Origin of the sequence: Streptomyces sp. NPDC021012, from assembly GCF_044333355.1 — a bacterium.
Taxonomy (GTDB): domain Bacteria; phylum Actinomycetota; class Actinomycetes; order Streptomycetales; family Streptomycetaceae; genus Streptomyces.
In genome coordinates, this window is the sequence record NZ_JBIRQU010000018.1 from 1 (window position 1) to 110,478 (window position 110,478).

General features: G+C 71.9%; 108 protein-coding genes and 1 rRNA gene (1 of these 109 only partly in view). 68 read left to right on the forward strand and 41 right to left on the reverse strand.

Features of this window, described 5'->3' with window-relative positions:
* The 9 genes from rrf to ACH4TP_RS35915 all read left to right on the forward strand — a co-directional run.
* Window positions 1-87 (forward strand): 5S ribosomal RNA (rrf, locus tag ACH4TP_RS35875); the annotation flags it as partial.
* 67 nt (window positions 88-154) lie between these two features.
* Window positions 155-802, forward strand: a complete 648-nt coding sequence (locus tag ACH4TP_RS35880) for an HAD family hydrolase (protein WP_398440244.1) — start codon at window positions 155-157, stop codon at window positions 800-802.
* Window positions 803-845: 43 nt separating this feature from the next.
* On the forward strand, window positions 846-2,051 hold the full coding sequence (locus ACH4TP_RS35885) for an MFS transporter (RefSeq protein ID WP_389227283.1): 1,206 nt from the start codon (window positions 846-848) through the stop codon (window positions 2,049-2,051).
* On the forward strand, window positions 2,020-3,195 hold the full coding sequence (locus tag ACH4TP_RS35890) for an acetoin utilization protein AcuC (protein ID WP_398188440.1): 1,176 nt from the start codon (window positions 2,020-2,022) through the stop codon (window positions 3,193-3,195). The genes ACH4TP_RS35885 and ACH4TP_RS35890 overlap by 32 nt, the downstream gene beginning before the upstream one ends.
* A gap of 94 nt (window positions 3,196-3,289) precedes the next feature.
* Window positions 3,290-4,105 carry a phosphatase gene (locus ACH4TP_RS35895; RefSeq protein WP_398440245.1) on the forward strand — a complete coding sequence of 272 codons (816 nt, stop codon included), beginning with the start codon at window positions 3,290-3,292 and terminating at the stop codon, window positions 4,103-4,105.
* Between the two features lie 130 nt (window positions 4,106-4,235).
* The gene (locus tag ACH4TP_RS35900) at window positions 4,236-4,445 is read left to right on the forward strand and encodes a helix-turn-helix domain-containing protein (protein ID WP_030223786.1); all 210 of its coding nucleotides are present in this window, start codon (window positions 4,236-4,238) and stop codon (window positions 4,443-4,445) included.
* A 164-nt stretch (window positions 4,446-4,609) separates the two neighbouring features.
* The gene (locus ACH4TP_RS35905) at window positions 4,610-4,708 is read left to right on the forward strand and encodes a 30S ribosomal protein bS22 (protein ID WP_003948845.1); all 99 of its coding nucleotides are present in this window, start codon (window positions 4,610-4,612) and stop codon (window positions 4,706-4,708) included.
* A 153-nt stretch (window positions 4,709-4,861) separates the two neighbouring features.
* A complete protein-coding gene (locus ACH4TP_RS35910) occupies window positions 4,862-5,920 on the forward strand; it encodes an NAD-dependent epimerase/dehydratase family protein (protein WP_398188434.1) in 1,059 nt (352 codons plus the stop codon).
* A gap of 15 nt (window positions 5,921-5,935) precedes the next feature.
* Window positions 5,936-6,940 carry a lysophospholipid acyltransferase family protein gene (locus ACH4TP_RS35915; protein WP_389227294.1) on the forward strand — a complete coding sequence of 335 codons (1,005 nt, stop codon included), beginning with the start codon at window positions 5,936-5,938 and terminating at the stop codon, window positions 6,938-6,940.
* 72 nt (window positions 6,941-7,012) lie between these two features.
* Here ACH4TP_RS35915 and ACH4TP_RS35920 read toward each other — a convergent pair whose 3' ends face one another.
* The 3 genes from ACH4TP_RS35920 to ACH4TP_RS35930 all read right to left on the reverse strand — a co-directional run bounded on the left by ACH4TP_RS35920 (window position 7,013) and on the right by ACH4TP_RS35930 (window position 10,718).
* Window positions 7,013-8,260: a DUF5667 domain-containing protein gene (locus tag ACH4TP_RS35920; protein ID WP_398188431.1), complete on the reverse strand. Its 1,248-nt coding sequence runs from the start codon at window positions 8,258-8,260 to the stop codon at window positions 7,013-7,015.
* Between the two features lie 295 nt (window positions 8,261-8,555).
* Entirely contained in the window at window positions 8,556-9,347 is a 792-nt protein-coding gene (locus ACH4TP_RS35925) for an ECF subfamily RNA polymerase sigma factor, BldN family (RefSeq protein WP_388855226.1), read from the reverse strand.
* A 423-nt stretch (window positions 9,348-9,770) separates the two neighbouring features.
* Window positions 9,771-10,718 (reverse strand): HAD family hydrolase, encoded by a 948-nt coding sequence (locus ACH4TP_RS35930; RefSeq protein WP_389227300.1) that lies wholly within the window; start codon window positions 10,716-10,718, stop codon window positions 9,771-9,773.
* Window positions 10,719-10,812: 94 nt separating this feature from the next.
* On the opposite strand from ACH4TP_RS35930, the gene ACH4TP_RS35935 reads away from it, so the two are divergent.
* The 6 genes from ACH4TP_RS35935 (at window position 10,813) to hemB (ending at window position 17,863) form a co-directional block, all read left to right on the forward strand.
* Window positions 10,813-11,109, forward strand: a complete 297-nt coding sequence (locus ACH4TP_RS35935) for a glutaredoxin family protein (protein ID WP_398188427.1) — start codon at window positions 10,813-10,815, stop codon at window positions 11,107-11,109.
* Between the two features lie 272 nt (window positions 11,110-11,381).
* Window positions 11,382-12,182, forward strand: a complete 801-nt coding sequence (locus tag ACH4TP_RS35940) for a redox-sensing transcriptional repressor Rex (RefSeq protein WP_389227306.1) — start codon at window positions 11,382-11,384, stop codon at window positions 12,180-12,182.
* Window positions 12,179-13,534: a glutamyl-tRNA reductase gene (locus tag ACH4TP_RS35945; RefSeq protein ID WP_389227309.1), complete on the forward strand. Its 1,356-nt coding sequence runs from the start codon at window positions 12,179-12,181 to the stop codon at window positions 13,532-13,534. Before ACH4TP_RS35940 ends, ACH4TP_RS35945 begins: the two co-directional genes overlap by 4 nt.
* A complete protein-coding gene (hemC, locus tag ACH4TP_RS35950) occupies window positions 13,531-14,517 on the forward strand; it encodes a hydroxymethylbilane synthase (RefSeq protein WP_398440246.1) in 987 nt (328 codons plus the stop codon). Before ACH4TP_RS35945 ends, hemC begins: the two co-directional genes overlap by 4 nt.
* On the forward strand, window positions 14,514-16,184 hold the full coding sequence (locus tag ACH4TP_RS35955; protein WP_389227315.1) for a uroporphyrinogen-III synthase: 1,671 nt from the start codon (window positions 14,514-14,516) through the stop codon (window positions 16,182-16,184). Before hemC ends, ACH4TP_RS35955 begins: the two co-directional genes overlap by 4 nt.
* Before the next feature lie 683 nt (window positions 16,185-16,867).
* Window positions 16,868-17,863, forward strand: a complete 996-nt coding sequence (hemB, locus tag ACH4TP_RS35960) for a porphobilinogen synthase (protein WP_398440247.1) — start codon at window positions 16,868-16,870, stop codon at window positions 17,861-17,863.
* A gap of 3 nt (window positions 17,864-17,866) precedes the next feature.
* Here hemB and ACH4TP_RS35965 read toward each other — a convergent pair whose 3' ends face one another.
* Complete coding sequence (locus ACH4TP_RS35965) at window positions 17,867-18,679, reverse strand: DUF4253 domain-containing protein (protein ID WP_398440248.1); 813 nt, start codon at window positions 18,677-18,679, stop codon at window positions 17,867-17,869.
* 104 nt (window positions 18,680-18,783) lie between these two features.
* Here ACH4TP_RS35965 and ACH4TP_RS35970 point away from each other — a divergent pair, with 104 nt between their 5' ends.
* Entirely contained in the window at window positions 18,784-19,053 is a 270-nt protein-coding gene (locus ACH4TP_RS35970; protein WP_116165466.1) for a DUF1876 domain-containing protein, read from the forward strand.
* 74 nt (window positions 19,054-19,127) lie between these two features.
* Here ACH4TP_RS35970 and argS read toward each other — a convergent pair whose 3' ends face one another.
* Entirely contained in the window at window positions 19,128-20,897 is a 1,770-nt protein-coding gene (gene argS, locus ACH4TP_RS35975) for an arginine--tRNA ligase (protein WP_398188419.1), read from the reverse strand.
* A gap of 186 nt (window positions 20,898-21,083) precedes the next feature.
* On the opposite strand from argS, the gene lysS reads away from it, so the two are divergent.
* Window positions 21,084-22,805, forward strand: a complete 1,722-nt coding sequence (gene lysS / locus ACH4TP_RS35980; RefSeq protein WP_389227326.1) for a lysine--tRNA ligase — start codon at window positions 21,084-21,086, stop codon at window positions 22,803-22,805.
* 83 nt (window positions 22,806-22,888) lie between these two features.
* On the opposite strand, the gene ACH4TP_RS35985 is transcribed toward lysS, so the two are convergent.
* The 3 genes from ACH4TP_RS35985 to ACH4TP_RS35995 all read right to left on the reverse strand — a co-directional run bounded on the left by ACH4TP_RS35985 (window position 22,889) and on the right by ACH4TP_RS35995 (window position 26,008).
* Window positions 22,889-24,151 carry a DUF2637 domain-containing protein gene (locus tag ACH4TP_RS35985; protein WP_398440249.1) on the reverse strand — a complete coding sequence of 421 codons (1,263 nt, stop codon included), beginning with the start codon at window positions 24,149-24,151 and terminating at the stop codon, window positions 22,889-22,891.
* 129 nt (window positions 24,152-24,280) lie between these two features.
* On the reverse strand, window positions 24,281-25,024 hold the full coding sequence (locus ACH4TP_RS35990; protein ID WP_389227335.1) for a DUF3558 domain-containing protein: 744 nt from the start codon (window positions 25,022-25,024) through the stop codon (window positions 24,281-24,283).
* 81 nt (window positions 25,025-25,105) lie between these two features.
* On the reverse strand, window positions 25,106-26,008 hold the full coding sequence (locus ACH4TP_RS35995; protein ID WP_398440250.1) for a DUF3558 domain-containing protein: 903 nt from the start codon (window positions 26,006-26,008) through the stop codon (window positions 25,106-25,108).
* Between the two features lie 174 nt (window positions 26,009-26,182).
* On the opposite strand from ACH4TP_RS35995, the gene ACH4TP_RS36000 reads away from it, so the two are divergent.
* The gene (locus tag ACH4TP_RS36000; RefSeq protein ID WP_398440251.1) at window positions 26,183-27,376 is read left to right on the forward strand and encodes an RtcB family protein; all 1,194 of its coding nucleotides are present in this window, start codon (window positions 26,183-26,185) and stop codon (window positions 27,374-27,376) included.
* A gap of 65 nt (window positions 27,377-27,441) precedes the next feature.
* On the opposite strand, the gene ACH4TP_RS36005 is transcribed toward ACH4TP_RS36000, so the two are convergent.
* Complete coding sequence (locus ACH4TP_RS36005) at window positions 27,442-28,206, reverse strand: SDR family NAD(P)-dependent oxidoreductase (protein ID WP_352025845.1); 765 nt, start codon at window positions 28,204-28,206, stop codon at window positions 27,442-27,444.
* A 64-nt stretch (window positions 28,207-28,270) separates the two neighbouring features.
* Window positions 28,271-28,606 carry a YnfA family protein gene (locus ACH4TP_RS36010; RefSeq protein WP_116160384.1) on the reverse strand — a complete coding sequence of 112 codons (336 nt, stop codon included), beginning with the start codon at window positions 28,604-28,606 and terminating at the stop codon, window positions 28,271-28,273.
* Window positions 28,607-28,778: 172 nt separating this feature from the next.
* Here ACH4TP_RS36010 and ACH4TP_RS36015 point away from each other — a divergent pair, with 172 nt between their 5' ends.
* The gene (locus ACH4TP_RS36015) at window positions 28,779-29,165 is read left to right on the forward strand and encodes a hypothetical protein (RefSeq protein WP_389227345.1); all 387 of its coding nucleotides are present in this window, start codon (window positions 28,779-28,781) and stop codon (window positions 29,163-29,165) included.
* Between the two features lie 35 nt (window positions 29,166-29,200).
* Here the strand turns inward: ACH4TP_RS36015 and ACH4TP_RS36020 are convergent, their stop codons facing one another.
* Complete coding sequence (locus ACH4TP_RS36020) at window positions 29,201-30,661, reverse strand: FAD-dependent oxidoreductase (protein WP_398440252.1); 1,461 nt, start codon at window positions 30,659-30,661, stop codon at window positions 29,201-29,203.
* Window positions 30,662-30,775: 114 nt separating this feature from the next.
* Here ACH4TP_RS36020 and ACH4TP_RS36025 point away from each other — a divergent pair, with 114 nt between their 5' ends.
* Together ACH4TP_RS36025 and ACH4TP_RS36030 are read left to right on the forward strand one after the other, a co-directional pair.
* A complete protein-coding gene (locus ACH4TP_RS36025) occupies window positions 30,776-31,336 on the forward strand; it encodes a TetR family transcriptional regulator (protein WP_398188399.1) in 561 nt (186 codons plus the stop codon).
* 56 nt (window positions 31,337-31,392) lie between these two features.
* Entirely contained in the window at window positions 31,393-31,878 is a 486-nt protein-coding gene (locus ACH4TP_RS36030) for a MarR family winged helix-turn-helix transcriptional regulator (protein WP_389227353.1), read from the forward strand.
* A gap of 30 nt (window positions 31,879-31,908) precedes the next feature.
* Here ACH4TP_RS36030 and ACH4TP_RS36035 read toward each other — a convergent pair whose 3' ends face one another.
* On the reverse strand, window positions 31,909-32,649 hold the full coding sequence (locus ACH4TP_RS36035) for a Mut7-C RNAse domain-containing protein (RefSeq protein ID WP_398188393.1): 741 nt from the start codon (window positions 32,647-32,649) through the stop codon (window positions 31,909-31,911).
* A gap of 253 nt (window positions 32,650-32,902) precedes the next feature.
* Between ACH4TP_RS36035 and ACH4TP_RS36040 the strand changes: the two genes are divergently transcribed.
* The gene (locus ACH4TP_RS36040; RefSeq protein WP_398188390.1) at window positions 32,903-33,337 is read left to right on the forward strand and encodes a GNAT family N-acetyltransferase; all 435 of its coding nucleotides are present in this window, start codon (window positions 32,903-32,905) and stop codon (window positions 33,335-33,337) included.
* On the opposite strand, the gene ACH4TP_RS36045 is transcribed toward ACH4TP_RS36040, so the two are convergent.
* Genes ACH4TP_RS36045 through ACH4TP_RS36055 form a run of 3 tightly spaced genes read right to left on the reverse strand, consistent with a single transcriptional unit; the run spans window position 33,334 to window position 35,032 of the window.
* Window positions 33,334-33,852, reverse strand: a complete 519-nt coding sequence (locus tag ACH4TP_RS36045; RefSeq protein WP_389227360.1) for a GNAT family N-acetyltransferase — start codon at window positions 33,850-33,852, stop codon at window positions 33,334-33,336. The two genes, ACH4TP_RS36040 and ACH4TP_RS36045, sit on opposite strands and share 4 nt — an antisense overlap.
* A gap of 14 nt (window positions 33,853-33,866) precedes the next feature.
* Window positions 33,867-34,757: a DUF6597 domain-containing transcriptional factor gene (locus ACH4TP_RS36050; protein WP_398440253.1), complete on the reverse strand. Its 891-nt coding sequence runs from the start codon at window positions 34,755-34,757 to the stop codon at window positions 33,867-33,869.
* Window positions 34,758-34,783: 26 nt separating this feature from the next.
* Window positions 34,784-35,032, reverse strand: a complete 249-nt coding sequence (locus tag ACH4TP_RS36055) for a hypothetical protein (protein ID WP_398188383.1) — start codon at window positions 35,030-35,032, stop codon at window positions 34,784-34,786.
* 254 nt (window positions 35,033-35,286) lie between these two features.
* Between ACH4TP_RS36055 and ACH4TP_RS36060 the strand changes: the two genes are divergently transcribed.
* Complete coding sequence (locus ACH4TP_RS36060) at window positions 35,287-36,135, forward strand: ABC transporter substrate-binding protein (protein WP_398440254.1); 849 nt, start codon at window positions 35,287-35,289, stop codon at window positions 36,133-36,135.
* Between the two features lie 15 nt (window positions 36,136-36,150).
* On the opposite strand, the gene ACH4TP_RS36065 is transcribed toward ACH4TP_RS36060, so the two are convergent.
* Window positions 36,151-36,561, reverse strand: a complete 411-nt coding sequence (locus tag ACH4TP_RS36065) for a MerR family transcriptional regulator (RefSeq protein ID WP_389228023.1) — start codon at window positions 36,559-36,561, stop codon at window positions 36,151-36,153.
* Between the two features lie 115 nt (window positions 36,562-36,676).
* Between ACH4TP_RS36065 and ACH4TP_RS36070 the strand changes: the two genes are divergently transcribed.
* Window positions 36,677-38,662, forward strand: coding sequence for an APC family permease (locus tag ACH4TP_RS36070; protein WP_398440255.1), 1,986 nt, complete (start codon window positions 36,677-36,679; stop codon window positions 38,660-38,662).
* A 22-nt stretch (window positions 38,663-38,684) separates the two neighbouring features.
* Here the strand turns inward: ACH4TP_RS36070 and ACH4TP_RS36075 are convergent, their stop codons facing one another.
* The gene (locus ACH4TP_RS36075) at window positions 38,685-39,287 is read right to left on the reverse strand and encodes a hypothetical protein (protein ID WP_398440256.1); all 603 of its coding nucleotides are present in this window, start codon (window positions 39,285-39,287) and stop codon (window positions 38,685-38,687) included.
* Window positions 39,288-39,518: 231 nt separating this feature from the next.
* On the opposite strand from ACH4TP_RS36075, the gene hemL reads away from it, so the two are divergent.
* The 8 genes from hemL (at window position 39,519) to ACH4TP_RS36115 (ending at window position 48,069) form a co-directional block, all read left to right on the forward strand.
* A complete protein-coding gene (gene hemL, locus ACH4TP_RS36080) occupies window positions 39,519-40,874 on the forward strand; it encodes a glutamate-1-semialdehyde 2,1-aminomutase (RefSeq protein WP_389228026.1) in 1,356 nt (451 codons plus the stop codon).
* Complete coding sequence (locus ACH4TP_RS36085) at window positions 40,871-41,545, forward strand: histidine phosphatase family protein (RefSeq protein ID WP_389227376.1); 675 nt, start codon at window positions 40,871-40,873, stop codon at window positions 41,543-41,545. Before hemL ends, ACH4TP_RS36085 begins: the two co-directional genes overlap by 4 nt.
* Before the next feature lie 465 nt (window positions 41,546-42,010).
* Window positions 42,011-43,300, forward strand: coding sequence for a hypothetical protein (locus ACH4TP_RS36090; protein ID WP_389227379.1), 1,290 nt, complete (start codon window positions 42,011-42,013; stop codon window positions 43,298-43,300).
* A 77-nt stretch (window positions 43,301-43,377) separates the two neighbouring features.
* Window positions 43,378-43,995 (forward strand): TlpA family protein disulfide reductase, encoded by a 618-nt coding sequence (locus ACH4TP_RS36095; RefSeq protein WP_398188371.1) that lies wholly within the window; start codon window positions 43,378-43,380, stop codon window positions 43,993-43,995.
* A 4-nt stretch (window positions 43,996-43,999) separates the two neighbouring features.
* Window positions 44,000-44,737: a cytochrome c biogenesis CcdA family protein gene (locus tag ACH4TP_RS36100; RefSeq protein WP_389227385.1), complete on the forward strand. Its 738-nt coding sequence runs from the start codon at window positions 44,000-44,002 to the stop codon at window positions 44,735-44,737.
* A 5-nt stretch (window positions 44,738-44,742) separates the two neighbouring features.
* Window positions 44,743-46,416, forward strand: coding sequence for a cytochrome c biogenesis protein ResB (locus ACH4TP_RS36105; protein WP_398188368.1), 1,674 nt, complete (start codon window positions 44,743-44,745; stop codon window positions 46,414-46,416).
* The gene (gene ccsB / locus ACH4TP_RS36110; protein WP_389228029.1) at window positions 46,416-47,501 is read left to right on the forward strand and encodes a c-type cytochrome biogenesis protein CcsB; all 1,086 of its coding nucleotides are present in this window, start codon (window positions 46,416-46,418) and stop codon (window positions 47,499-47,501) included. The genes ACH4TP_RS36105 and ccsB overlap by 1 nt, the downstream gene beginning before the upstream one ends.
* Window positions 47,502-47,538: 37 nt before the next feature.
* Complete coding sequence (locus ACH4TP_RS36115) at window positions 47,539-48,069, forward strand: SRPBCC domain-containing protein (protein WP_398188365.1); 531 nt, start codon at window positions 47,539-47,541, stop codon at window positions 48,067-48,069.
* Between the two features lie 84 nt (window positions 48,070-48,153).
* On the opposite strand, the gene ACH4TP_RS36120 is transcribed toward ACH4TP_RS36115, so the two are convergent.
* Complete coding sequence (locus ACH4TP_RS36120) at window positions 48,154-49,689, reverse strand: ABC transporter substrate-binding protein (protein ID WP_398440257.1); 1,536 nt, start codon at window positions 49,687-49,689, stop codon at window positions 48,154-48,156.
* 4 nt (window positions 49,690-49,693) lie between these two features.
* Window positions 49,694-51,754 (reverse strand): hypothetical protein, encoded by a 2,061-nt coding sequence (locus ACH4TP_RS36125; protein WP_398188359.1) that lies wholly within the window; start codon window positions 51,752-51,754, stop codon window positions 49,694-49,696.
* Window positions 51,755-52,043: 289 nt separating this feature from the next.
* Between ACH4TP_RS36125 and ACH4TP_RS36130 the strand changes: the two genes are divergently transcribed.
* From ACH4TP_RS36130 to ACH4TP_RS36140, 3 genes are all read left to right on the forward strand, one after another.
* Window positions 52,044-52,925 (forward strand): hypothetical protein, encoded by an 882-nt coding sequence (locus ACH4TP_RS36130; protein ID WP_398440258.1) that lies wholly within the window; start codon window positions 52,044-52,046, stop codon window positions 52,923-52,925.
* Window positions 52,926-52,972: 47 nt separating this feature from the next.
* A complete protein-coding gene (locus ACH4TP_RS36135) occupies window positions 52,973-54,259 on the forward strand; it encodes a hypothetical protein (RefSeq protein WP_389227403.1) in 1,287 nt (428 codons plus the stop codon).
* A gap of 105 nt (window positions 54,260-54,364) precedes the next feature.
* Entirely contained in the window at window positions 54,365-55,444 is a 1,080-nt protein-coding gene (locus tag ACH4TP_RS36140; protein WP_398188351.1) for a transglycosylase family protein, read from the forward strand.
* Window positions 55,445-55,501: 57 nt separating this feature from the next.
* Here the strand turns inward: ACH4TP_RS36140 and ACH4TP_RS36145 are convergent, their stop codons facing one another.
* Window positions 55,502-56,488: a LuxR C-terminal-related transcriptional regulator gene (locus tag ACH4TP_RS36145; protein WP_398440259.1), complete on the reverse strand. Its 987-nt coding sequence runs from the start codon at window positions 56,486-56,488 to the stop codon at window positions 55,502-55,504.
* A 162-nt stretch (window positions 56,489-56,650) separates the two neighbouring features.
* On the opposite strand from ACH4TP_RS36145, the gene ACH4TP_RS36150 reads away from it, so the two are divergent.
* Together ACH4TP_RS36150 and ACH4TP_RS36155 are read left to right on the forward strand one after the other, a co-directional pair.
* Window positions 56,651-56,998: a hypothetical protein gene (locus ACH4TP_RS36150; protein ID WP_398188345.1), complete on the forward strand. Its 348-nt coding sequence runs from the start codon at window positions 56,651-56,653 to the stop codon at window positions 56,996-56,998.
* A gap of 117 nt (window positions 56,999-57,115) precedes the next feature.
* Window positions 57,116-57,292 (forward strand): hypothetical protein, encoded by a 177-nt coding sequence (locus ACH4TP_RS36155; RefSeq protein WP_398440260.1) that lies wholly within the window; start codon window positions 57,116-57,118, stop codon window positions 57,290-57,292.
* 12 nt (window positions 57,293-57,304) lie between these two features.
* Here ACH4TP_RS36155 and ACH4TP_RS36160 read toward each other — a convergent pair whose 3' ends face one another.
* Both ACH4TP_RS36160 and ACH4TP_RS36165 read right to left on the reverse strand, forming a co-directional pair.
* On the reverse strand, window positions 57,305-58,213 hold the full coding sequence (locus ACH4TP_RS36160) for an isopenicillin N synthase family dioxygenase (protein WP_398440261.1): 909 nt from the start codon (window positions 58,211-58,213) through the stop codon (window positions 57,305-57,307).
* The gene (locus ACH4TP_RS36165) at window positions 58,206-58,658 is read right to left on the reverse strand and encodes a nucleoside deaminase (protein ID WP_398440262.1); all 453 of its coding nucleotides are present in this window, start codon (window positions 58,656-58,658) and stop codon (window positions 58,206-58,208) included. The genes ACH4TP_RS36160 and ACH4TP_RS36165 overlap by 8 nt, the downstream gene beginning before the upstream one ends.
* A gap of 144 nt (window positions 58,659-58,802) precedes the next feature.
* Here ACH4TP_RS36165 and ACH4TP_RS36170 point away from each other — a divergent pair, with 144 nt between their 5' ends.
* Entirely contained in the window at window positions 58,803-59,726 is a 924-nt protein-coding gene (locus ACH4TP_RS36170; protein ID WP_398440263.1) for a DMT family transporter, read from the forward strand.
* On the opposite strand, the gene ACH4TP_RS36175 is transcribed toward ACH4TP_RS36170, so the two are convergent.
* Window positions 59,629-60,513, reverse strand: a complete 885-nt coding sequence (locus ACH4TP_RS36175) for a LysR family transcriptional regulator (RefSeq protein WP_389227428.1) — start codon at window positions 60,511-60,513, stop codon at window positions 59,629-59,631. The genes ACH4TP_RS36170 and ACH4TP_RS36175 overlap by 98 nt on opposite strands.
* Window positions 60,513-60,902: a PLD nuclease N-terminal domain-containing protein gene (locus tag ACH4TP_RS36180; protein ID WP_389227430.1), complete on the reverse strand. Its 390-nt coding sequence runs from the start codon at window positions 60,900-60,902 to the stop codon at window positions 60,513-60,515. The genes ACH4TP_RS36175 and ACH4TP_RS36180 overlap by 1 nt, the downstream gene beginning before the upstream one ends.
* An 89-nt stretch (window positions 60,903-60,991) precedes the next feature.
* Between ACH4TP_RS36180 and ACH4TP_RS36185 the strand changes: the two genes are divergently transcribed.
* The 3 genes from ACH4TP_RS36185 to ACH4TP_RS36195 are packed head-to-tail and all read left to right on the forward strand — an operon-like array spanning window position 60,992 to window position 64,053.
* A complete protein-coding gene (locus ACH4TP_RS36185) occupies window positions 60,992-62,449 on the forward strand; it encodes a menaquinone biosynthesis decarboxylase (RefSeq protein ID WP_398440265.1) in 1,458 nt (485 codons plus the stop codon).
* The gene (gene mqnP, locus ACH4TP_RS36190) at window positions 62,446-63,348 is read left to right on the forward strand and encodes a menaquinone biosynthesis prenyltransferase MqnP (RefSeq protein ID WP_389227436.1); all 903 of its coding nucleotides are present in this window, start codon (window positions 62,446-62,448) and stop codon (window positions 63,346-63,348) included. Before ACH4TP_RS36185 ends, mqnP begins: the two co-directional genes overlap by 4 nt.
* Window positions 63,349-63,378: 30 nt before the next feature.
* Window positions 63,379-64,053 carry a UbiX family flavin prenyltransferase gene (locus tag ACH4TP_RS36195; RefSeq protein WP_389227439.1) on the forward strand — a complete coding sequence of 225 codons (675 nt, stop codon included), beginning with the start codon at window positions 63,379-63,381 and terminating at the stop codon, window positions 64,051-64,053.
* Here the strand turns inward: ACH4TP_RS36195 and ACH4TP_RS36200 are convergent.
* Window positions 64,050-64,187: a hypothetical protein gene (locus ACH4TP_RS36200; RefSeq protein ID WP_389227442.1), complete on the reverse strand. Its 138-nt coding sequence runs from the start codon at window positions 64,185-64,187 to the stop codon at window positions 64,050-64,052. The two genes, ACH4TP_RS36195 and ACH4TP_RS36200, sit on opposite strands and share 4 nt — an antisense overlap.
* Window positions 64,188-64,299: 112 nt before the next feature.
* Here ACH4TP_RS36200 and ACH4TP_RS36205 point away from each other — a divergent pair, with 112 nt between their 5' ends.
* Together ACH4TP_RS36205 and mqnE are read left to right on the forward strand one after the other, a co-directional pair.
* Window positions 64,300-64,755, forward strand: a complete 456-nt coding sequence (locus ACH4TP_RS36205) for an Lrp/AsnC family transcriptional regulator (RefSeq protein ID WP_017241016.1) — start codon at window positions 64,300-64,302, stop codon at window positions 64,753-64,755.
* Between the two features lie 50 nt (window positions 64,756-64,805).
* Window positions 64,806-65,969: an aminofutalosine synthase MqnE gene (mqnE, locus tag ACH4TP_RS36210; protein WP_398440267.1), complete on the forward strand. Its 1,164-nt coding sequence runs from the start codon at window positions 64,806-64,808 to the stop codon at window positions 65,967-65,969.
* 58 nt (window positions 65,970-66,027) lie between these two features.
* On the opposite strand, the gene ACH4TP_RS36215 is transcribed toward mqnE, so the two are convergent.
* Window positions 66,028-66,561 (reverse strand): GNAT family N-acetyltransferase, encoded by a 534-nt coding sequence (locus tag ACH4TP_RS36215; protein ID WP_398440268.1) that lies wholly within the window; start codon window positions 66,559-66,561, stop codon window positions 66,028-66,030.
* Between the two features lie 135 nt (window positions 66,562-66,696).
* Here ACH4TP_RS36215 and ACH4TP_RS36220 point away from each other — a divergent pair, with 135 nt between their 5' ends.
* The 4 genes from ACH4TP_RS36220 (at window position 66,697) to ACH4TP_RS36235 (ending at window position 71,405) form a co-directional block, all read left to right on the forward strand.
* Entirely contained in the window at window positions 66,697-66,963 is a 267-nt protein-coding gene (locus ACH4TP_RS36220; protein WP_389227451.1) for a DUF4229 domain-containing protein, read from the forward strand.
* A 371-nt stretch (window positions 66,964-67,334) separates the two neighbouring features.
* A complete protein-coding gene (locus ACH4TP_RS36225; protein ID WP_398440269.1) occupies window positions 67,335-68,681 on the forward strand; it encodes a dicarboxylate/amino acid:cation symporter in 1,347 nt (448 codons plus the stop codon).
* A gap of 99 nt (window positions 68,682-68,780) precedes the next feature.
* Window positions 68,781-69,419 carry a TetR/AcrR family transcriptional regulator gene (locus tag ACH4TP_RS36230; protein ID WP_389228032.1) on the forward strand — a complete coding sequence of 213 codons (639 nt, stop codon included), beginning with the start codon at window positions 68,781-68,783 and terminating at the stop codon, window positions 69,417-69,419.
* Window positions 69,420-69,518: 99 nt separating this feature from the next.
* Entirely contained in the window at window positions 69,519-71,405 is a 1,887-nt protein-coding gene (locus ACH4TP_RS36235) for an AMP-dependent synthetase/ligase (protein WP_398188294.1), read from the forward strand.
* Window positions 71,406-71,430: 25 nt separating this feature from the next.
* Here ACH4TP_RS36235 and ACH4TP_RS36240 read toward each other — a convergent pair whose 3' ends face one another.
* From ACH4TP_RS36240 to ACH4TP_RS36255, 4 genes are all read right to left on the reverse strand, one after another.
* Window positions 71,431-72,723: a phosphatidylserine/phosphatidylglycerophosphate/cardiolipin synthase family protein gene (locus ACH4TP_RS36240; RefSeq protein WP_398188290.1), complete on the reverse strand. Its 1,293-nt coding sequence runs from the start codon at window positions 72,721-72,723 to the stop codon at window positions 71,431-71,433.
* Window positions 72,724-72,814: 91 nt separating this feature from the next.
* Complete coding sequence (locus tag ACH4TP_RS36245) at window positions 72,815-73,471, reverse strand: pyridoxal 5'-phosphate synthase (RefSeq protein WP_398188287.1); 657 nt, start codon at window positions 73,469-73,471, stop codon at window positions 72,815-72,817.
* Entirely contained in the window at window positions 73,468-74,724 is a 1,257-nt protein-coding gene (locus tag ACH4TP_RS36250; protein WP_398188284.1) for an FAD-dependent monooxygenase, read from the reverse strand. The genes ACH4TP_RS36245 and ACH4TP_RS36250 overlap by 4 nt, the downstream gene beginning before the upstream one ends.
* Window positions 74,725-74,836: 112 nt before the next feature.
* Window positions 74,837-76,000: a thiolase C-terminal domain-containing protein gene (locus ACH4TP_RS36255; protein WP_398440270.1), complete on the reverse strand. Its 1,164-nt coding sequence runs from the start codon at window positions 75,998-76,000 to the stop codon at window positions 74,837-74,839.
* A gap of 106 nt (window positions 76,001-76,106) precedes the next feature.
* Between ACH4TP_RS36255 and ACH4TP_RS36260 the strand changes: the two genes are divergently transcribed.
* Complete coding sequence (locus ACH4TP_RS36260; RefSeq protein ID WP_389227472.1) at window positions 76,107-77,246, forward strand: acyl-CoA dehydrogenase family protein; 1,140 nt, start codon at window positions 76,107-76,109, stop codon at window positions 77,244-77,246.
* Window positions 77,247-77,717 (forward strand): nitroreductase family deazaflavin-dependent oxidoreductase, encoded by a 471-nt coding sequence (locus tag ACH4TP_RS36265; RefSeq protein ID WP_389227475.1) that lies wholly within the window; start codon window positions 77,247-77,249, stop codon window positions 77,715-77,717.
* A gap of 285 nt (window positions 77,718-78,002) precedes the next feature.
* Here the strand turns inward: ACH4TP_RS36265 and ACH4TP_RS36270 are convergent, their stop codons facing one another.
* Window positions 78,003-78,650, reverse strand: a complete 648-nt coding sequence (locus tag ACH4TP_RS36270) for a TetR family transcriptional regulator (RefSeq protein ID WP_388855405.1) — start codon at window positions 78,648-78,650, stop codon at window positions 78,003-78,005.
* A 297-nt stretch (window positions 78,651-78,947) separates the two neighbouring features.
* Between ACH4TP_RS36270 and ACH4TP_RS36275 the strand changes: the two genes are divergently transcribed.
* On the forward strand, window positions 78,948-79,733 hold the full coding sequence (locus ACH4TP_RS36275; protein ID WP_389227478.1) for a VOC family protein: 786 nt from the start codon (window positions 78,948-78,950) through the stop codon (window positions 79,731-79,733).
* Between the two features lie 150 nt (window positions 79,734-79,883).
* On the forward strand, window positions 79,884-82,295 hold the full coding sequence (locus ACH4TP_RS36280; RefSeq protein WP_389227481.1) for a PQQ-binding-like beta-propeller repeat protein: 2,412 nt from the start codon (window positions 79,884-79,886) through the stop codon (window positions 82,293-82,295).
* A 30-nt stretch (window positions 82,296-82,325) separates the two neighbouring features.
* On the opposite strand, the gene ACH4TP_RS36285 is transcribed toward ACH4TP_RS36280, so the two are convergent.
* Window positions 82,326-82,826 carry a hypothetical protein gene (locus ACH4TP_RS36285; protein WP_398440271.1) on the reverse strand — a complete coding sequence of 167 codons (501 nt, stop codon included), beginning with the start codon at window positions 82,824-82,826 and terminating at the stop codon, window positions 82,326-82,328.
* A gap of 126 nt (window positions 82,827-82,952) precedes the next feature.
* On the opposite strand from ACH4TP_RS36285, the gene ACH4TP_RS36290 reads away from it, so the two are divergent.
* Window positions 82,953-83,525, forward strand: coding sequence for a hypothetical protein (locus tag ACH4TP_RS36290; protein ID WP_389227484.1), 573 nt, complete (start codon window positions 82,953-82,955; stop codon window positions 83,523-83,525).
* 47 nt (window positions 83,526-83,572) lie between these two features.
* On the opposite strand, the gene ACH4TP_RS36295 is transcribed toward ACH4TP_RS36290, so the two are convergent.
* From ACH4TP_RS36295 to ACH4TP_RS36305, 3 genes are read right to left on the reverse strand one after another with little or no spacing between them, the layout of a single operon-like run.
* The gene (locus tag ACH4TP_RS36295; protein WP_398188269.1) at window positions 83,573-84,349 is read right to left on the reverse strand and encodes an enoyl-CoA hydratase/isomerase family protein; all 777 of its coding nucleotides are present in this window, start codon (window positions 84,347-84,349) and stop codon (window positions 83,573-83,575) included.
* A complete protein-coding gene (locus tag ACH4TP_RS36300; protein ID WP_398188266.1) occupies window positions 84,346-84,777 on the reverse strand; it encodes a Zn-ribbon domain-containing OB-fold protein in 432 nt (143 codons plus the stop codon). The genes ACH4TP_RS36295 and ACH4TP_RS36300 overlap by 4 nt, the downstream gene beginning before the upstream one ends.
* A 15-nt stretch (window positions 84,778-84,792) precedes the next feature.
* The gene (locus tag ACH4TP_RS36305; RefSeq protein ID WP_398440272.1) at window positions 84,793-85,935 is read right to left on the reverse strand and encodes a lipid-transfer protein; all 1,143 of its coding nucleotides are present in this window, start codon (window positions 85,933-85,935) and stop codon (window positions 84,793-84,795) included.
* A gap of 83 nt (window positions 85,936-86,018) precedes the next feature.
* On the opposite strand from ACH4TP_RS36305, the gene ACH4TP_RS36310 reads away from it, so the two are divergent.
* Window positions 86,019-87,599 carry a FadD3 family acyl-CoA ligase gene (locus tag ACH4TP_RS36310; protein WP_398440273.1) on the forward strand — a complete coding sequence of 527 codons (1,581 nt, stop codon included), beginning with the start codon at window positions 86,019-86,021 and terminating at the stop codon, window positions 87,597-87,599.
* Window positions 87,600-87,828: 229 nt separating this feature from the next.
* Here ACH4TP_RS36310 and ACH4TP_RS36315 read toward each other — a convergent pair whose 3' ends face one another.
* Window positions 87,829-88,032, reverse strand: a complete 204-nt coding sequence (locus ACH4TP_RS36315; RefSeq protein WP_389227500.1) for a hypothetical protein — start codon at window positions 88,030-88,032, stop codon at window positions 87,829-87,831.
* Between the two features lie 222 nt (window positions 88,033-88,254).
* Window positions 88,255-91,284 carry an AfsR/SARP family transcriptional regulator gene (locus tag ACH4TP_RS36320; RefSeq protein WP_398188260.1) on the reverse strand — a complete coding sequence of 1,010 codons (3,030 nt, stop codon included), beginning with the start codon at window positions 91,282-91,284 and terminating at the stop codon, window positions 88,255-88,257.
* 156 nt (window positions 91,285-91,440) lie between these two features.
* Between ACH4TP_RS36320 and ACH4TP_RS36325 the strand changes: the two genes are divergently transcribed.
* The 8 genes from ACH4TP_RS36325 (at window position 91,441) to ACH4TP_RS36360 (ending at window position 102,280) form a co-directional block, all read left to right on the forward strand.
* The gene (locus ACH4TP_RS36325) at window positions 91,441-92,658 is read left to right on the forward strand and encodes an amidohydrolase family protein (RefSeq protein WP_398440274.1); all 1,218 of its coding nucleotides are present in this window, start codon (window positions 91,441-91,443) and stop codon (window positions 92,656-92,658) included.
* 304 nt (window positions 92,659-92,962) lie between these two features.
* Window positions 92,963-94,015 (forward strand): hypothetical protein, encoded by a 1,053-nt coding sequence (locus tag ACH4TP_RS36330; protein WP_398440275.1) that lies wholly within the window; start codon window positions 92,963-92,965, stop codon window positions 94,013-94,015.
* A gap of 195 nt (window positions 94,016-94,210) precedes the next feature.
* Window positions 94,211-95,128: an LLM class F420-dependent oxidoreductase gene (locus tag ACH4TP_RS36335; RefSeq protein ID WP_398440295.1), complete on the forward strand. Its 918-nt coding sequence runs from the start codon at window positions 94,211-94,213 to the stop codon at window positions 95,126-95,128.
* Window positions 95,129-95,146: 18 nt separating this feature from the next.
* Window positions 95,147-95,908, forward strand: a complete 762-nt coding sequence (locus ACH4TP_RS36340; RefSeq protein ID WP_398188251.1) for an SDR family NAD(P)-dependent oxidoreductase — start codon at window positions 95,147-95,149, stop codon at window positions 95,906-95,908.
* A gap of 99 nt (window positions 95,909-96,007) precedes the next feature.
* Window positions 96,008-97,132 carry an LLM class flavin-dependent oxidoreductase gene (locus tag ACH4TP_RS36345; RefSeq protein ID WP_389227515.1) on the forward strand — a complete coding sequence of 375 codons (1,125 nt, stop codon included), beginning with the start codon at window positions 96,008-96,010 and terminating at the stop codon, window positions 97,130-97,132.
* Between the two features lie 121 nt (window positions 97,133-97,253).
* The gene (locus ACH4TP_RS36350) at window positions 97,254-98,981 is read left to right on the forward strand and encodes an amidohydrolase family protein (RefSeq protein ID WP_398188248.1); all 1,728 of its coding nucleotides are present in this window, start codon (window positions 97,254-97,256) and stop codon (window positions 98,979-98,981) included.
* Window positions 98,978-100,438, forward strand: a complete 1,461-nt coding sequence (locus tag ACH4TP_RS36355) for an aldehyde dehydrogenase family protein (protein ID WP_389227521.1) — start codon at window positions 98,978-98,980, stop codon at window positions 100,436-100,438. The genes ACH4TP_RS36350 and ACH4TP_RS36355 overlap by 4 nt, the downstream gene beginning before the upstream one ends.
* 270 nt (window positions 100,439-100,708) lie before the next feature.
* Window positions 100,709-102,280 (forward strand): APC family permease, encoded by a 1,572-nt coding sequence (locus ACH4TP_RS36360; RefSeq protein ID WP_398188242.1) that lies wholly within the window; start codon window positions 100,709-100,711, stop codon window positions 102,278-102,280.
* A gap of 88 nt (window positions 102,281-102,368) precedes the next feature.
* On the opposite strand, the gene ACH4TP_RS36365 is transcribed toward ACH4TP_RS36360, so the two are convergent.
* Together ACH4TP_RS36365 and ACH4TP_RS36370 are read right to left on the reverse strand one after the other, a co-directional pair.
* Entirely contained in the window at window positions 102,369-102,587 is a 219-nt protein-coding gene (locus ACH4TP_RS36365) for a hypothetical protein (protein ID WP_398440276.1), read from the reverse strand.
* A 38-nt stretch (window positions 102,588-102,625) separates the two neighbouring features.
* Window positions 102,626-103,072, reverse strand: coding sequence for a carboxymuconolactone decarboxylase family protein (locus tag ACH4TP_RS36370; RefSeq protein ID WP_398188472.1), 447 nt, complete (start codon window positions 103,070-103,072; stop codon window positions 102,626-102,628).
* Window positions 103,073-103,117: 45 nt separating this feature from the next.
* Here ACH4TP_RS36370 and ACH4TP_RS36375 point away from each other — a divergent pair, with 45 nt between their 5' ends.
* A complete protein-coding gene (locus tag ACH4TP_RS36375) occupies window positions 103,118-103,591 on the forward strand; it encodes a GNAT family N-acetyltransferase (RefSeq protein ID WP_398188239.1) in 474 nt (157 codons plus the stop codon).
* On the opposite strand, the gene ACH4TP_RS36380 is transcribed toward ACH4TP_RS36375, so the two are convergent.
* Together ACH4TP_RS36380 and ACH4TP_RS36385 are read right to left on the reverse strand one after the other, a co-directional pair.
* The gene (locus tag ACH4TP_RS36380; protein ID WP_398440277.1) at window positions 103,557-104,027 is read right to left on the reverse strand and encodes a carboxymuconolactone decarboxylase family protein; all 471 of its coding nucleotides are present in this window, start codon (window positions 104,025-104,027) and stop codon (window positions 103,557-103,559) included. The two genes, ACH4TP_RS36375 and ACH4TP_RS36380, sit on opposite strands and share 35 nt — an antisense overlap.
* 147 nt (window positions 104,028-104,174) lie before the next feature.
* On the reverse strand, window positions 104,175-104,915 hold the full coding sequence (locus tag ACH4TP_RS36385; RefSeq protein WP_398440278.1) for a GNAT family N-acetyltransferase: 741 nt from the start codon (window positions 104,913-104,915) through the stop codon (window positions 104,175-104,177).
* A 115-nt stretch (window positions 104,916-105,030) separates the two neighbouring features.
* On the opposite strand from ACH4TP_RS36385, the gene ACH4TP_RS36390 reads away from it, so the two are divergent.
* The 6 genes from ACH4TP_RS36390 to ACH4TP_RS36415 all read left to right on the forward strand — a co-directional run.
* A complete protein-coding gene (locus ACH4TP_RS36390) occupies window positions 105,031-105,693 on the forward strand; it encodes a hypothetical protein (RefSeq protein ID WP_398440279.1) in 663 nt (220 codons plus the stop codon).
* A 55-nt stretch (window positions 105,694-105,748) separates the two neighbouring features.
* Window positions 105,749-106,579, forward strand: coding sequence for an LLM class F420-dependent oxidoreductase (locus tag ACH4TP_RS36395; protein ID WP_398440280.1), 831 nt, complete (start codon window positions 105,749-105,751; stop codon window positions 106,577-106,579).
* Between the two features lie 40 nt (window positions 106,580-106,619).
* The gene (locus ACH4TP_RS36400; RefSeq protein ID WP_398440281.1) at window positions 106,620-107,081 is read left to right on the forward strand and encodes a prevent-host-death family protein; all 462 of its coding nucleotides are present in this window, start codon (window positions 106,620-106,622) and stop codon (window positions 107,079-107,081) included.
* Complete coding sequence (locus ACH4TP_RS36405) at window positions 107,078-107,431, forward strand: hypothetical protein (protein WP_398440282.1); 354 nt, start codon at window positions 107,078-107,080, stop codon at window positions 107,429-107,431. The genes ACH4TP_RS36400 and ACH4TP_RS36405 overlap by 4 nt, the downstream gene beginning before the upstream one ends.
* Before the next feature lie 58 nt (window positions 107,432-107,489).
* Entirely contained in the window at window positions 107,490-110,075 is a 2,586-nt protein-coding gene (locus tag ACH4TP_RS36410; RefSeq protein ID WP_389227548.1) for a bifunctional FO biosynthesis protein CofGH, read from the forward strand.
* A gap of 141 nt (window positions 110,076-110,216) precedes the next feature.
* Window positions 110,217-110,478, forward strand: the start of a protein-coding gene (locus ACH4TP_RS36415; protein WP_398440283.1) for an ADP-ribosylglycohydrolase family protein. 854 nt of this gene lie beyond the right edge of the window; the window shows 262 of its 1,116 coding nt (coding positions 1-262); it begins with the start codon at window positions 110,217-110,219; its stop codon lies beyond the right edge, outside the window.

Genomic DNA, 110,478 nt, shown 5'->3' on the forward strand with positions numbered 1-110,478 from the left:
GGTTACATTCCGAACCCGGAAGCTAAGCCTTTCAGCGCCGATGGTACTGCAGGGGGGACCCTGTGGGAGAGTAGGACGCCGCCGAACAATTTTTAGCCTCAACCCCCGGACCTTGTCCGGGGGTTGAGGCATTTTTGCGTTCTACGCTGGGTCCATGCGATATGACCTGGTCATCTTCGACAACGACGGTGTGCTCGTGGACAGCGAGCCGATCTCCAACACGCTGCTGGCCGGCTATCTGACGGAGCTCGGGCACCCCACCACGTACGAGGAGTCGGTGCGGGACTACATGGGGTCCGCCATGCACCGCATTCACGAGGTGGTGGAGGAGCGGAGCGGGAAGAAGCTGCCGGAGGATTTCGACGACGTCTTCCACGCGCGGGTGTTCGCCGGGTTCCAGGCGGAGTTGGAGGCCGTGCCGGGGGCCGGGGAGGTGCTCAAGGGGCTTGCCGCGGCGGGGGTTCCGTACTGTGTGGCGTCCTCGGGGAGTCATGAGCGGATCAGGGTCGGGCACCGGAAGACCGGACTGGACGTCCATTTCAGGGACGAGATCATCTTCAGTGCCGAGGACGTGGGGCGTGGGAAGCCGTGGCCCGATCTGTTTCTGTACGCCGCGGAGCGGATGGGAGTCGCTCCTGAGCGGTGTGTGGTGATCGAGGACAGCGGGCCCGGGGTGCGGGCCGCGTTGGCCGCCGGGATGGACGTGTACGGGTTCACCGCGATGACGCCCGAGGCGAAGCTCGCCGGGGCGAAGGGCTTCTTCCGGGAGATGGACGAGCTTCCCGCGATTTTGGGGTCGTGATCCATCTACCCAGCGGTAGTTTCCGGCCGTACGCTGTGCCGCCATGACGGATGCGCGTTTGCGGCGTGGGCGGGGATCCCTGGCGGTCAGTTTCTTCGTGCAGGGGGTCACCTTCGCCCTGCTCGTGACTCGAATACCGGCCATCCAGGACCAGTACGGGATCTCGGACGGGCTGCTGCCGGCCTTTCTGGCGGCGGTTCCGATCCTGGCGGGCGTGGCGAGCGTGGTGACCGAGAAGGTCGTCGCCAGGGTGGGGCCGGCGGTGGTGCTGCGGTGGGCGCAGCCCCTCCTGCTGCTGGCGCTCCTCGCCGTGGGGCTGGGGTCCGGGCTCTGGCAGGCCGCGGTCGCGCTGGGGCTCTTCGGGTTGGTCGTGGGGGCCCTGGACGCCTCCATGAACATGCTGGGGGTGAGCCTCCAGCAGGCGTACGGGCGGAGCATCATGCTCGGTTTCCACGCCTCGTACAGCCTCGGCGGGATCGCGGGGGCCTCGCTGGCCTGGGTGGGGGCGCACTGGCACCTGTCGCTGTTCGCGTCGTACCTGCCGATGGTGGCGGTGGCGCTGCCCGTCGTGCTGGTCGGCAGCCGGTGGTACGTGGCCGGTGCGGACTCCGGGGCGACCGGGGCCGGCGCCGGGGAGGGGAGGGGGAGCGGTGTCGTCTTCAAGGTGCTGCTGCCGCTCTGCCTGGTGATGACCTTCGCGTACATCGGGGACTCGACGGTCTCCAACTGGAGTGCCAAGTACCTCCAGGACGTGCTCGGCAGCTCGGAGGAGCTGGCGACCGTGCCGTACAACGCGTACATGATGACGACGCTGCTCGGGCGGGCCGTCGGGGACTTCGGGGTGCGGCGGTTCGGGGCCGTGGTGGTCGTGCGCGCAGGGGCGGTGGTCGCGGCGCTCGGGTTCGCGGCGGTCGCGGCGGCTCCGGGTGCCTGGGCGGGGATCGCCGGGTTCACGGTGCTGGGGCTCGGGCTGAGCGTGATCGTGCCGCAGACCTTCGCGGCGGCGGGGCGGCTGTTCCCGGGGGCGAGCGACGCGGCGGTCGCGCGGCTCAATGTCTTCAACTACGTGGGGTTCCTCGTGGGGTCTCCTCTGGTGGGGGCGCTGGGGGACGCGTGGAGCTATCGGGGGGCCATGGTGGTGCCGATGGCGCTGGTCCTGGTGACGGTGGTGTACGCCACGTCGTTCGGTGAGCGAAAGGCCCGATACGGTGGCGGGCATGAGCGGCCGCGCACTGTTGATGTGGGATGAAGCTGTCACGCAGTACGACTTCGGGTCCGAGCATCCGATGGATCCGGTCCGGCTCGCGCTGACGATGTCGCTGGTCCGGGCCTACGGGCTCGACCGGGCGGTGGACGTGGTGGCGGCGAAGCCGGCGGGGGACTCGACGCTGCGGCTCGTGCACCGCGAGGACTACGTGGCGGCGGTGCGGGCGGCCTCGGCCGATCCGCGCCATGCCGATCAGGCGTACGGGCTCGGGACGGTCGACGATCCGGCGTTCGCCGGGATGCACGAGGCGTCGGCGCTGATCGCCGGGCAGTCGGTGGGCGCGGCGGAGGCGATCTGGCGGGGGGAGGCCGCGCATGCGGTGAACTTCGCGGGCGGGCTCCACCACGCGATGCCGGGGGCGGCTTCCGGGTTCTGCGTCTACAACGACGCCTCGCTCGCCATCGCCCGGCTCCTCGAACTGGGGGCGGAGCGGGTCGCGTACGTGGATGTGGACGTGCACCACGGGGACGGGGTGCAGGCGGCGTTCTGGGAGGACCCGCGGGTTCTGACCGTCTCGCTGCACGAGCATCCGCGGACGCTGTTCCCGCAGACCGGCTGGCCGGAGGAGACGGGCGCGGCGGGGGCCGGCGAGGGCGGGGCCGTGAACGTGGCGCTGCCGGCGGGGACGGGGGACGCGGGATGGCTGCGGGCCTTCCACGCGGTCGTGCCGGAGCTGCTCGCGGACTTCCGGCCGCAGGTCCTGGTGACGCAGCACGGGGCGGACACGCACTTCGAGGATCCGCTGGCGCACCTGGCGGTGTCGCTGGACGCGCAGCGGGCGGTGCAGGAGGCCTGCCACGAGCTCGCGCACGAGCACGCCGAGGGGCGCTGGCTGGCGCTCGGCGGCGGCGGGTACGCGGTGGTGGACGTCGTCCCGCGGTCGTGGACGCATCTGGTGGGGATCGCGGCGCACGCCCCGGTCGATCCGGAGTCGGTCATCCCGGCGTCCTGGCGGGACGAGGTGTACGCGCGGACCCGGCAGCCGGGGCCGATGCGGATGACGGACGGGCGGTGGCCGGTGGGCTTCCGGGGCTGGGACGAGGGGTACGACCCGGCGGACCGGCTCGACCAGGCGGTGCTCGCGACGCGGAAGGCGGCCTTCCCGCTGCGGGGGCTGCTGGCCTGAGGGAGCGGGAACGTTTTCCCGGGTGTTACGCCGACTGTGGGGTGTCCGGGAGGTTTGGATCCCCGGACGGTGGTGTTCCGGCAGCATCGGACGGGTGTTGACTACCGGGGCGCTGCGGGCGCATCTGTTGGCGGCGGGGTTGGCGGGCACGGTGGCGACCTCGCGGGAGGAGAACCTGCGGAGCTACCGGCTGTTCGCCGCGCGTGATCCGCGGGTGCTGCTCGGGCTCGACCCCGCGTGGGGGTGGGACGAGGCCGGTCTGCTGCGGCTGATGGCCGACAAGTGCGGGGTGTCGGGGGATCCGGCACACCGGTCGGGGCCGGACGTCATCGACCCGGAGCGCACGGTGCGGGGCCTGGACGCCTTCGCGGCACGCCTCGGAGCGGCGGCCGCGCGGCGGGTGCCGGTGCTCCTGGGGACGGGCCATCCGCACCGTCTGCTCGGTTTCTACGTCGCTCTCGCAGACGCCTTGTCGGCGGCGGGATGTCTTGTTCTCACCCCGGCGCAGGGGCGATGTGTCGACATAACGACCCGGTTCGGTCTACGTACGTACCTCCTCGACTACGTACGGGGGGTCGCGCTGGTACGGGAGCCCGGCCCGCCCGGGGAGGGGCGTGTGCCGGGGGCGCACTCCCATTCGCCGCTACCGGTCAGGGCCGTTCTGGAGAGCGCGGCGGAGGGTGGCGGGCCGCTGCCGGAGCTCGTGGTGGGGGACCACGGATGGGTCTGCGGGGCAGGTCAGCTGGGTATCGAGGCCATCGGTCTCGCCGATACGGATGATCCCGCGCTGTTCGTCGGCGAGGCGGAGGGGCAGGTGTCGGTGGCCGTTCCGCTTGACGACGGCGTCCGCTCCGCCTCGTACCTCCCGCTGACGCGCTATGTACTCAATCGAGCGTGTCTGTCACGGTAAACGGCCGATGGCAGCTCCTCTTCCCCACTCGTACCACACGCCCCTAGTCTGGAGAGTGAGCGCTCGACGACGAAGAGTCACCGGAGGGGAAGCCGGTGGGCGTCGCGGCGGAAGGTACAGGTGGTGGGTCATGGCTGCTGGCGATCGACCTCTCAACGAGGTCAAGTTTCTGACCGTGGCGGAAGTCGCCTCGGTGATGCGCGTGTCGAAGATGACCGTGTACCGCTTGGTGCACAGCGGTCATCTGCCGGCGATCCGGGTGGGCAGGTCCTTCCGGGTGCCGGAGCAGGCGGTTCACGAGTACCTGCGGGAGTCCTTCGTGGGGGTGGGGACCGCGTAGCGAGCGCGCGGCCTGAACGCCGGGGAAGCTCCGTGCGGCCCTCGGATTACGACGTCGGCCCTCATGCCGGTAGGCTAGGCCGACGTAGGTCGTGTGGGCCCAGACGCCCCGCACCGATCCCCGCCGGGAGGCGGGGATGTTCCGAGAAGTGAGCGAGGGTAGTCGTGGGCTCTGTTATCAAGAAGCGGCGCAAGCGGATGGCGAAGAAGAAGCACCGCAAGCTGCTTAAGCGCACGCGCGTTCAGCGTCGCAACAAGAAGTAAGGCGACAGCTGCATCGCAGCGTTCAGCGCGTCAGGCGTGGCCCTTCACCGTTCGCGGTGGAGGGCCACGCCTTTGTGCGGCCGCTTTTAACCCGAGGAAATGTCGAGGCGCTACGGTGTCGACCAACGGGAGTGACGGACGGAAGGCGCTGCTGTGGGCAAGGTCGTGCTCGTCACCGGTGCCGCCCGGCACCTGGGCGGCCGCTTCGTGCGGCGGATCCAGCGGGACCCGGAGGTGGAGCGGGTGATCGCCGTGGACGCGGTCGCCCCCGCGCACCAGCTCGGCGCCGCCGAGTTCGTCCGGGCGGACATCCGCCGGCCCGAGATCGCCAAGGTCCTCGCCGAACACGACGTCGACACGGTCGTCCACCTGGACGTCACCGGCACGGCGCTCGGCGGCGGCGGCCGGACGTCGGTCAAGGAGACCAACGTCATCGGCACCATGCAGCTCCTCGGCGCCTGCCAGAAGTCGCCGCGGATCGCGCGCCTGGTGATCAAGTCCAGTACGAGCGTCTACGGCTCCGCGCCCCGCGACCCGGCCGTCTTCACCGAGACGACGCCCGCGAAGTCCCTGCCGAGCGGCGGCTTCGCGAAGGACGCCGTCGAGGTCGAGGGATACGTCCGGGGCTTCGCCCGGCGCCGCCCGGACGTGGCGGTGTGCGTCCTGCGGTTCGCGAACATCCTCGGGCCCCGGGTCGACTCCCCGCTCGCCGAGTACCTGGCGCTGCCCGTGCTGCCGACCGTCCTCGGCTACGACCCGAGGCTGCAGTTCGTCCACGAGGACGACGTCGTCGACGTCCTGCGCCTGGCGGCCCACGAGCCCCGCAGGGCGACCCAGAACAGCGGCACGTTCAACGTGGCCGGGGACGGGGTCCTGCTGCTCTCCCAGTGCGCGCGGCGGCTCGGGCGGCCCACGGTCCCGGTGCTGCTGCCCGCCGTCACCTGGGTGGGCACCGCGCTGCGCACGGTCGGGATCACCGACTTCGCGCCCGAGCAGATCCGGCTCCTCACGCACGGCCGGGTCGTCTCGACCGTCCAGACGCGCGAGGTGTTCGGCTTCTCGCCGCGCTACTCCACGGCGGAGGCGCTCGCGGACTTCGCCCGGGGCCGGGGGCCGGGACTGCTGCCGCCCGAGCTGCTCGCCGGGGCGGTGGACCGGCTCGCCGGGCGCCTCGGCACCACTGACGCTTCCACCCTTCACCACGGCGCCTGAGGAGACCCGACTGCGATGGCGGACGCCAAGGTCATTCCGTTCGACGACGACCGCTCACGGGCCCGTCGGCGGCCCGCCAGGGCCGACGGCGAGGCGGCGGCCGTACGGGCCCTGCCGGGGGCCGAGGAGCCGCCGGAGCCCGCCCCCGCGCCCCAGGAGCCCGAGAGGCCCGCCGGCGGGAGCGACTGGGAGCGGAGGCTCGCGGGCGGGCTCGCGTTCCTGCGGCGGCGGATCACCGGCGAGTACGAGGTCGACGAGTTCGGCTACGACGAGGAGCTCACCGACCAGGTCCTGATGTCGCTGCTCCGCCCGCTGTACGAGAAGTACTTCCGGGTGGAGGTGAAGGGCATCGAGAACATCCCGGCCGAGGGCGGGGCGCTGATCGTCGCCAACCACTCCGGGACCGTGCCGCTGGACGGGCTGATGATGCAGGTCGCCGTCCACGACAACCATCCGGCCGGGCGGCACCTGCGGCTGCTCGCCGCCGACCTGGTCTTCGTCCTGCCCGTCGTCAACGAGCTGGCCCGCAAGGCCGGGCACACGCTGGCCTGCGCGGAGGACGCGGAGCGGCTGCTGCGCGCCGGCGAGATCGTCGGGGTGATGCCGGAGGGCTTCAAGGGCATCGGGAAGCCCTTCGGGGAGCGGTACAAGCTCCAGCGGTTCGGGCGGGGCGGTTTCGTCTCGACGGCGCTGCGGGCCGGGGTGCCGATCGTGCCCTGCTCGATCGTGGGCGCCGAGGAGATATACCCGATGCTCGGGAACGCCAGGACGCTGGCGCGGCTGCTCGGTTTCCCGTACTTCCCGCTCACCCCGACCTTCCCCTGGCTGGGGCCGCTCGGGGCGCTGCCGCTGCCGACGAAGTGGACGATCCAGTTCGGCGAGCCGATCCCGACGGACTCGTACGCGCCGGAGGCGGCGGAGGACCCGATGCTGATGTTCAACCTGACGGACCAGGTACGGGAGCAGATCCAGCACACGCTGTACAAGCTGCTGGTGCAGCGGCGGTCGGTGTTCTTCTGAGGATGCTCTTCCGAGTCCTCTGATACGTGAAGAAGGGGCGCCCCCCGTCCGTGGGGGCGCCCCTTCTTCTTGCTAGCGAGCGTCCTCGCTGTCGATGCCGAGGCCTGGAAGCAGGCCCGGCAGGAGTGGCGGAAGGGTCACGTCCGGCATCTTCGGGGTCGACTGGCCCTCGGTGGGGACGGTCGGTGTGCCCGTCGGGGAGGGCTTGAGCAGTCCGCCCGTGTTGCCGCCGAGGAGGCCGTCCTCCTCGGGCGAGACGGTGCCGCCGGTCGTGCTCGGGCTCGCTCCGGTGCTGGGCCCGGACGGGCGCGGCGGGGCGGAGTGGCTGCCCGAGGGGGAGGCCTGCTGGCCGGCCGGCGGGTGCTGGGTGTCCGTGCCCTGGGTGCCCTGCGGGGCGCCGGGCCTGCTGCGCGGGCCCTCGGAGCCGACCACGCCCCGCTCGGGGGTGCGGGGAAGCACCGACTGGAGCGGCTCGACGTCTTCGTCTATGGCGTCGAAGACGTCCGTCACCTCGCTGCCGACGTCCGCCAGCTGGACGGGGAGCCGGTCGCGGAGGCCGTTCCAGGTGTCCCGGTGGGCCTGGGCGAAGGAGTTGAGCCGGGCCATGGGCGCGATCTCGCCGTCCCGCTCGTACGCCTCGTGGAGCAGCCGGTGGCCCTCGGCGGCGTCGTGCTTCATCCCGCCCAGGACGCGGCGGATCTCGGCGAGGGACTCGTGGTCGAGCTCCCCGGCGCGGCCGCGCTCCATGAGGCGGCGGGCCTCGCTGAGGCGCGTGGAGGCCTGGTCGAGGTAGATGCCGCCGCGGTCCGCGTCGTCGTCCGCCATGCCCAGCTTGATGTCCTCCATGCCTCGCTTGAGCCCGTAGAGCGAGTCACCGGGGAGGGCGTCGGAGCTGGCGGCGGCCACTCCGCCGAAGGCGCCCGCCGCGACACCGACCGTGAGGCCGCCGGCGGCGAGGCCCTTGGTCCAGCGGGACCGGGGGCGCAGTTTCCGGAGCGGGGACGCCCGGTGGGCTCCCTTGCCGGCGGAGGTCCGCTGCTCCGGCACCGTAGGGCCCCCGGCGGCGCTCCCCTCCATGAGCATCGCTTCCATGGCGGCGACGAGCTGGGCTCGCTGCACCACCTTGACCTCGGGGTCGAGCTGCGGCTTCGGCAGCTCACCGAGGCCGTTCGCCAAGGCCAACAGCCGCCCCTGCTCGGCGGGTTCGGCCGGTTCCGCCGGGGCCTCGGGCTGTTCGGCCGCCGCGTCCTCGGACGCCCGGTCCTCCAGGGCCTGGGCGAAGGCGTTCGCCCGCCGGTGCGCCGATACGTTCGCGATCACTGGCGGCACCTCCTCTCGTCATGACGGTCGACTCCCCGGGGTGTCCGGAAGGTTCCACACCTTGAGCGCATCCACACGAAAGAGTGAGTGGCTGCGGACATGGCGTGACCACAGGGAGCCTGCATCCCGCACAACGAGCGGCGCGGCACTTGGGTTACGCGCGAAAGATGATCGGACCAGTGCGTCATCGAGGCGTCACCGACTGTGAGTTGGGCTGGGGTAGGGGGATGTGGGGGGAGCTGGGGGCGTGGGGGCACGGAGCGGGACGGGGGAGCGTGTGGGGGGCGCGGAGCGGTCAGCGGGCGTCGTCCGGGAGGAGGCGGGCCAGGGTGCGGACGGCCCGGTACTGGAGGGTCTTGATCGCGCCCTCGTTCTTGCCCATGACCCGGGCGGTCTCGGCGACCGAGAGGCCCTGGAGGAAGCGGAGGGTCACGCACTCCTGCTGCTGGGGGTTGAGGCGGCGGACCGCGTCGAGGAGTGCGGCGTTGGAGAGGGACTCCAGGACGGAGTCCTCCGGGCTGCGCTCGACCTCGTTGGCGTCGAGCATCTCGCCGGTGGTGACCTCCAGGCGGAAGCGGCTGGACTTGAAGTGGTCGGCGACCAGGTTCCGCGCGATGGTGACGAGCCAGGCGCCGAAGTCGCGGCCCTGCCAGGTGAAGGTGGAGATCCGGCGCAGGGCGCGCAGGAAGGTCTCGCTGGTGAGGTCCTCCGCCGTCGCCTTCCCGCCGACCCGGTAGTAGATGTAGCGGTAGACCGTGTCGCTGTACTGGTCGTACAGCCGGCCGAAGGCCTCGGCCTCGCCCGCCTGGGCGCGCTCGACGAGGTCCATCATGCGGGCGCTGTCGCTGTCCGCGGTGGGGCGGCGGGTGGTGGTCGAGGTTCCGGAACCGGAGCGGGCGCCCCGTCTGCTCACGGCTGCGCCGCCCTCGGCCAGGGCGTAGCAAGGGCCGACGGGTGCCGGTGCGGCGAAGGCGAAGGCGGGGACAGGGCCGGCGTACGCGGTGGGGACGAAGCCGCGCAAGTGGTCGAGGACCGTTGCGCGCAGCGTAGCCAGGCCCGAGGTGTCAACCCCGACGTGTGGGTACACGGGACTCCCAGAGGCAGAGCTTCCATCACGTGCAGTGCGGGACCGTTCACCCGTCGTGGCGACGTGAGGGGTCCTTTGTGCGTCTGAGGAGAATAACGCTTCGTACAGGCAGCACTACACCCAGTTGCTCAAATCACCGGTTACGTCGTTTCCGTTACTGCTTGTAGTCGCATCAAGGCGCGGTTTGTGACCGGTTGTTGATCGGTCTGCTTTCGAGTGTGATTGAGCGGGCGATGCGTTGTGCTCAAGTGCGGGACGGGTGAGTGATCCGGGCCGCTGCGGGGTAAGGAGCCCCGAATGCCCGGGAGTCGACCTGTGCGGGGCTGTTCGACCACGGACGGGTGAGCGCGCCTGGTCCGGGGTTGTCGCAGATGATCGCAGCCGAAACGTATCGGCAGGACCCTCCCGGGAGGGCCCGTCGCGTCAGTGGCGGCGGCGGTGCAGGGCGACCGCGGCGGCGGTGCCGCCGGCCAGCGCCCCCAGGCCCGCGGCGGCGGGGATGCCGACCTTGGCGGCCTTGCGGCCGGTCCGGTAGTCGCGCAGCCGCCAGTCCCGCTCCTTCGCGTGCCTGCGGAGCTTGGCGTCCGGGTTGATCGCGTACGGGTGCCCCACCAACGACAGCATCGGGATGTCGTTGTGCGAGTCGCTGTACGCCGCGCAGCGCCCCAGGTCGAGGCCCTCGGCGGCGGCGAGGGCCCGTACCGCCTCGGCCTTCGCCGGTCCGTGCAGGGGCTCGCCGACCAGCTTGCCCGTGTAGACCCCGTCGACCGACTCGGCGACCGTGCCGAGCGCGCCGGTCAGGCCGAGCCGGCGGGCGATGATCGTGGCCGTCTCGACCGGGGCGGCCGTGACCAGCCAGACCTTCTGGCCGGCGTCCAGGTGCGCCTGGGCGAGACCGCGGGTCCCGGGCCAGATGCGGTCGGCCATGTACTCGTCGTAGATCTCCTCGCCGATCGACATCAGTTCGGAGACGCGGTGGCCCTTGACGATGGACAGGGCGCTGTCGCGGGCGTCCTGCATGTGCTCGGGGTCCTCGACGCCGGCGAGCCGGAACCAGGCCTGCTGCCAGGCGAAGCGCGCGAGTTCGCGGCGCTGGAAGAACTTCCGCTTGTACAGGCCGCGACCGAAGTGGAAGATCGCGGCGCCCTGCATCACGGTGTTGTCGAGGTCGAAGAAGGCGGCGGCCCTCACGTCGCCGTGGACCGGGAATTCCGGTTCCGCGGGCGCGACTTCCTCGGCGGCGGCCTCCTCGCGCTCCTGTTCCAGCTGGAGTGAGGACTTGCGCGCCGCCTCGGCGGCGGCCTCGCCTGCCAGGACGCTGCGCGCGGTGGCGGAGCGCCTACGGGGGGTGAGCCATCCCAGAGCGGCCATGTCGTTGAGCATAGCCAGTCTGTTCGGTACTTCCCGACTTGTGAGGATGCCGGTGTGTGAACAGTGGGGTACTCCACTGTTACCCGGCGCCAGAATGGACGACATGTTCGGACGTGCGAAGAAGAAGGACGCCGCGGCGAAGAAGGATCCCGCCTCGCGGACCGTCACGCTGATCGGCAAGCCGGGATGCCATCTCTGCGACGACGCCCGCGCGGTGATCGAGGCCGTGTGCGCGGAGACCGGGGCGTCCTGGGAGGAGAAGGACATCACCCTCGACGAGGAGCTCCACCGCGCGTACTGGGAGCAGATCCCCGTCGTCCTCATTGACGGCGAGCAGCACACCTTCTGGCGCGTGGACGCCGGCCGGCTCCGGCGCGAACTGGGTGCGTGACCGAAAGCCGGTTACCATCATGGACGTTTTGTTGGGTTTCGGGGGCGGGTTCGTGAGGAGAGTGTGCGGCTTTGCCCCCTTCGGGTTCTCAACGCGCTGACACGCTCCGCGGTTCCGGGACGATACGAACCGGCCGCGTGACCCCGGTCACTTTGGGCGGACAAAACGGACACCATCTTTGTGCACGCGTTCACAAAGACATAGCCTGCATTCGACGGGGCGGTCTTGTGACGTATGGCCGCCTGCAGCCCCGCTCATCCCGCAGGAGCACCGTGGCAACTGGCCGAACTCACCGACCGGCGACCCGTAGCCGAGGAATTCCCGAGGCCACCGTCGCCCGGCTTCCGCTGTATCTGCGCGCACTCACCGCGCTCTCGGAGCGCTCCGTACCCACGGTCTCCTCCGAGGAGCTCGCGGCCGCGGCGGGGGTCAACTCCGCGAAGCTGCGCAAGGACTTCAGCTACCTCGGCTCGTACGGCACCCGCGGTGTCGGCTACGACGTCGAGTACCTCGTCTACCAGATCTCCCGCGAGCTGGGCCTCACCCAGGACTGGCCCGTCGTCATCGTCGGCATCGGAAACCTCGGCGCCGCCCTCGCGGGCTACGGAGGCTTCGCCTCCCGCGGCTTCCGCGTCGCCGCGCTCATCGACGCCGACCCCGCCATGACCGGCAAGCCGGTCGCCGGGATCCCCGTCCAGCACAGCGACGACCTCGAGAAGATCATCAGCGAGGACGGCGTCTCCATCGGCGTCATCGCGACCCCGGCCGGCGTCGCCCAGCAGGTCTGCGACCGGCTCGTGGCCGCCGGGGTCACCTCCATCCTGAACTTCGCCCCGACCGTGCTCTCCGTGCCCGACGGCGTGGACGTGCGCAAGGTCGACCTCTCCATCGAGCTCCAGATCCTCGCCTTCCACGAGCAGCGCAAGGCCGGCGAGGAGACGGGCGCCGAGGAGGGCCCCGACGCGGTCGTCGAGCCCGAGCCCGTCGCCGTACCGCCGGCGCCCCGTGGCACCACGGGCACCACCGGCCGCAAGGGACCCGACGGGGACGTCCCCGCGGTGATGCCGGCATGAGCCTCCTCGTCGTCGGACTGAGCCACCGCAGCGCCCCCGTCTCCATCCTGGAGCGGGCCTCGCTGCCGGCGGACACCCAGGCCAAGCTGCTCCAGGACACCCTCGCCGCCGAACCGGCCGCCGAGGCCACCGTCCTGGCCACCTGCAACCGCATCGAGCTCTACGCCGACGTGGACAAGTTCCACGCCGGGGTCGCCGAGCTGTCCACGCTGCTCGCGCAGCACAGCGGCGTCGGCCTGGACGAGCTCACCCCCTATCTCTATGTGCACTACGAGGACCGGGCCGTCCACCACCTCTTCTCGGTGGCCTGCGGACTCGACTCCATGGTCGTCGGCGAGGGCCAGATCCTCGGCCAGATCAAGGACACCCTCGCCCTCGGCCAGGACCTCCACACCGCCGGACGCCTCCTCAACGACCTGTTCCAGCAGGCCCTGAGGGTCGGCAAGCGCGCCCACAGCGAGACCGGCATCGACCGGGCCGGACAGTCGCTCGTCACCTTCGGCCTGGAGCAGCTCGCCCGCGACACGGACGTCGAGACCTGGGCCAAGGGCAAGAAGGCCCTCGTCATCGGCGCCGGCTCGATGTCCTCGCTCGCCGCCGCCACCCTCGCGCGCTCCGGCGTCTCCGAGATCGTCATCGCCAACCGCACCCTGGCCCGCGCCGAGCGGCTCGCGCAGATCCTGAACGAGCCCGGAGGCACGGGAGTCGTCGCACGCGCGGCCGAGATGGTTGCCGTCGGCGACGAACTGGCCCGTGCCGACGTCGTCGTCTCCTGCACCGGCGCCACCGGACTCGTCCTCACCGGCGAGGCCGTCGAGGACGCCGTACGCGGCCGCGGGACCCCGCTCTTCCTCCTCGACCTCGCCATGCCCCGCGACATCGACGCCGCCGCCCACCGCATCCCCGGTGTCCGGCTCGTCGACATCGAGTCGCTCGCCGAGGCCTCCGCCGACGCGCCCATGGCCGCCGACGTCGACCGGGTCCGGGGCATCGTCTCCGACGAGGTCGCCGCCTTCGGCGCCGCCCAGCGCGCCGCCCACATCACCCCGACCGTCGTCGCCCTGCGCACGATGGCCGCCGAAGTGGTCGCGGGCGAGATCGCCCGGCTCGAAGGCCGCCTCCCCGACCTCGACGACAAGCAGCGCGCCGAGATCACCCAGACCGTGCGCCGCGTGGTCGACAAGCTCCTGCACGCGCCGACCGTGCGGGTCAAGCAGCTGGCCAGCGAGCCCGGCGGCGCCGGGTACGCGGACGCGCTGCGGACACTCTTCGACCTCGACCCGGAGACGGTGGCATCCGTCAGCCGGGCCGACCTGAATGACGCCGACGTCAAGAACCGAGGGCGAGTATGACCGAGAGGGCACTGAGGCTCGGGACCAGGCGCAGCAAGCTCGCCATGGCCCAGTCCGGGCACGTGGCCGACGCCGTCCGGCAGCTGACCGGCCGGCCCGTCGAGCTCGTGGAGATCACGACGTACGGGGACACCTCCCGGGAGCACCTCGCGCAGATCGGCGGCACCGGCGTCTTCGTCGCCGCCCTGCGCGACGCGCTGCTCGCCGGCGAGGTCGACTTCGCCGTGCACTCCCTGAAGGACCTGCCGACCACCCAGCACCCCGACCTGGTGCTGGGTGCGATCCCGCGCCGCGAGGACCCCCGCGACGTGCTGATCACGGGCGAGGGCCTCACGCTGGACACGCTGCCCCAGGGCGCGCGCGTCGGCACCGGCTCCCCGCGGCGCATGGCCCAGCTCCACGCGTACGCGCGCAACCACGGCCTCGACATCACCTGCGTCCCCATCCGAGGCAACGTCGACACCCGCGTCGGCTACGTCCGCAAGGGCGAGCTGGACGCCGTCGTCCTGGCCGCGGCCGGACTCAACCGCATCGGCGGCACCGACGAGCTCCTCGGCGGCCTGTCCGCCGAGCCGCTGGCCGTCGACACCGTCCTGCCCGCCCCCGGCCAGGGGGCCCTGGCCGTCGAATGCCTGGCGTCGAACACCGAACTCGTCGCCGCGCTCGCGCCGCTCGACGACCCGCACACGCGGGCCGCCGTGACCGCCGAGCGATCCCTGCTCGCCGCCCTGGAGGCCGGCTGCTCCGCACCCGTGGGTGCGCTGGCCGACCTGCTGGCCGACGACCCCGGTCACGGGCAGGTTGTCACCGAAATGCGCCTGCGCGGCGTCGTCGGCACCACCGACGGCACCACGCTGGTGCAGCTGTCCACCACCGGTCCCGTACCCACCTCGCACGACGAGGCGATGGCGCTCGGACGCGAACTCGCGGACGAGATGCTCGCCAAGGGTGCGGCTGGTCTTATGGGGGAGCGAGCACTTTGAACCCCACACGCCCGACCACAAGCCCCGTGTCCCCGGCCTTCACCGGCCACGGGCACGTCACCTTCCTCGGCGCAGGCCCCGGTGACCCCGGACTGCTGACCCTCAGGGCCGTCGAAGCCCTGTCGGGAGCGGACGTCCTGATCGCCGAGCCGGAGGTCCTCGACGTCGTTCGCGGCCACGCGCGCGCGGGAGTGAGCACGCCTGAGCTGACGGTTGTTGACGAGGCGTCAACAACCGCCGGTGTCCCCGTGTTGAGGGACGCGGCCAATCTTGTCATGGAGGCCGCGAGGGGCGGCAGGCGGGTCGTCCGTGCGGTGACCGGCGACCCCGGCCTCGACGGGAACGCGGGCGCCGAGATGCTTGCCTGCGCCGCCGAGGGCATCCCCTTCGAGGTCGTCCCCGGCGTCGCCACCGCCGTCGGCGTGCCCGCGTACGCCGGCGTGCCGCTGCGCGACGCCCACGGCACCGACGTGCGCTTCGTCGACGCCCGCACCGCCGACGAGCGGTGCTGGACCGAGGTCGGTGCCTCGGACGGGACCGTCGTCGTCTCCACGACCCTCGACTCGGTCGCGGCGGCGGCCGGTGAACTGGTGGCGGCTGGCCGTAAGCCGGACACCCCCCTCACCGTGACCATCGCCGGTACGACCACCCGCCAGCGCACCTGGAACGCGACCCTCGGGACGATCGCCCAGGTCTTCAAGCAGGGCAAGGTCCTCCCCTCGCCCGAGGGCCACCGGCCAGTCATAGCCGTGGTCGGCGAGCGCAGCGCCCCGGCGCAGCGGGACCAGCTGTCGTGGTTCGAGTCCAAGCCCCTCTTCGGGTGGCGGGTCCTCGTGCCGCGCACCAAGGAACAGGCCGCGTCGCTCTCCGACCAGCTGCGTTCGTACGGCGCCGTGCCGCACGAGGTCCCGACCATCGCCGTCGAGCCGCCGCGCACCCCGCAGCAGATGGAGCGGGCGGTCAAGGGCCTCGTCACCGGCCGCTACGAGTGGATCGCCTTCACCTCGGTCAACGCCGTCAAGGCCGTACGCGAGAAGTTCGAGGAGTACGGGCTCGACGCCCGCGCCTTCGCCGGGATCAAGGTCGCGGCGGTGGGCGAGCAGACCGCCGCTGCTTTGGTCGACTTCGGCGTGAAGCCGGACCTCGTGCCGTCGGGTGAGCAGTCCGCGGCCGGCCTCCTGGAGGACTGGCCGCCCTACGACCCGGTCTTCGACCCGATCGACCGCGTCTTCCTGCCGCGCGCCGACATCGCGACCGAGACGCTCGTCGCCGGCCTCATCGAGCTCGGGTGGGAGGTCGACGACGTCACCGCCTACCGGACCGTCCGCGCCTCGCCGCCGCCGGCGGACACGCGCGAGGCGATCAAGGGCGGCGGCTTCGACGCCGTTCTGTTCACCTCGTCCTCCACCGTGCGGAACCTCGTCGGCATCGCCGGCAAGCCGCACAACGTGACGGTCATCGCCTGCATCGGGCCCGCCACGGCCAAGACCGCCGAGGAACACGGGCTGCGCGTCGACGTCCTCTCGCCCGAGCCCTCCGTCCACAAGCTCGCCGAGGCACTCGCCGACTTCGGGCTCCGACGGCGGGAGTCCGCGCTGGAGGCGGGAGATCCGGTGACCCGGCCCAGCGAGCGGAGGCCGGGGGCGCGGAGGCGTCGGACGACGTAGGGGTTTTCAGGGGTGCGGGTCCGGTCTGCGGGCCCGCACCTTGCCGTTGCGGGCCACGCCCCGCCCGTTGCGGGCCGCGCCCGCCCGTTGTGGGCGCGCGCCCGCCGCCGTTGTGGGCAATCGTTCCGCTGGGGCGGAACGGGTGGGCACAACGGGCCTGCGCCCTGCCGGCGCCAGAGGCTTCCGAGCCCGGACCCGCACCCCGTGTGCGCCGTCACCGGTGGTGCGGGTTCAGGCGCGGAACGCGGAGGCGCCGCTAGAGGGCGCCGTCCCGTGTGCCCACCCGTCCCGCCCCAGCGGGACGATTGCCCACACGGGGGTGGGAGGGGGCACCGCCCCGCCGGGCGCGCGGCCCACACGGGGCGGGGGCGAAGTCCCAGGCGGGTGCGGGCCCACACGGATAGGGGGCGAAGCCCCAGGAGGGGGCGCCGCCCCGCCGGGTGCGGGTCCCACACGGGGGCGGGGCGAAGCCCCGGGTGAAGCGCGCCGTCCTGCGCGGGCGCGGTCCCGCACGGGGGCGGGGGCGAAGCCCCGGGTGAAGGGCGCCGCCCCGCGCGGGCGCGGGCCCACACGGAGGGCGGGGGCGAAGCCCCGGGTGAAGGGCGCTGTCCTGCGCGGGCAGCGGGGCGTTGCCCACAGGTCGTCGGCAAAGGCATCGCAGGGGCGGGCGTAGCCTCGGGTCTATGAACTCGTACGGATCCTTTCCCGGGGCGCGGCCGCGGCGGCTGCGGACGACACCTGCCATGCGCCGGATGGTGGCCGAGACCCGGCTGCATCCCGCCGACCTGATCCTGCCCGCGTTCGTGCGCGAGGGGATCACCGAGCCCGTGCCGATCCAGGCCATGCCGGGGGTCGTGCAGCACACGCGGGACACCCTGCGGAAGGCCGCGGTGGAGGCGCTGGAGGCCGGGGTCTCCGGGATCATGCTGTTCGGCGTGCCCGAGGACGGGAAGAAGGACGCCGCCGGTACGGCGGGCACCGACCCGGACGGGATCCTCCAGGTCGCCATCCGGGACGTGAAGGCCGAGGTCGGCGACGACCTCATCATCATGTCCGACCTGTGCCTCGACGAGTTCACCGACCACGGCCACTGCGGCGTCCTCGACGCCGACGGCCGCGTCGACAACGACGCCACGCTGGAGCGGTACGCCGAGATGGCCCAGGTCCAGGCCGACGCCGGCGTCCACGTCGTGGGCCCCTCCGGGATGATGGACGGGCAGGTCGGGGTCATCCGCGACGCCCTGGACACCATCGGCAAGGAGGACGTGGCGATCCTCGCGTACACCGCGAAGTACTCCTCCGCCTTCTACGGCCCCTTCCGCGAGGCCGTCGGCTCCTCCCTCAAGGGCGACCGCAAGACCTACCAGCAGGACCCCGCCAACCTCCGCGAGTCCCTGCGCGAGCTCGCGCTCGACCTGGAGGAGGGCGCCGACATGGTCATGGTGAAGCCCGCGGGCCCGTACCTCGACGTGCTCGCCAAGGTCGCCGAATCCGTCGACGTGCCCGTCGCCGCCTACCAGATCAGTGGTGAGTACGCGATGGTCGAGGCCGCCGCCGAGAAGGGCTGGATCGACCGCGACAAGGCCATCCTGGAGACCCTCACCGGCATCCGCCGCGCCGGCGCCCAGATGATCCTCACCTACTGGGCCACCGAGGTCGCCCAGAACCTGCGCGGCTAGGCCCTAGTCCCACCAGAAGCTCCACACCGGGGCGTCGAGAAGGGCCTTCCCGGCGTACTCGCGCAGGCTGTCGTAGCTGCCCTGCGTGATGTTGTCCGGGCAGAACGCGAAGTGCTCCGCCGCCACCGCCTCGGCCTCCTCCTGAGTCCGGGGCGGTGCCGCGACCGACACCACCAGCTGGTCGAAGGTCAGCGCGACGACCCGGGCACCGAAACGGTCCTCCCACGAGCGCAGCACCGTGCACAGCCGCGCCACGTCGTTCTCGTGGTTCAGCGGTCCCGTCCAGCCGATGACCGCCGGTATGTCCGCGCTGCGCCGGGCCGGCACCAGGGCCGGGCGGGCGTCGTCCAGCCAGAAGCCCGGCTTCGTCAGCATCTCCGCGACCGTGGCCGCCGCCCGGTCGGGGTCCGTGGTCAGGGGCTGCGCCGGAGCCAGCCCCGGCCAGCCCGCACCGTACGGGGCGACGATCTCCTCGTACTCCCGCTGCTCCTCGGGTATCTCCGAAGCCGCGTCGCACCCCCAGAAGTCGGCGAGGACCTCCTCGGCGTCGTGATCCGCCGGATCGCTCATCCGCTCCGGCATCAGGTCCCACCGGTCCAGCCCCCACTCACCCCCCAGCAACACCGGCAACAGCCCCGCCGTCCGCGCCGCCGGGCGCAGCGCCGCCCACGCGGCAGGTCCCGCCGGGGCGTGCCCCGACCACAGGTACGGGGAGTCCGCCGGGCCCGTGAGGGTGCCGGGCGGGAGGTCGAGGCCGAGGGAACGGCCGGTCGGATCGGGGACGAGCTTGGGCAGCTGGTTCGGGATCATCGCCATGATCAGAACGTACGGGGGGCCACTGACAACGAGTGGTGGGGCGGCAGCGGGCGGCGCACTCTGGAGGGGTAGCCGACAGGTCCTCGGTGGAGGTGGTCCTCATGATGCACACGCTTGTCGGATGGCACGTGGAGATGGAGTTCAAGGAGGAAGGGGACCGGACGAGGGCCGCGGCCATGGTCCGGCTCACCGACGGCACCGAGTTCCGGGCCCACGGCACCGCGAACCGGCACCCCTCCGACCCCGACCAGCTGCGCGTGGGCGAGGAGATCGCCGGGGCGCGCGCCCTGATGGACCTCGCCTCGCAGCTGCTGCAGAAGGCCCACAAGGAGATCGACGAGGTGTCCGGCCGGACCTCGCACGCCATCCGCTGACACCTGGTGACGCCCGGTGACGACGAAGCCCCCGGCACGGAGATCCGTGCCGGGGGCTTCGAACGCTACGGGACTCAGAGGCGCTCGGGCGTCCGGATGCCCAGCAGGGCCATGCCCTGGTGCAGCGTGCGGGCCGTCAGCTCGCACAGGAAGAGACGGTTCTCCGCGACCTCCTGCGCCGGCTCCGGCTTGATGACCGGACACTGGTCGTAGAACGTCGTGTAGAGCGAGGCAAGCTGGTAGAGGTACGCCGTGAGCTTGTGCGGCGCGTACTCCGTGGCCGCTTCGGACACGGTCTCGGCGAACTGGTCCAGGTGCAGGCCGAGCGCGCGCTCCGCCGGAGCGAGCTCCAGCTCCGGGTGGGCGACGGGGGTGCGGTCACCGGCCTTGCCGAAGATCGACTTGATACGGGCATACGCGTACTGCAGGTACACCGACGTGTCGCCGTTCAGCGACACCATCTGGTCCAGGTCGAACTTGTAGTCGCGCGCAGCGGACGTCGACAGGTCGGCGTACTTCACCGCGCCGATGCCGACGTACTGGCCGTTCTCGACGATCTCCGTCTCGGTCAGGCCCACCTTCTCGGCCTTCTCGCGGACGACCGCCGTCGCCCGGTCCACCGCCTCGTCCAGCAGGTCCACGAGCCGCACCGTCTCGCCCTCACGGGTCTTGAACGGCTTGCCGTCCTTGCCCAGGACCGTGCCGAAGGCCAGCTGGTGCGCCTTCACCTCGTCGTTCAGCCAGCCCGCGCGGCGGGCCGTCTCGAAGACCATCTTGAAGTGCAGCGACTGGCGGGCGTCCACCACGTACAGCAGGGAGGTCGCCTTCAGGTTCTGCACCCGGTCGCGGATCGCGGACAGGTCCGTCGCCGCGTAGCCGAAGCCGCCGTCGGACTTCTGGACGATCAGCGGCACCGGGTTGCCGTCCGGGCCCTTCACGTCGTCGAAGAACACGCACAGGGCGCCCTCGGAGCGGACCGCGACGCCCGACTCCTCCAGGATCCGGCAGGTCTCCTGCAGCATGTCGTTGTACCCGGACTCGCCGACGACGTCGCCGTCCCGGATGTCCATGTCCAGCTTGTCGAAGACCGAGTAGAAGTAGATCTTCGACTCGTCGACGAACCGCTGCCAGAGCGCCAGCGTCTCCTCGTCGCCCGCCTGGAGGTCCACGACCCGGGCACGCGCCCGCGTCTTGAACTCCTCGTCGGAGTCGAACAGGGCGCGCGAGGCCTTGTACAGCCGGTTCAGGCTCGACATGGCCTCCTCGCCGGAGACCTCCGTCTCCGAGGAGTGGTCCAGCTCGTGCGGGTGCTCGATCAGGTACTGGATGAGCATGCCGAACTGGGTGCCCCAGTCGCCGATGTGGTGGCGGCGCACCACCGTCTCGCCCGTGAACTCCAGGATCTCGACCATCGCGGCGCCGATCACGGCCGACCGCAGGTGGCCGACGTGCATCTCCTTCGCCACGTTCGGCTGCGCGTAGTCGATGACCGTCGTGCCCGCCGACTCGTTGAACGGCACGCCGAGGCGCGCGTCCGCCGCACGGGCCGCGAGGGTGTCGATGATCGCCGCGTCCGTCACCGTGATGTTCAGGAAGCCGGGGCCCGAGACCTCGATCTCCTTCAGCACGTCATTGGCCGGGATCGCCTCGACGACCTTCGTCGCCAGCTCACGCGGATTGCCCTTGAGCCGCTTGGCCAGCGCCAGGATGCCGTTGGCCTGGAAGTCGGCCCGGTCGCTTCGTCGCAGCAGCGGGTCGGCGGACGCGGCGTCCGGCACAGCCGCCGAGAGGCCGTCCGCGAGGCGCTGCTGCACGGTCGAAGCGAGGGAAGGGACCGAGGCCATGAGCTTCCGTTCCTGTTGAGTTCGTCAGGTCTAATTCGCTTGTCAAGTGTCCCATGGGAGCGCAACGTCATTTCCCCGACCGACATCACCGCCTGTGGACAACCTCCGGGAGTCTCGTTCCGTCTGGGAGAATGGCTCTCGTAGGGCTGTCAGGCAGCACCCCTAAGGAAGAAGGACGTACCGACCGTGGCTCAGAGCAGCACCGAGACCGACTGGGTCTCCCGTTTCGCGGACGAGGTCATCGCCGAGTCGGAGCGACGTGCGCCTGGCAAACCGGTCGTCGTCGCCTCCGGCCTCTCCCCGTCCGGCCCGATCCACCTCGGCAACCTCCGCGAGGTCATGACCCCGCACCTGGTCGCCGACGAGATCCGCCGCCGCGGATACGAGGTCCGCCACCTCATCTCCTGGGACGACTACGACCGCTACCGCAAGGTGCCCAACGGCATCGAGGGCATCGACGCGTCCTGGGCCGAGCACATCGGCAAGCCGCTGACCTCCGTCCCGGCCCCCGCCGGCTCGCCCCACCCCAACTGGGCCGAGCACTTCAAGGCCGCCATGGTCGAGTCGCTCGCCGAGCTGGGCGTCGAGTACGACCCCATCAGCCAGACCGAGCAGTACACCGCCGGCGCCTACCGCGAGCAGATCCTGCACGCCATGAAGCACCGCGGCGACATCGACGCCATCCTCGACCAGTACCGGACGAAGAAGGCCCCGAAGAAGCAGTCGCAGAAGCCCCTCGACGAGGCCGAGCTCGAAGCCGAGGAGGGCTCCGGCGCCGCCGCCGAGGACGACGGCTCCAGCGGCACCTCCGGCTACTTCCCGTACAAGCCCTACTGCGGCCAGTGCGAGAAGGACCTGACGACGGTCACCTCCTACGACGACGAGACCACCGAGCTCGCCTACACCTGCACGAACTGCGGCTTCACCGAGACGGTCAAGCTCAGCGAGTTCAACCGCGGCAAGCTCGTCTGGAAGGTCGACTGGCCCATGCGCTGGGCCTACGAGGGCGTCATCTTCGAGCCCTCCGGCGTCGACCACTCCTCGCCCGGCTCCTCCTTCCAGGTCGGCGGCCAGATCGTCCGCATCTTCGACGGCGTCCAGCCCATCGGCCCCATGTACGCCTTCGTCGGCATCAGCGGCATGGCCAAGATGTCCTCCTCGCGCGGAGGCGTGCCCACCGCCGCCGACGCGCTGAAGATCATGGAGCCCCAGCTCCTGCGCTGGCTCTACGCCCGCCGCAGGCCCAACCAGTCCTTCAAGATCGCCTTCGACCAGGAGATCCAGCGGCTCTACGACGAGTGGGACAAGCTGGAGGCCAAGGTCGCCGACGGCACCGCCCTGCCCGCCGACGCCGCCGCCCACACCCGCGCCGCCCGCACCGCCGCCGGCGAGCTGCCGCGCACCCCGCGCCCGCTCCCGTACCGCACCCTCGCCTCCGTCATGGACATCACCGCCGGCCACGACGAGCAGACCCTGCGGATCCTCACCGAACTCGACCCCGAGAACCCGGTGACCTCCCTCGACGAGGTCCGCCCGCGCCTCGACCGCGCCGAGAACTGGATCACCAACCAGGTCCCGGCCGACCAGCGCACCATCGTCCGCGACGAGCCCGACACCGAACTCCTCGGCTCCCTCGACGACGAAGGCCGCGAGTCCCTCCGCCTCCTCCTCGACGGACTCGACACCCACTGGTCGCTCGACGGGCTCACCACCCTCGTCTACGGCGTCCCGAAGATCATGGCCGGCCTCGACCCCGAGGCCAAGCCCACGCCCGAGCTCAAGCTCGCCCAGCGCGCCTTCTTCGCCCTGCTCTACAAGCTCCTCGTCAGCCGCGAAACGGGCCCCCGCCTGCCCACCCTGCTGCTCGCGGTGGGCGCCGAGCGGGTGCGCAAGCTGCTCGCCGTCTGAGCCGCTGACCTGCGCACGCGCCTGAGCACGTGAAAGGGCCGCCGCCCCGGGAGACCGGGGCGGCGGCCCTTTTCCACAGCTCGTTACGGGGTGTCCACGTCGGCCCTCGCCTGCTGGACCCGCTCCTGCGCACCGGATTCCGCCTGCCGCAGCAGACCGATCTCGCTCGCGGGAAACTCCGGAAGGCCGTACTGGTCGGCCACGAGACGGGCCAGCTCGGTCTCGGCCGGGAACTTCCCGTGCTCGTGCACGTACGAATCCATGACCTTGTAGACGACCTCCTCGAAGTCGTCGGCCCGCGGCTCCGGCTGCTCCACGTACTCCGGGTACTCCACGAACTCCTCCGGACCCGACGGAGGAACATCCTCCGGACCCTGCGGCACCGGGACCGGCATGGGCTCCAGGCCCTCCACGATCTGAGGGTTGTAGTTCCCCTCGTACGACTCCGGAGAGACCTGCGAGGCGTCGAACCAGTGGCTCTCGTGATTCACCGGCCCTGCCGGGGCCGGAACCGGGACCTGAGCCGGGGCCTGCGCCTGAGCCGGGTCCGGAACCTGTGCCTGCACCTGCGCCGGGAGCGCCGCCTGCTGGACCTGCGCGAGCGCCACCGGCTGCGCGAGCTGCGGGGCCGGAGCCGGAAGCCCGGACTCCGCAGGCAGCACCGCCGGATCGATACCCGCCGCCGCCAGACCCGCCGACGCCGTCTCCGCCAGCGGCACCCCGTACCGCGCGAGACGCAGCGGCATCAGCGCCTCCACCGGAGCCTTGCGCCGCCACATCCGCCCGTAACGCGCCTGCAGCCGCGCCTGGTAGACCAGCCGCTCCTGCTCCAGCTTGATGACCTGCTCGTACGAACGCAGCTCCCACAGCTTCATCCGCCGCCACAACCGGAACGTCGGCACCGGCGACAACAGCCAACGGGTGATCCGCACACCCTCCATGTGCTTGTCGGCCGTGATGTCGGCGATCCGGCCCACCGCATGCCGCGCGGCCTCCACGGACACCACGAACAGCACCGGGATCACCGCATGCATCCCCACACCCAGCGGATCCGGCCAGGCCGCCGCACCGTTGAACGCGATCGTCGCGGCCGTCAGCACCCACGCCGTCTGACGCAGCAGCGGGAACGGGATCCGCAGCCACGTCAGCAGCAGGTCCAGCGCGAGCAGCACACAGATGCCCGCGTCGATGCCGATCGGGAAGAAGTACGAGAAGGTACCGAAACCCTTGTGCAGGGCGAGCTCGCGCACAGCGGCGTACGAACCCGCGAAACCGATCCCCGCGATGATCAGCGCACCGCCGATGACGAGGCCGATGAGTATTCGGTGCGTACGATTCAGCTCCATCGCGGCCACCCGCGATCCCCTCCCGTCATTCGACATCCGGCGCGCACAGAGTGGCACACGTGCACGAAGCCCGGCCCCCGGGGGAGGGACGGGCTCCGCGCGAATATGCCACTCTGCACTGGTTCGTGACTACTTGTTGGCCGCCGCGACCGCCGCGACCGCCTCCTTGACCGCCTTCGCCGCACCGTCCGTCACCGTCTTCTCCGACGGGGTCTCGGCACCCGCGTAACCCGCACCGTTGTACGACAGCAGGACCAGCACGTTCCCCGTACGCGCCACGATCGACGTGTACTGGAAGTCCTCGTCCGTCTTGCGCAGCTGGTACGTGACGGTGTTCGCCTCGTCCCCGATGCCGCTCGCCGTGAAGGTCTTCAGCTTCTTCGCGCCCGGCGTCCCCTGGACCTTCGCCAGCTCCTTCGCCAGGTTCTCCCGCGCACGCTCCTGACCGCTGCCGAGCGTCACGTCCGACTCGTACCGGTAGAAGGACACGTCCAGCCAGCGGTACTGCGAACCCTTCACGCCCTTGTCATCGAGGCCGTTCCACGAGCAGCCGCCACGGCTCGCCAGATCACTGGACGCGGCCGGCGTACCGTTCTTCGTCTTCGCCTTCGGCACCAGCGACGCCGTCGTCTTCGCCGAGATCGCCTTGCAGACCTCCGGCAGCTTCGCGAACCTCGCCGGCTCGACCGTCTTCGTCGACTGCGACGGCGAAGGCGTCACCGACGCCGAAGCGGACGCCGCGCCCTGGCCCTGCCCCTCCGCCTTGCCGGAGTCGCCGGAATCCGAGGAGCACCCCGCGGCGACGAGCATCACCGGGACGGCGGCGCAGGCGAGTATGCGGGAGAGACGCGTTCGCGGAGCTGATCGCTGCATGGTTCCTTCAGTCGCTTGTCGGCCACGAGTACGCCGACACGTTACGTGGTCGCCGCCCGCTCACGGAGCGGATGCGAACCGCTACTCCTCCAGCCGGTCGGCGAGCTGCCGAGCCAGATTCCGGGCCTTTTCCTGCAGTTCCGCGCTGTCCGGCACCTCGGCGGAACCCGTGGTCTGCTCCCGGTAGGACACCGTCACGATCACGTTCGATGTGCGGAACACCACGCTCACGGCGCGCTGATGACTGTTCGCACCGACCGCACTGAGCACGTCGTCCACGTACGCGACGTCCCCGAGACCGTCGAGGACACGGGGCTCCAGACCGCTCGGATCGGCACCGGGAGCACCCGAGGAGGCGGGGGCGGTGGTGCCGGTGGCAGCGGCGGTGCCGGTGCCGGTCGTCGTCGGCTTGCCCGGCGGGGTGGTGGCCGCGGCCGGCTTGCCCGAGGCGGAGGCGGCACCCGTGGGCGCGCCCGTGGCCGGGGTGGGCGAGGCCGTGGGCGGCAGCGGGATGCCCACCGCGAGCTGCTTGCGGGCGTACACCTCCTGCGCCCGGGCGTCGTCGCTGACCGCCGCGTCGTACGACACCACCCGCTCGATGTCGAGGGACAGCCGGTGCGAGGTGTCCGGGGTGTCGGCCTTCCACGTGCAGCCGACACGCCGGTCCGTGTCGTACGTGACGGCCGCGACGCCCCGGTACGCCTTGTCGCGCTCGGCGTCGGGCAGCGCGGCGGCGCCCGGGAGCAGGTCCTTGAGCGTGGCCTGCGGGACGGCGCCGCAGGGCTCGAAGAGGGTGCGGTAGCGGCCGGGGGGCGCGAGGGGGGCGGCGGCCTGGCCGGCCTTGGCGTCGACGGCCACGTCGTCGGCCGGGGTGCCGGCGGAACAGGCGGTGAGGCCGGCCCCCAGCCCGAGGCCGAGTGCGAGGGCGACGGCGGTGCGCGCCGTGGACCCGGTGCGACCGGGTGCGTACCTCTTTCGCTGCACGGTCCCAGGCTCCCTTCACCCGAAGTCATTCCCGAAAACTGTTTGCCGCGCGAACCCGGCCGGTGGACACAATGTCTATCGCACACGCAGCCGTTGATGCCGGTCCCCTGTCACCTGTACGGGCTTTGGCTCCGGTTTTTGCGTTATCAGTCTTTTCGGGGGAATCGAGGAAGTATGTCGTACGTAGAGGTGCCGGGCGCGAAAGTACCGATCAGGATGTGGGCCGACCCCGCCTCGGTCGAGGGCGGCGCCATGCAGCAGCTGCAGAACGTGGCGACGCTGCCGTGGATCAAGGGCCTCGCCGTGATGCCGGACGTGCACTACGGCAAGGGCGCGACCGTCGGTTCGGTGATCGCGATGCAGGGCGCGGTCTGTCCGGCGGCGGTCGGTGTCGACATCGGCTGCGGCATGTCTGCGGTCAAGACCTCCCTCACCGCGAACGACCTTCCGGGCGACCTGTCCCGCCTCCGCTCGAAGATCGAGCAGGCGATCCCGGTGGGCCGGGGCCTGCACCGCGAGGCGGTGGACCCGAAGAGGCTGTACCAGTTCCCCACGGCGGGGTGGGAGGACTTCTGGGCGCGGTTCGACGGGGTGGCGGAAGCGGTCAAATTCCGTCACGAACGGGCCATGCTTCAGATGGGAACGCTCGGAAGCGGCAACCACCTGATCGAGATTTGTCTTGATCAAGCAGGCTCGGTGTGGCTGATGCTGCACTCCGGCTCCCGCAACATCGGCAAGGAGCTGGCCGAGCACCACATCGGCGTGGCTCAGAAGCTGCCCCACAACCAGGGGCTGGTCGACCGCGACCTGGCGGTGTTCGTCTCGGACACGCCGCAGATGGCGGACTACCGGAACGATCTGTACTGGGCCCAGGAGTACGCGAAGTACAACCGCGCGATCATGATGGCGCTCCTGAAGGAAGTGATCCGCAGGGAGTTCCGGAAGGCGAAGGTGACCTTCGAGACCGAGATCTCCTGCCACCACAACTACGTGGCGGAGGAGCGGTACGAGGGCATGGATCTGCTGGTCACGCGTAAGGGCGCGATCCGCGCCGGCCGTGGCGACTTCGGGATCATCCCGGGCTCGATGGGCACCAGCTCGTACATCGTGAAGGGGCTCGGCAACGAGAAGGCCTTCAATTCCGCCTCGCACGGCGCGGGCCGGCGGATGAGCCGGAGCGCGGCGAAGCGACGCTTCACGGTGCGGGACCTGGAGGAGCAGACGCGGGGCGTGGAGTGCCGGAAGGACGCCGGCGTCCTGGACGAGATCCCCGGCGCCTACAAGCCGATCGAGCAGGTCATGGAGCAGCAGCGGGACCTGGTCGAGGTGGTCGCCAAGCTCAAGCAGGTCGTGAACGTGAAGGGCTGAGACCACTGGGGTCCGGCGCGAATGTCGCGCCGGACCCCAGTGGCTTTGGGATTCGCCCGGACGTGTCAGAGCTCGCGGTGGACTTTGGTGTTGGAGGCCTGGGCGCGGGGGCGGACGACGAGGAGGTCGATGTTGACGTGCGGGGGGCGGGTGCAGGCCCAGGTGATGGTGTCGGCGACGTCGTCGGCGGTGAGGGGTTCGGCGACGCCGGCGTAGACCTTGGCGGCCTTGTCGGTGTCGCCGCGGAAGCGGGTGGTGGCGAACTCGTCGGTCTTGACCATGCCGGGGGCGATCTCGATGACGCGGACGGGGGTGCCGACGATCTCCAGGCGGAGGGTTTCGGCGAGGACGCGGGCGCCGTTCTTGGCGGCGACGTAGCCCGCGCCGCCCTCGTAGGTGGAGTGGCCGGCGGTGGAGGAGAGGACGACCACCGTGCCGTCGCCGCTCGCGGTGAGGGCGGGGAGGAGGGCCTGGGTCATGTGGAGGGTGCCGAGGACGTTGACCTCGTACATGCGGCGCCAGTCCTCGGGGTCGCCGGTGGCGACGGGGTCGGCGCCGAGGGCGCCGCCGGCGTTGTTGACGAGGACGGCGAGGGTGCGGAAGGCGGTGGCGAACTCGTCGACGGCGGCGCGGTCGGTGACGTCGAGGGCGTAGGCGGTGGCCTGGTGGCCGGCCTCGTTGATCTCGGCGGCGAGGGCTTCGATGCGGTCCTTGCGGCGGGCGGTGAGGACGACCCGGTAGCCGGCGGCGGCCAGCTGTCGGGCGGTGGCGGCGCCGATGCCGCTGCTGGCTCCGGTGATGACGGCGATGGGGGTGCCGGCGGCAGTCATGACGTGCTCCTCGCGCGTGTGGTCGATTGCGGGTCGATCGCCCGGTCAGGATAGGCGGGCGGGGTCAGCGGCCTCGGGGGGCGTACATGATCACGGCCATGCCGGCGAGGCAGATGAGGGCGCCGGTGACGTCCCAGCGGTCGGGGCGGTAGCCGTCGGCGGCCATGCCCCAGGCGAGGGAGCCGGCGACGAAGACTCCGCCGTAGGCGGCGAGGACGCGGCCGAATTCGGCGTCGGGCTGGAGGGTGGCGACGAAGCCGTAGACGCCGAGGGCGATGACTCCCGCGCCGATCCAGATCCAGCCGCGGTGTTCCCGGACGCCCTGCCAGACGAGCCAGGCGCCGCCGATCTCGAAGAGGGCGGCGAGGACGAACAGGGCGATGGAGCGGGCGATCAGCATGGGGGCAGCCTGACATGGGACACGCTGAGTGAGTTGATTGTCATGATGTGTGATTATTCGTGGGTATTTTGAGTCCATGCGTCGATTGAGGATGGGTGTGCTCGGGGTCGCTCTCGCGGCCGTGGTGGTGACGGGGTCCGGCGGGAGTGCCGGTGCTACGGGGCCGGGGGCCGTGGGTGAGGCGGATCTGTCCCACCACGGGCAGGTCTCCCTCTGGGACGGGAGGGTCGGCGTCTGGCTGGTCAGCCAGAACCGCGGGCCCGCCGACATCCCCCAGGCGACCGTCCGGCTCGCCTTCTCCGAGCCGATGGCGGGCGGCCAGGAGCTGCCGCCGGCCTGTCTGTGGAGCAGCGATCGGGTGGTGTCCTGCCGGACGGGCGCGCTCCGGGCCGCGGGGGGTGCCGGTGAGCTGGCGCTCGACCTGCGGACCGCGGGTTTCCCGGAGGAGATGACGGTCGAGGTCACCACAGCCTGGCGGGACGGGGTCGCCGACCGGAACCCGGGGAACGACCGGCATCGCGTGCTGGTGCTGGCCACCGGGGATCCGTACGTCTTCTGAGGCCGCCGTCGGCCGTCTTCCGGGGTCGTCGGCCGTCAGTGGCTCGTCCAGTGGACGTAGCCGTCCGGGCGGACCAGGACCGCCGTGCGCTTGGTGGGGTCCTGCCAGGTGGCCCGGACCAGGTGTTTCGGGGTGACCGGGGCGGTCGCCGGCGGTGCGGGCGTCGCTCCTTGCGGGGCTATCAGGACGAACTCGCCCTGCCGGAGCAGCTCGTGGAGCCGGCCTTCGCGCAGCTGGACGTCGGGTGCGCGGCGGCCCGAGAGGCGCCCGGCGCCCGGCGCGGGGGCGTAGGCGATGCCGATGCCGCTGAGCATGTCCAGGGCGCGGGCCGAGGCGGGCCGGACCGTGCTCAGGAGGCGGGCGACGAGGGCGCGGACGGTGCGGGTGAGCGGGGTGTGGGCCATCGCGAGGCGGAGGAGGGCTCCGCTGTTGCGGAGCGCCATGGCGCCGACGGGGTGGCGCTCGGACTGGTAGCTGTCGAGGAGGGCCTCGGGGTCGGGTGCCTCGCCGCGGAGTGCGGCGGTGAGCTTCCAGGAGAGGTTGGCGGCGTCCTGGAGGCCGGTGTTCATGCCCTGGCCGCCGGCGGGGGAGTGGACGTGGGCGGCGTCTCCGGCGAGGAAGACGCGGCCGACGCGGTAGGCGGGGGTCTGGCGCTCGTCGCTGTGGAAGCGGGAGATCCAGCGGGCGTCGTGCATGCCGTGGTCGGTGCCGAGGGCGCGGCGGGTGATCTCGCGGATCTCGTCGAGGTCGACGGGTTCGCTGTCGGGGACCTGGCGGGTGCGGGTCCAGCCCATGACCCGGTACCAGCCGTCGCCGAAGGGGGCGATGAAGGTGAAGGCGTCCTCGGAGCCGTTGACGCTGAACGTGTCGGCGGGCTGCTCGGTGAGACGCACGTCGGCGAGGACGATGGAGCGGATCACGGAGCGGCCGGGGAAGGGGAGGCCGAGGGTGCTGCGTACGGAGCTGCGGACGCCGTCCGTGCCGACCAGGTAGCGGGCGCGGAGGGTGAGCGGGGTGCCGTCGGGGCCGGTGAGCTCCGCGGTGACGGTGGCGGCGTCCTGGCGCAGTCCGCGCAGTTCCGTGCCGTGCCGGAAGGTGACGCCCGCGGTGGCCGCGCGGTGCTCTAAGAGGCGCTCGACCTCGTACTGCGGGGTGACGAGCAGGTGGTTGAAGCGGGTGGGCAGGCGGGTCAGGTCGAGGTCGACGCGGCCGAAGAGACGGGCCGTGGTCAGGGTGGTGCCGGTGGCGAGGAGCTCGTCCGCGAGGCCGCGGGCGTCGAGCTGCTCCAGGGTGCGGGCGTGGACGCCGAAGGCCCGGGTCATGTTGGAGAAGCCCTGCGGGCGGCGCTCGACGAGGGTGACGTCGATGCCGGCGGCGGCGAGGTCGCCGGCGAGGAGGAGGCCGGTGGGGCCCGCGCCGATGACGAGTACGTCGGTGTCCGTGGTGCTCGTGTTCGCCTGCGTGTCGTTCGTGTGGTCCGTTTCCTTGGTGCTCATGGGTGCCTCCTGGGTGCCCGTGACCGTTTGCCAACAGGTGTTGGTCAACGCTTGTTGGCAACGTTAGAGCGCTTCGGTTGGCATGTCAACGGGTGTTGGCCTACAGTCGTTGGCATGACGACCGTCCGCCGCTCCGACGCCACCAGGGCCGCCATCCTGGAGGCCGCCCGCGAGCGCTTCGCCTCCGACGGGTACGAGCGCGCCACCATCCGCGCCATCGCCCGCGACGCCGGGATCGACCCGTCGATGGTGATGCGCTACTACGGCAACAAGGAGGGGCTGTTCGCCGCCGCCTCCGACATCGAGATCGGCCTGCCCGCGCTGGGCGCCCTGCCCGCCCGCCACATCGGGGCCGTCCTGGTCACGCACTTCCTGGAGCGCTGGGAGCGCGACGAGGTCCTCACCGCGATGCTGCGGGTGGGCGTCACCAACGAGGCCGGGGCCGCGCGGATGCAGGAGGTCTTCGCCCAGCAGCTCGGGCCGGTCGCCCGGGGCGTCTGCCCCGACCCCGCGGACGCCCCGCGCCGGGCGGCGCTCGTCGCGTCCCAGATCCTCGGCATGGCGCTCGCCCGCTACGTGCTGCGCCTGCCGCCGGCCGTCGCGATGTCCGCCGAGGAGGTCGTCGCCTGGCTGGGGCCCACCGTGCAGCGCTATCTGACCGCCGAGGCGCCCTGAGCGCGCGGGTCCGTCCGGCCCGTGGCGCCGTGGGGCCCGGGCCGTACGATCTCTGCATGACGCAGAAGAGTTCCGGTCGGCGCGAGGCGCTCATGACCGAGCTGTACGGGGAGGCCCGCCGCTACATGGCCGCCTACGCCCTCTTCAACCAGGCCGTCGCCGACCACCTGGGGCTCCATCCGACCGACGTCCAGTGCCTGAACCTGCTCGGCCTGGAGGAGGGCCAGGTGACCATCGGGCGGGTCGCCGGGCTGACCGGGCTCACCACCGGCTCCGCGACCCGGCTCGTCGACCGGCTCGAACGCGCCGGCTACGTGACCCGCGAGCGCTCCACCGAGGACCGGCGCCGGGTCCTCGTGGCGCTCGTCCCCGAGCGGATGGCCGAGCTCGGCGAGCTCTGGCGGAAGCTGAACGACACCTGGGGCACGATGTTCGACGCCTACAGCGACGCCGAGGTCGCCCTGCTCACCACCCACATGCGGCGCACCGTCGAGGTCAGCGCGGCGCAGGTCGAGCGGCTGCGGGGCGGCGACCTCGGCTGAGCGCGCGCGGGGCGGCGACCCGGGCGGCTCTCAGCGCGCCGTCGCCCCGCCGAACTCCCGTACCGCGTCCGACACGATCGCCTCCAGGCGGGAATGGTGGGCGCCGCGCCAGTAGACCCGGCCGCACTCCACGCACTGCGCGAACACGTCGTACGTCTTCTCCGTGCCCTGCTCCAGCCGCTCGCGCACCGCGTCCTTGTCGGCCTCGCTCAGCTCCCCGTTGCACGCCGTGCAGCGGGTCCAGGGCGCGAGCGGCGGCGCGAACCTCTCCAGTACGTCGCGGAGCTGGTCGTCCGGCCGGTCGCTGTAGACGTAGGCGCCCGCCCACAGCTCACGGCGGCGCAGCAGGCCGCGGTCCCGCGAGAGCATCACGCGCCGCTCGCGCGCGGAGAGCGCGGCGAGGGCGGGGTCGCCGATGTCCTCGCTCTCGTACGCCGCGTCCACACCGAGCAGCCGCAGGCGCCGGGCCAGCGTGCCGAGGTGGACGTCGAGCAGGAAACGGAGCGGTGCGCCGGGGGGTGCCGGCTGCGGGCGGACGACGCTCTCCACCTCGACGGTCTCGCCCGCGGCGGGGACGTGCGAGACGTCCACCTGTCGGCCGTCGACCAGGAGTCGACCGGCCTCGGTGAGGGGGACGCCCAGTGACTCCACGACGTGGCCGAGGGAGGAGGTGCCGTCGGTGATGAGGGGGGTGGGGGCTGCGCGGCGCTCCGGGGGGACGAAGAGGTGGAGGCCGGGGGCGAAGCTGATGTGGATCTCCGGTCCGTTCACGGGGACAGGATGGCATCGGGGGGTGGTGGGGGGCCAGGGGATTCGGTGCGGCTGGGCGGGGCCTTGGTTTCGGGGCCCGGGCCCGCACCGGCAGTGGCGGCTTGCACGGGTGCGGGTTCAGGCTCGGAAGCCTCTGGCGCCGGCAAGGGCGCCGTTCCGTCGTGCCCACCCGTTCCTCCCCCAAGGACTTCGTCCAGGGGGACCCCCGCAGCGGAACGCCTGCCCACAACGGCGGGGGCGGTACCGTCCCGGTATGAAGATCATTGACGTGTTGCCCGGTGATCCCCGGCTGGAGAGCGACCTCCTGCCCGTGCTCTGTGAGCTTCGGCCGCATCTGACCCCGGAGGTGTTCCGGGGGGTGTACGAGGAGGGGTACGCGCAGGGGCTGCGGTTCAGCGGGGCCTATTCGGACGGTGGGCGGTGTGTGGGGGTCGCGGGGTGGCGGGTGGTCGTCAACACCAGTTCGCTGCGCCAGCTGTACGTCGACGATCTGGTGACGGCCGCCGACCAGCGTTCCACCGGGGTCGGGCAGGCGCTCGTGGCGCATCTGGAGGGGCATGCTCGGGCGGCCGGGTGTCACGAGTTGAATCTCGACTCCGGTACGCAGCGGACCGGGGCGCACCGGTTCTATCTGCGGGAGCGCTTCGACATCGTGGCCTTCCACTTCTCCCGGTCGCTCACGGACTAGGCGAGGTCGAGCCGCCAGTCGTTGCAGCGCATGGGGTGGCCCGGGGGGTATTCGAAGTCGCGCTCGCCGAGGAGCTCGAAGCCGGCTTTGCGGCAGACCGCGTTCGACGCGGCGTTGTCCGCGGAGGGGAAGGCGTGGAGGTGGCGGCGCAGCCCCGCGGCCCGGGCCTCGGCGATCACCGCGCGGGTGGCGGAGGTCGCCAGGCCGCGGCCCTGGAAGCCCGGCAGGACCGCCCAGCCCGTCTCGTACACCGGCTCGCCGTCCCAGGTCTGGGCCCAGAAGCCGATGCTGCCCACCACGGTCTCCTCCGGCAGCAGCACGATCCGGAACATGCGCCCCGCGCCCGTGCCGTCGGAGCTCAGGTCCACGTACCGGCGGTGGCGACGGACGAGCTGCTCCTCGGTCTCCGGGCCGCCGAGGTGGTCCATCAACTCCGGCGCGTTCAGGGCGCGCAGCAGGTCCGCGTCCTGCTCGGACCAGGCTTCGAGGCGTACCTGTGACGTGGTGTCGGTCATGTCCGTACCGTAGGTCAGGGCACTGACACCGCGCGGGCGTACGCGGTCGGCGGCAGTTTGATCGTCGCCGTGAAGTCCCGTACGAGGTGGGCCTGGTCGCTGTAGCCCAGTTCGGCGGCGAGTCCGGCCCAGTCGGGGGCGCCCGCCGCCTCGGCGCGTTCCAGGGCCTCGTGGATGCGGTAGCGCAGGATCACCCACTTCGGGCCGACGCCGACGTGGTCGGCGAACAGGCGCTGGAGCGAGCGGGCCGACAGGCCGCTCGCGGCGGCCAGCCGGGACACCTTGCGGACCGTGCGGTCCGAGCGGATCAGCTCCACCAGCTCCATGGCCTGTCCGGCGGCCGGGTCGGGGGCCGGGCCGCGGGCCAGGAGGAAGGCGTCGAGCGCCGCCACGCGCGCGTGGTCGTCGTCGGGGGACAGTACGGCGGTCAGGGCGTCCTCGCCGCCGTGCTCCGGGGAGCCGCCGTGCTCCGGGGAGCCGCCGCGCTCCGGGGGACCGCCGCGCTCCGGGAACACCTCGCCCAGCGGCACCCGGCGGCCCGTCCAGGCCGACACCGGCCACGCGGGCGCGAAGGGGCGGAAACCGCCGGGGCGGAACTGCACCCCGCAGACCCGGCCGGTGTCCGTCAGCTCCTGCGTGAACAGGCCGAGCCCGACCCCCGCCACCTCGGCCGACGGGGCGCCCGGTGATCCGTACCGCTGGAAGACGACGTTCACCGAGGGGTGCGGGACGACACGGCTCGCGTACGGCTCCGGCAGCTCCCAGTCGATCAGCCAGTAGTGCTCCAGGTACGGCCGCAGTTCCGGCGCCGGGGTGTGCCGGCGGAAGCGGACGCGGGTGAGCAGTTCGGTGGGGTCGACGATGCCCCGGGTGTCCCGGCGGGGGAGGGGCGCTGATGCGGGCATGGCCCGGATGCTAGGCGGTGCGGCCGTCAGTACAGGTGGTCCGTCGGGTCCTGGGTGAGCCGGGAGACGACCTGGCCGAAGGCGTGCTCCTCGGCGGGTGTCAGGGGCACCGACTCCTGTGGGTGCCAGACCCGCTCCAGTGGGGGGTCCGCCGGTGCGCGGCGGGCGCGGGCACGGGCGCGGAGGCTCAGGGTCAGCCATGCCGCCGTGGAGACGGCGAGCAGGCCGAGGAACGTGATCACGCGGGGGTCCGAGAACTGGCCGGGCAGGGACATGGCTCACTCCAGGGCGCGAGGGCCGCCCGTTCCCGGCGCGCCCGGGCAGGCGGCGCGCGTGCACGACGGCAAGGGCTGCTTCTGCTGCTTCCTCCCGATTCGTTCAGTTAACACCACCCCGGGGGGCTTTCGGCAGGGGGTGGCCGGGCCGGAGTCCTGGACCGGGTGCCGCCGGGGAGGCCCTCTTGTGCGGGGCGGGGAAGCGTTCCAAGGTGACGGACGAGGGAGATTCCGGCCGGGGAGGGAGCAGCCTTATGTCCGGAACGCAGGCATGGGGATTCACGGACGACAGGGGTACGGAGCTGGGGGCGGCCCGCGTGCCGCTGCGGGTGGTCGCGTACGTGCGGGCGGGTGCGGCGCTGCTCGACCTGGGGGTGACGCCGGTCGGCGTCTACGGCTCCGGGCACGACGGCGGGGCGCTCGATCCGGCCAAGGCGGGCGGTCTCGGGGCGGCCGGGGTGCCGTACCTGGGGCCGGGTCGGGCCCTGGACGAGGCGGCGCTGCGGGAGTCGCGCCCGGACGTGATCGTCGACGTGACCTATGACGGCAAGAGCCCGTACGCGCTGGACGAGGCGGTCGCCGAGCGGCTCGGGGTCCCGCTCGTCGCGCTCTCCGTCGGGAACGAACTCACGCTCCCGGCGATCCTCGGCCGCTTCGCCGCCCTTGCCGCGAGCCTCGGCGCCGAGCCGGCGGGGGCGGCTTCCGCCGCCGGCCCCGCCGCCGACCTCGCCGCCGCCGAGGCCGCTCTCCGGGCCGTCGCCGCGCGGTCCGGGATCGCTGTGCTCGCGCTGTCCGGGGCGGGGCCGGAGCAGGTGCATCTGGCGCGGCCGCAGGCCTGGCCCGAGCTGGCGTACCTGGCGGGGCTGGGGGTCCGGTTGATCGAGCCGGGGCCGGGGCCCGGGGCCAACTGGCTCACGGGGGACTGGGCGGGGGCGGTCGGGCTCCGTCCCGGGCTCGTCCTGTTCGACGAGCGGGAGCATGCGACCCTGCCGTACGGGCTGCCCTCCGGTGTCCGCCTCACCCCCTGGAATCCCGAGACCCCGCCCAGCCCCGCCGCGTACGCCCGCTTCTTCCGCGTGCTTGCGGAGGCCCTGGCGGTCTAGGGCCCGTTCTCCGGATCAGGCCGCGCCGAGCCGGGTGCGGAGGGAGTCCGCGAACTCCTCCGCGCGGGCCAGTTGGGCGCGGAGTTCGGCGACGCGTTCCGCCGCGGCGGTCTCGTAGCGGCGGACGCGGGCGAGGAGGGCGGCCCGCTCGGCGGGTTCGAGGGCGGTGTCGGTGTCCGGGCGGTCGGCGGAGAGGCGGTCGACGGCCGTGAGGAGTTCGCGGGTCTCGTCGAGGGTGAAGCCGAGGGGCTTCATGCGGCGGACGACCATCAGCCGGGACACGTCCGCGTCCGTGTAGAGGGGGAAGCCGCCGGGCGAGGCCGCGGACGGGACGACCAGGCCGTTGTCCTCGTACTGGCGGATGGTCCGCAGGGGCAGTTCGGTACGTGCGGCGACCTCGCCGATCTGCATGGGCCGACCGGTCATGCGTACTGCGCTCACGCGTCTGGTCCTTCCTCGTGCGGGGCTCCCCGGGGCGTACGGGCTCCCTCAGGGCGCGGCTCCCGGGCATTACATACCATTCGTCCTAACTTCAGCACTTATGAGAGCTGGAAATGCGGCGAAACGCCTGCTCGTCGGCCGTCCGTTGGACAGCGGACGGCTCGGGGAGACCCTGCTGCCCAAGCGGGTCGCCCTGCCGGTCTTCTGCAGCGACCCGCTCTCCTCGGTCGCCTACGCCACCGAGGAGATCCTGCTGATCCTCGCTCTCGGCGGCCTCGCCGTGCTCCATCTGGCCTGGTACGCGGCGGTCGGCATCGTCGTGCTGCTCCTGGTCGTCGTCGCCTCCTACCGGCAGACCTGCTACGCCTACCCGGGCGGCGGCGGGGCCTATGTCGTCTCCGCCGAGAACCTCGGGCAGCGGGCGGCGCTCACCGCCGCCTCCGCGCTGCTCATCGACTACGTGATGACCGTCGCCGTCTCCGTCGTCTCCGGGGTCGCCGCCATCACCTCCGCCGTGCCCTCGCTCGACGGGCACGCCGTGGCCCTGTCGGTGTTCTTCGTGGTGGTCCTCGCCTGGATGAACCTGCGCGGGGTGCGCGAGTCGGGGCGCTGGTTCGCCGTCCCCACGTACGCCTTCATCGCCGTCGTCTACCTGATGTTCGCCGTGGCAGCCGTCCGGATGGCGACGGGCGCGACGATCCGCGCCGAGTCCGCGGCCCTGCCCGTGGAGAAGGTCTCCACCTATTCGGGGCTCGCGCTCGTGCTCCTCGCGCTGCGTGCCTTCGCCTCCGGCTGCACCGCGCTGACCGGCGTCGAGGCCGTCAGCAACGGCGTGCCGGCCTTCGAGAAGCCGAAGAGCCGCAACGCCGCCATGACGCTCGCGATCATGGGCGGGCTCTCGGCGACCATGTTCCTCGGGATCACCGTGCTCGCCATGGTCTACGAGGTCCACGTCGCGGAGGACCCCACGGAGCTCGGGCTCGCCCCCGGCACCCCGATGTCCACCGCGCTCGCCCAGATCGGCCGGGCCACCTTCGGCGACTGGCACGTCCTGTTCTACGCGCTCCAGGCCGTCACCGCGGGCGTCCTGATCCTGGCGGCCAACACCGCCTTCAACGGCTTCCCGATGCTCGCCTCGGTCCTCGGCCGGGACCGCTACGCGCCCCGCCAGCTCATCCACCGCGGCGACCGGCTCGTCTACTCCAACGGCATCGTCCTCCTCGCGCTCGTCGCCATCGCCCTGATCGTGGCCTTCGACGCGCAGCTGACCCGCCTCATCCAGCTGTACATCATCGGCGTCTTCGTCTCCTTCACCCTTTCCCAGGCGGGCATGGTCAAGCACTGGCGGCGAGAACTCGCCACCCGTGCCGGAGCCGCCCCCGCCCCCTTCGGGGCTGCCCCCGCCGGAGCCGCCGAGCGCCGCCGCATCCGCCGCCGCCTCGCCATCAACGCCTTCGGCGCCTGTCTGACGGCGGTCGTCCTCGTCATCGTCCTCATCACCAAGTTCACCCACGGCGCCTGGCTCGTCGTCCTCGCGATGCCCCTGCTCTACGCCGGGATGAAGGCCGTGCGGCAGCACTACGACACCGTCGCCGCCGAGGTCGCGGTCGCCCCCGGGGAGCGGCCCCGCACGCTCGCCGAGAACCACATCCTGCTCCTGGTGTCCTCCGTCAACGCGCCGAGCCTGCTGGCGCTGTCGTACGCGAAGACCCTGCGGCCCGACTCGCTCACCGCCGTCACCGTCGCCGAGGACCCGGCGGAGGCGGAGGTGCTCCGCGCGGCCTGGGAGGCGCACGGCATCGACGTGCCGCTGCGGGTGCTCAGCTCCCCGTACCGCTCGATCGTCCATCCCGTCATGCAGCACGTCCGGGAGGCGCCCGAGCGGAGGGGGGACTCGGTGATCTCGGTGGTCATCCCCGAGTACGTGGTCGGGCACTGGTGGGAGCAGTCGCTGCACAACCAGAGCGCGCTGCGCCTCAAGACCCGTCTGCTGTTCATGAAGAACGTCGTGGTCATCGACGTGCCGTACCGGCTCGCCTCCGCACGCGAGCTGGCCGCCGAGCGGGCCGGGACCCCCTCGGCCTGATGCGGAGGACAGGCCCGGGGCCTCAGGGCCAGACCAGGCAGTACGGCTGGTGTCCCGCCTCGTGGAGGCGGACCGAGAAGTCCTGCCACTCGTGGAGGAGCTGGTAGACGTCGAAGGCGTCGCGCGGGCCGCCGCGGTCCGGGACGGTCGACCAGATGAAGGCGGCGGCGCCGACCGACTCCTCGCCGATCCCGCGCAGCGGGTCGACGACGGTCATCGGCAGCTTCACCACCGCGTAGTCGGGGTGGAGGACGACCAGCTCCAGCGGCGGCACCTTGTGCAGGGGCATGCCCTGGATGCCGGTGAGGACCATGGCCGCTATCGTCTCGGGCTTGATCTTGGTGAACATGCCGCCCATGCCGAGCTCGTCCCCGCCGAGCTCCTCGGGGCGCATCGAGATCGGGACCTGGGCCGCCGTGGCGCTGTTGGGCGCGCCGAAGTACTTGTACGTCACCCCCAAGCTCCGGCCCCCGGTCGTCGGGGCCGATTCCGCCACGGGCTCCGGGTCCGGCCGGTGATCGGCAGCGGTCGGCTCCTCCGCTCGCCTGCGCCGGTGCCTTCCCCGCCGGGCAGACTCCGGACCCAGGTCGCCCGTCCCCTCGCCCGGTCCGCCACCGCGATGCATATCTCCACCCGACTGCTTTTTCTCGGCAACACGACCCCGCCGCGCAACCCGATCATCGTGTCAGTGACCTCCCCCGCGTTCGTACGGTGAAACACCTGTCCGCAAGAACGCCGTGGCCTCTGACACCATGGATTCCGTGAGTCATCCCTATGTCGCCCCAGTTTCGCAGACGCGGAGGGCGGGCGTCCCGGCGTAATACAGAGGATGCTCACCGTCGTCCCTCCGTTCCCGATGTCGTGCCCGAAGTCGTTCTCGCAGGTCAGGATCACAGTGCCGTATTCATACGAAGCCCCAGTCTCACAGACGCTTTTCGACCGCGCTTCCCTCGTGACGCCCGGCGGCGTGAACTCACCGGTGCGTGCCTTCCGGGCCGTGGGCGGAACGCCCCGGTTCATGGTGTCCGGTTCCGGTCCGTACCTCACCGACGCCGACGGTCGTGAGTACGTCGACCTCGTCTGCTCGTGGGGACCGATGATTCTCGGCCACGCGCACCCCGAGGTCACCGCCGCCGTGCAGGCCGCCGTGGCCCGCGGCACCTCCTTCGGCACGCCCGGCGAGGGCGAGGTCGCGCTCGGCGAGGAGATCGTCGCGCGGATCGAGCCGGTCGAGCAGGTGCGTCTGGTCTCCTCCGGTACGGAGGCCACGATGTCCGCGATCCGGCTCGCCCGCGGGTTCACCGGGCGCGCGAAGGTCGTCAAGTTCGCGGGCTGCTACCACGGCCACGTGGACGCGCTGCTCGCCGCGGCCGGCTCCGGTCTGGCCACCTTCGGCCTGCCGGACACGCCCGGCGTGACCGGTGCCCAGGCCGGCGACACGATCGTGCTGCCGTACAACGACCTGGACGCGGTGCGGGCCGCCTTCGCCGCGCACCCGGGCGAGATCGCCTGTGTGATCACCGAGGCCTCGCCGGGCAACATGGGCGTCGTCCCGCCGGTGGCCGGCTTCAACCAGGGCCTGGCGGACCTGTGCCGGGAGAACGGCGCGCTGTACATCTCCGACGAGGTGATGACCGGTTTCCGTACGAGCCGGGCCGGCTGGTACGGGGTCGACGGCGTGAAGCCCGACCTGATGACCTTCGGCAAGGTCATGGGCGGCGGCTTCCCGGCGGCGGCGTTCGGCGGCCGCGCGGACGTCATGGGGCACCTCGCCCCGGCCGGACCCGTCTACCAGGCGGGCACCCTCTCGGGTAACCCGGTCGCGACCGCCGCGGGCCTCGCGCAGCTGCGGCTGCTCGACGAGGCCGCGTACGAGAAGGTGAACGCGGTCTCGAAGGAGATCCAGGGCCTGGTCACGGGCGCGCTGGCCAAGGAGGGCGTGGCGCACCGGCTGCAGACCGCCTCCAACATGTTCTCGGTGTTCTTCACCGAGGACGAGGTGCGCAACTACGACGACGCGAAGAAGCAGGAGGCGTTCCGCTTCAACGCCTTCTTCCACTCGATGCTGGCCGACGGCGTGTACCTGCCGCCGTCCGCGTTCGAGTCCTGGTTCGTGTCGACCGCGCACGACGAGCGGGCGATCGAGCGGATCGCCGCCGCGCTGCCGGCCGCGGCCCGCGCCGCCGCCGAGGCCGCGGAGGTGCAGGCATGAGCGACATCACCGTCGTCCACCTGATGCGCCACGGCGAGGTCCACAACCCCGACGGCGTCCTGTACGGGCGTCGCGCCGGCTACCACCTCTCCGAGCTGGGCCGTCAGATGGCGGACCGGGTCGCCGAGCACCTGGCCGACCGGGACATCACGCACGTCGTGGCCTCCCCGCTGGAGCGGGCGCAGGAGACGGCGACGCCGATCGCCAAGACCCACGGTCTGGACCTGGCCACCGACGAGCGGCTGATCGAGGCGGCGAACGTCTTCGAGGGCAAGACGTTCGGCGTCGGTGACGGGGCGCTGAAGAAGCCGGCGAACTGGAAGCACCTGACCAACCCGTTCAAGCCGTCCTGGGGCGAGCCGTACGTCGAGCAGGTCGTCCGCATGATGGGCGCGCTCGACGCGGCGAAGGACGCGGCCCGCGGCCACGAGGCGGTCTGCGTCAGCCACCAGCTGCCGATCTGGATCGTCCGCAGCTTCGTGGAGAAGCGGCGGCTCTGGCACGACCCGCGGCGCCGGCAGTGCACGCTGGCCTCGCTGACCTCGTTCACGTACCGGGGCGACAAGATCGTCTCGGTCGGGTACAGCGAGCCGGCCCGGGACCTCGTCCCCGCCCACCTCCTGGCGGGCGCGAAGCCGGTCAAGGGCAAGTCGAAGGCCTTCGGGGCGTAGTCCCGGGAGCCGGAAGGGCGTGGCCCTCAGGAGCCGGAAGGGCCAGGCCTCTGGAAGCCGAAGGGCCAGGCCTCTGGAAGCCGAAGGGCCAGGCCTCTGGAAGCCGAAGGGCCAGGCCTCCGGAAGCCGAAGGGCGAGGCCCCCGGAAGTCGAAGGGCCTGGCCCCCGGAGGTCGAAGGGCCTGCCCCCCCGGAGGCCGAAGAGCCTGGCCCCCGGAGGTCGGAAGGCGAGTCCCCCGGAGGTCGGAGGGCCAGTCCCCGGAATCTTCACCGTGCTGACCAGGGATCCCCACTGGACAGCGCGGTGCCGGAGCGCCACAGTTCAGGGCGGTCGGATGATGTTCATGTCATCCGGCCGCCTAAAATTTTTATGTGATTTTCCGGAACCTCCGTGTTCCTCCCGGCATCTCACTCATTGTCGGTTTGGATGACGTTTCGGTCATACGTCAGCGCGAATGGGGATGTCATGCGCGGGATCAGCGGGATCAGTCGAAGGGGGCTGCTCGGGGCGGGCGTTGGGGCCGCCGCGGCGATGGGGCTCGCCGCATGTGGGGGCGGAGAACAGGACAAGACGGGACGATCCGGACCCGGCAAGGGGGGTGACGTCTCGGCGGACCCGGGCACGCCCACCCCGACCAAGGACGACGCCCGGCTCATCGGCGACGGTTCCACCGCCGACACCGGCAAGCAGCCGCACCAGCCCGACGCCCCCGTCCCGCTCGAACCCGGCCAGACCCCTCCCCAGTTCGTGGTCTTCTCCTGGGACGGCGCCGGCGAGGTCGGCAACGGCCTCTTCCCGCGCTTCCTCGAACTCGCGAAGAACAACGACGCGGCCATGACCTTCTTCCTCTCCGGGATCTACCTCCTCCCCGAGTCGAAGAAGCACCTCTACCGCCCGCCGAACAACCCCGTCGGCGCCTCCGACATCGGCTACCTCACCGACGGGCACATCAAGGAGACCCTGAAGTACGTCCGGCAGGCCTGGCTCGAAGGCCACGAGATCGGCACCCACTTCAACGGGCACTTCTGCGGCGGCTCCGGCTCCGTCGGCAACTGGACCCCCGGCCAGTGGCAGAACGAGATCGACCAGGCGACGAAGTTCGTCACCGAATGGAAGACCAACAGCGGCTGGACCGACCTCGACCCGCTGCCCTTCGACTACTCCAAGGAGCTCGTCGGCGGCCGCACCCCCTGCCTCCTCGGCCAGGACAACCTGCTCCCCACCGCCAAGCGCCTCGGCTGGCGCTACGACGCCAGCTCGCCCGGCGGCCGCCAGACCTGGCCCGTCAAGCGCCAGGGAATCTGGGACCTGCCGCTCCAGGCCGTGCCCTTCCCCGGGCACTCCTTCGAAGTCCTCTCCATGGACTACAACATGCTCGCCAACCAGTCGAAGAACACGACCAAGGGCATGCCCTCGCGCTATCCCGGCTGGCGGCAGCAGGCGGCCGAGGCGTACCTTTCCGGCTTCACGCGCGCGTACGAGTCGAATCGCGCGCCTTTCTTCATCGGCAACCACTTCGAGCAGTGGAACGGCGGCATCTACATGGACGCCGTCGAAGAGGCGCTCAAGGGAATGGCCGGAAAGAAGGAGGTGCGGCTCGTCTCCTTCAAGCAGTTCGTGGACTGGCTCGACGTCCAGGACCCGAAGATCCTGGAGAAGCTGCGCTCGCTGGAGGTCGGACAGAAGCCCGCGGGTGGCTGGAACGCATTCCTCCGGCCGGACGCCCCGACCCCCACGTCCACCCCGACCGCTTAGGCGATCTTGACAAGGGGCTTTACGGGCACGTAGGGGGGTGCCCAAGATCCCCCAAACGCCCATGCGAAACTTTTCACATGAGCCTTAGCCGTGCCCCTCGTCGCACCCGGCGCACCCTGGTCGCCGTCGGAATGCTGTCCGCCGCCGCCCTCACGCTCTCGGCCTGCGGCGGCGACAACAACGGCAAGTCCGGCGGCGGTGGCAACACCAACTTCGTGACCAACACGGGTGGCATCTCCACCGCCGCCAAGGGCGAGCGCACGGCCCCGAACGAGATCGCCGGCGAAACCCTCGAAGGCAAGCGGCTCGACGTCGCCGACCTCAAGGGCAAGGTCGTCGTCCTCAACGTCTGGGGCTCCTGGTGTCCCCCGTGCCGCGCCGAGGCCCCGCACTTCGCGAAGGTCGCCAAGGACCTCAAGGACCAGGGCGTCGAGTTCGTGGGAATCAACACGCGCGACTTCAACAAGCAGCCGGCCGTCGCCTTCGAAGAGGACTACGGGATCCCCTACCCCAGCCTCTACGACCCCCAGGGCAAGCTGATCCTCAACGGCTTCCCCAAGGGCACCCTCAGCCTCCAGGGCATCCCCTCCACCGTCGTCCTCGACAAGGAGGGCAAGATCGCCGCCCGCTCCCTCATGGCGCTCGACGAGAAGAAGCTCCGCTCGATGATCGAGCCGCTCCTCAAGGAGAAGTGAGCCGGTGAACGAGACCGTCACCAGCGGAGCCCTGCTGCTCGCCCTGCCCCTCGCGGTCCTCGGCGGCCTCGTCTCCTTCTTCTCGCCGTGCGTGCTGCCGCTCGTCCCCGGCTACCTCTCGTACGTGACCGGCGTCACCGGCACCGACCTCGCCGAGAGCCGCCGCGGCCGGATGACCGCCGGTGCCGTCCTCTTCGTCGTCGGCTTCACCGCCGTGTTCGTCTCCGGCGGCGCGCTCTTCGGCTACTTCGGGTCGACGCTCCAGGAGTACCGCGAGACGCTCACCAAGGTCCTCGGCGTGCTCATGATCCTCATGGGCGTGTTCTTCCTCGGCCTGATGCCCTGGTTCACCCAGCGCGAGTTCCGCTTCCACAAGAAGCCCGTCGCCGGACTGATCGGCGCCCCGCTCCTCGGCGCGCTCTTCGGCATCGGCTGGACCCCGTGCATCGGCCCGACGCTCGCCTCGGTCCAGGCGCTCGCCTTCGACCAGGCCAGCGCGGGCCGCGGGGCGGTCCTCGCCTTCGCGTACTGCCTCGGCCTCGGCGTACCGTTCGTGCTTGCCGCCATCGCCTTCCGCAAGGCGCTCGGCGCCTTCGGATGGGTCAAGAAGCACTATGTGTGGGTCATGCGGATCGGCGGCGGCATGATGATCGTCACCGGTGTTCTGCTCCTCACGGGCGCGTGGGACTCCATGGTGGCCACGATGCAGAGCTGGTCCAGCGGTTTCACGGTGGGGATCTGAGTTCCATGAGCAAGACCGATACGACAGGGCAGCAGGGACTGTCGACCGCGCCGCGCGAGGAGAGCGCCGACGACACGGTCGTCGGCGGCCCCGCCCTCGGGGTGATCGGCTGGATCCGCTGGTTCTGGCGGCAGCTGACCTCCATGCGGGTCGCGCTGATCCTGCTGTTCATGCTCTCCCTGGGCGCCGTCCCCGGCTCGCTCATCCCGCAGAACAGCGCGGACGAGCTGAAGGTGCAGACCTTCAAGGAAGCCCACAAGACGCTCACCCCGCTGTACGAGAAGCTCCAGTTCTTCGACGTCTACAGCTCGGTGTGGTTCTCCGCGATCTACATCCTGCTGTTCGTCTCCCTCATCGGCTGCATCGTGCCCCGCAGCTGGCAGTTCGTCGGCCAGCTCCGCAGCCGCCCGCCGGGCGCCCCCCGGCGCCTCGACCGGCTCCCCGCGTACACCACCTGGCGCACCGGGGCCGAGCCCGAGCAGGTCCGCGAGGCCGCGCTCGGCGTCCTCAAGGGGCGCCGCTTCCGCGCCCACCGCGCCGGGGACGCGGTCGCCGCCGAGAAGGGCTACCTCCGCGAGGCCGGGAACCTGGTCTTCCACGTCGCCCTGATCGTGATGCTCGTCGCCTTCGCCTGGGGCCAGCTCTTCAAGTCCGAGGGCGGCAAGCTGATCGTCGAGGGCGACGGCTTCTCCAACACGCTCACCCAGTACGACGACTTCAAGTCCGGTTCCCAGTTCGGCACCGACGACCTGGAGCCGTTCAGCTTCACCCTGAACTCCTTCACCGGCACGTACGAGAAGAACGGCCCCCAGCGCGGCACCCCGCGCACCTTCGAGGCGGACGTCACCTACTCGCAGGACGGCGGCAAGGACAAGAAGGCGGTCATCCGGGTCAACGAGCCGCTCATCGTGGGCGACTCCAAGGTCTATCTGATCGCCCACGGGTACGCGCCCGTCGTCACCGTCAGGGACGGCCGCGGCAAGACCGTCTACCACGGTGCCGTGCCGATGCTGCCGATCGACAACAACATCACGTCGACCGGCGCCATCAAGGTGATGGACGGCTACCGCGACAAGAACGGCAAGAAGGAGCAGCTGGGCTTCCAGGCCTTCTTCGTGCCGACCTTCGCGGGCGCCGGCAAGGGCACGATGTTCTCGCAGTTCCCCGCGCTCGACTTCCCCGTCATGGCGCTCACCGGCTTCCACGGCGACCTGCGCGTGAACTCCGGCCTGCCGCAGAACGTGTACCAGCTCGACAAGTCCAAGATGAAGCAGTTCATGGACAAGTCCGGCAACAAGCTCGCGCAGCGCATGCTGCCCGGCGAGACCATGACGCTGCCCGACGGCGCCGGCTCGATCACCTTCGAGAAGGACGTCAAGGAGTGGGCGAGCTTCCAGATCTCGCAGCAGCCCGGAGGCGGGCTCGCCCTCACGGGCGCGATCGCCGCGATCGCAGGCCTGGCCGGTTCGCTGTTCATCCAGCGGCGCCGGGTCTGGGTCCGGGCCGTGCGCGGTGAGGACGGCGTGACGGTCGTCGAGATGGCCGGCCTCGGCCGGAGCGAGTCCGCCAAGCTGCCGGAGGAGCTGGGCGACCTCGCGGTCGCGCTCACCCTCCAGGCTCCGCCCGCCGCGGAAGAAACCGCAGAAGACCCTGCCCCTTCTGGAGAGGCCGACAAGTGATCCTCGCCGCCACTGCGACCAACGAGAGCCTGGCGCGGATGAGCGACCTGCTCATCTACTCCTCGATGGCCGTCTACACCCTGGCCTTCTTCGCCCACATCGCCGAGTGGGTGTTCGGCAGCCGCAGCAAGGTCGGCCGCACCGCCGCCGCGCTCACCCGGCAGGCCGCCCCGGGCGCCGCCCCGGCCGTGACCGTGCAGGTCAAGCAGGCCGGCGGGACCGCCGTCCTCGACAAGCCGAAGGTCGTCACCCGCTCCGCGGCCGGCACCCGGGACGTGCCGGACGGTCCCGGCGCCGCCGGCGGCACCGTCCAGGGCGACCTGTACGGCCGCATCGCCGTCTCGCTCACCGTCCTCGCCTTCCTGGTCGAGGCGGCGGGCGTGGTCAGCCGGGCGCTGTCCGTGCAGCGGGCCCCCTGGGGCAACATGTACGAGTTCTCCACCACCTTCTCCACGGTGGCGGTCGGCGCGTACCTCGGCTTCCTCGTCGCCAAGAAGAACGTCCGCTGGATCGGCCTCCCCCTGGTCACGACCGTCCTGCTCGACCTGGGCATGGCCGTCACCTGGCTGAAGACCCCCAGCGACCAGCTGGTCCCGGCGCTCGACTCGTACTGGCTGTGGATCCACGTCTCCACCGCGATCTTCTGCGGCGCGGTCTTCTACCTCGGCGCGGTCGCGACCCTGCTGTACCTCTTCCGCGACTCGTACGAGAACAAGCTCGCGACCGGCGGGAACCCCGGCTCCTTCGCCCGCTCCGTGCTGGAGCGGCTGCCCGCGGCGGCCTCGCTCGACAAGTTCGCCTACCGGGTCAACGCGGCCGTCTTCCCGCTCTGGACCTTCACGATCATCGCCGGCGCGATCTGGGCCGGTGACGCGTGGGGCCGCTACTGGGGCTGGGACGCCAAGGAGGTCTGGTCCTTCATCACCTGGGTCGGTTACGCGGCGTACCTGCACGCGCGCGCGACGGCCGGCTGGAAGGGGCGGAAGGCCGCGTACATCGCGCTCATCGCCTTCGGCTGCTTCCTCTTCAACTACTACGGCGTCAACATCTTCGTCAGCAGCAAGCACTCGTACGCGGGCGTCTGAGCTCGCGGGTGACGGGCCCCGGGGCCACGCTGGAGGTATGAGCGAGATCCCCCGGGGCAGGAGCGAGACCCACGACGGCGACGCGCACCTGCTGCGGTTCGTGGTGGACCTTCCGCATCCCGTACCGATGGTCTGGGCGGCCGTCGCCTCGCCCGAGGGCCTGCCGGGCTGGCTCTGCGAGGCGGACCCGCTGGAGCCGCGGCTCGGCGGGAGGGTCACCCTCCGCTGGCTGAACAGTTCGACCGAGGTCTCCGGGCACGTGACCGCCTGGGACCCCGACGTCGTGGCCGAGTACACGGTCGGCCCTTCGCACGGCCGGATCCGGTTCCATCTGGAACCGGGGTCCGACGGCGGAGGGTCGACCGTTCTGCGTTTCACCAACGAGGTGCGGGGCTCCCCGGAGTACCGGCTGGACTGCCTGGCGGGGTGGCACGAGCACTTCGAGCGGCTGCGGGACGCGCTGGACGGGCATCCGACGGACTGGCGGGACTGGTCGCCGGAGCGGTGGCGGCACCTGCGTGGCTTGTACGAGCGCGACGAGGCCGCCTGGCCCAAGTGGGTGCCGTAGGAGCGGGAGCCTCTGGCGCCGGCAGGGCGCGGGTCCGTTGTGCCCACCCGTTCCGCCCTGCGGAACGATTGCCCACAACGAGGTTCAGCCCTTCTTCGGCGGCAGGCACGTTTCTGTCGGCGGTGTGCCCTCCGGCCAGGCCATCTGGACGAAGCGCTGGGTGCCGTTCCGGGTGAGTTCCACGATGGGGACGGCCTTGTTGTAGGGGTTGCCGTAGTTGTCGAGGCAGATCCACCCGCTGGCGCCCTCGACGCGCAGGGAGCCCTTGACCTGGGGCCACTGGGTGCCGACGTCCTCCTTGGAGGGGTAGGCGGCGCCTTCCGGGGTGGCCTGGCGGATGGCGTGGACCGCGGTCGCCATGGCGTCGTACGCGATGATCGCCTGGCCGTCCGCGAGCGCGACGGGCCTGTCCTCGGGGGCGGCCTCGGCGATGTCCGCGACGAAGTCGGCGTAGGCCCGCTCGGAGCCGCCCGTGCGGGGGACCGCCCGGCCCGGAGCCGGCTTCCACGCGTCGGGGTGGGCGAGCGCCGCGTACCGCACGGTCAGCTTGCGCTGGAGGGCCTTGCGGTCGAGCTTCTCGTCGGCGCCCAGGTACGAGCCCTCGTCGCCGGTGAGGATCGTGAAGGCGCGGTCGACGCAGCCGCGGTCGCCGAGCGCGTTGATGAACTGGCGCAGCTGGGTGTGGCGGCCGGCGAAGAAGACGGTCTCGGCGCGGGTGTCGCAGATCAGGTGGGTGATGTTGGTGAAGGTGTTCGCCGTCGTGCCCTCCTGGGTGGGGTCGGGGGCGGAGGTGAACTCCTGCGGTTCCAGGGGCGCGTTCTTGAGGGACCTGGCGAAGGCGGCCTTCAGGGTGTCGACGTAGTGGTCGCCGCCGCGGGTGTCCTGGACGAGGAGCGCCTTGGCGGCGTCGACCCGGCCGAAGTGGGCGAGCGCGCTGGCCTCGTCGCTGTTGGTGGGGGAGACGCGGGCGAGACCGGGGAAGGGTTTGCGGCCGGGGCCGTTGGCGATGTCGTCGGCGGTGATGGTGGTGCCGACGACGGCGATCCTGGCCTTGGTGAGGACGCCGACGGCCTCCCGCATCTCGCCGGACGAGGTGGCGATGCCGGAGACGGCCCGCAGCCGTTCGGGGCCGTCGGCCATGCCGATGAGCTGGTCGACGGTGGTGCGCCAGTGGGCGTTGCCCCGGCCGGTGTTGGCGAGGACGAGGCGGATGGTGGGCCGCTGCCCGTTGGACTCCTGGTTGGCCCGGCGCTGGTAGGCGTACGCGCCCTGCACCTCGTGCAGGACCTTGATGCGCATCCCGGCGTCGGGGGAGGACAGGGGGAGGAGGACGGCGACGGTGACGTACTCGCCGGCCTTGAGCGTGGCGTTCTCGTCGCGGATGCTCGCGGCGACGTCCTTGAGGTCGGCGAAGCCGAAGTCGTGGCCGGTGCCGTTGACGCCGACGCACTCCTCGCTGCCGACGGGGCGGGCCACGCCCGGGGCGCAGGAACGGTCCTCCGGGCGGGTGAGCCGGGCGAAGCCGTAACCGCCGAGGCCGAGGACGACGGAGGCCGTGACGAGCGAGGCGACGAGCTTCTGGCGGGGGGTGCGGACGCGTCGGCTGAGGGCGTTGGGCATGGCGTCAGACTCCGTTCTCACGGCCGGGCGGCAGCGACGGCTCCCGCCAGGCACGGATGTCGCGCGGCCAGTGGCCTGCCGCGTCCCAGAGTGGACCGCTGCCGGTCAGATGGCGGCCGGAGAGCCGGCGCAGTTCGTGCGCGAGCAGCTCGGCGACCTCGTCGTCGGGCAGTGCGAGCGGATCGGTGAGCAGCCATACGGCGTGCAGCAGGCGCCGTACGGACAGGTGGAGCGCGGTGGTGTCGGGGTCGAGGCCGTCGGGCAGGGGGCCGGGCGGTCCCTCGCCGAGGGCGACCGCCCGGCGCGGGTCGGGGCCCGGGCGGTCGCGCTCGCGCGGGTAGGGGGCGGCGGCGATGAAGCGGAGCCGGCCGAGCCAGCCGAGGACGTCCTGCTCGGGGAAGGTCTCCCGCAGGTGGGTGACGGCCTCCTCGGTGCGGCCGAGGGCGAGGGCGTGGTGGAGGCGGTACGGGCCGGGGGCCGGGCCGTAGTGCCGGTAGAGGGTCTCGTGGACGGCGTGCCAGGCGGCGTACCGGGGGTGGTCGCCGTCCTCGAAGCGGAGCCGGTACAGGAGCAGGGCGCGCAGCAGCGGGTCGGCGACGAAGTGGCCGGGGCCCTCGCTCCAGTTCTCGGCGCGCAACTGGTCGCGGACCCGCAGCGCCACGTCCCCGTCGAGGGACTCGGCCTGGAGCCGGGCGTGGGCGAGCATCCGGGCGGACTCCTCGTCGTGGGTGGCGGCGAGGACGGCGTACGGCCCGGGGCGGCGGACCGGCAGGAGTTCGGCGAGGAGCGTGGGGGCGACGGGCACCGGCGGGGCGTCCTCGCGCAGCTCCACGGTCAGGTCGAGGAGCCGGCCCGGGGTGAGGCCGGCCCGCAGTCCGGCGGGGACCTCGCCGGCGGCCCGGCCGAGGAGGGCGACGCCGAGGGGGCGGCCGCCGGTGAGGCGGTGGACGGCGCGGGCGAGTTCGGCGGGGGTGCGGCCGGCCGGGTCGTGGTGGTCGAAGGCGGACCGGGTCTGGGCGGGGGAGAGCGGGGTCAGTTCGACGGCGAGGATGCCGGAGCCGACGCTGGTCCCGCGCGGGCAGGGTGCCCGGTGCGCGGTCTCGGGCAGCCGGGTGCGGGTGGCCTGGCGCAGTCCCTCGTGGTCGCGGGCCCGGGAGGTGGCGAGGACGACGACCTTGTCGCGGCGGCCCTCGGCGCGGGCGCGCAGGATCGGTTCGACGAGCTGCCGGCCGAGCGGTTCGTGGGCGTTGTCGAGGAGGAGCAGGGGCCTGCCGACGCGGCTGCCGCGGCGGAGGCCGGTGTAGGCGGTCAGCAGGTCCTCGGTGAGGGCGCCGACGAGGAAGTCCTCGGCCTCGCGGCGGCGCCGGCCCTCGTACTCGAAGTCGATGGCGAGCTGCTGGAGTCCGGCCTTGCCGCGTCCGCCGGCGTTGCGGTAGCTGCCGTACCAGCTCTCGGAGGAGCGCTGGAGGCGGCCGAAGACCTCTTCGAGGACGGTCTCCACGGTCGCCTCGGCGAGCAGTCCGGCGAGCGGGGCGGCGGCGTCGGCGAAGGTGGCGGCGAGCTTGGTGAGGACCTTGCCGACCCAGTTCCCGGCGGCGCCGCGGGTCGCGTCGACGGTCGCGAGGAGCGGTCCGAGCCGCTGGAGGTCGCGCCGGGCCCGCTCGTCGTCCTCCTGTGACCAGGCGAGCGAGGCGACCGCGACGAGGCCGAGCGAGAGCCGGGGGAACCGCACGGGCCGGGCGGCGAGCACCTTCGGCGACAGCTGTACGGCCAGCTCGGCGAGCGCGCCGGTGACCGGGGTCCAGCCGGGGCCGTGGTCGGCGGGCGGCTCGACGTGGGCGCAGTCGAGGAGGGCGAGCGGGGTGTACCCCTTGTAGCGGTTGCGGACCTCCTTGAGCAGCGCGGTCTTCCCCATGCCGCGCCCGCCGGTGAAGACCGTCACCGGCGGGTCGTCCCCGTGCTCGTACGTGCCCCGCGCGGCACCCTGCCGGCCGAGCCCGACGAGCCGGGCGGCGAGCCCGTCGTCGTCGAGGACCGCCTCGCGGCCGTACAGCTCCCTGTCCACCCGCACCCCCCTGCTTCCCCACGAGATGTGCCCCGTCACATCGTCAATTCCAGGATATCGACAGGGTGTTGGGAAGTAGCCAGGCTTTTCGTTCTTCTCTTGGGCGGGTGCCTTCGAGGGGGGCTCCGGGACAGAAGGGGTCATGGCCTGTTGGGGCCAGCCGGAAGGTGTTCCGCGGGTCGTCGGCGCCGCGCAGGATGGTGATCGCCGCCGGGGAAGCCCGACGGAGCGAGAGGCTCCGGCCTCCCGCAGGAACCCGCTCGCGCATCCTTCCCACCGGAGATCTGTCATGTCTATGTCACGGAAGCGTCGGTCCCGCCACGCCGTTCTCGCCGGCGCCGGCCTCCTCGCCGCGGCCGCCGTCTACGGCGTGGGCCAGCAGGCCGTCGCCTCCGCGACCGACGCCCCGACGGCCTCCGCGGCGGCCCCGGCCACCACCGGAGCGGCGACGCCGAGGGCCACGCCGGCGGCCCCGTCCGCCACCGCCACCGCCGCCGCCCCCGTACGGACGCCCGCTCCCGTACGGACGAAGGCGCCGGCGCGGACGACGGCACCGACGACCGCCCCGGCCACCCCCCGGCCGGCCGCGACGCCCGGCACCCCCGCGGGCAGCGGGAAGCCCGCCCCGGCGCTCGACCCGGTCCGACTCCCGGACAGTGCCCGGCAGCAGTGGAAGCCCATGGGCGAGGTCAAGTCCCTGCCGCTCGCCGGGGAGTTCCAGCTCAACGAGTGCGTGTCCCTCGACCGTGCCACCGCCTGGCACCAGCAGGGCTTCCTCGGCACCACCCGCGACATCATCGCAGTCCAGGACACCCTCGCCTTCCCCGACGAGGCCACCGCGAAGGCCGCGTACCGCGCCACCGTCGACGCGATGAACACCTGCGAGGCCACCAGCCGCGCACTCCAGAAGCGGAACGCCCTCCCCCAGGACGCCGCCGTACGCCAGACGGCGACGACCGCCGACGGCACGGCCTGGCAGCGTCGCTGGACCGGCGTCCAGGGCCTCTCGTCCCCCGGCGACCAGGCCAACCACGTCTACGCCGTCCAGCACGGCCGGGAACTCGCGCTCCTGCACTTCGACGAGGTGGCCTCCGAATCCGCCGCGCCCTCCTACGACTTCCGAGGGGACACCGCCGTCCTGCGGACCCTCGGCGCACAGCTCGACAAGTGATCCCGAGCGGATCAGCCCCCTTCCCCACCCCTTTCCAGGAGACACCTGTGTCCGTCAACCGTTCCGTCGTCCGCGCCGCCGCCACCCTCGCCCTCGCGGGCCTCGCCGGCGCCGCCCTCACCGCCGCCCCCGCCCAGGCCGCGACCAGCACCGTCACGACCCTCGCGACCGCCACGACGGCGGACTCCGCGGTCGGCGGCTACATCACGCGAACGGAGATCATCGAGCGCGCCAAGTACTGGCTCGGCAAGAGCATCACGTACAACCAGGGCGGCTCGTACCCCGACTCCGACGGCCGGTACTACCGCACGGACTGCTCGGGATACGTGTCGATGGCCTGGCACCTGTCGACCAGCCTCAACACCGTCGGCATCGGGGACAGCGCCGACACCTACGGGATCACGTGGGACCAGCTGAAGCCGGGTGACGTCCTCAACAGCTACTACGACCACGTCATCCTCTTCGACAAGTGGGAGGACGCCGCCAGGACCACGTTCTCGTACTACAGCTTCGGCTCGACCCCCGTGAAGCACGTCACCGGCATGTCCCGCTACGCCTCCACCATCGACGGGCACCCGAACGGCGACTACAAGCCGCTCCGTTACAAGAAGGCCATCGACGGCGGCACCGACGGCATCGGCATGTGGGACCCGTCGAACCACTACTTCCACCTGCGCAACGCCGCCAACGCGGGCGGCAACGACGCCGGCGACTTCGTCTTCGGCGCCACGGGCATGGTCCCGCTGGCCGGCGACTGGGACGGCGTCGGCACCGACGGCGTCGGCATGTACGACCCGTCGAACCACATGTTCTACCTGCGCAACTCGGCGAACGCCGGCGGCAACAGCTACGAGGTCAACTTCGGCAGCATCGGCGACATCCCGGTCATGGGCGACTGGGACGGCAACGGCACGGTCACCGTCGGCGTGTGGCGCCCCTCGAACCACACCTTCTACCTGAAGAACTCCAACACCAGCGGTGTGGCGGACAAGTCCTTCGTCTACGGCGGCGACGGCATGATCCCGCTGGCCGGCGACTGGGACGGCGTCGGCGCGGACGGCATCGGCATGTACGACCCGGCCACCCGCATGGTCTACCTGCGCAACGCCACCAGCGCCGGCGGCAACGACTTCGAGTTCCAGTACGGCACCGTCGGCCACAAGCCGGTCGTCGGCGACTTCGACGGCGACGGCAAGGACACGGTCGCGGTGTGGATGCCGAGCACCCACGTCTTCTCGATCAACAACCAGAACACCAACAACGTCGCCGACTACGAGTTCAACTTCGGCGGGGACGGCATGATCCCGGTCGCCGGCGACTGGGACGGCAAGTAGGACCCCCGGGCCTGACCTACAGGCCCTCACGGCGGCGCCGGGCCCCCCGTCCCGGCGCCGCCGCCCCGCGCCTCCTTCCTCCCTCCCACGCACCGAGGTCCCGCCATGAAGTCCCTCTCCTCCCGTCTGTCCACGCTCGCCCTCGCCGCGGGCACCCTCCTCGCCTCCCTGACGCTCGGCACCGGGCAGGCCACCGCCGCGTCCGCCGCCACCTGGGACAAGCTCGCCCAGTGCGAGAGCGGCGGCAACTGGTCCCTCAACACCGGCAACGGCTACTACGGCGGCATCCAGTTCAGCCTGAGCACCTGGCAGTCCATGGGCGGCACCCAGTACGCCGCGTACCCCCACCAGGCGACCCGCGAGGAGCAGATCCTCGTCGGCGAGAAGCTCCTCGACCTGTACGGCGAGAACCAGTGGCCCGTCTGCGGCCCCCAGGTCGGCCTCGGCTCCGACCCCGCCGACCCGGTCTTCGCCCGCCAGGACGGCATCGGCATGTGGGACCCGTCGAACCACTACTTCCACCTGCGCAACACCGCCAACGCGGGCGGCAACGACGCCGGCGACTTCGTCTTCGGCGCCACGGGCATGAAGCCCCTCACGGGCAACTGGGACGGTGTCGGAGGCGACGGCGTCGGCATGTACGACCCGGCCACGCACACCTTCTACCTGCGCAACTCGCCCAACGCCGGCGGCAACAGCTACGAGGTCAACTTCGGCAGCATCGGCGACATCCCGGTCGTCGGCGACTGGGACGGCAACGGCACCGACACCATCGGCGTCTGGCGCCCCTCGAACCACACCTTCTACCTGAAGAACTCCAACACCAGCGGTGTGGCGGACAAGTCCTTCGTCTACGGCGACGACGGCATGATCCCGCTGGCCGGCGACTGGGACGGCGTCGGCGGAAGCGGAATCGGCATGTACGACCCCGCCACCCGCAAGGTCTACCTGCGCAACGCGCCGAACGCCGGCGGCAACGACTACGAGTTCGTGTACGGCACCGTCGGCCACAAGCCCGTCGTCGGCGACTTCGACCGGGACGGCAAGGACACGGTCGCCGTGTGGATGCCGAGCACCCACGTGTTCTCGATCAACAACCAGAACACCAACAACGACGCCGACTACGAGTTCAACTTCGGCGGGGACGGCATGATCCCGGTCGCCGGCGACTGGGACGGCAAGTAGGACCCCGGAGAGGTGCGGGGCGGGAGTCGTCTCCCGCCCCGCACCTCGTTCCGGCGGCTAGGGGAGCCAGCCCCGCTGGACCGCGCGGACACCCGCCTCGAAGCGGCTGCGCGCGCCCAGGCGCTCCATGAGCACGGTCGCCGTCCGGCGGGCGGTCCGGTGGGAGACGCCGAGACGCTTCGCGATCGCCTCGTCCGTCAGCCCGCTCGCGAGCAGCCGCAGCGTGGTGGCCTCGGTGTCGGTGAGCTCGCCGTCCTCCTCGGTCACCGGCTCGCCCAGCGGCTTCGCGCCCTCCCACACCGTCTCGAAGAGGGCGCAGAGCGCGGTGACGGTCCCCTGGCCGCTGATGACCACCGCGCCGGCCGCCGAATCGTCACTGCTGACCGGCATCACCGCGGTCGTGCGGTCGATGATGATCAGCCGCACGGGCAGGGTGGGGACGGTACGGGCCTGTCGGCCGAGCGTGCCGAGCCACTCCGCGTACGCCATGGTGTGCGGGCTGTTGCGGATGCTGTCCAGGTAGACGGTCCGCATCCGGACCCCGCGCTCCAGGAGGGCGACGTCGAGCGGCTTCGAGGCCTCCAGGTTCTCCTGCGACTGCGCGCCCTCGGGGGCGAAGATCATGACCTCTTCCCGGACCTGCCGGTGCAGCGAGGCCAGCCGGTCGCGGATCTCGTCCAGGCCGATCAGGTGCTCGACCCCCGACTCGGCGGTCTGCGGACGCAGCTGCGTGTACTCGGCGATGAGCTGCGCGGCGGCCGCGCGGCTCTCCTCGACCCGCTGCTGCTGGGCGAGCAGCTCGGCCTGCTGCCGGGCGAGCAGCAGCTCCAGCCCCACGTCCGGGCTCACGGCGCGCAGCGTCCCGGGGAAGTCGTACGAGGAGCGGACCAGGCCGATCTCACTGAGCCGGTCGAGCGCTCCCCGTACGTCCTCCTCCGCGAACCCGATCCTCGTCCCGATGGCGACGACCCCGTCGCCCGGATACGCCAGCATGGCGCGGTAGACGGACTCGGTCTTCTGGTCCAGTCCCAGCAGCGTGAGCATCCTGGAGGCCCCCCTCGCACGATGGTTGATCAACAGGGATCGTCGCACGACGTTCGTGATCTTGGCGGACCGGAGGGGGAGGTTGGCCGTTTCCGTCCAGGGCTGCAAGGGGCCACCGGGAGTTGTCGTGGAATCGCCTCCGATCTTGACACCCTGGCTCCCATGTACCTGATCCACGCCCAACTCGACCCGCCCGACGGAACGTTGATGCCCTGCGACGCCGCCGCGAGGGCCCTGCGGCTGGCCCGCCCCGAGGAGGGGGTCGAGCACGTCAGCGCCCATGCGCACGCGCCCCGCGGCCCCGTCCTCGGCGTCTACCTCCTCGCGGACTCGCTCGCCCAGGCCGAGGCCCGTACGGCGGCGCTCTGCGAGCGGCTCCTCACCCGGCACCCGGGCTTCACGGGCTGGTCGCTGCGGCGGGCCGAGGCCGCCTTCCTGGCCCCATTGGGTCATGGCCTCTTGGGGCCACCCGGCAGGCCTACCCGGGGCCCGGCCGGGCGAGCAGAGTAGGACGTGCCGAAGGGGCGAGGAGCTCCGGAGGCGACACCGGCCCGCGCCACCGCGGGGTACGAGGCCGGACCCGTTCCCACTCCGCATCACCCCGATCACCTCTGAAAGGCGCCTCCCATGACCAGCAGCATCCGTCCCGTCCGGACCACCGCGGTTCTCGTCTGCGCCCTCGCCGCCCTCCTGCTCCCCGCGGCGGCCGCGGAGGCCGCCCAGGACCAGCCCGCCCCCACCGTGGCGTCGGCGCAGCCCGTCACCGGCACCGTCACCGGCACCGACGACTTCGGCTGGCAGTAGGACGGGCGGGCGTCACCCGGCGGCGATGGCATCGAGCCGGCCGCGCAGGTACGCATGCGATTCGACGCCGCGGATGGTCGTCCCGGGCGTGCACTCGTAGAAGTAGACCAGCGACATCAGCTCCTCGGCGGGCGCGTCGGCCGGCGGCGGCAGCACACGGTGCCGACCGGACCGCCACCGCCCACCGGTCCACCCCGCCATCAGGTCGCCGATGTTGACGGTGAAGGCGGCCGGGTCGAACGGAGCGTCCTGCCACCCGGCACGGTCGCTGAACACCTGGAGTCCTCCCTTCCCCGCCTCCCGGTCGAGGACGGTGACCGTGCCGAAGTCCGTGTGCGGTCCGATACGGAACTGCCCGGGCTCCGGATCACCGGTCCGCTCCCGCCCCGGGTACCAGTTGACGTTGAAGCCGAAGGTGGGATGTCCGGTGTGCCGGGTGAAGAAGTCGCGCTCCTCGCCGAGCGCGACGCCGAGCAGGTCGAGCACCCGGTCGGAGAGCTCCTTCATGGCGGCCAGATAGGCCTCCACCAGGGGCTTTAGCTCGGGCACCTCGGCGGGCCACGTGTTGGGCAGGAACCACTCGGCGTCCACGGCGGGATCCCCGGTCGGCTCCTCGGCCGCGAAGGAGAGCGACTCCTTCAGATCGGGCGGGGTCGCCGTCCCCTCCGCGTACCCGTTGGCCTCAGCCCCCGGTCCGAGCCACCCCCGCCCCCCGACCCGCACGGCGTACGGCTCCTTGACGGCGGCGGGCAGATGGAAGAACCGCCGCGCGACCTCCCGAATCCCCGCCCGCAGTCCGGCATCGACCCCGTGCCCGCTGACGAGCAGGAACCCGGCCTCGCGCAGGGCACGGTCGACGGCGGGCAGCTGAGGGCCGGGGGCGCGGCCGAGGTCGATCGTGGGCAGGTTCGCTTCACTCATCGCCGATGTCCTCGTTCCAGAGCTCCGGGTTCCTGCCGATGAACTCCCGCATCAGCTCGACGCACTCGGAATCACCGAGCACGACGACCTCTACCCCGTGCTCCGCGAGCCACTCGTGCCCGCCGTGGAAGGTCTCCGCCTCCCCGACCACCACCCGCGAGATCCCGAACTGCCGCACCAGCCCCGAGCAGTACCAGCACGGCGACAGCGTCGTCACCATCGTCGTCCCCCGGTACGAGCGCTGCCGCCCGGCGGCCCGGAAGGCGTCGGTCTCGGCATGCGTGGACGGATCCCCGTCCTGCACGCGCCGATTGCGGCCTCGCCCGAGCAGTGTCCCGTCGGCGCCGTACAGCGCGGCTCCGATGGGGATCCCGCCCTCGGCGAGCCCGGCGCGGGCCTCGGCCAGGGCGGTCCCGAGCCACCGTCGTGCTTCTTCCTCGTCCATGCCGGAAGCCTTCCCCGGCGGGAGGCCGGGATCACCCGGGCCACTCCTCCGCAGGCCCCCATCGGCCCCGCCGATCGCCCCCATCGGCAGGACGCCCCACTGGCCCGTGGACCGGGGTGCGGCCCCCTTCGTAGCGTCGGCGGCATGAGAAACGAGACCAGGGGAACCGTCGAACTGACCCTTGCCATGGTGCTCTCGGGCACGCTCGGCGTCTTCGTCGTGGAGTCCGGGGCGTCGCCCTTCGAGGTGGTGTTCTTCCGGTGCCTGTTCGGGGCCCTCGCGCTCGGGGCCTACAGCCTCGTGCGGGGGTTCTTCCGGGGGCACGGGTTCACCGCGAAGAAGCTGGGGACGGCGGCGCTCGGCGGGGTGTTCATCGTGTTCAACTGGGTGTTCCTCTTCGAGGCGTACGCGGCCACCTCGATCTCCTTCGCCACGGTCGTGTACCACACGCAGCCGTTCTTCCTGGTGGTGCTCGGAGCCGTCTTCCTGAGGGAGCGGATCTCCGCCGGCAAGCTGGGGTGGCTGGCGCTCGCCTTCGCCGGGCTCGTGCTCGTGTCCGGTGTGCGGCCCGGGGACACGGCCTCCCTCGCCGGGCTCGGGTTCGCGCTCGCCGCCGCCGTGCTCTACGCCCTCGCGACCTTCGTCACCAAGCGGGTCACGGGGGTGCGGCCCCATCTGATCGCGCTCGTGCAGGTGCTGGTGGGGATGCCGCTGCTGCTGCCCTTCGTCCGCTTCGGGGGCGTGAGCGGTGGTGGGTGGGGGTGGCTCGTGGGGCTCGGGTTCATCCACACCGGGCTGATGTACGTGCTGATGTACGCGGCCTACGCCAAGCTGCCCACCGCCAAGATCGCCGTGCTCGCCTTCACCTATCCGGCTGTCGCGATGGGCGTCGACTGGGCGGTGTACGGGCATCACATCGGGCTCGTCCAGGCGCTCGGCGTCCCGCTGATCGTGCTCGCGAGTCTGAAGGTCACCCTCGCTGCTCGGACACCAGCCGCCGCGCCTGCTCCACGAACAGCCGCACGTGGGCCGGAAGACGCTTGCCCCGCCGCCACGCGAGCTGGGTGAAGAGGGTGAAGGGGGCCTGCCAGGCCAACTCGACCAGGGTCCCCGAGGCCAGTTCCTCCTCGACCGCCACCCTCGGCAGCAGGGCCACCCCGAGGCCCGCCGCCACGCCCCGCTTCGTCGCCTCGATCGTGCCGAACTCCATGAACGGCGGCGCCCACTCCCGCAGCTCCCGCTCGAAGAGGTCGCGGTACGGGCAGCCCGGCTCGGTGCCCACCAGCTGCGCTTCCGCCAGGTCCGCGCTCGTCAGGGCCGTACGGCCGGCCAAGGGGTGGTTCGGGGCCGCCACCAGGACCAGCGGCTCGGGCGCCAGGACCTCCGACTCCAGGCCCTCGTGCTCCGTCTCCGGCTCCATCAGGAAGCCGACGTCGTACGTGCCCTGGCGGAGGGCCTGGCGGGTCTCGTCGCCGAGGGTGGGGCGGAGCGTCAGCCGCACCTTCGGGTAGCGGTGGTGGAAGTACTCCAGGAGCGGGGGCAGGCGGTAGGACGTCAGGGACTCCATGGTGCCGATGGCGATCGGGCCCGAGGGTTCCGCCGTGGCCGCGACGGCCGTCCTCGCCTCCTCCGCCAGGTCCGCCATCCGGCGGGCGTACGGGAGGAGCCGTTCGCCGGCCTCCGTCAGGCGGATGCGGGAGCCGAGGCGCTCGAAGAGGTCGACCCCGAGCGAGGCTTCGAGGGACCTGATCTGGGTGGTGACGCTGGACTGGGCGTAGCCGAGTTCGGCGGCCGCCCGGGTGAAGGAGAGGACGTCGGCCACCTTCTCGAAGGTGGCCAGGAGCCGCAGCTCCATCAGTTCTCGCCCTTGTCCTCGCCCTGCTCGCGCCGCTTCAGCTCCTCCTCGCGGCGGCGCAGGTCCGCCTCCCAGTCCTTGAGGAGGGCTTCGTCCTTCTTGTTCTCCTCGCGGAGGGACTTCAGGAATTCGGGGTTGTCGTCGGGGGCGACCCACTCGGAGCGGTGGTTGCGGTGCCACTCGGAGGGCGTACGGCCTCCGGCGGGCGCGTGGCGCATCTTGCCGGCGGCGAACCAGACGATCGGGCCCACGATCCAGAACAGCAGGATGATGATGACCCAGACCACCTTCGGCAGGTGCTTGGCCTCGTCCTCGGGGGTGTTCAGGCAGTCGATGAAGGCGTAGATCGTCAGGGCCAGCGGCAGGATGTACATCAGTGCCCTGAGCATGTGGGACAGCCCCCTGGAAGCAGCGGCGGGGACCGTTGCGACGGCCCCGGTGACGAGCCCAGCCTAGCCGGTGACCGATACTGGCCCCTATGGCTTACGACGATCTCCGCTCGCTGCTCAGGGCCCTGGAGCGCGAAGGCGACCTCAAGCGCATCAAGGCCGAAGTCGACCCGTACCTGGAGGTCGGGGAGATCGTCGACCGGGTGAACAAGGCGGGAGGGCCGGCGCTTCTCTTCGAGAACGTCAAGGGTTCCGCCATGCCGCTCGCCATGAACGTCTTCGGGACCGACCGGCGCCTGCTCAAGGCCCTCGGCCTCAAGTCGTACGGCGAGATCAGCGAGAAGATCGGCGGGCTCCTCAAGCCGGAGCTGCCGCACGGTTTCGTCGGGGTCCGCGAGGCCTTCGGGAAGCTGGGCTCGATGGTCCACGTGCCGCCGAAGAAGGTGAGGTCCGACGCGGCTCCCGTGCAGGAGGTCGTGCTCACCGGGGACGACGTCGACCTCGATCTGCTTCCCGCGCTCTTCACCTGGCCGAAGGACGGCGGCTCCTTCTTCAACCTGGGTCTCACCCACACCAAGCATCCCGAGACCGGCGTGCGGAACCTGGGGCTCTACCGGCTCCAGCGGCACGACAAGCGCACCATCGGCATGCACTGGCAGATCCACAAGGACAGCCGCAACCACTACGCGGTGGCCGCCGAGCGCGGCGAGCGGCTGCCGGTCGCGATCGCCTTCGGCTGCCCGCCGGCCGTCACGTACGCCTCCACCGCCCCGCTGCCCGGCGACATCGACGAGTACCTCTTCGCCGGCTTCGTGCAGGGCAAGCGGATCGAGATGGTGGACTGCAAGACCGTTCCGCTCCAGGTCCCGGCCCATGCCGAGGTCGTCGTCGAGGGCTGGCTGGAGCCCGGCGAGATGCTGCCGGAGGGGCCCTTCGGCGACCACACCGGCTTCTACACCCCGCAGGAGCCCTTCCCCGCCCTGAAGATCGACTGCATCACCATGCGGAAGCGTCCGCTGCTCCAGTCGATCGTCGTCGGCCGGCCGCCGACCGAGGACGGGCCGCTGGGGCGGGCGACGGAGCGCTTCTTCCTGCCGCTCCTCAAGATCATCGTCCCGGACATCGTCGACTACCACCTGCCGGAGTCGGGCGGCTTCCACAACTGCGCGATCGTCTCGATCGACAAGAAGTACCCGAAGCACGCGCAGAAGGTCATGCATGCCATCTGGGGCGCGCACATGATGTCGCTGACCAAGCTGATCATCGTGGTCGACAAGGACTGCGACGTCCATGATCTTCACGAAGTGTCGTGGCGGGCCCTCGGGAACACCGACTACGCCCGGGACCTGACGGTGGTGGAAGGGCCGGTGGATCATCTCGACCACGCCTCCTACCAGCAGTTCTGGGGCGGCAAGGCCGGTATCGACGCCACGAAGAAGCTGCCCGAGGAGGGCTACACCCGGGACGGCGGCTGGCCGGACATGGTGGAGTCGGACCCGGCGACGGCGGCTCTGGTGGACCGCCGCTGGAAGGAGTACGGGCTGTGACCACGGCCGCCGTACCGGGCGCCCAGCCGGGGCGCGCGAAGGCCTTCCTGCGGCTCGTGATGATCGAGCACTCGGTCTTCGCGCTGCCCTTCGCGTACATCGCCTCCCTCACCGCGATGTTCCAGCTCGACCGGAACATCCACTGGTGGACGCTCTTCCTCGTCACCGTCTGCATGGTGGGTCTGCGGACCTTCGCCATGGCCTGCAACCGGATCATCGACCGCGAGATCGACGCGCGTAATCCGCGCACCGCGAACCGGGAGCTGGTGACGGGCGCGGTGTCCGTGCGGTCCGCGTGGACCGGGGCCGGGATCGCCGTCGTGGTGTTCCTGGGCGCGGCGGCACTGCTCAACCCGCTCTGTCTGGCGCTCGCGCCGCTCGCCGTCATCCCGATGGTCGTCTATCCGTACGGGAAGAGGTTCACGAACTTCCCGCACGCGATCCTGGGCCTGGCCCAGTCGATCGGCCCGATCGGCGCCTGGCTGGCGGTGACCGGGGAGTGGTCCTGGGACGCGGTCATCCTGGGCCTCGCGGTGGGCATCTGGATCGGCGGCTTCGACCTGATCTTCGCCTGCCAGGACGTGCAGGCGGACCGGGCGCACGGCGTCATGTCGGTCCCGGCCCGCTTCGGCGTCCCGGCCGCGCTGTGGGGCGCCCGCGTCTCGGCGGTCGTGACGACGGGTCTGCTCGTCTGGTACGCCCTGGCGACGGACGCGGGGCTGTTCTTCTGGGTCGGCCTGGTGATCGTGGCTGTCGCCTTCTGCTACGAGCACACGATCGTGAAGCCGCACGACCTGTCCCGTCTGAACAGGGCGTTCTTCACCACGAACGGGTTCATCGGGATCAGCCTGTTCGTGTGCGCGCTGCTCGACCTGCTGGTCCGCGGGCTCACCCCGTAGCCCCGGCGCGATGACGGATAGGCTCGCGGCATGAACGACGGCAAGCGCACCCCATGGATCGTGGGGGTTTCCGGTGCGTCGGGTACGCCGTACGCCGCCGCTGTGCTGAGGGGGCTGCTGGCAGCGGGGGAGAGCGTCGACCTCGTCGTGTCGCGGGCCTCGCGGCTCACGCTGCTCGACGAGACGGGGATCTCCTTCCGGGACGCGCACTGGCGCGAGGACCTGGCGGCCTGGCTGGCGCGGGGCGCGGACGGGAAGCCGGACACGTTCGACGTGTCGGACCGGCTGGGCGGCGTGCGGTACTGGGCGGCCGGGGACCTGGCCGCGGGGCCGTCCTCCGGTTCGTACCCGGCGAAGGGGATGCTGGTGGTGCCGGCTTCGACCGCGGCGGTGGCGGGAGTGGCACTGGGGCTCTCGAAGGACCTGCTGCAGCGGGTCGCGAGCGTGACGCTGAAGGAACGGCGTCCGCTGGTGGTCTGCGTGCGGGAGACCCCGCTGAACGGACAGACGCTCAAGCACATGGTGGCGCTGGACGAGGCGGGCGCCGTGGTGCTGCCCGCCTCTCCGGCGTTCTACGCGGGGGCGACGCACATCCAGGATCTGGTGGACTTCGTCGCCGGGCGGGTGCTGGACGCGGCGGGAGTGCCGCACCAGCTGTACCGCCGGTGGGAGGGAGAGCTCGGTGGAGCCCTCTCGTCTGATTAGCGCTTCTTGGCGCGCTTCTTCGCGGCGCGCTTGGAGGCGGCGGACGTCTGGTGGGCACGCGAGCGGTTGGCCATCTCCTGCAGCTCGCGCATGCGGGCGTAGGCCATCTCGATCGTGTACACGGTGATCACCACTCCTGAAAGATCGTCTTTGATCTGCTGAAAGATTCACAGGGTGTCGCCCCTGTGTGCCTTAGATTCTATACCTAAACTTGCTGTACCGCTGGACAATGGAAGGTGAACTCCTATGGATGCCGTGGACAGGCAGCTCATCCAGGCTCTGCGCGAGAACGGCCGCGCCTCGTACGCCGAGCTCGGCCGGCTCGTCGGGCTCTCCGGCCCCTCCGTCACCGACCGCATCAACCGTCTGGAGGCGGCCGGGGTCATCACCGGTTACCGCGCCACCGTCGACGCGGCCTCGCTCGGCCTGGGCGTCACCGCCCTCATCGGCATCTCGCTCTCCGACGCCGCCGACCACGAGGACGTGGCCCGCCGGCTCAAGGACCTCGCCGAGATCGAGGACTGCTGGTTCATCGCCGGCGACGACTCCTTCATGCTCAAGGTCCGCGCCAACGACGTCGACGGTCTGGAGAAGACGATCCGCCGGCTCTCCGGCACCAAGGGCGTCTCCCGCACCCGTACCACGATCGTGCTCTCCACCAAGTGGGAGAACCGGGTCGGGGAGCTGCCCGAGGAGGGCTGAGAGTACGGTGGGCAGAGCTTGATTTCGGAGATAAAGGAAGGCGGCCGGAGATGGACGCTGGGCTCAAGCGGGAGCTGGAGCAGAAGGTCCGGGACGGTGAGCGGCTGAGCCGTGAGGACGGCATCGCCCTGTACGAGTCCGACGACCTCGCCTGGCTCGGCGGTCTGGCCCACGAGGTCCGGACCCGCAAGAACGGCGACGTGGTCCACTTCAATGTCAACCGGCATCTGAACATGACCAACGTCTGCACCGCCTCCTGCGCCTACTGCTCCTTCCAGCGCAAGCCGGGCGAGAAGGACGCGTACACCATGCGCATCGAGGAGGCCGTGCGCCTCGCGAAGGCGATGGAGAACGAGAACCTCACCGAGCTCCACATCGTCAACGGGCTGCACCCCAACCTGCCCTGGCGCTACTACCCGCGCTCCCTCTCCGAGCTCAAGAAGGCCCTGCCGAACGTCTCCCTCAAGGCGTTCACGGCCACCGAGATCCACCACTTCGAGACGATCTCCGGCCTCTCCGCCTCCGAGATCCTCGACGAGCTCATCGAGGCCGGTCTGGAGTCCCTGACCGGCGGCGGCGCCGAGATCTTCGACTGGGAGGTCCGCCAGCACATCGTGGACCACAGGACCCACTGGGAGGACTGGTCCCGGATCCACCGCCTCGCGCACGAGAAGGGGCTCAAGACCCCGTCCACGATGCTCTACGGGCACATCGAGGAGCCGCGCCACCGCGTGGACCACGTGCTGCGGCTCCGTGAGCTCCAGGACGAGACCGGCGGCTTCCAGGTCTTCATCCCGCTGCGCTACCAGCACGACTTCGTCGACATGCAGGACGGCAAGATCCGCAACAGGCTCCAGGCGCGCACCACGATGGCGACCGGCGCCGAGGCCCTGAAGACCTTCGCGGTCTCCCGGCTCCTCTTCGACAACGTGCCGCACGTCAAGGTCTTCTGGGTCATGCACGGCGTCCAGACGGCACAGCTGGCGCTCCAGCACGGCGCCGACGACATGGACGGCTCGGTCGTCGAGTACAAGATCACGCACGACGCCGACAACTACGGCACGCCGAACAAGCTGGGCCGCGAGGACCTGCTCGAACTGATCCGCGACGCGGGCTTCCGCCCGGTCGAGCGGAACACGCGGTACGAGATCATCCGCGAGTACCCGGGTCCGGACGCGGAGCGGCGCGAGACGCCGCAGTCGATGCGGTTCTGAGGCGTACGGCTTCGTGGCGGAAGGGCCGGTGGGATCACCCACCGGCCCTTCCGCCGTCTCAGGTGAGGGGCAGCAGCATGACGATGTCGTCGCGGTCGTCCCCGGGGGCGACCCGGATCGCGCCGGGGACGCGGCCGACCTCCTTGTAGCCGGACTTGGCGTAGAAGCCGTCGACGCCGGTGCCGCCGCGGCAGGTCAGCCGGATCGCCTCGACCGCCTCGAAGCCCTCGGCCGTGCGGGCGGTGTGCTCGACCGCCGCCATGAGGTCGCGGCCGTATCCCTTGCCCTGGTGCCGGGGGTGGACCATCACGGTGTAGAGCCAGACCCAGTGGGTCATCAGCGGGTGGCTGTTGAAGGTGAAGAAGGCGGTGGCGGCGATCTCGCCGTCCCCGTCGCGGCCGACGAGGAGGCGGGTGCCGCCCTCGGCCATCGCGACGAGGTGCCTGAGCAGGGCGGGGCGTATCGCCTCGGGGGTCACGGGGGGTACGAAGCCGACGGCGCCGCCCGCGTTGGAGACGTCGGCCCAGAGGGAGAGCACGCCGTCGCGCAGGGTGCGGTCGACCGCCGGGTCCACCTCGAAGGTAAGGGTCATGGATCGAGGTTATCTATTACCTTCGGAGGGCTCAAGAGGCCCGGTCCCGGAGCCCCCGGGTCCGCGTGCTTCACTGGAGGGCGCTCGTCCCTCATGGGAACTTTGCGATCATTCGGAACGGAAGAGTGGACTGACATGCTCCGCTACACGCTGATGCGGCTCGGGATCTTCGCCGGGTGCTTCCTCGCCCTGTGGGGTCTCGTCTACGCCGGTGTGCTGCCGCGCGGTCTGGGCGACTCGAACCTGCTCTGGGTCCTCGTCCTCTCCATCGTCGTCTCCGCCCCGCTGAGCTTCGTCCTCCTGCGCAAGGTGCGGGACGAGGCGAGCGCCGAGGTCGTGGCGAGGGTCGAGCGCGCGAAGGGGCGACTGGACGCCAACCGGTCCCAGGAGGACGCGCTGTAGCCGTATAAGGGCTGCGTAAGCTTCCTCACAGACGTCCCGACGGACATCCACCCCAGGCCGGAGCCTTCCAAGGCTCCGGCCTGGGGTGTTCTGCGTTTCGCAGGTCGGGGAGTGCCAAGAGGTCTCAAAGAATGGCTTTGAGGATCTCAAAGTTCAAGTGTTAACGTGTTGGACATGACGACAGCAGTGCGCCCCTACGACGCCGCGAGCACCCCGCTCGTGGCGCGCCTGCACGTCGACCTCTGCCGCTGTATGTCCGCGGTCTGTCGCCGCGCGCTCTGATCCGGCATCATGCAGCGGCCCGCGCCCGAGCGCGTGTGTGCCGCACCCCCGTCCCGTATTCCCCCGATACGCACCTGTGGAGTGTGCCCGTGTCCGCGTCCGCCACCGCGACCGAGAACGAGTCCAAGCCCTCGTCCCGAATACCCAAGGTCCCCTTCTGGGCCCAGATCATCGCCGGTCTGGTCCTCGGTGCCCTGCTCGGCTGGATCGCCCGCAGCCAGGACGTCTCCTGGCTGAAGGAGACCCTCGGCCAGATCGGCGACATCTTCGTCCAGCTGCTCAAGCTGGCCGTCGCGCCGCTCGTCTTCTTCGCGATCCTGGTCTCGATCACCAACCTGCGGAAGGTGAACAACGCCGCCCGGCTCGCCACCCGCACCCTGCTCTGGTTCATGATCACCTCGCTGATCGCGGTCGGCATCGGCCTCGCCATCGGCCTGATCACCAACCCGGGCGCCGGCACGGGCCTCACGCCCAAGGACGGCAAGCTGCCCAAGCACGAGGGCTCCTGGATCGACTTCCTCACCGGCATCATCCCGACGGACGTCATCACGCCCTTCACCGAGCTGAACGTCCTCCAGATCGTCTTCATGGCCGCCGTCGCCGGCATCGCCGCCCTCCAGCTCGGCGACCGCGCCAAGCCGATCCTCACCCTCTCCGAGTCGGCCCTGGAGCTCCTCCAGAAGGCCCTGTGGTGGGTCATCCGCCTCGCCCCGCTCGGCACCGTCGGCCTCATCGGCTTCGCCATCGCCGACTACGGCTGGGACCTGATCGGCAAGTACGCGACCTTCACCGCCGACGTCTACGTCGGCTGCGCCCTGGTCCTCTTCGTCGTCTACCCGACGCTGCTCGCCGCGGTCGCCAAGGTCAACCCGCTCCGCTTCTACAAGGGCGCCTGGCCGGCCATCCAGCTGGCCTTCGTCTCCCGCTCCTCGGTCGGCACCATGCCGGTCACCCAGAAGGTCACCGAGCGCCTCGGCGTCCCGAAGGAGTACGCCTCCTTCGCCGTCCCGTTCGGCGCCACCACCAAGATGGACGGCTGCGCCGCGATCTACCCGGCGCTCGCCGCGATCTTCATCGCGCAGATCTTCGACGTGCAGCTGGGCATCGGCGACTACGTGCTGATCGCCTTCGTCTCCGTCATCGGCTCGGCGGCCACCGCCGGCCTCACCGGCGCCACGGTCATGCTCACCCTGACCCTCTCCACCCTGGGCCTCCCCCTGGAGGGCGTCGGCCTCCTCATGGCGATCGACCCGATCCTGGACATGATGCGCACGGCCACCAACGTGGCGGGCCAGGCGCTGGTCCCGGTGATCGTCTCCGCCCGCGAGAAGATCCTCGACCTCGCCGCGTACGAGAACGCCTCCTCGTCCCCGATCGAGGACCTGGCCGCGATCGGCGAGAAGGACCAGAAGGTCGCGGTCACGGCCGCCGCCTGACCCCGCACGAAGCCGCGCGCCCCCCGCCCCCGTCCGGGCGGGGGGCGCGTACGCTTTCGCGGGGCATCCAGCGGATCTTGGAAGCAAGGGGTGGACGCCATGGCCGGCGGGGCGAAGGCGCGACGGTTGCCGCGGGTGGTGCGGGAGCGGCAGATGGTGGACGCGGCCGTGCGGTGCTTCGCGCGCAGCGGGTACCAGGCGGCGTCGATGGACGAGATCGCCGAGCTCGCGGGGGTCTCCAAGCCCCTGGTCTACCTGTACCTGGGGTCGAAGGAGGAGCTCTTCACCGCGGTCATCCGGCGGGAGGCCGGAGCGCTGCTCGGGGCCGTCGCCGCCGGGGTCGGCGGGGCCGAGGTGCCGCCCGACGAGCGGCTCTGGGCGGGACTGCTCGCGTTCTTCACGTACGCCGCGGAGCACCCGGACTCCTGGGTGGTGCTGAGCCGGCAGGCGCGGACCCACGGGGAGCCGTTCGCCGGGGAGGCGGCGCGGATGCGGGAGGAGATCGTGGGCTTCGTGGCGGGGCTGATCGGGGAGGCCGCCGGGGAGGCGGACGTGGCCCTGGGCGGGCGGGACGTGGAGGCGCTCGCGCAGGCGCTGGTCGGGTCCGCCGAGTCGCTGGCCGGCTGGGCGAACGAGACGCCCGGGGTGACGGCGAAGGAGGCCGCCGCGACGCTGATGAACTTCGCCTGGGCCGGGCTCGGAAACCTCATGAAAAGCGAGCGCTGGTCTCCCCGTTGAGCCTTACCGCGCAGTAAGGTTACCGACTGGTTAAAGGATCGCCGGGCCCAACTTACCGACGCACGACCTCAGTTCATCGCGCAGACCGAGGAGCCGCACGTGTCCGTCGTCACCGCCGCATCCGGGACCGAGCCGGTCGAACCGCAGAAAGTGCTTGTCGACGGGCGGGTGCGGGAAGTGTCCGTCCCCGCGCTCGTCCCCCGGGTGGCCCGCGGTTCGCTCGCCGACCTGCCGTACGACAACGCCCGGCAGGAACCCGACGCCGTCCTCTTCTCCCGGAAGGACGCCGACGGGCAGTGGCAGGACGTCACCGCCGCCCGCTTCGCCGCCGAGGTGCACTCCGTCGCCAAGGGCCTCATCGCCCACGGCCTGCGACCGGGCGACCGCCTCGCCCTCATGGCCCGCACCACCTACGAGTGGACCCTGATCGACTTCGCCGCCTGGGCCGCCGGACTCGTCACCGTCCCCGTCTACCCCACCTCCTCCGCCTTCCAGACCCGCTGGATCCTCCAGGACTCCGGCGCCGCCGCCTGCGTCGTCGAGGACACCGCGCAGGCCCGGCTCGTCTCCGCCGAGCGGCGGCAGCTGCCCGGCCTCGCCCACCTCTGGGTCCTCGACGCCGGCGCCGTCGACCAGCTCCGCAGGGCCGGCGCGCGGGTCGCCGACGAGGCCGTCACCGCCCGCCGGGGCCTGCTCACCCCGGCGACCCTCGCCACCCTCATCTACACCTCCGGCACCACCGGTCGGCCCAAGGGCTGCGCCCTCACCCACGCCAACTTCTTCGCCGAGGTCGACAACGCCGTCCGGCTCCTCCACCCCGTCTTCGTCTCGGAGAGCAGGGAACCCGCCGCCACCCTCCTCTTCCTGCCCCTCTCCCACGTCTTCGGCCGGATGGTCGCCATCGGCTGCGTCCGCGCCCGCGTCCGCGTCGGACACGCGCCCTCCGTCGAGGGCGAGGAACTCCTCGCCGACCTGGCCGCCTTCCGGCCCACCTTCCTCCTCGCCATCCCGTACGTCCTGGAGAAGGTCTTCAACAGGGCCCGCGCCACCGCCGAACGCGGCGGGAAGGCCGCCGCCTTCGACCGGGCCGCGGAGATCGCCCGCCGCTACGGGCGGACGGCCACGCCCTCGCTCTCCCTGCGCGCCGCCCGGGCGCTGTACGACCCGCTCGTCTACCGCCGCATCCGCGACGCGCTCGGCGGCCGCGTCGAGCACGTGATCTGCGGCGGCTCCCCGCTCGGCGCCCGGCTCGCCGAGTTCTTCGCCGGCGCGGGCGTCGAGGTCTTCGAGGGGTACGGCCTGACGGAGACCACCGCCGCCGCCACGGTCACCCCGCCCCGCCGGCCGCGCACCGGGACCGTCGGCCTGCCGCTGCCGGGCACCGCCGTCCGGATCGCCGACGACGGCGAGGTCTGGCTCAAGGGCGGCCACGTCTTCGCCGGCTACTGGGACGCGCAGCGCGGCACGGCCCTGCCGCACACCGACCAGGGCTGGTTCCCCACCGGGGACCTCGGCTCGCTCGACGACGACGGCTATCTGCGGATCACCGGCCGCAAGAAGGACATCCTCATCACCTCCTCGGGCAAGAACGTCGCCCCCGCCCCGCTGGAGGACTGGCTGCGCGCCCACCCGCTGGTCGCCCAGTGCATGGTGCTCGGCGACAACCGCCCCTACGTCACGGCCCTGATCACCCTGGACCACGAGGGCCTGACGCACTGGCGGCGGATGCGGCACAAGGAGCACCTGGCGCTCTGGGAGCTGGCCCGGGACCCCGAGCTGCTCGCCGCGCTCCAGCGGGGCGTGGACGATGCCAACCGGCTGGTCTCGCGGGCCGAGTCGATCCGTGCCTTCCGGGTCCTGACCACCGAGTTCTCGGAGGGCTCCGGGCACCTGACGCCCTCCCTGAAGCTCAAACGGCGTGCGGTGCTGCGGGACTTCGCCCGGGACGTCGAGGAGATGTACGGCTCCGAGGGGGCACGCCCGTAGCGGCGCGCCCCCCTGCGGGCGGGGGTCAGCAGGTGGCGTCGACGGCGTCGCCGTTGGCGGGCTGGTGCGTGGTGGCGGCCCGCAGCTTGTTGTAGTTGGCGACGTACGCGTCGTGGATCGCGGAGTCCTCCAGCTGGAGCATCGTCTCGTCGCTCTGGCGCAGCGAGTTGGTGGACCAGTTGTGGCTGCCGGTCCACACGATCTTGCGGTCGGGGACGTCGTAGTAATTGCCCTCGACCAGCAGGTACTTGTCGTGGATCCAGGTGGAGTCCTTGCCGCAGTAGTACTTGGTGATCACGCCGTTGTAGGCGTTGGTCGTCTTGGCGAGGAGCTTCTCCAGGGAGGTCTTGCCCAGGCCGTTGGTGCCGTCGTAGGTGAGGGCGACCTCGACGTAGCAGCCCTGGGCGTCGAGCTGGACGAGCTTGTCCGCGAGGTAGGGGCGGGAGAAGATCGTCATGGCGACGCGGATGCGGGTGCGGTGGTTGTCGGTGGTGCCGACGACCGAGTTGCCGAAGCACTGCACGTGGTCGAGGACGGTCGCGACCGTGTCCTCGCTCGGGTCGTTGTAGAAGACCGAGTCGCTGGTCGCGGCGCGCGGATAGAAGTGGATCTTCGCGTTGCCGGAGGCGACGGGGGTCCGGCCGGTGTCGTAGTAGTTGTTGTTCGGGACCTTGGCGGCGAGGTCGTCGAAGTAGCCGTTGTAGGCGTTGTAGATGCCGTCGTTGCCGGTCAGGACGAGGGCGTTGTTCCAGCCGAGGTAGCCGTCGCGGCCGGTGTGCAGGTTCGCCGAGGACTGCATGACGACGCGGGGGGTGCCGTTCGTCTCGGTGAGGAGCAGGAACTTGTTGTGGTTGATGGCGTCGACGCCGCCCTTGGCCAGGGTGCCGATGCAGCCGCGTGCCGTGCCGCAGTTGGTGACCCAGGACGGCTTGGAGGTGTCGGTGCCGAGCGCGGCGGCGAGCGTGTTGTACAGCGCGTAGCCGGTGGCCTTGACGTCGAAGATCGCCTGGACGTTCACGCCGCGGTCGTGGGCGGCGGTCAGGGCGTTCGTGAAGGTGGCGTCGTTGAGGTAGTAGTACGAGAGCCGGATCCGGGAGCCGGCCGGGGCGCCGTTGATCAGCTCGATCTGCTTGTCGACGATGGCCCGCTGCTCGGTGGCGGTGCCGGTCGGGTTGTTGAAGACGGCCTGGGTGGTGACCGCCGCCGTGCCCTCCGCACCCGCCGTTTCGGCGCCGGCGGGTGCGGTGGAGAACGCGAGGGCGGTCGTCAGGAGTGCCGCCGCGAGGGAGGCGGCGCGGAGCTTGTGCCGGATGCGCATGGACTTCCTTTCGAAGGCAGGAGGCCCATACGACCATGCGGTGGCCTTGGGGCCGCATCTGTTTTCGGACAGGTCCGGCGCGCAGGAGCGGTCAGGGCCAGAGGAGTTCGCGGGTCCAGTCCCCGTCGGCCGTGCGGCGGTAGCGGAGGCGGACGTGGCGGCGGCGGGCGTCGCCCTGGAAGAACTCGACCTCGGCCGGTTCGAGGACGTACAGCGTCCAGCTGGGGGCGGGGGCGTCCGGTTCGGCCTCGGCCCGGTGCCAGGCCGCCTCGCTCGCCTCGGCGAGGGCGGCGGGGGAGTCGAGGACCTCGCTCTGCCGGCCCACGAGCGCCGCGGCGAGGGCGCCGGTGGTGCGGGCGTGGAGGTCCTCGTACGCCTCCTCGGGGGTGCCGGTGGTGACGTGGCCCCGCAGCCGGACCTGGCGGCCCTGGGCCGGCCAGTAGAAGCCGATCGCGGCCTCGGGGCGGGCGGCGAGCTGGCGGCCCTTGGCGCTGGTGGCGTGCGAGGCGAAGTGCCAGCCGCGGGCGTCGGCGTCGTGCAGCATCACCGTACGGACGTCGGGCCTGCCGTCCTCGTCCACGGTGGCCAGGGAGAGGGTGTGCGGCTCGGTCTGGCCGGCCGCGACCGCCGCCGTGAACCACTCGTGGAAGAGGGGGAGCGGGGCGGGCGGGGCGCCCGCCGGGTCGAAGGAGGGCAGCTCGGTGTCCCAGACCCTGAGCGAGTGCAGGGCGCGGTGGAAGTCGGTCATGCGGCCACGGTAGGGCGTGCGGGGGCGGCCGGAGCGGTGTAGTCCACGAGCGGGACCGCGTGGGCCGCCGCCTGGATGCCGTCGCGGATCTTCTTCGCGATGAGGTTCTTCCAGGGGGTCTTCGGCAGCGTCCGGACCATGAACATGCGCAGGGCGATCTTCCACTTCGAGTCGACCGTCATCTCCTTCACGAAGCCCTCGGCCATCTTCTGGTTCTGCTCGACGCCGGGCCGCATGTGCCGCTCGTAGCGGGCGAAGGCCACGGTGTGGTCGCCGCCGGCGCGGGCCAGTTCGCCCGCCAGGACGTAGGCGCCGATGAGGGCGAGGCCGGTGCCCTGGCCGGAGGCGGGGGAGGAGCAGTGGGCGGCGTCGCCGAGGAGCACGACACGGCCCCGGGACCAGCTGTCCATCTCGACGATCGACATCGAGTCCAGGTAGAAGTCCTCGGCTTCCGCCGCGTGTCCGAGGAGGCGGGGGATCTCCCAGCCGCCGCCCGCGAAGGCGTCGGCGAGCAGGCGCTTCTGGGCGGCGACGTCCCGGTGGTCGTACCGGAGCTCCTCGGGCGAGGAGAAGATGAAGAGGTTCTTGGCGTCGGTCTCGCCGGACGAGCTGTAGACGCAGGTCAGCTTGGAGGGGAGGGCGTGGTAGGTCTCCCAGCGGTCCAGGCCGAGGTGGTTGGGCGCGGTGAAGATGGAGATGTACGCGCCGAGGTGGCGCTTGTAGCGCTCCTCCGGACCGAAGGCGAGCTTCCGGGTGTTCGAGTGGAGCCCGTCGGCGCCGACGACCAGGTCGAAGCGGCGGACGGTGCCGGACTCGAAGGTGACGGCGACCCCGTCGGCGTCCTCGTCGAGGGAGGCGATCGAGTCGCCGAAGACGTACTCGACGTCCTCGCGGGTCCGGTCGTACAGGATGCGGGCGAGCTCGCCGCGCATGATCTCGTCGTCCTCCTCGACGCGGCCGCCGAAGATGTCGGCGGGCAGCTCGCCGATGGTGCGGCCGGCGTCGTCGACGTACGAACCGCCGCGCATGTCGGTGGAGTTGGCGCGGACCTCGTCGAGGATCCCCATCCGGCGGCAGACCTCGATCGCGGTGCCGCGGATGTCCACCTTGTAGCCGCCGGTGCGCAGTTCGGGGGCGCGCTCGACGACGGTCGGGGCGAAGCCGTAGCGGTGCAGCCAGAGCGCGAGGGCGGGGCCGGCGATCGAGGCGCCGGAGATCAGGACGGTCTTGGCGGTCTTCGTGGTGCTGGTCATGGCAGGACTCCTCGTCGGGTGTCTGCGGGCCGTTCCCCTGCCCGCAGACATGACTATACGGATGTCCTACACGGTTGTCTATGACGCTTGTATAGATTCCTCGGGCGGCCGGTCAGCCGCGGCCGAGGACCACCGTCCCGGAGGAGCAGAACCAGCCCCCCGTCCCCGAGGCCACCGCCAGCTCCGGCAGCGAGCCGTCCGGCCTCCGCACCTGCAACCCCGGTGCCTCGCCGCGCAGTTGGCGCACCGCCTCCACGAGCAGGAACAGGCCCCGCATCCCCGGGTGGCAGGCCGAGAGCCCGCCGCCGTCCGTGTTCACCGGCAGCCCGTCCTTCTCCTGGACGAACGCCCCGCCCTCGCCCTTCGCGCAGAAGCCCAGGTCCTCCAGGGTCACCAGGGTCATGTAGGTGAAGGCGTCGTAGATCTCGGCGACGTCGATGTCGGCGGGTCGCACGCCCGCCCGCTCGAAGGCCAGCCGGCCGCTGACGGCCGCCGGGGAGACGGTGAAGTCCTCCCACTCGGACATCGTGGTGTGCGAGACGTGCTCGCCCGTCCCGAGCACCCACACCGGGGCCTTGCGGCAGTCCTTCGCGTACTCCTCGGCCACGAGCAGCGCCGCGCAGCCGCCGTCGCTGCGGATGCAGCAGTGCAGCTTGGTGAAGGGGTCCGCGATCATCGGCCCGTCCAGGACCTCGTCGACGGTGATCGGCTCGCGGAACATCGCCTCCGGGTTGAGCGCCGCGTTCGCCCGCGCCCGTACGGCCACCTCCGCGAGCTGCTCCAGGGTCGTGCCGTACTGGTGCATGTGGCGGCGGGCGGCCATCGCGTACTTGGCGATCAGGGTGTGCCCGTACGGGACCTCGAACTGCAGCGGGCCGCGCGCGCCGAAGGAGAGGTTCGAGGTGCGGCGCCGGGCCCGGATGTCGGCGCGCGCGGTGGAGCCGTACACGAGCAGGACCGCGTTCGCGTGGCCGGCGGCGATCGCGTCGGCGGCGTGCGCGGCCATGACCTCCCAGGTGGCGCCGCCGACGGCGGTCGAGTCCACCCAGCGGGGGCGCAGGCCCAGGTATTCGGCGACCTCGACCGGGGCGAGCGTGCCGAGGCCCGCCGAGGCGAGGCCGTCGACCAGCGAGCGGTCCAGGCCGCTGTCCGCGAGGGCGCGCCGGGCGGCCTGGGCGTGCAGGGCGTAGGGGGTGGCCTCGTCGACGCGGCCGCAGTCGGAGAGGGAGACGCCGACGACGGCGACGCGGCGGGCGCTGCGTGTGATGGTGGGCATGAATCTGACGGTACATCAGATTCTTTGAATCGGGACCGGCGTCGCTCTGGGCAACGGCCCCCGCACCGCCCTAGCATGACGCACCGTCAGATACGGAGGAAGCTCCATGGACACCTCGCCACCCGTCCCGCCGGCGGACCCGCTCACCGTCCCGCTCACCGAGGAGCAGCAGGAGATCCGACGCACCCTGCGGGACCTGCTCGCCGAACGGGCCGGACCGCACGGGAACCACGCGGCCGCCGCCACCCCCGAGGGCTACGACACCGCCCTCTGGGCCCGCATGTCCGGCACCCTCGGCCTCGCCGGACTCACCCTCCCCGCCGAGTACGGAGGCGCGGGCCGCGCCCCCGCCGACCTCGCCCCCGCCTGCGAGGAGACCGGCCGCGCCCTCGCCCCCTCCCCGCTCCTCGCCACCACCGTCCTCGCCGCCCCGCTCCTCGCCGCCCTCGGCACCCCCGCCCAGCGCGCCGCACACCTCCCGCGCGTCGCCGACGGCAGCCTCACCTGCGCCCTCGCCGCCCCCGAGGGACCCGCCCTCGCCCTCGGCCTCACCGGCGACAACACCGGCGGCGACTGGTCCGGCGGCGGACGGGCCGGCGGCATCCAGGCCGCCCGCACCCCGGACGGCGGCTGGCGGCTCTACGGCGAGGCCGCCCGGGTCCTCGACGGGCACCGCGCCGGACTGCTCCTCGTCGCCGCCCACGCCGGCGGCTTCGCCCGCAGCCGGACGCTCCTCTTCCTCGTCCCGGCGGACGCCGACGGGCTCGTACGGACCCGGCAGCCCGCCCTCGACCCCACCAGGACCCAGGCCACCGTCCAGTTCCGGGACGCCCCGGCCGAACTCCTCGGCGAGGAACCCGCCGACGTCCTCGGCGCCCTCGCCGCCACCGGCCGCGCCGCCGCCGTGATGCTGGCCGCCGAGGCCGTCGGCGCCGCCGCGGCCGCCCTCGACCGCACCCGCGCGCGGCAGGCCCGGCACCGCCTCGCCGACCTGTACGTCCAGGTCGAGGCGGCCCGCTCGCTGACGTACTGCGCGGCCCGCGAACCCGACGGCGGGCCGCTCGCCCTCGCGCACGCCCTGGAGGCCCTGCGCGCCGCCGCCGCGGAGTGCGGAGGCACCGGTGACGCCTGGGAGGAGCTCTGCTTCAAGCGGGCCGCCTCCGACGAACTGCTCTTCGGCCCCGCCCGACGGCTGCGCGACCGGGCGGCCGAACGGACCGGACTCTTCGGCAAGGAGGCGGCGTAGATGCCCGCAGGACGCGCGCTCGTGCAGAAGGTGTCCTCGACCCGGACCTTCGCCAGGCTCGCCCCGCACGTCATCCCGGCCATGGACCGGGCCGTGCACCGGCTGACCAGGGGGAAGGTGCTGCTCAGCGCCCGGATGCTGCCCGGGGTGATCCTCACCGCCCGGGGCGCGAGGAGCGGGCGGCCGAGGGTCACCCCACTGGCCTGCATGCCCGAGGGCGACGGCCGCTGGCTCCTCGTCGGCTCCAACTTCGGCCGCCCGGGCCACCCCGCCTGGACGGCGAACCTGCTCGCCCATCCGGACGCCGAGGTCAACTGGCGGGGCGAGGACGTCCCCGTACGGGCGCGGCTCCTCACGGGCGAGGAACGGGCGGCGGCCTGGAAGGCGGCCCTGGACTTCTGGCCCCCGTACGCCACGTACCAGGCACGCATCGAGCGCGAGATCCGGCTCTTCCGGCTGACCCGGAGGTGAGCCCCGAGGCGGGCCCGGGGGCGTCCGGGGACCGGAGACGGACCCGAAGGCGGACCCGGGGCGCCCGGAGGCGAGCCCCGAGGCGGGCCCGGGGGCGTCCGGGGACCGGAGGCGGACCCGAAGGCGGACCCGGGGCGCCCGGAGGCCGAGGTGAACCCCGAGACGGGCCCCGGGGCGTCCGGAGAGACGGCGACGCCGGCGGCGGGACCGCTCCGGTTCGGGGGAGCGGGCCGCCGCCGGCGTCGGCGACAGGACGGGTGAAGGGGTCTCGCCTCTCCGGCAGGGCTATCTGGTCGGCTTCTTGCCGGTGATGCCCAGATGGACCAACAGGGCGAGGTTCGGCTTGAGTTCGGCCTGCTTCACACCCCAGGTCTGGAAGCCCTTCTGGTGGCCGGCCACCGAGGCCAGCATCGCCACCAGGGCGCCCGCCATCGCGGCGGGGCTGACGTCCTTGTCGACCTTGCCCTTGGCCTGGAGCTCCTTCACCGCGTCCGTGAGGGAGTTGGTGACCGAGTTCAGGATCTTCATGCGGATCTTGTAGAACCGCTTGTCGCCCTCGGCGGCGCCGAGGTCCACGACCCGCAGGATCGCGTCGTGCTTCCGCCAGAAGTCCAGGAAGCCCTCGACGAGTTCCTCCGAGGTCTGCCAGCCGGCCTTGCCGACCCAGGAGCGGCCGGAGACCAGCTCGGTCAACGCGGCGCCCTCCTTGGCCATTTCCTCGGCGATCTCGAGGACCGCCCCCTCGACGTCCGGGAAGTACTGATAGAACGTCGCGGGTGAAGTACCCGCCTTCCGGGCCACGTCGATGACCTTGACGTCCCGGTAGGGCGAGGAGCTGAGCATCTCACCGAGGCAGTCGAGCAGCTTCTGCCGCGTCGCCTGGCCGCGTCGTCCGGCCACGCGGCCGTCGACGGTGCGTACTTGTCCTGTCATGCCGTCAGCTTACCGAGGGGGGATCAGCGCGCGATTCGGCCGAGTGCAAATGGGGTGCACGCCCGTTCCGCGAGGTCGGCACGGGTCCGGGCGGGGGAGCCCGGGGACGGGTTCGAGCCACTTCGGGGCCGGACGGGGGACCCGAGCACCTGTCCCGTACCCGAATCGGCTTATGAACAGCCTGTGGACAACTTCGGTGGACAACCCCGTCCCCGCAAGGGTTCCACCCCGCTAAATCATCTCTTTGTTCGTATGTCGGGGCGTGCGGGACCGCCCCCGCCGTCCTAGCGTGTGGACATGGCCGTACGCACTGAGGGCACCCCCAGCTGGGTGGACGCACAGCTCCCCGACCTGGAAGCGGGCAAGCGCTTCTACGGCGAGCTCTTCGGCTGGACCTTCGACCCCGACCGCGACGAGGCGCTCCTCGACGGGCGCCGGGTCGCCGGGCTCGTCCCCAAGCGCGACGGGCGGATGCCCACCACCTGGACCCTCTACCTCGCCACCGAGAACGCGGGCACCCTCGCCGCCCGGGTCAAGGCCGCCGGCGGGCAGATGGTCATGGAGCCCTACCCCGTCGGCCCCTTCGGCGTCTACGCGCTCGCCGCCGACCCCGGCGGCGCGGTCTTCGGGCTCCGCCAGGAGGGCGACGACGACGGCTTCGAGGTCACCGGCGAGCCCGGTTCCTTCTGCTGGATGGAGGTCCACACCCGCCGCCCGGACGCCGTCGACACCTTCTACGCCACCGTCTTCGGCTACCTCGGCCGCCAGGCCGACCCCACGGAGGCGGGCAGGGACGCCGGCTTCGACTACCGCGTCTGGTCGCCCCCCGGCTCCCGGCCCGGCGACGGCAGCGCCTTCGCCGGGCGGGCCGTCATCACCGACGACTTCCCCGCCGAGATGCCCGGCCACGTCCTCGTCCACTTCGCCGTCGCCGACTGCGACGAGGCCTGCGCGACCGCCGTCCGCCTCGGCGGCCGCGTCGCCACCCCCGCCTCCGACACCCCGCACGGCCGCGTCGCCGTCCTCCACGACAACCAGGGCGCCCGCTTCGCCGTCCTCGCGAAACCCGCCGGGGAGAGCTGACTTTCCGCCGTCGGTATGAGGCGGGACACCCGTCGGTATGAGCTAGGACACCCCGATCCGCCCCCGGGTTCGCAACCGGGCCCCCGGACAGGAAGAATCAGGGGCCACGGGGCCGTACCCTCATGGCCCGTACGGGGAGGTGGCAGGCAAGTGGAACAGCTGACGCAGCACGACCCGAGACGTATCGGGCCCTTCGAGGTGCTGGGCCGGCTCGGCGCGGGCGGAATGGGCCTGGTCTATCTCGCGCGCTCGGCCTCGGGCCGGCGCGTGGCGATCAAGACCGTGCGCACGGAGCTCGCGGAGGACCAGCTGTTCCGGGTCCGCTTCACCCGGGAGGTGGAGGCCGCCCGGGCGGTCTCCGGCTTCTACACGGCCGCCGTGGTCGACGCCGACCCGCGCGCCGCCGTGCCGTGGCTGGCCACCGCCTACGTCCCGGCGCCCTCCCTCGAAGAGATAGTGAACGAGTGCGGGCCGCTCCCGGCCCAGGCCGTCCGCTGGCTCGCCGCGGGCGTCGCCGAGGCCCTGCAGTCCATCCACGGCGCGGGCCTGGTCCACCGCGACCTCAAGCCCTCCAACGTCCTCGTCGTCGAGGACGGCCCCCGGGTGATCGACTTCGGCATCGCGTCGGGCGTCTCCAACACGCGCCTGACCATGACCAACGTCGCCGTCGGCACCCCGGCCTACATGTCGCCCGAGCAGGCCCGCGACTCGCGCAGCGTCACCGGCGCCAGCGACGTCTTCTCGCTGGGCTCGATGCTGGTCTTCGCCGCCACCGGGCACGCGCCCTTCCACGGCGCCAACCCGGTCGAGACCGTCTTCATGCTGCTCCGGGAGGGCCCGGACCTGGAGGGGCTGCCGGACGAGCTGCGGCCGCTCATCGACTCCTGCATGCAGATGGACGTCGCCCGCCGGCCCACCCCGGCCGACCTCCAGGCGCAGCTGGCCCCGCACCTCTTCGGCCCCGGCAGCGACGACAGCGGCACGGCCTCCGCGTGGCTGCCGCCGAGCGCCACCGCCATGATCGAGCGGCGGCGCGGCGGCGGCCGCCAGCTGCCCGCCCCGGCCGCCCCGCCCGTGCCGCCGCGGCCCCCGGTGGACCCGCCGGGCCCCCGCCACGACCCGCGCTTCCCGGAGCGGGCGCCCGATCCCGCCCCCGTGGGCGGCCGGCACGCCGGCCCCTCCGAGGGCGCGGGCGGTCCCGTACGCCTCGGCGGCGCGACCGTCCCGATCGGTCCCGGCCCCCGGGTCGCCGACACCCGCGCGGCCCTCGCCGTCGGCCGGGGCGCCGACGCGGGCCCCGCGACCGGCTGGATCCGCCCGCCGGGCGGCGGCCCGCACGGCGCCGAGCAGGCCCCGCAGCACGCCTCCGTGCCCCCGCAGGGCTCCGAGCAGGCGGCACCGCAGCCGCCGCCGGAGCCCGGCCACTGGCGGCCCTGGCGCTTCCGGATGTCGAACGACGTCTGGGGCACCCCGGTCGTCGACGGCGACCTGCTGTACGTGACCTCCTTCGAGGTGCACGCCCTGGACACGGGGAGCGGCCGGCGCCAGTTCAAGACCCGGGACGTGGCCTGGTCGATGGCCGTCGCCTCGGGCCGCATCCACGCCTCCGACGGCCCCACCCTGTACGCCCTCGACGCCACCGACGGCTCCGAGCGCTGGCGGCTGCACACGGACGCCTACGTGTACTCGCTGAAGGTCGACCGGGGCACGGTCGTCACCGGCACGCGCGGCGGCGGGGTGCAGGGCTGGGAGGCCTCCAACGGCGCCAAGCTGTGGGAGCTCACCGGCGCGCAGACCGACTTCGAGACCGCGGAGGCGGGGCCCGCCGTGCACGGCGACACCGTGTACGTGTGGCGGGACGCCCGGCTCCAGGCCCTCGACGCCCGCACGGGCGTGGAGCGGTGGTCGTACCCGATCGGCGACGCGGCCTCCTGCGCCGGCGTCCCCGTACGGGTGGCCCCGGCCGAGGACGGCTGCGTGTACGTCTCCGCCGGGACGCGGGTCCTGTCGATCGACATCGCGGCGGGCCACGTCCGCTGGCACTTCGAGGCCCCGGCCGTCTTCCTCTCCCCGCCCGCGTTCGCGCCCGGACCCGCCGTCACCGGCGGCGGGGTCTACCTGTCGGACCACCTCGGCACGGTGTACGCGCTCGACGCCACCACCGGCCAGGACCGCTGGCGGATCGCGACCGAGCCGCGCCAGTCCACCGAGCCGGTGCTCGTCGCCGACGGCAACGTCCACGTCGGCAGCGGCAGCGCGCTGTACACGCTCGACGCGGTCACCGGCACCCCCCGCTGGCGGTTCGCGGCGGGCGGCGAGCTGGTCGGCTCCCCGGTCGTCGCCGACGGCCGGGTGCACTTCGGCTCGGCCGACCACGTCCTGTACACGCTGGACGCGACCGGCGGCCAGCTCCGCTGGAAGCTCGCGACCGGCGGCGAGATCACCGGCTCGCCGGTGGCGAAGGGCGGGGTCGTGTACGCGTGCAGCAAGGACCGCTGCGTGTACGCCCTCGACGCGGTCAAGGGCACGGCGACGGGCAGGGGCGCGCCCGCGCGCCCGTAGGGGGTAGGCACAGGCGGTCGCCGCCCCGGGCTACTCCCGGGGCGGCGACTGCTCGTCCGGCGGGCGGTCCACGTGGTCCGGCGGGCGGTCCGCGCGCGGCAGCTCCAGTCGGCGGGCGTGCCCGCGGCCCGACATGACGAGCGCGCCGAGGAGCAGCAGGACCCCGCCGCCGAAGGCGATCGCGACCCCGTACCCGAGGCCCGTTCCGTCGGTGTCGATCGTGAGGCTGCCCTCCGCCTGGCCGACCCGCACCATCCACAGGATGGTGAAGCCGAGGACGACGAGCCCGGCGAGGGCGACGAGCAGGCGGGAGCGGAGCAGTACGCCGACGAGGGTGACGAGGGCCGCGAAGGCGAAGGGCAGCAGGACCGAGCCCAGGACGTCGGCCTTGGCGTCGGTGACGCCGGTGAACAGCTCGCCGATGCCGTAGTCGCGTCCGTGACGGCCGTCGTACCAGGCACGGAAGGGGCTCCAGACGGCGGCCGTCGCTCCGGCGAGAGCCAGGACGGAGCCGACGGCGTTGCGGATCATCGCTGCGGCCTCCTCGCGGGTCCCGCTCCCGCTCCCGACGCTACGCCGGGTGCGGGGGGCCCGCCATGCGGCGCGGGCCCGACGCTAGGGTGGCGCGGACACGACACGCAGGACGGGGTGGGAGCGATGGTACGGACGCGTCTGAAGCTGGCGGCGACGCTCACCGTGGTGGTCCTCGCGCTGACCGGTTTCCACACCGGCAAGGGCGGCCACGGCCACGGCAGCAGTGGCGGCAGCGGGAAGAGCAAGAGCGGCAAGAGCAAGAGCCGGAGCCACTCCGGCCACGATGACGACGACTCGGGCGGCGGCTGCTCCAGCGACGAGCAGCGCAACGACGACTACGAGGACTACGACGGCTCGAACGGCTCCACGCCCAGCGCCAGCCCTTCCCCCACCTCCGCCCCGGTCGAGGTCGTGGTCGTCGACTGCGTGAAGCCCGCCCAGAAGAAGCGCAAGGGCAGGCCCGCCCGCAAGGCGGACACCACGTCCACCCTGAGGATCACCTCGCACGACGCCCTCGCGGGGACGTACGAGGTGACCCTGGAGTTCAAGGGGGTCACCGGTTCGGCGGTCGACTCGGTCACCACCGTCGTCACGGTCGGCGGCTACGAGGACAGGACCTTCGAGGTCGCGATGAAGAACCCGAAGGCCGTCGACAAGGTCAGGAACTGCTACGTGTACGACGTGCGGAAGAAGTAGTCCCGGCGGGGGTCGGCTCCAGCGGATCGGCGTCGTGCCGAGGCGGTTCATCGCAGCCGGTGCCCGCCTCCCCTCCGGACGAACAGCTCCGCCTGCCGGTCCGCCGGCAGGTTCCCCAGGGTCACCAGGTGCGGGGCGTGGGCGAGGGCCTGGGAGCGGGAGGGTTCCTTGGTGGACCAGAGGGCCCGGACCGTGCCCTGGACGGCCTCCGTCGGGTAGGAAGCGATGACGGCGGCGGCCTCGCGGGCGGCTTCGAGCGCCCCGCCCGGCCCGGTCACCTCGCTGACGAGCCCCGTCTCGTACGCGCGCCGGGCGGTGACCCGCTCGGCGGTGCCCATGAGGGCCATCCGGGCGATCTCCCCGTACGGCATCCGCTGCGCCATGTGGACGGTCTCGAAGGCGCTGACCATCCCGTAGGCGGTGTGCGGGTCGAAGAAGGTGGCGCTCTCGCCCGCGATCAGGAACTCCGCCTCGCCGAGCAGGTAGAAGGCCCCGCCGCAGGCCATGCCCTCGACGGCGGCGATCACCGGTTTCCACAGGTCGTTCGCCTTGGGGCCGATGGTGAGGAGGGGGTCGTCGATCGTGTACGGGGAGGAGGGCTGCGGCACCCTTCCGGCGTCCTCGCGGTCGATGCCGGTGCAGAAGGCCCGCCCGCCGGCCCCGGTGACGACGATCGCGCGGACCTCGTCCTCGTACCGGAACCCCCGCCAGAAGGCGGAGAGTTCACGGGCCATCCCCAGGGTGATCGCGTTGTGCTTCTCCGGCCGGTCGAGGGTGACGACCGCGACCCCGGTCTCCTTGTCGCGCTCGACGCGGACGCTCATGACCGCTCCAGGAGCCAGCGGGGGACGGTGACGCCGTCGACCTCGGCGAAGGCGACGCGGACGGCGGCGCCGATGCGGAGCCGGGCCGGGTCGACCGAGTTCAGCGGGGCGTCAGGGGTGGCGACGACGTTCCCGGCGAGACGGATGCGGGGGGCTTCGGCGAGCTCGACGAGGACCGCGTTGTACGGGGCCTGGGCGGCGTACTCGGGCAGGAGCGGCGGGTGGGGGAGGACGTACGACCAGATGCGGCCGCGTCCGGACATGAGCCGCCACTCGCTGTCGAAGGACCGGCAGTGCGGGCAGCAGGGGCGGGGCGGGAAGCGGAGCTCGCCGCAGTCGGGGGCCGCGCAGGCCTGGACGCGGAGCTCGCCCCGGGCGGCGTACTCCCAGAAGGGGGCGCCGTCCTCGTCGACGACCGGTGTCAGCATGACGGGGTCAACTCCTCAGGATCGCAGCAGGATGGCGGATGTGGGGACGCCCTCGCCCGCCGTGACCAGGCAGGTGGCCGCGTCGGGGACCTGGGCGGTGGAGGTGCCGCGGAGCTGCTTCACGCCCTCGTTGATGAGGTTGAAGCCGTGCACGTACGCCTCGGAGAGCCCGCCGCCGCCGGTGTTGAGCGGCAGCCGTCCGCCGATCTCCAGGGCGCCGCCCTCGGTGAAGGCGGCCCCCTCCCCTCGTCCGCAGAAGCCGTAGCCCTCCAGGGAGAGCGGGACGAGCGGGGTGAAGGCGTCGTAGATCTGGGCGACGTCCACGTCGGCGGGGCCGAAGTCGGCCTGCTTCCAGAGGTGGCGGGCGGCGGTCCAGGCGGGGCCGGAGAGCGGGTCGTCGTTCCAGTAGTTGACCATGCCGTGGTGCTGGGAGGGCAGGCCCTGGGCGGCGGAGTGCACGTACACCGGCTTCTGCCGGCAGTCGCGGGCGCGCTCGGCGGAGACGATCACGCAGGCCAGCGCCCCGTCGGTCTCCAGGCAGTTGTCGAAGAGGCAGAGGGGTTCGCTGATCCAGCGGGCGGTCATGTACATCTCGCGGGTCAGCGGCCGCTCGTACATGATCGCGGCGGGGTTCTGGTTGGCGCGGTTGCGGCAGGCCAGGGCGACGTTGAAGAGGTGGTCGCGGGTGGCGCCGTACTCGTGCATGTAGCGGCGGGCGAGCATCCCGATCTCGTCGGCGGGGCGGAGCAGCCCGAAGGGGCGGGTCCACTGGCCGGGGGTGGGCAGCTGGACGGCGGTGTTCTTCCAGGGGCGGGGCCCGGAGCCGCGCTTCCGGGACCGCCAGGCGACGCCGACGCTCGCCTGCCCGGTGGCGACGGCGGCGGCGAGGTGCCCGACGGTGGCGCAGGAACCTCCCCCTCCGTACCCCACCTTGCTGAAGAAGGTGACGTCACCGGCCCCGATGGCCTTCGCCACCTCGACCTCGTCGGTCTCCTCCATCGTGTACGAGGCGAAGGCGTCGACTTCCGAGGGGTCGATGCCCGCGTCGTCGAGGGCGGCGAGGATCGCCCGGCAGGCGAGGGTCTTCTCGGTCTCGGGGAGCTGTTTCGCGAAGGCGGTCTGTCCAATTCCGACGATGGCCGTGGCGTCCTTGAGCACCGAACCTCCTCATGGGGCAGCACTGCTGACAGCGCGTCAGGCTACAACTAATCTGACGGATAGTCAGCTACGGGAGGTGGGGTATGGACGCGAGCATGGACCCGGACGGCGACCCGCGCGGTGACCTGGAGTGGGGCACGATCCCCGGGCTCGTACGGGCGGCGGCCGAGCGGTACGGGCCGCGGGAGGCCGTCGTCGACGGCCGCGTCCGCGTCAGCTACGCCGAACTCGGCGAACGCGTCGAACGGGCCGCCGCCGCCTGCCTCGCCACCGGGATACGGACGGGGGACCGGGTCGCGGTCTGGGCCCCCAACACCCTCGACTGGATCGTCTCCGCCCTCGGCGCCGTCACCGCCGGCGCCGTCCTCGTCCCCCTCAACACCCGCTTCAAGGGCGCCGAGGCCGCCGACGTCCTCCGCCGCTCCCGCGCCAGGCTGCTCTTCGTCACCGGCACCTTCCTCGGCACCTCGTACGTGGCCTCCCTGCGCCGCTCGGGCATCGCGCTCCCCGACCTGGAGCGGGCGGTGGTCCTCGGTGACACCGCCCCCGACGAGCCGGGCTGGACGACCTGGAAGGCCTTCCTCGCGGCGGGCGACGGCATCCCGGCCGCCCGGGTCCGCGCCCGCGCCGACGGCATCGACCCCGACGCCCCCTCCGACATCATCTACACCTCCGGCACCACCGGCCGGCCCAAGGGCGCCGTCATCAGCCACGCCCAGTCCCTGCGCTGCTTCGCGATCTGGTCCGAGCTCGCCGGCCTCGCGGAGGGCGACCGCTACCTCGTGGTCAACCCCTTCTTCCACACCTTCGGCTACAAGGCCGGCATCCTCGCCTGCCTCATGCGGGGCGCGGTGATCATCCCGCAGTCCGTCTTCACCGCCGACACCGTCCTCGCCAACATCGCCGCCGAACGCGTCACCGTCCTCCCCGGCCCGCCCACCCTCCACCAGTCCCTCCTGGACCACCCGTCCCGCCCCGCCCCCGGCCTCTCCACCCTCCGCCTCGTCGTCACGGGCGCCGCCGTCGTCCCCCTCCGCCTCGTCGAACGCCTCCGCACCGAACTCGGCGTGACCACGGTCCTCACCGCGTACGGCCTCTCCGAGGCGAGCGGCATCGTCACCATGTGCCGCCGCGACGACCCCGACGAGACGGTCGCCACCACCTCGGGCCGCCCGATCCCCGGCACGGAGGTCCGCCTCTCCGACACGGGCGAGGTCCTGGTCAGGGGCCACAACGTCATGCGGGGCTACTTCGAGGACGAGGCGGCGACGGCGGCGACGACCGACCCGGACGGCTGGCTCCGCACCGGCGACATCGGCGTCCTGGACCCGTCGGGCAACCTCCGCATCACCGACCGCCTCAAGGACATGTTCATCGTCGGCGGCTTCAACGCCTACCCCGCCGAGATCGAACAGCTCCTCGGCCTCCACCCCGACATCGCCGACGTCGCCGTCATCGGCATCCCCGACCCCCGCCTCGGCGAGGTCGGCAAGGCCTTCGCGGTCCGCCGACCGGGCGCGGCCGTCACCGCGGACGACCTCATCGCCTGGTCCCGGCGCGAGATGGCCAACTACAAGGTCCCGCGCGAGGTCGAGTTCGTGCCCGAACTCCCGAGGAACGCGAGCGGGAAGGTGGTGAAGGGGGAGCTGCGGGCGCGGGGCTGAGGGTCCGGCCGACGGGCCGGCCGACACGAGAGGAGGGGCCGGGCATCTGCCCGGCCCCTCCTCGTGCGGCGGTCCGATCGCGTTGCGCACGGTCCCTGCCCTGACGGTTCCCCCTGGTTCCGTCGGGCGTCCCCCGAGCCCGTGTGCTCCCCCGTCGACCGGACCTCCCTGGTTGGCCCCGGCGGCTCCCCCGAAGTCGCCGCCGCGGCCGTTCCCCGTCGGGAGTGGCTTAGTTGGCCGGCTCGGACGTGGCGTGCAGGTCGTCGGTCGTGGCGACGGGCGCCTGATCCCGGGTGAGGATCTTGTCCGCGATCGCGTTCGCGGGCTCGGACGTGGCGTGCAGGTCCTTGGTGACGATCTGCTCGCTGCCGGTACCCGTGGCATGCAGGTCCTGCGGCTTGACGATCGGGTTGGTGGCGTCGATGTCGCTCATGACGGTCCCCTCCTGGTGGATGGCTTCGCGTGCTGGTGGGTGGAGCCCGTCCGGCTGTTCCCCCGTGGACGGTCGGACGGGCTCCTCAGGGCCGTTCACCCTAGTGCGTCCGGGTGATGACCTCACCGGCGACCCGCCTGCCCCCCGACGCGACGGATCGTTGAGAAGAACTCTGCCGGGTGGCGATAAACGAATGATGAACGAGCCTCGGCGGGCCTGGGGTCAGGCGGCCGTCTGGCGGGCCAGCAGCGTCCTGACCTCGGACGCCTCCGGCACCGACAGCTCCTCGTAGATGTCCAGCGCTTCCTGCCAGCAGACCTGGGCACGGCCCGACTGCCCGATGCCCGCCAGGGCCCGGCCGAGCACGGTGAGGACCTGACCCCTGCGCCAGTCGCCGCCGATGCCCCGGAGGACGGTGAGCGCCTTCTCCGCGCACGCGGCCGCGGCCCCGTACCGCCGGGCCGCGATGTCGACCTCGGCGATGCGGAAGAGGCTCATGCCCTCCCACAGCCTCTGGCGGCAGTCGACGAAGACAGCGAGGGCCTCGCGGAGCCGTTCGCCCGCTGCCGCGAGCTGTCCGCTCTCGGTGAGCGCGAGGCCGAGGGCGTAGCGTCCGTTCGCTCCCCTCAGGGCGTGGCCCATCTCGTCGTACCTGTCCACGCCTTGCTGGGCCATGCGGACGGCGTCCTCCTGCCGGCCCGTCGCCAGGCGGATGCGGGAGAGGTTGCAGAGGGCCGCGGCTTCGCCGGCCCGGTCCCCGGCCTTGCGGAACTCGGCGATGGCCAGGGTGAGGTGCCTGTCCCCGTCCTCGTACCGCGTCTGGTAGAGCGCGATGGCGCCCCTGGCGTTCGAGGCCCAGCAGGTGGGGAGCGGATCGTCCACGGACCGGGCCATGCGGACGACCTCCTCGGCCTCCTGCTCGGCCTGGTCGAAGCGGCCCTGATGGTGGTGGACGTACGCCAGCGTCAGCGCCGCCCGCCCCTCCGCCCGTACGTCCCCCGCCCCCTTCGCCGCCTCCCGCAGCACCGTCGCCACCGCCTCGTACTCCTTCGAGTTCGCCCCCGACTCCGCGAGGTCCAGCGAAGCCCACAGCAGGTCGACCCCCCGCCGCAGCGTCGACGGGGACGAGGCCGACTGGCGGACGGTGGCCAGGAGGGAGTTGGCCTCGGCGTAGAGCCAGTCCTGGGCCTGGTGGCGGTCGGTGAAGGCGAGGCCGTCGTAGGAGGTGGGTTCGAGGTGGTCGACCAGGCGGTCGCCGGGGCGCTCGATGGCGTACACCCGGGCCGCCGTCGAGAGGTAGAAGTCCAGGAGGCGCGACAGGGCCGCCTCCTTCTCCGACGGGGGCTGTTCGTCGCGGTCCGCGCATGCACGCGCGTAGAGGCGGACGAGGTCGTGGTAGCGGTAGCGACCGGGAGCCGCGGACTCCAGGAGGGAGGTGTCGACGAGGGCCTCCAGGAGGTCCTCCGTGTCCCAGAGGGGGAGGTCCAGGACCGCCGCCGCGGCGACGAGCGAGATGTCCGGGCCGTCCGCCAGGCCCAGGAGGCGGAAGGCGCGGGCCTGGGCCGGTTCGAGCTGGCCGTAGCCGAGTTCGAAGGTGGCCTTGACCGCGAGGTCGCCCGCCTGGAGTTCGTCGAGGCGGCGGCGCTCGTCCGCGAGCTTGGCGGCCAGGACGGAGACCGTCCAGGTGCGGCGGGCCGCGAGGCGGGAGGCGGCGATGCGGATCGCGAGGGGGAGGAAGCCGCAGGCCGCGACCACGTCGAGGGCCGCCTCCCGCTCCGACTGCACCCGCTCCTCGCCCACGATCCTCGTGAACAGCTGGAGGGCCTCCTCCGGGGACATCACGTCCAGGTCCACCAGGTGCGCGCCCGCCAGGTCGACCATGCGGATGCGGCTCGTGACCAGGGCCGCGCAGCCCGACGTGCCGGGGAGCAGGGGGCGGATCTGGGCCGCGTCGCGGGCGTTGTCCAGCAGGACCAGGACCCGGCGGCCGTCGAGCGTCGAGCGGTAGAGCGCCGCCCGCTCGTCGAGCGAGTCCGGGATGGCCGAGTCCGCCGTGCCGAGGGCCCGGAGGAAGGAGCCGAGGACCGTCTCGGGGGCGGCGGGGCGGTTGCCGGCGCCCTGGAGGTCCACGTACAGCTGGCCGTCCGGGAAGTGCGGGCGGGCCTCGTGGGCGACGTGCACGGCGAGCGTCGTCTTGCCGACGCCGCCGATGCCCGCGAGCGCCGAGACCGCCATGACGTGGCCCTCGGCGGTGGCGAGCCGGGCGCCGAGTTCGCGTACGAAGGCGCCCCGGCCCGTGAAGTCGGGGACCGTGGCCGGGAGCTGGGCCGGGCGGGCCATGGGGGCGGCGGCGGGCGCGGGCTCCTCGACCGGGCGGGCGAGTTCGGCGTCGGCCTGGAGGATGCGCTGCTGGAGGCGGGAGAGTTCGGGGGTCGGGTCGACGCCGAGCTCGTCGGCGAGGAGGCGGCGGGTGTCCGCGTAGACCGCGAGGGCCTCCGCCTGCCGTCCGCTGCGGTAGAGGGCGAGCATGAGGAGTTCGCGCAGGCGCTCCCGCAGGGGGTGCGCGGCGGTGAGGGCGGTCAGTTCGGAGACGGCCTCCGCGTGCGCGCCGACCTCCAGGTCGATGTCGAGGCGGGTCTCCAGGAGGGTGAGGCGCCATTCCTCCAGGCGGGCCCGCTGCGTCTCGGCGTACGGGCCCGGCACCGAGGCCAGCACCTCGCCGTCCCACAGGTCCAGCGCCTCGGCGAGCCTCGCCCGCGCGGCCGTCCGGTCCCCGGCCGCGCGCAGCTTGTCCGCCTCGGCGGCCAGCTCCTGGGCCTCGGTCACGTCGAGGGCGGTGGTGCGGATCGCGTAGCCGCCGGACTCGCTGACCAGGACGTTCGGGTCGAGGGCCTTGCGGAGCCGGGAGGCGTACGTACGGACCGCGGCGAGCGCCTGCGAGGGCGGTTCCTCGCCCCAGAGCGCGTCGATCAGCTCGTGCGCGGTGGCGGTGCGGCCGCCGCGCAGGAGCAGCGCGGCGAGCAGGGCGCGCTGCTGCGGGGAGCCGGTGGGGACGGGTGCGCCGTCGCGCCAGGCGCGGACGGGGCCGAGCACGCCGAAGCGGAGCCCTCCGCCGGAGGCGTTCGTGTCGGTTTCGGCGTGCACGTCGGCCTCCGCGTCTGTGCCGGTGTCCGTCACTTCGCCCACCGGAGCCGTCGGGCTCATCCTCGGAGCCCGCTGCGCCGGAACTCGCGGCCCGTTCTCACGGTCCATCGCTCCCCCTGCCCCTACCGCTGGTTTCGCCCTGGACAGTCTGCCTTGTCCGGAGGGGGTCCGTCAGCATCGGGTCGGCCGTTGTGGAGCCGTGACCCCCGGGGTTCCGGCCCCCAACAGCTGACGGACCGTCAGATCAGCGCTACCGTGAAAGCCATGGAGACCTTCCCGAAGATCATCTCGGTGGACGACCACACCGTGGAGCCCCCGCACGTCTGGCAGGACCGGCTCCCGTCCCGGTACCGCGGCACCGGACCCCGGATCGTCCGCGCCCCCCTCAAGGAAATGACCTTCCTCGGCGGAAAGTTCGCCCCGGTCATGGGCGAGCGGGGGGACGACGGGCCGATCGGCGACTGGTGGGTGTACGAGGATCTGCACAGGCCCCTCACACGCCTCGACACCGCCGTCGGCTACGACCGGGACGAGATACGCCTCGAAGTCATCACGTACGAGCAGATGCGGCCCGGCTCGTACGACGTCGCCGCCCGGCTCGCCGACATGGACGTCAACCACGTCCAGTCCGCGCTCTGCTTCCCCACCTTCCCCCGCTTCTGCGGCCAGACCTTCACCGAGGCCTCCGACCGCGAGCTCGGGCTGCTCTGCGTCCGCGCCTACAACGACTGGATGGTCGAGGAGTGGTGCGGGCCCGAGGCGTACGGACGCCTGATCCCGCTCACCCTCATCCCGCTCTGGGACCCGGAGCTCGCCGCCGCCGAGGTCCGCCGCAACGCCGCGCGCGGGGTGCGGGCCGTCGCCTTCTCCGAGATCCCGCCGCACCTCGGGCTCCCCTCGGTCCACACCGACCACTGGGACCCCTTCTTCCGCGCCTGCGACGAGACCGGCACGGTCATCGCCATGCACATCGGCTCCTCCAGCCGGATGCCGTCCACCTCGGCGGACGCCCCGCCGGCCGTCGGCTCCACCATCACCTTCGCCAACTGCTGCTTCTCGATGGTCGACTGGCTGATGAGCGGCAAGTTCGAGCGCTTCCCGAACCTGCGGATCATGTACGCGGAGGGGCAGATCGGCTGGATCCCGTACATCCTGGAGCGCGCGGACGTCGTCTGGGAGGAGAACCGGGCCTGGGGCGGCGTCGCCGACAAGGTCACCCGGCCGCCCTCGGAGCTCTTCGCCGGCCACGTCTTCGGCTGCTTCTTCGACGACGCCTTCGGGCTGCGCAACCTCGACGCGATCGGGGCGGCGAACGTCCTGTACGAGACCGACTACCCGCACTCGGACTCCACCTGGCCCAAGTCGAAGGAGGTCGGCGAGGCGCAGATGGGGCACCTGCCCGGGGACGTCGTCGAGCGGATCGTACGCGGCAACGCGATCGACCTCCTCGGACTGTCGCCGGAGGGCCTCTGGCGTCCGTAGGCCCGGCTCGTCCGGGGGATCACGGCCGGGTCCTCCTCGGAGGGCCCGGCCGTTCGTCACCTCATCGGCCCAGTGGGGCGGCCTCCTGATGGCGGAGTGTCAGGGAGTGCGCGCAAATAGTAGTCAAGTGTGCGTTTCTTGCACATCACGAACAGCCATGTGGACGTCCCCTCCGGGGGGTGTCCGCGAACGGAGCCTGAGAGACATGACCCCCGACCTCCCGCATTTCCCCCCGGCGGACGACGACGCAGAACACATAGGACCGACCGCCCCGCCCCGCCCGTCGGTTGTCTCCTCGGTCTCGGTGCTCCCGGCCACCTCGGTGCTCCCCGCCGCTTCGGAGGCCCCTGTCGCCTCGGAGGCCCCTGTCGCTCCGGAGGGCTCTGTCGCCCCGGAGGAGCAGACCGCTCCGGAGGCCCCCGCCTCCCGTGACGAGCCGGGCGACGAGGTGGGCGACGAAGCGGTCCGCACGCTGCTGACGACGGCGGCGACCGAGCGGCCGGTGGAGGAGGTCGCCGCGCTGGTGGCCCGCCTCCAGGAGACCGGCGAACTCTCCAGCCCCGCCGACGTGGCGCTCCGCGCCGCGGCCGTCACCCGCCCGCTGGAGGAGGTGCGCCAGCTGCTCGCGCTCCTGAACGCCTCCGGATACGACCTCCACCAGGCCGAGACCACGCTCCGCGCCGCGGCGGTGGGCCGGCCGGTCGAGGACGTGGTCCGGCTCGTCGGCATCCTCGGCGCCGACAGCAGCGACTGGCGGTCCACCGGGGGCGGGGGAGCCGCACCGGCCACCACCGCCACCGCCACCAAGAACGCCAACGACGCCAAGAACGCCGGCGACGTCAAGAACGCCGGCGACGTCAAGAACGCCGCCACCGCCAAGAGCGCCAGGAAACGCGGCACCGCCAGGTCCCCCCTGGACGGCGCCCTGGCCGCGGGCCCCGGCAGCCACACCGCCTCCTCGCCCGCGCTGCGCTCGGTGCTGCGGTGGCCGGCGGCGCTCGCGCTGTTCGCCTGCGGTCTCATCCACCTGCCGACGGACCTCTCGGGCCTGCGCTCGGGCGGCGACGCGCAGGCGCTGTCCGTGGTCGTCACCGTGCTCTGCCTGGCGTGCGCGGTGTGGCTCGCGGCCCGGGACACCCTGATCGCCTGGGCCGCCGCCGCGGGGACCGCCGTCTTCGTCATCGCGCTCCACGGAGTCGCGGGCGCCCGTGGCGGCGACCTGCTGGGCGGCAGCCTCGGCACCTCCTTCGCCTGGGCGAAGGCGCTGGCGCTCCTGTGCGCCCTGGCCGTCGTCTGCCTGGCCGGCACGGCCGTGGTGCGCCACGTGAGGGCGGCCGGCGCGGCGGGCAACGTCTGACACACCGGAGTACGAGGAAAGCCCCGGAGTACGAAGAAGACCCCGGAGCACGAAGAAAGCCCCCGCCCGGACGGCCCCGCGCCGTCCGGGCGGGGGCGCGTCGTCCCCCACCCCTTGCCTGATGGGTCGTCAGGTACGAGCATGGGCCTGCTCGTCGAAGTGACGATCCGTCAGATCCAGTGCAAGGGGGTCCCCATGGTGGTCTACGGCATGCAGCTGCCGGTCCAGTCGCAGAGCACCCTCTACGCCGAGCCCTGGGAGGCGGCCGCCGGCCCGGCGGATCTGCTCGCCGTCGCGCGCGCCGCCGACGCCCACGGCTTCGACTACCTCGCGAGCTGCGACCACGTCGCCATCCCGCGCCGGCTCGCCGGGCCGATGTCCACCGTCTGGTACGACCCGGTGGCCACGCTCTCCTTCCTGGCCGCCGCGACCGAGCGGGTCCGGCTGCTCGCGCACGTCGCCGTCGTCGGGCTGCGCCATCCGCTGGTGACGGCCAAGGCGTACGCGACGCTCGACCACCTCTCCGGCGGCAGGCTGGTCCTCGGGGTCGGCGCCGGGCACGTCCAGGAGGAGTTCGAGGCGCTCGGGGTGGACTTCGCGCGCCGGGGCGCCGTGCTCGACGAGACGCTCGACGCGCTGCGGGCGGCCCTCGGGCCCGAGGAGTACCCGGAGCACCTGGGGGAGCGGTTCGCCTTCAAGGACCTCGGGCAGCTGCCCCGGCCCGCGCAGGAGCGGGTCCCGCTCTGGGTGGGCGGCTCCTCCCCGGCCGCCGTGCGCCGGGCCGCCCTCAAGGGGGACGGCTGGCTGCCGCAGGGCGACCCGCGCGACAGGCTCGCGGCGCAGATCCAGCGGCTGCTGCGGCTGCGCACCGAGGCCGGGATCGCCGAGCCGGTCACCGTCGGCGCGATCACCGAGGCGCTGTACGTCGGCACGCCCGGCTGGGAGGTCGGCCGGCGCACCCTGAGCGGCCGGCCGGAGGAGCTCGCGGCCTCCCTGCGCGCGTACGGGGAGATGGGCGTGCACCAGATCCAGGTCCGGTTCCGGTCCCGGAGCCGTACCGAACTCATCGACCAGATGGCGGCCTTCGGCACGGAGGTCGCCCCCCACCTCTGAGAAGCAGGGAGTACGGACATGGGCAAGCTCGACGGGCGGGTCGTCCTCGTCACCGGCGCGGCGCGCGGGCAGGGCGAGCAGGAGGCCCGGCTGTTCGCCGCCGAGGGCGCGAAGGTGGTCCTCGGGGACGTCCTGGACGAGGCCGGGGAGGCGCTGGCCAAGGAGCTGGGGGAGGAGCGGGCCGCGTACGTCCGCCTGGACGTGACGAGCGAGGACGACTGGACGGCGGCCGTGGCGGCGGCCAGGGAGCGCTTCGGGAAGATCGACGGGCTGGTGAACAACGCGGGCATCCTCCGCTTCAACGAGCTCGTCTCGACCCCGCTCGACGAGTTCCGGGCGATCGTCTCCGTCAACCAGACCGGCTGCTTCCTGGGCATCCGCACGGTCGCGCCCGAGATCGCGGCGGCCGGCGGCGGGACGATCGTGAACACCGCCTCGTACACGGGGATCACCGGCATGGCCGGGGTCGGCGCCTACGCGGCGAGCAAGCACGCCGTGCTCGGGCTCACCCGGGTCGCCGCCCTGGAGCTGGCCGCGAAGGGCATCCGGGTGAACGCGGTCTGCCCGGGGGCGATCGACACCCCGATGAGCAATCCGGAGGGCGTGGACCCGGCGGCCACCGCCGAGCTGTACCGCAAGCTCGTGCCGCTCGGCCGGATCGGGCGGCCGGAGGAGGTGGCGGCCCTCGCGCTCTTCCTGACCGGGGAGGACTCGGCGTACATCACGGGCCAGCCGTTCGTGATCGACGGCGGCTGGCTGGCGGGCGTGAGCCTGTTCTGACGAGTCGTCAGGTATTGACGCACCCCCCGCGCGGTGCGAGAGTCGGGCACATCAAGGAATCTGACGACTCGTCAGAAACGATGAGGACGGTGAACCCCCTTGGAATTCGGGATCTTCGTACAGGGATACGTCGGCAAGCGCGCCGAGACCGATCCCGAAGCCGAGCACAAGGCCCTCATGGAGGAGACCGAGTACGTCATCCAGGCGGACAGGTCGGGCTTCAAGTACGCCTGGGCCTCCGAGCACCACTTCCTGGAGGAGTACTCGCACCTCTCCGCCAACGACGTCTACCTGGGCTACCTCGCCCACGCCACCGACCGGATCCACCTCGGCTCCGGCATCTTCAACCCCCTCGCCCCCGTCAACCACCCGGTGAAGGTCGCCGAGAAGGTCGCCATGCTCGACCACCTCTCCGGCGGCCGCTTCGAGTTCGGCTCCGGGCGCGGGGCGGGCTCCCACGAGATCCTCGGGTTCATGCCGGGCATCACCGACATGAACCACACGAAGGAGATCTGGGAGGAGACCATCGCCGAGTTCCCCAAGATGTGGCTCCAGGACGAGTACGTCGGCTTCCAGGGCAAGCACTGGTCGCTGCCGCCCCGCAAGGTCCTCCCCAAGCCGTACGGGAAGTCCCACCCCGCCATGTGGTACGCGGCCGGTTCGCCGAGCTCGTACGCCATGGCGGGCAAGATGGGCCTCGGCGTCCTCGGCTTCAGCGTCCAGAAGGTCTCCGACATGGAGTGGGTCGTCGAGTCCTACAAGAACGCGATCAAGGAGGCCAAGGCGGTCGGCGACTTCGTCAACGACAACGTCATGGTGACCTCGACCGCGATCTGCGCCGAGACCCACGAGAAGGCCGTCGAGATCGCGGTCGGCGGAGGCCTCAACTACCTCCAGTCCCTCCTCTTCCGCTACCACGACACCTTCCCGCGCCCCGAGGGCATCCCCGAGTGGCCCGAACTCCTCCCCGAGTACTCGGCGGAGATCATCGAACTCCTCATCCAGGAGGAGCTGATGATCTGCGGCGACCCCTCCGAGGTCCTCGCCCAGTGCAAGCGGTGGGAGCAGGCCGGCGCCGACCAGCTGTCCTTCGGCCTCCCGATCGGGATCTCGTACGAGGACACGATGAACTCGATCAAGCTGATCGGCGAGCACGTCATCCCGAAGATCGACACGGACCCGGTCCACCGCACGACGCGCTTCCGCCAGGCGGCGGGGAACTGACCCCACGCACGAACGCGGGGCGGTGTCTTCCCGGACCGCCGCCCCGTACCGGCCCCGGCCGGGGCCCCGCGGCGGCCCCGGTCCGGGGCACACCCGTGTGGAGAGAAGAGAAGGGACCGCCATGCTCGACCACCTGATCAAGGGCGCCACCGTCGTGGACGGCACCGGCGCCCCCGCCCGCGTCGCCGACGTCGGCATCCGCGACGGGCGGATCGTCTTCCCCGAGCCCGGGGAGACGGCGACCACCACCGAGGACGCCACCGGCCTCGTCCTGGCACCCGGCTTCGTCGACCCCCACACCCACTACGACGCCCAGCTCTTCTGGGACCCCTACGCCACCCCCTCCATGAACCACGGCGTCACCACCGTCGCCGGCGGCAACTGCGGCTTCACCCTCGCGCCCCTCCACCCGGACCGCCCCGAGGACGCCGACTACACGCGCCGCATGATGTCGAAGGTCGAGGGCATGGCCCTCAAGGCCCTGGAGGAGGGCGTCGACTGGAGCTGGTCCTCCTTCGCCGAGTACCTGGACGCCCTCGACGGCCGCATCGCCGTCAACGCCGGCTTCATGGTCGGCCACTGCGCCCTGCGCCGGTACGTGATGGGCCCGGACGCGGTCGGCGGACAGCCCACTCCCGAACAACTGCGGCAGATGGTCGACCTCCTCAAGGAGGCCATGGACGCCGGCGCCTGGGGGCTCTCCACCACCCAGTCCTCCACCCACTCCGACGGCGACGGCGCCCCCGTCGCCTCCCGGCACGCGGGACCCGCCGAGCTCATCGCCCTCTCCAGGGCCGTCGGCGAGCACGAGGGGACCCAGATCGAGGCCATCCTCGCCGGCTGCCTCGACCAGTTCTCCGACGACGAGATCGACCTCTTCGTCGAGATGACCGTCGCCGCCGGGCGGCCCCTCAACTGGAACGTCCTCACCATCGACGCCGCCGTCCCCGAGCGCGTCCCCCGCCAGCTCACCGCCTCCGAGCGGGCCCGCAAGTCCGGCGGCCGGATCGTCGCCCTCACCATGCCGATCCTCACCCCCATGAACATGTCCCTCGGCACCTTCTGCGCCCTCAACCTCATCCCCGGCTGGGGCGAGGTCCTCGCCCTCCCCGTCCCCGAGCGGATCGCGAAGCTCCGCGACCCCGACGTACGGGCCGAGATGCTGCGGCGCGCCGACTCGAAGGAGGCCGGGGTCTTCCGGCGGCTCGCGCACTTCGCCCGGTACGTCATCGGGGACACGTACAGCCGCGAGAACGAGGGCCTCACCGGCCGGGTCGTCGGCGACATCGCCGCCGAGCGCGGCCAGGACCCCTTCCAGGCCCTCGTCGAGATCTGCGCCAACGACGACCTGAGGACCGTCCTGTGGCCGATGCCCAGCGACAACGACCCGGCCTCCTGGGCGCTGCGCCGGGAGACCTGGGACCACGAGGACGTCCTGCTCGGCGGCTCCGACGCGGGCGCGCACCTGGACCGCATGTGCGGCGCCCCGTACACCACCCGCTTCCTCGGCGACTGCCTGCGCGGCCGGAAGCTGGTCCCCCTGGAGCGGGCGGTGAAGATGCTGAGCGACGACCCGGCCCGCCTCTTCGGGCTCCGGGAGCGCGGCCGGATCGCGGAGGGCTTCCACGCCGACCTGGTCCTCTTCGACCCGGAGCGGATCGACGCCGGCCCGGCGACCCTCGTGCACGACCTGCCGGGGGACAGCCCGCGCCTCGACTCGCGCGCGGTCGGGATCGTGTCGGTGCGGGTCAACGGCGTGGAGACGGTACGGGACGACGAGGTGACCGGCGCGGTACCGGGCAAGGTGCTGCGCTCCGGACGTGACACGAGGACGGTGAGCACGCGATGACCACCCGGACCGAGCGCCTCTACATAGGGGGAGAGTGGGTCGAGCCCGACGGCGGCCACTACGAGGTGATCGACCCGGCCTCGGAGGAGGTCGTCGGCCTGGCCCCGGAGGCGAGCAGGGCCCAGGTGTACGAGGCGGCCGCCGCCGCCCGCGAGGCCTTCGCGAGCTGGTCCCGCACGCGACCGGAGGAGCGGGCGGCGATCCTCGACCGGGCGGCGGACCTGATGGCCCGCGACGCCGAGGAGAACGTCCTGCTCGCCCGGGCCGAGACCGGCGCCACCACCGGCACCGCGCGCGGGATGCAGGTCGCGGTCGGCTCCTCCCGCTTCCGGCGGTACGCGCGGGGGGCCATGGAACCGGTCGAGCAGGCGCTGCCCCCGCAGATCAACGAGGCCGGGCCGATGGGGAGGGCCGGGGTGTTCGGCGCGGTGGCGGTACGGCGCCCGGTCGGCGTCGTCACCTGCATCACCTCGTACAACAACCCCTGGGCCAACCCGGCCGGCAAGATCGCCCCGGCGCTCGCCATGGGCAACACGGTCGTCGTGAAGCCCGCCCCGCAGGACCCGCTCTCCGTGTACGCCATGACCCGGGCCCTGGCGGAGGCCGGCGTCCCGGCGGGCGTCGTCAACGTCGTCACCGGCTCCGCGCGGGCCGTCGGCGAGGCGGCCGTCGACTCCCCGGACGTCGACATGGTCTCCTTCACCGGCTCCACGGCCGTCGGCCAGGCGATCGGCGAGGTCTGCGGCCGCTCGCTCAAGCGGCAGCTGATGGAACTGGGCGGGAAGGGCGCCGCGCTCGTCTTCGACGACGCCGACCTGGACTCGGCGGTGATGGGCATCGGGACGACCTTCGCCTTCTACAGCGGCCAGATCTGCACCGCCCCGACCCGCGTCCTCGCCCAGCGCGGGATCCACGACCGTCTGATCGAGAAGCTCACCGGCTACCTCGCCTTCATGAAGGTGGGTGACCCGGCGGAGAAGGGCACGGTCGTCGGCCCGGTGATCTCGGCGGCCCACCGCGACCGGGTGGAGTCGTACGTCGAGCTGGGGAAGAAGGAAGGGGCCCGGGTCGTCGCGGGCGGCGAGCGCCCGGACTTCGCCAAGGGCTTCTACGTGGCCCCGACGCTGCTCGCCGACTGCACCAACGAGATGCGGGTGGTGCGGGAGGAGATCTTCGGCCCGGTCGTCGTGGTCGTCCCCTTCGACGACGAGGAGGAGGGCATCGCGCTCGCGAACGACAGCGACTACGGACTGATCGACTACGTGTGGTCCGGCGACGTCGCCCGCGCCTTCCGCGTCGCGGCCCGGCTGCGGGCCGGCGGGGTGGGCGTGAACACGATCGGCCGGAACATGGAGGCGCCCTTCGGCGGCTTCAAGAAGAGCGGCGTCGGACGGGACGTGGGCTCGTACGCGCTGCACGCGTACAGCGAGCTCCAGGCGGTCGTCTGGCCGGGGTGACGGCCCCGGGGGACCGGGGTGAGAAGCGTCTCGAAAATTTCACGGGAAATTTTTGAAACGGACATTTGGGGCACAGCTGCGGTTCCCGCATATCGGACACTCGTCGCCGGATCTGTCGGATGGTTGACCATCCTGGTTGGTCGATCTTTCAATCATCGGCGAGTGTCCGGTTCGACCTCGCAATGCAAGGCCATGATCGATCAAATGAGCATCAAGTGAGCGGAGGCTCGTCCTCCGGATATGGAAACCGCAGCATTTAACGTCAAGTTCATGACTCAGGTGGACGTACGGCAGCAAGCCGTGGACACGGCAAGGGGCAACGGCGCCCCGGACGGCACCTCCGGCGTGCGCGGCAAGGGCCTCGGCGGCAACTCCGTGGGCCTCCTCGGCAGCGCCGTCATCGGCATCTCGACCGTCGCCCCCGTCTACTGCCTGACCTCCACGCTCGGCTCCACGGCCGGCGAGGTCGGGCTGCAGATGCCCGCTGTCTTCCTCGCGGGCTTCCTGCCGATGCTGCTCGTCGCGTTCGCGTACCGCGAGCTCAACAAGCGCATGCCCGACTGCGGCACCTCCTTCACCTGGACCGTGAAGGCCTTCGGCCCCAAGGTCGGCTGGATGTGCGGCTGGGGCCTGGTCATCGCGACGATCATCGTGCTGTCCAACCTGGCCGGCGTCGCGACCTCGTACTTCTGGCTGCTCGCCGGAGAGATCAGCGGCAACGACTCGATCGCCGCCCTGGACGACAACAAGGCCGTCCACATCGTCACCTGCCTCACCCTGATCGCCGCCGCGACCGCGATCAGCTACCGCGGCATGACCGCCACCAAGGGCGTGCAGTACACCCTCGTCGGCCTCCAGCTGGCCGTCCTCGCGGTCTTCGTCGTCATGGCCTTCTCCAAGGCCGGCTCGGTCGACTTCCCGACCGGGGCGAGCTTCTCCTGGTCCTGGCTGAACCCCTTCTCCGTCGGCTCCTTCGCCGCCTTCACCGCCGGCCTCTCGCTGTCGATCTTCATGTACTGGGGCTGGGACACCTGCCTCACGGCCAACGAGGAGACCACCGACAGCGACAAGACCCCGGGCCGCGCCGCGCTCATCTCGATGGTCGTCCTGGTCGGCTCCTACCTGGCCACCGGCGTCGCCGCCCAGATGGTCGTCGGCTCCGGCGACAAGGGCCTCGGCCTCGCCAACCCGGAGACCTCCGACAACGTCTTCGCCGCCCTCGCGGGCCCCGTCATGGGCCCCGTCCTCGGCATCGCGCTCTTCGTCGCCGTCCTCGCCTCCGCCGCCGCGAGCCTCCAGACCACCTTCATCCCGGTCGCCCGCACCGTCCTCGCCATGTCCAGCTACGAGGCCCTGCCGCCGTCCTTCGCCCGGGTCCACCCCGTCTTCAAGGTCCCCGGCAAGGCCACCATCGTGGCCGGCGTCGCCACCGGCGTCTTCTACACCGTCATGACCCTCGTCAGCGAGAACGTCCTGGTCGACACCATCTACGCCCTCGGCCTGATGATCTGCTTCTACTACGCCCTGACGGCCTTCGCCTGCGTCTGGTTCTTCCGCGCCGAGCTCTTCACCTCCGCCCGCGACCTCGCCTTCAAGGGCGTCATCCCGGCCCTCGGCGGCCTGATGCTGACGGCCGTCTTCGGTAAGACCCTCTACGACATGTGGGACCCCGCCTACGGCTCCGGCTCCTCCGTCCTCGGCATCGGCTCGGTCTTCGTCATCGGCGTCGGACTGCTGCTCCTCGGCGTGGTCATCATGCTGGTCATGCAGCGCCGCAGCCCCGCCTTCTTCCGCGGCGAGATCCTGACGAAGGAGACGCCGTCGCTGGTGGTCGCGGACTGACGCCCTGCTGAGGCTGAGGCGTCCCTGAAACGCGAGGGTGGCGGGCCCGTGGGGGGTCCCGCCACCCTCGTCTTCTCTCTCGTACCGGTCAGTGATGCCCGGGCAGCAGGCGCTCCACCGCCGCGTTGGCCGGCGGGAGGTCGGGGGTGTGGGCCGGCTTTGCCTTGGGGGTCAGGACGCCGCTGAGGGGGACGACCGAGGGGAGGTTCAGGCCGCTGGTGTCGGCGGCGGCGGTACCGGCGGCGGCGCCCGCGGCACCCGCGGCGGCGAAGACGGTCAGGGCGGCTGCGGTGAGGATCCTCTTCATGCCCGTCGTAACGCGGACGGCGCGGGTCCGGTTACGAGCTACCAGGTCGCGCCGGCCGGCTGCCGGGTCGTGGCGTTGAGCCGGTTGAAGAGGTTGGTGACCCCGAGCCACAGCACGATCTGGGCGAGCTGCCTCTCGTCGTAGTGCCGGGCCGCCTCCTCCCACACCGCGTCCGGCACGGCGTCCGGGCGGTCCGCGAGCCGGGTCGCGTGCTCGGCGAGGGCCAGCGCCGCCCGCTCCGCCTCCGTGAAGTACGGCGCCTCCCGCCAGGCCGCGACGGCATGCAGCCGCTCGTCCGTCTCGCCCTCCTTCTGCGCCTTCAGCGCCCCGCCGACCACGCAGTACCCGCAGCCGTTGATCTGGCTCGCGCGCAGGTGGACCAGGTCCAGGGTGGTGGCGGGCACGTCGCCGCCCGACTGGACGGCCTTGATGAGCTGGAAGATCGCCGGCATGGCCTCGGGCAGGACGGCGGCGGGGTTGGGCATGCGTGCGGGACGGGAGGTCACAGGGGTGCTCCTTAGGATGCGTACATGTACGGGGAAACGAACTGGGCGCTGCGCCCGGGCAGGGCGCAGGACGTCGAGGCGATAGCCGAGCTGCGGGCCGAGGTGATGCGCGAGGACCTGGTGCGCCTCGGCCGCTACGACGAGCACCGGGTGCGCCAGCGGCTGCGCGACGGCTTCTCGCCGGCGCACACCTCGGTGATCGAAGTGGACGGCGCACTCGCCGGATGCGTCACGGTGCGCCCCTACGAGGACGGCGAGGGCCTCTACCTCGAACACTTCTACCTGGACCCCGCCACCCAGGGCCGGGGCCTCGGGACGGCGGTGCTGCGCGAGCTGCTCGCCCGGGCGGACGAGGCGTCGCTCCCGGTCCGCCTGGTGGTGCTCCAGGGCAGCGCGGCCCGCCGCCTCTACGAGCGGGAGGGGTTCGCGTGGGAGTCCGAGGACCCGGTGGACGTGCTGATGGTCAGAAACCCGCGCCCGCCGGCTGGCGGACGGTGACGTTGAGCCGGTTGAACAGGTTCGTGACGCCGACCATCAGGACGATCGCGGCGAGCTGCTTCTCGTCGAAGTGGTCGGCGGCCGCGTCCCACACCTTGTCCGGCACCGCGTCCGAGACGTCCGCGAGCCGCGTCGCCGCCTCGGCCAGGGCGAGCGCCGCGCGCTCCTCGTCGGAGAAGTACGGCGCCTCGCGCCAGGCCGCGACGGCGAACAGCTTCTCGTCGCTGACGCCGTTCTTCCTGGCGCTCTTGGCGCCGTAGTCGACGCAGAACCCGCAGTTGTTGATCTGGCTGGCGCGCAGGTGCACCAGCTCCAGGATCCCCTCGTCGACCCCGCCCTGGCGGGTGGCCTTGATCAGGTTCTGGATCGCCGGACCGGCGTCGGCCAGGAGGTGGGCGGGGTTGGTCATGCGGGGCTGGGGCGTGTGCGTCGTCATGGTGACTGCTCCTCGTTCTCCGTCGTTCGTGCGTCGCTTTCACTGCACTGACGGAGTGCGCGGAGGGGATGTGACAGGACCGGAGAACTTTTCCGAGATTTCTTTTCGGGCCTGCGTGATCGGGCCTGCGTGATCGGGCCTGTGCGATCAGGCCTCCGCGATGAGGGCGGTCGCGACCGTGCGGAAGCCGAGCCGGCCGTAGAGCCGGGCCACGTCCGCGTCCGAGGCCGTCAGGAACACGAGCTCCGTCCCGTGGGCGCGGGCGTCCGCGACCAGGGCGGCCGTGACCGCCAGCCCGAGGCCCCGGCGCCGGGCCGCCGGGACGGTGCCGACGCCGACGACCTCGGAGACGGCCCCGACGGGCTGGTGCTGGCCGGCGGAGAGGGCGTGACCGTCGGCGTCCAGGGCGGCCGCGAGCCGGGTCAGGCCGGCCGAGATGCGCTCGGCGACCGTGGCGGTGCTGCCGGGCTGCGGTTCCGCGCCGAAGGCGGCGTACGGGGCGGCGACGGCGGACTCCAGGGCGGAGTCGTCCGCGCCCACGAGCCGTACGGTGACGCCCTCGGGTTCCGGTACGGCGAGCGGCTCGCCCTCCAGGACCATCAGCGGGTGCTCGTGCACGGTGAGCCCGGTCGCCTCCACGGCGGCCCGCAGCCCCGGTGTCGTCTCGGCGACCCACTCGAAGGCCTCGGGCACGCCGAGCTCCCGCTGCCGGGCCCGTACCTCCTCCACGGCCTCCACGGGGACCTCGCCCTCGTGCCCGAGCGCCGGGCGGGCGTAGTAGGGCCAGCCCTGCCCCTCCCGCACGAAGAGGGTCAGCGGCCCGTGCGCCTCGGCGCGGGCGGCGGAACGGGGGACGGCGTCGTAGTACGTCTCGATTCGGTTCAGCACCTGGTCACGGTAGGGGGAGGGGGTGGGGGCCGCAGGTGGTTTTCGAGCGGGCCGGAGGGAACCGGGCCGTGGGGCGATCCCGTCCCACAGCGCAACCATGGAAACAGGGGGAGCCATGAGCCGTGTGAGGAACACCTGCCCGGGCTGTGACCGTGACGACCGGGTGCAGGCCGTGCCCGCCGTGTACGTCGGGGGCCGGGACGCCGTCAGCAGCAGGGAGCGGGACCGGGACGGCGACATGCGGACCGTGACGCGGACGGTGACGACCGGGCTGTCCGACGCGCTGGCGCCGGTGCCGGAGCCGCCGTCGTACGCGATCGGCTGCCTCGGCGTGCTCGCCGCGGCCGTCTCCGTCGGCACGTTCCTGGGCGGATCGCTCGCCGGGCACTGGTTCCGGGACGATCCGGCCCCGGAGGAGCCGGAACCGTCGCGCTGGGGGTTCGTCCCGGTCCCGGCTCCGGCATCCGACCCCGGGCCGGACCTCGCCTTCCTCGGCTGGATCTCGGCGCTCGCGCTGCTCGCGGCGGTCCTGGTGTTCACCGTGCTGTGGCGGCGCAAGGCCGCCTTCGCCCGCCTCACGCGCGGACGCCACCGCGCCGAGGAGCTCTGGTCGCACGGCTGGTACTGCCACCGGTGCGGCACGGTGCACTTCGAGGGGGTTCCGGGTGAGGACCGCGTCCCGCTGACCCTGCAGCGCTTCCGGGAGAGGGTCTGGGAGCACGGCGGGTACGGGGACCTGGCGGCGGTGCAGCGGGCGGTGGACCCCGTACGTTCCTGACGGCGGGCCTGTCGAAGGCCTCGGAAATCCGCGCCGGAGCCCCTACCGTGCGGCTATGCGGATCTCGACCACGATCTTCCTGACCGACGAGACCATCAGCCCGGTGCGGCTCGCGCGCGAGCTGGAGCAGCGCGGCTTCGCGGGGCTCTACCTTCCCGAGCACACCCACATCCCCGTCTCCCGCGAGACGCCCTACCCGGCGGGCGGGGAGCTGCCCCGGGAGTACGCGCGGATGCTCGACCCGATGGTGGCCCTGGGGCAGGCGGCGGCGGTGACCGAGCGCCTCGGCCTGGGCACCGGCATCACGCTGATCACCCAGCACGATCCGATCGTGCTGGCCAAGCAGGTCGCCACGCTCGACCACCTCTCCGGGGGCCGGTTCACGCTGGGCGTGGGCTTCGGCTGGAACCGGGAGGAGGCCGCCGACCACGGCGTCGACTGGCCGACCCGCCGGAAGCTCGGCCGCGACCGGCTCGACCTGATGCGGGCGCTGTGGGCGCCGGAACCGAGGGCGTACGAAGGGGAGTACGGCGAGTCCGTCCGCGCCTCGGAGGTCTGGCCGAAGCCGTCCGGCGGCGCCCCGCGGGTCCTCCTGGGCGGGGCGGCAGGCCCGAAGCTCTTCGCGCAGATCGCCGCGCAGACCGACGGCTGGATGCCGATCGGCGGCCGCGGCCTGACGGAGTCCCTCCCGGTCCTGCGGGAGGCCTGGGAGCGGGCGGGCCGCGACCCGAAGGCGCTCCAGCTCGTCCCGTACGCCGTCCTGCCCAGCCCGGGCAAGCTCGCCCACTACGCGGAGCTGGGCTGCGAGGAGGTCGTCCTCCAGCTGCCGTCGGGGGGTGAGGGGGAGGTGCTGGGGGTGTTGGACGCGTACGCGCGCTACCTCTGAGTGATTGACTTCGGAATACGTTCCGAAGTATGGTCGGTGCATGCTGACCCAGAGTGTCTCCTTCTCCGAGCTCTCCAAGAACTCGAAGCGGGTCGCCGAACGGCTCGACAGCGCCTACCGCCTGCTCGTCACCCGCCGCGACGGGCAGGACCTCTACCTCACGACCGCCGGCTACGACCAGGAGCGCGAGGAGACGGCCGACGTCACGGCCCGCCTCCTCGCCGCGCTTCTCTCCGCCGACGGCGGCGCCCGTGTCATAGGGCGAGCCCTCCCTGCGGTCTTCCCCTGGGTGCGTCACCTTTCCGCCGAGGAGACGCGGGAGTTCGTCCAGGACCTGGTGGACGCTACGCACGACGCGGCACAGCTGGACGTTCACGCCACCCTCCACCGCACGATCGTGGAGTGGCGGGCGACGGCCCGCGTCCTCGCCGACCCCGGCCTCACCGCCCAGCTCACCCGTCCGCTCCCCGACGAGGACCACGGAGAGGTGACCGCTCCGTGACGCCGAAGCGCGGCGACGACGTCGCCCCGCCACCGGTCGGCGAGGAGTGGCGCCTGCGCTTCGCGACGAACGAGGCGGCCAAAGGGTGGGGGGAGCTCGCTGCCGAGGCTCCGGGCAACACCCGACGCTGCTTCGAAGCCCTGCGCCGGGATCCGCTCCGGCAGGACGACCCGGACAGGCAGCACCGGCTGCGTGGCCGCCTCGCGGACGGGACGCTCGGTGGGCGCAGCTATCCGCAGTGGGAGTACGAGGTGACGGCCGGCGGTCGGGTCCGGTACCTCGTCGACGGGCCGCGCCGCACCGTGCACTTCGTGTACGCCGCTCCTCGGCACCCCAAGGACACGGACTGACCCTCCTTCCTGCGGGGACCCGAACCCCCGGCCAGGGGTGCGCTCGTATGCTCGGTGCATGACGGATCACCAGGCAGGACGACCCACCGAGAACGCCATGCGCCGCGCCCTGAGGCGGGCCAGGGACGGGGTCGCGCTCGATGTCGCCGAGGCCGCCGTGCTGTTGCGGGCGCGGGGGAGCGATCTGGACGACCTCGTCGCGTCCGCGGGGCGCGTGCGGGACGCCGGTCTTGAGGCGGCCGGGCGGCCGGGGGTCGTCACGTACTCGAAGAGCGTGTTCATACCGCTCACCCGGCTGTGCCGGGACAAGTGCCACTACTGCACCTTCGTCACCGTCCCCGGCAAGCTGCGCCGGGACGGGCACGGGATGTTCATGTCGCCGGACGAGGTGCTCGACATCGCCCGGCGCGGCGCCGAACTGGGCTGCAAGGAAGCCCTGATCACCCTCGGCGACAAGCCGGAGGACCGCTGGCCGGAGGCCCGCGAGTGGCTCGACGCGCACGGCTACGACGACACGATCGCGTACGTACGGGCCATGGCGATCCGCATCCTGGAGGAGACGGGACTCCTCCCGCACCTGAACCCCGGCGTGCTGTCCTGGACGGACTTCCAGCGCCTCAAGCCCGTCGCGCCCTCCATGGGCATGATGCTGGAGACGACCGCGACCCGTCTCTGGTCCGAGCCCGGCGGCCCCCACTACGGGTCCCCCGACAAGGAACCGGCCGTGCGGCTCAGGGTGCTGGAGGACGCCGGCCGGTCCTCCGTCCCCTTCACGAGCGGTCTGCTGCTCGGCATCGGGGAGACCCTGGAGGAGCGCGCCGAGTCCCTCTTCGCGCTGCGGCGGGTGGCGCGCGCGTACCACTCGATCCAGGAACTGATCATCCAGAACTTCCGTGCCAAGCCGGACACGGCGATGCGCGGGATGCCGGACGCCGAGCTCGACGACCTCGTCGCCACCGTCGCTGTCGCCCGGCTCATCATGGGCCCCTCCGCCTGCCTCCAGGCCCCGCCGAACCTCGTCGACTCCGAGTACGAGCGGCTGATCGCCGCCGGCGTCGACGACTGGGGCGGCGTCTCCCCGCTCACCATCGACCACGTCAACCCGGAGCGGCCCTGGCCGCAGATCGAGGAGCTCGCCGAGAGGTCCCGCGCCGCCGGGTTCGAGCTGCGCGAACGGCTCTGCGTGTACCCGGAGTTCGTCCAGCGCGGCGAGCCCTGGCTCGACCCCCGGCTCCTCCCGCACGTCCGCGCCCTCGCCGACCCCGAGACCGGCCTCGCGAACCCCGAGGCGCCCGTGCGCGGCCTGCCCTGGCAGGAGCCCGACGAGGCCTTCACCGCGACCGGCCGCACCGATCTGCACGCGACCATCGACACCGAGGGCCGTACGAGCGACCGGCGGGACGACTTCGACGAGGTGTACGGGGACTGGGAGTCGCTCCGCGAGGCCGCCGCGCCCGGCATGGTGCCCGAGCGGGTCGACGCCGACGTCCGCGAGGCGCTGTCCGTCGCCGCCGACGACCCGACGAAGCTCACCGACGCCCAGGCGCTCGCCCTGCTGCATGCGGACGGCCCGGCGCTCGACGCCCTGACCCGCATCGCGGACGACGTCCGCGCCTCGACGGTCGGCGACGACGTCACGTACATCGTCACGCGGAACATCAACTTCACCAACGTCTGCTACACCGGCTGCCGCTTCTGCGCCTTCGCCCAGCGCCGCACCGACGCCGACGCGTACACCCTCTCCCTGGACCAGGTCGCGGACCGCGCCCAGCAGGCCTGGGAGGTCGGCGCCGTCGAGGTCTGCATGCAGGGCGGCATCCACCCCGACCTGCCCGGCACGGCCTACTTCGACATCGCGCGCGCGGTGAAGGAGCGGGTCCCGGGGATGCACGTGCACGCCTTCTCCCCGATGGAGGTCGTCAACGGCGCCTCCCGCACGGGCCTGTCGATCCGGGAGTGGCTGACGGCCGCGAAGGAGGCCGGCCTCGACTCGATCCCGGGCACGGCGGCGGAGATCCTCGACGACGAGGTCCGCTGGGTCCTGACGAAGGGCAAGCTGCCCACGGCGACGTGGATCGAGGTCGTCAAGACCGCCCACGAGCTGGGCATCCGCTCCTCCTCCACCATGATGTACGGGCACGTCGACCAGCCCCGGCACTGGCTCGGCCACTTCCGGACCCTCTCCCGCATCCAGCAGGAGACCGGCGGCTTCACCGAGTTCGTGACCCTCCCCTTCGTCCACACGAACGCGCCCGTCTACCTCGCGGGCATCGCCCGCCCCGGCCCGACCACCCGCGACAACCGCGCGGTCATCGCCATGGCCCGCCTCCTCCTCCACCCCCACATCCCCAACATCCAGACCAGCTGGGTGAAGCTGGGCACCGAGGGCGCCGCCGAGATGCTCCGCTCGGGCGCCAACGACCTCGGCGGGACGCTGATGGAGGAGACCATCTCCCGCATGGCCGGTTCGAGTTACGGCTCGTACCGCTCGATCCGCGACCTGGAGGCGATCGCGGAGGCCGCGGGCCGCCCGGCGAAGCCCCGGACGACCCTGTACGGCGAGGTCCCGGAGGAACGGCAGCACACGGCCCGCGCCTCCGACGGCCACCTCCCGGAGCTGCTGCCGGTCCTGCCCCTGGAGTAGGACCCCGGTGTGGACTTACAACGGACGGCGCGGTCAAAAACCGCCTGAAGGGCGTCCGATCACATAACGATATGGCCCCCGAACGGACGTACCCGGTCCATTACAGTGCTGCGCAGACCGGTCTACGGGGGAGGGCACATCGTGGCCACGACAGCCGCGGCCGTGTGGGGCCGTGCCGAACAGCAGGACTTCCGGGCCCGCGTGCGGGGCTGTCTGCTCGGTGGGGCCCTCGGCGACGCCCTGGGGGCGGGGGCGGAGGGTCCCCTGGACGGGCTGCGCGAGGCCCACGGACCTGACGGACTCACCGAACCCGTCCCCGCCTTCGGCCGCCGCGGCGCCGTCACCGCCGCGACCCAGATGTCCCTCTTCACCGTCGACGGCCTCATCCGCGCCCAGGTCCGCC

Bases quoted from the DNA above. Each gene is read 5' to 3' on its own strand.
- ACH4TP_RS36380 (WP_398440277.1), bottom strand. From the start codon at position 104,027: ATGACGACGCACACGCCCCAGCCCCGCATGACCAACCCCGCCCACCTC.
- ACH4TP_RS36060 (WP_398440254.1), top strand. From the start codon at position 35,287: ATGTCCGGAACGCAGGCATGGGGATTCACGGACGACAGGGGTACGGAG.
- ACH4TP_RS36260 (WP_389227472.1), top strand. From the start codon at position 76,107: ATGGACACCTCGCCACCCGTCCCGCCGGCGGACCCGCTCACCGTCCCG.
- ACH4TP_RS36140 (WP_398188351.1), top strand. From the start codon at position 54,365: ATGAAGTCCCTCTCCTCCCGTCTGTCCACGCTCGCCCTCGCCGCGGGC.
- ACH4TP_RS35915 (WP_389227294.1), top strand. From the start codon at position 5,936: ATGGCGGACGCCAAGGTCATTCCGTTCGACGACGACCGCTCACGGGCC.
- ACH4TP_RS36175 (WP_389227428.1), bottom strand. From the start codon at position 60,513: ATGGAGCTGCGGCTCCTGGCCACCTTCGAGAAGGTGGCCGACGTCCTC.
- ACH4TP_RS36395 (WP_398440280.1), top strand. From the start codon at position 105,749: ATGCGGATCTCGACCACGATCTTCCTGACCGACGAGACCATCAGCCCG.
- ACH4TP_RS36355 (WP_389227521.1), top strand. From the start codon at position 98,978: ATGACCACCCGGACCGAGCGCCTCTACATAGGGGGAGAGTGGGTCGAG.
- ACH4TP_RS36220 (WP_389227451.1), top strand. From the start codon at position 66,697: ATGCTCCGCTACACGCTGATGCGGCTCGGGATCTTCGCCGGGTGCTTC.
- ACH4TP_RS36205 (WP_017241016.1), top strand. From the start codon at position 64,300: ATGGATGCCGTGGACAGGCAGCTCATCCAGGCTCTGCGCGAGAACGGC.
- ACH4TP_RS35945 (WP_389227309.1), top strand. From the start codon at position 12,179: ATGAGCCTCCTCGTCGTCGGACTGAGCCACCGCAGCGCCCCCGTCTCC.
- ACH4TP_RS36075 (WP_398440256.1), bottom strand. From the start codon at position 39,287: ATGCATCGCGGTGGCGGACCGGGCGAGGGGACGGGCGACCTGGGTCCG.
- ACH4TP_RS36090 (WP_389227379.1), top strand. From the start codon at position 42,011: ATGCGCGGGATCAGCGGGATCAGTCGAAGGGGGCTGCTCGGGGCGGGC.
- ACH4TP_RS36360 (WP_398188242.1), top strand. From the start codon at position 100,709: ATGACTCAGGTGGACGTACGGCAGCAAGCCGTGGACACGGCAAGGGGC.
- ACH4TP_RS36325 (WP_398440274.1), top strand. From the start codon at position 91,441: ATGGAGACCTTCCCGAAGATCATCTCGGTGGACGACCACACCGTGGAG.
- ACH4TP_RS36410 (WP_389227548.1), top strand. From the start codon at position 107,490: ATGACGGATCACCAGGCAGGACGACCCACCGAGAACGCCATGCGCCGC.
- ACH4TP_RS36320 (WP_398188260.1), bottom strand. From the start codon at position 91,284: ATGGACCGTGAGAACGGGCCGCGAGTTCCGGCGCAGCGGGCTCCGAGG.
- ACH4TP_RS36375 (WP_398188239.1), top strand. From the start codon at position 103,118: ATGTACGGGGAAACGAACTGGGCGCTGCGCCCGGGCAGGGCGCAGGAC.
- ACH4TP_RS35880 (WP_398440244.1), top strand. From the start codon at position 155: ATGCGATATGACCTGGTCATCTTCGACAACGACGGTGTGCTCGTGGAC.
- ACH4TP_RS35970 (WP_116165466.1), top strand. From the start codon at position 18,784: ATGCACACGCTTGTCGGATGGCACGTGGAGATGGAGTTCAAGGAGGAA.
- ACH4TP_RS35965 (WP_398440248.1), bottom strand. From the start codon at position 18,679: ATGGCGATGATCCCGAACCAGCTGCCCAAGCTCGTCCCCGATCCGACC.
- ACH4TP_RS36285 (WP_398440271.1), bottom strand. From the start codon at position 82,826: ATGATCCGCAACGCCGTCGGCTCCGTCCTGGCTCTCGCCGGAGCGACG.
- ACH4TP_RS36295 (WP_398188269.1), bottom strand. From the start codon at position 84,349: ATGAGCGTCCGCGTCGAGCGCGACAAGGAGACCGGGGTCGCGGTCGTC.
- ACH4TP_RS36185 (WP_398440265.1), top strand. From the start codon at position 60,992: ATGGCTTACGACGATCTCCGCTCGCTGCTCAGGGCCCTGGAGCGCGAA.
- ACH4TP_RS36340 (WP_398188251.1), top strand. From the start codon at position 95,147: ATGGGCAAGCTCGACGGGCGGGTCGTCCTCGTCACCGGCGCGGCGCGC.
- ACH4TP_RS36130 (WP_398440258.1), top strand. From the start codon at position 52,044: ATGTCTATGTCACGGAAGCGTCGGTCCCGCCACGCCGTTCTCGCCGGC.
- ACH4TP_RS36270 (WP_388855405.1), bottom strand. From the start codon at position 78,650: ATGACAGGACAAGTACGCACCGTCGACGGCCGCGTGGCCGGACGACGC.
- ACH4TP_RS35885 (WP_389227283.1), top strand. From the start codon at position 846: ATGACGGATGCGCGTTTGCGGCGTGGGCGGGGATCCCTGGCGGTCAGT.
- ACH4TP_RS36045 (WP_389227360.1), bottom strand. From the start codon at position 33,852: ATGACCGACACCACGTCACAGGTACGCCTCGAAGCCTGGTCCGAGCAG.
- ACH4TP_RS36245 (WP_398188287.1), bottom strand. From the start codon at position 73,471: ATGACCGACTTCCACCGCGCCCTGCACTCGCTCAGGGTCTGGGACACC.
- ACH4TP_RS36250 (WP_398188284.1), bottom strand. From the start codon at position 74,724: ATGACCAGCACCACGAAGACCGCCAAGACCGTCCTGATCTCCGGCGCC.
- ACH4TP_RS36255 (WP_398440270.1), bottom strand. From the start codon at position 76,000: ATGCCCACCATCACACGCAGCGCCCGCCGCGTCGCCGTCGTCGGCGTC.
- ACH4TP_RS36350 (WP_398188248.1), top strand. From the start codon at position 97,254: ATGCTCGACCACCTGATCAAGGGCGCCACCGTCGTGGACGGCACCGGC.
- hemB (WP_398440247.1), top strand. From the start codon at position 16,868: ATGAACTCGTACGGATCCTTTCCCGGGGCGCGGCCGCGGCGGCTGCGG.
- ACH4TP_RS36165 (WP_398440262.1), bottom strand. From the start codon at position 58,658: ATGGACGAGGAAGAAGCACGACGGTGGCTCGGGACCGCCCTGGCCGAG.
- ACH4TP_RS35935 (WP_398188427.1), top strand. From the start codon at position 10,813: ATGGACGACATGTTCGGACGTGCGAAGAAGAAGGACGCCGCGGCGAAG.
- ACH4TP_RS36055 (WP_398188383.1), bottom strand. From the start codon at position 35,032: ATGTCCCTGCCCGGCCAGTTCTCGGACCCCCGCGTGATCACGTTCCTC.
- ACH4TP_RS36025 (WP_398188399.1), top strand. From the start codon at position 30,776: ATGACGACCGTCCGCCGCTCCGACGCCACCAGGGCCGCCATCCTGGAG.
- hemL (WP_389228026.1), top strand. From the start codon at position 39,519: ATGTCGTGCCCGAAGTCGTTCTCGCAGGTCAGGATCACAGTGCCGTAT.
- ACH4TP_RS36065 (WP_389228023.1), bottom strand. From the start codon at position 36,561: ATGACCGGTCGGCCCATGCAGATCGGCGAGGTCGCCGCACGTACCGAA.
- ACH4TP_RS36095 (WP_398188371.1), top strand. From the start codon at position 43,378: ATGAGCCTTAGCCGTGCCCCTCGTCGCACCCGGCGCACCCTGGTCGCC.
- ACH4TP_RS35890 (WP_398188440.1), top strand. From the start codon at position 2,020: ATGAGCGGCCGCGCACTGTTGATGTGGGATGAAGCTGTCACGCAGTAC.
- ACH4TP_RS36005 (WP_352025845.1), bottom strand. From the start codon at position 28,206: ATGACTGCCGCCGGCACCCCCATCGCCGTCATCACCGGAGCCAGCAGC.
- ACH4TP_RS36105 (WP_398188368.1), top strand. From the start codon at position 44,743: ATGAGCAAGACCGATACGACAGGGCAGCAGGGACTGTCGACCGCGCCG.
- ACH4TP_RS36240 (WP_398188290.1), bottom strand. From the start codon at position 72,723: ATGCGCATCCGGCACAAGCTCCGCGCCGCCTCCCTCGCGGCGGCACTC.
- ACH4TP_RS35900 (WP_030223786.1), top strand. From the start codon at position 4,236: ATGGCTGCTGGCGATCGACCTCTCAACGAGGTCAAGTTTCTGACCGTG.
- ACH4TP_RS36365 (WP_398440276.1), bottom strand. From the start codon at position 102,587: ATGAAGAGGATCCTCACCGCAGCCGCCCTGACCGTCTTCGCCGCCGCG.
- argS (WP_398188419.1), bottom strand. From the start codon at position 20,897: ATGGCCTCGGTCCCTTCCCTCGCTTCGACCGTGCAGCAGCGCCTCGCG.
- ACH4TP_RS35985 (WP_398440249.1), bottom strand. From the start codon at position 24,151: ATGGAGCTGAATCGTACGCACCGAATACTCATCGGCCTCGTCATCGGC.
- ACH4TP_RS36085 (WP_389227376.1), top strand. From the start codon at position 40,871: ATGAGCGACATCACCGTCGTCCACCTGATGCGCCACGGCGAGGTCCAC.
- ACH4TP_RS36050 (WP_398440253.1), bottom strand. From the start codon at position 34,757: ATGCCCGCATCAGCGCCCCTCCCCCGCCGGGACACCCGGGGCATCGTC.
- ACH4TP_RS36335 (WP_398440295.1), top strand. From the start codon at position 94,211: ATGGTGGTCTACGGCATGCAGCTGCCGGTCCAGTCGCAGAGCACCCTC.
- hemC (WP_398440246.1), top strand. From the start codon at position 13,531: ATGACCGAGAGGGCACTGAGGCTCGGGACCAGGCGCAGCAAGCTCGCC.
- ACH4TP_RS36010 (WP_116160384.1), bottom strand. From the start codon at position 28,606: ATGCTGATCGCCCGCTCCATCGCCCTGTTCGTCCTCGCCGCCCTCTTC.
- ACH4TP_RS36310 (WP_398440273.1), top strand. From the start codon at position 86,019: ATGGACGCGAGCATGGACCCGGACGGCGACCCGCGCGGTGACCTGGAG.
- ACH4TP_RS36040 (WP_398188390.1), top strand. From the start codon at position 32,903: ATGAAGATCATTGACGTGTTGCCCGGTGATCCCCGGCTGGAGAGCGAC.
- ACH4TP_RS36000 (WP_398440251.1), top strand. From the start codon at position 26,183: ATGTCGTACGTAGAGGTGCCGGGCGCGAAAGTACCGATCAGGATGTGG.
- ACH4TP_RS36145 (WP_398440259.1), bottom strand. From the start codon at position 56,488: ATGCTCACGCTGCTGGGACTGGACCAGAAGACCGAGTCCGTCTACCGC.
- ACH4TP_RS36265 (WP_389227475.1), top strand. From the start codon at position 77,247: ATGCCCGCAGGACGCGCGCTCGTGCAGAAGGTGTCCTCGACCCGGACC.
- ACH4TP_RS36120 (WP_398440257.1), bottom strand. From the start codon at position 49,689: ATGCCCAACGCCCTCAGCCGACGCGTCCGCACCCCCCGCCAGAAGCTC.
- ACH4TP_RS36400 (WP_398440281.1), top strand. From the start codon at position 106,620: ATGCTGACCCAGAGTGTCTCCTTCTCCGAGCTCTCCAAGAACTCGAAG.
- ACH4TP_RS36030 (WP_389227353.1), top strand. From the start codon at position 31,393: ATGACGCAGAAGAGTTCCGGTCGGCGCGAGGCGCTCATGACCGAGCTG.
- ACH4TP_RS36150 (WP_398188345.1), top strand. From the start codon at position 56,651: ATGTACCTGATCCACGCCCAACTCGACCCGCCCGACGGAACGTTGATG.
- ACH4TP_RS35990 (WP_389227335.1), bottom strand. From the start codon at position 25,024: ATGCAGCGATCAGCTCCGCGAACGCGTCTCTCCCGCATACTCGCCTGC.
- ACH4TP_RS36170 (WP_398440263.1), top strand. From the start codon at position 58,803: ATGAGAAACGAGACCAGGGGAACCGTCGAACTGACCCTTGCCATGGTG.
- ACH4TP_RS36300 (WP_398188266.1), bottom strand. From the start codon at position 84,777: ATGCTGACACCGGTCGTCGACGAGGACGGCGCCCCCTTCTGGGAGTAC.
- ACH4TP_RS36160 (WP_398440261.1), bottom strand. From the start codon at position 58,213: ATGAGTGAAGCGAACCTGCCCACGATCGACCTCGGCCGCGCCCCCGGC.
- ACH4TP_RS35930 (WP_389227300.1), bottom strand. From the start codon at position 10,718: ATGGCCGCTCTGGGATGGCTCACCCCCCGTAGGCGCTCCGCCACCGCG.
- ACH4TP_RS36290 (WP_389227484.1), top strand. From the start codon at position 82,953: ATGGTACGGACGCGTCTGAAGCTGGCGGCGACGCTCACCGTGGTGGTC.
- ACH4TP_RS36230 (WP_389228032.1), top strand. From the start codon at position 68,781: ATGGCCGGCGGGGCGAAGGCGCGACGGTTGCCGCGGGTGGTGCGGGAG.
- ACH4TP_RS36180 (WP_389227430.1), bottom strand. From the start codon at position 60,902: ATGCTCAGGGCACTGATGTACATCCTGCCGCTGGCCCTGACGATCTAC.
- ACH4TP_RS36115 (WP_398188365.1), top strand. From the start codon at position 47,539: ATGAGCGAGATCCCCCGGGGCAGGAGCGAGACCCACGACGGCGACGCG.
- mqnE (WP_398440267.1), top strand. From the start codon at position 64,806: ATGGACGCTGGGCTCAAGCGGGAGCTGGAGCAGAAGGTCCGGGACGGT.
- ACH4TP_RS36215 (WP_398440268.1), bottom strand. From the start codon at position 66,561: ATGACCCTTACCTTCGAGGTGGACCCGGCGGTCGACCGCACCCTGCGC.
- ACH4TP_RS36315 (WP_389227500.1), bottom strand. From the start codon at position 88,032: ATGAGCGACATCGACGCCACCAACCCGATCGTCAAGCCGCAGGACCTG.
- ACH4TP_RS36275 (WP_389227478.1), top strand. From the start codon at position 78,948: ATGGCCGTACGCACTGAGGGCACCCCCAGCTGGGTGGACGCACAGCTC.
- ACH4TP_RS36370 (WP_398188472.1), bottom strand. From the start codon at position 103,072: ATGCCCAACCCCGCCGCCGTCCTGCCCGAGGCCATGCCGGCGATCTTC.
- ACH4TP_RS36155 (WP_398440260.1), top strand. From the start codon at position 57,116: ATGACCAGCAGCATCCGTCCCGTCCGGACCACCGCGGTTCTCGTCTGC.
- ACH4TP_RS36020 (WP_398440252.1), bottom strand. From the start codon at position 30,661: ATGAGCACCAAGGAAACGGACCACACGAACGACACGCAGGCGAACACG.
- ACH4TP_RS36070 (WP_398440255.1), top strand. From the start codon at position 36,677: ATGAGAGCTGGAAATGCGGCGAAACGCCTGCTCGTCGGCCGTCCGTTG.
- ACH4TP_RS36195 (WP_389227439.1), top strand. From the start codon at position 63,379: ATGAACGACGGCAAGCGCACCCCATGGATCGTGGGGGTTTCCGGTGCG.
- ACH4TP_RS36390 (WP_398440279.1), top strand. From the start codon at position 105,031: ATGAGCCGTGTGAGGAACACCTGCCCGGGCTGTGACCGTGACGACCGG.